Origin of the sequence: Cytophaga sp. FL35, from assembly GCF_014349235.1 — a bacterium.
GTDB lineage: Bacteria > Bacteroidota > Bacteroidia > Flavobacteriales > Flavobacteriaceae > Euzebyella.
This window is the reverse complement of sequence record NZ_JACSOH010000015.1, coordinates 1-115,343: the sequence shown is the minus strand read 5'-3', so window position 1 is coordinate 115,343 and position 115,343 is coordinate 1. Positions and strand designations below refer to the sequence as shown.

The 115,343-nt window shown below is 39.9% G+C and carries 95 protein-coding genes (1 of these 95 running past the window's edge); 45 read left to right on the top strand and 50 right to left on the bottom strand.

Going from position 1 to position 115,343, the window contains the following annotated elements; all coding sequences use genetic code 11:
• On the bottom strand, positions 1-458 hold the 5' portion of the coding sequence (locus tag BIZ36_RS13330) for an RNA polymerase sigma factor (protein WP_187458399.1). The gene continues 112 nt to the left of window position 1, outside the view; the window shows 458 of its 570 coding nt (coding positions 1-458); the start codon lies at positions 456-458; its stop codon lies off the left edge, out of view.
• A 384-nt stretch (positions 459-842) separates the two neighbouring features.
• On the opposite strand from BIZ36_RS13330, the gene BIZ36_RS13325 reads away from it, so the two are divergent.
• From BIZ36_RS13325 to BIZ36_RS13315, 3 genes are all read left to right on the top strand, one after another.
• A complete protein-coding gene (locus BIZ36_RS13325; protein ID WP_187458398.1) occupies positions 843-1,940 on the top strand; it encodes a YncE family protein in 1,098 nt (365 codons plus the stop codon).
• A gap of 78 nt (positions 1,941-2,018) precedes the next feature.
• On the top strand, positions 2,019-2,549 hold the full coding sequence (locus BIZ36_RS13320) for a hypothetical protein (protein WP_187458397.1): 531 nt from the start codon (positions 2,019-2,021) through the stop codon (positions 2,547-2,549).
• Positions 2,550-2,690: 141 nt separating this feature from the next.
• Complete coding sequence (locus tag BIZ36_RS13315) at positions 2,691-3,338, top strand: collagen-like protein (protein ID WP_187458396.1); 648 nt, start codon at positions 2,691-2,693, stop codon at positions 3,336-3,338.
• A gap of 29 nt (positions 3,339-3,367) precedes the next feature.
• Here the strand turns inward: BIZ36_RS13315 and lipB are convergent, their stop codons facing one another.
• Genes lipB through BIZ36_RS13300 form a run of 3 tightly spaced genes read right to left on the bottom strand, consistent with a single transcriptional unit; the run spans position 3,368 to position 5,017 of the window.
• Complete coding sequence (lipB, locus tag BIZ36_RS13310; protein ID WP_187458395.1) at positions 3,368-4,087, bottom strand: lipoyl(octanoyl) transferase LipB; 720 nt, start codon at positions 4,085-4,087, stop codon at positions 3,368-3,370.
• Positions 4,088-4,113: 26 nt separating this feature from the next.
• On the bottom strand, positions 4,114-4,851 hold the full coding sequence (locus BIZ36_RS13305) for a hypothetical protein (protein WP_187458394.1): 738 nt from the start codon (positions 4,849-4,851) through the stop codon (positions 4,114-4,116).
• Between the two features lie 10 nt (positions 4,852-4,861).
• Positions 4,862-5,017: a YqaE/Pmp3 family membrane protein gene (locus tag BIZ36_RS13300; protein ID WP_187458393.1), complete on the bottom strand. Its 156-nt coding sequence runs from the start codon at positions 5,015-5,017 to the stop codon at positions 4,862-4,864.
• Positions 5,018-5,134: 117 nt separating this feature from the next.
• Here BIZ36_RS13300 and BIZ36_RS13295 point away from each other — a divergent pair, with 117 nt between their 5' ends.
• The 8 genes from BIZ36_RS13295 (at position 5,135) to BIZ36_RS13260 (ending at position 16,868) form a co-directional block, all read left to right on the top strand.
• The gene (locus BIZ36_RS13295; protein ID WP_187458392.1) at positions 5,135-5,875 is read left to right on the top strand and encodes an SGNH/GDSL hydrolase family protein; all 741 of its coding nucleotides are present in this window, start codon (positions 5,135-5,137) and stop codon (positions 5,873-5,875) included.
• A 39-nt stretch (positions 5,876-5,914) separates the two neighbouring features.
• Complete coding sequence (gene lysS, locus BIZ36_RS13290) at positions 5,915-7,606, top strand: lysine--tRNA ligase (RefSeq protein ID WP_187458391.1); 1,692 nt, start codon at positions 5,915-5,917, stop codon at positions 7,604-7,606.
• 106 nt (positions 7,607-7,712) lie between these two features.
• Complete coding sequence (locus tag BIZ36_RS13285) at positions 7,713-8,588, top strand: helix-turn-helix domain-containing protein (RefSeq protein WP_187458390.1); 876 nt, start codon at positions 7,713-7,715, stop codon at positions 8,586-8,588.
• Between the two features lie 219 nt (positions 8,589-8,807).
• The gene (locus BIZ36_RS13280; protein WP_187458389.1) at positions 8,808-11,543 is read left to right on the top strand and encodes a PSD1 and planctomycete cytochrome C domain-containing protein; all 2,736 of its coding nucleotides are present in this window, start codon (positions 8,808-8,810) and stop codon (positions 11,541-11,543) included.
• Positions 11,544-11,553: 10 nt separating this feature from the next.
• A complete protein-coding gene (locus BIZ36_RS13275) occupies positions 11,554-13,074 on the top strand; it encodes a DUF1501 domain-containing protein (protein WP_353616841.1) in 1,521 nt (506 codons plus the stop codon).
• Between the two features lie 24 nt (positions 13,075-13,098).
• On the top strand, positions 13,099-13,983 hold the full coding sequence (locus BIZ36_RS13270) for a sugar phosphate isomerase/epimerase family protein (RefSeq protein WP_187458388.1): 885 nt from the start codon (positions 13,099-13,101) through the stop codon (positions 13,981-13,983).
• Positions 13,984-13,996: 13 nt separating this feature from the next.
• The gene (locus BIZ36_RS13265) at positions 13,997-15,379 is read left to right on the top strand and encodes a c-type cytochrome domain-containing protein (protein WP_222937389.1); all 1,383 of its coding nucleotides are present in this window, start codon (positions 13,997-13,999) and stop codon (positions 15,377-15,379) included.
• A 58-nt stretch (positions 15,380-15,437) separates the two neighbouring features.
• Positions 15,438-16,868 (top strand): SLC13 family permease, encoded by a 1,431-nt coding sequence (locus BIZ36_RS13260; RefSeq protein WP_187458386.1) that lies wholly within the window; start codon positions 15,438-15,440, stop codon positions 16,866-16,868.
• Between the two features lie 62 nt (positions 16,869-16,930).
• On the opposite strand, the gene BIZ36_RS13255 is transcribed toward BIZ36_RS13260, so the two are convergent.
• Entirely contained in the window at positions 16,931-17,335 is a 405-nt protein-coding gene (locus tag BIZ36_RS13255) for a hypothetical protein (protein WP_187458385.1), read from the bottom strand.
• A 535-nt stretch (positions 17,336-17,870) separates the two neighbouring features.
• On the opposite strand from BIZ36_RS13255, the gene BIZ36_RS13250 reads away from it, so the two are divergent.
• The 13 genes from BIZ36_RS13250 (at position 17,871) to BIZ36_RS13190 (ending at position 29,161) form a co-directional block, all read left to right on the top strand.
• The gene (locus tag BIZ36_RS13250) at positions 17,871-20,360 is read left to right on the top strand and encodes a zinc-dependent metalloprotease (protein ID WP_187458384.1); all 2,490 of its coding nucleotides are present in this window, start codon (positions 17,871-17,873) and stop codon (positions 20,358-20,360) included.
• 255 nt (positions 20,361-20,615) lie between these two features.
• Complete coding sequence (locus BIZ36_RS13245; RefSeq protein WP_187458383.1) at positions 20,616-20,768, top strand: hypothetical protein; 153 nt, start codon at positions 20,616-20,618, stop codon at positions 20,766-20,768.
• Positions 20,769-20,935: 167 nt separating this feature from the next.
• On the top strand, positions 20,936-21,385 hold the full coding sequence (locus tag BIZ36_RS13240) for a DUF4890 domain-containing protein (protein ID WP_187458382.1): 450 nt from the start codon (positions 20,936-20,938) through the stop codon (positions 21,383-21,385).
• A 106-nt stretch (positions 21,386-21,491) separates the two neighbouring features.
• Positions 21,492-21,920, top strand: coding sequence for an META domain-containing protein (locus BIZ36_RS13235; protein ID WP_187458381.1), 429 nt, complete (start codon positions 21,492-21,494; stop codon positions 21,918-21,920).
• Positions 21,921-21,952: 32 nt separating this feature from the next.
• Complete coding sequence (locus BIZ36_RS13230; protein ID WP_187458380.1) at positions 21,953-22,312, top strand: hypothetical protein; 360 nt, start codon at positions 21,953-21,955, stop codon at positions 22,310-22,312.
• Positions 22,313-22,341: 29 nt separating this feature from the next.
• Positions 22,342-22,848, top strand: a complete 507-nt coding sequence (locus BIZ36_RS13225; RefSeq protein WP_187458379.1) for a GNAT family N-acetyltransferase — start codon at positions 22,342-22,344, stop codon at positions 22,846-22,848.
• 82 nt (positions 22,849-22,930) lie between these two features.
• Positions 22,931-23,263 (top strand): ArsR/SmtB family transcription factor, encoded by a 333-nt coding sequence (locus BIZ36_RS13220; protein ID WP_187458378.1) that lies wholly within the window; start codon positions 22,931-22,933, stop codon positions 23,261-23,263.
• 46 nt (positions 23,264-23,309) lie between these two features.
• Complete coding sequence (locus tag BIZ36_RS13215; RefSeq protein ID WP_187458377.1) at positions 23,310-23,777, top strand: DUF6428 family protein; 468 nt, start codon at positions 23,310-23,312, stop codon at positions 23,775-23,777.
• A gap of 17 nt (positions 23,778-23,794) precedes the next feature.
• Positions 23,795-24,412 carry an arsenate-mycothiol transferase ArsC gene (locus tag BIZ36_RS13210; protein WP_187458376.1) on the top strand — a complete coding sequence of 206 codons (618 nt, stop codon included), beginning with the start codon at positions 23,795-23,797 and terminating at the stop codon, positions 24,410-24,412.
• Entirely contained in the window at positions 24,413-25,468 is a 1,056-nt protein-coding gene (gene arsB / locus BIZ36_RS13205; protein ID WP_187458375.1) for an ACR3 family arsenite efflux transporter, read from the top strand.
• Between the two features lie 69 nt (positions 25,469-25,537).
• Positions 25,538-26,359, top strand: a complete 822-nt coding sequence (locus BIZ36_RS13200) for a DUF5694 domain-containing protein (protein ID WP_187458374.1) — start codon at positions 25,538-25,540, stop codon at positions 26,357-26,359.
• Between the two features lie 121 nt (positions 26,360-26,480).
• Positions 26,481-27,977, top strand: coding sequence for a TolB family protein (locus tag BIZ36_RS13195; protein WP_187458373.1), 1,497 nt, complete (start codon positions 26,481-26,483; stop codon positions 27,975-27,977).
• 11 nt (positions 27,978-27,988) lie between these two features.
• Positions 27,989-29,161, top strand: a complete 1,173-nt coding sequence (locus BIZ36_RS13190) for an alpha/beta hydrolase (protein WP_187458372.1) — start codon at positions 27,989-27,991, stop codon at positions 29,159-29,161.
• 4 nt (positions 29,162-29,165) lie between these two features.
• Here BIZ36_RS13190 and hemL read toward each other — a convergent pair whose 3' ends face one another.
• Genes hemL through BIZ36_RS13170 form a run of 4 tightly spaced genes read right to left on the bottom strand, consistent with a single transcriptional unit; the run spans position 29,166 to position 32,599 of the window.
• Positions 29,166-30,446 carry a glutamate-1-semialdehyde 2,1-aminomutase gene (hemL, locus tag BIZ36_RS13185; protein WP_187458371.1) on the bottom strand — a complete coding sequence of 427 codons (1,281 nt, stop codon included), beginning with the start codon at positions 30,444-30,446 and terminating at the stop codon, positions 29,166-29,168.
• A gap of 58 nt (positions 30,447-30,504) precedes the next feature.
• Positions 30,505-31,362, bottom strand: a complete 858-nt coding sequence (locus BIZ36_RS13180; RefSeq protein ID WP_222937388.1) for a glucosaminidase domain-containing protein — start codon at positions 31,360-31,362, stop codon at positions 30,505-30,507.
• Positions 31,353-32,258 carry a 1-aminocyclopropane-1-carboxylate deaminase/D-cysteine desulfhydrase gene (locus BIZ36_RS13175; protein WP_187458370.1) on the bottom strand — a complete coding sequence of 302 codons (906 nt, stop codon included), beginning with the start codon at positions 32,256-32,258 and terminating at the stop codon, positions 31,353-31,355. Before BIZ36_RS13175 ends, BIZ36_RS13180 begins: the two co-directional genes overlap by 10 nt.
• A gap of 8 nt (positions 32,259-32,266) precedes the next feature.
• Positions 32,267-32,599, bottom strand: a complete 333-nt coding sequence (locus BIZ36_RS13170) for a hypothetical protein (protein WP_187458369.1) — start codon at positions 32,597-32,599, stop codon at positions 32,267-32,269.
• A 261-nt stretch (positions 32,600-32,860) separates the two neighbouring features.
• Here BIZ36_RS13170 and BIZ36_RS13165 point away from each other — a divergent pair, with 261 nt between their 5' ends.
• The 4 genes from BIZ36_RS13165 to BIZ36_RS13150 all read left to right on the top strand — a co-directional run bounded on the left by BIZ36_RS13165 (position 32,861) and on the right by BIZ36_RS13150 (position 36,833).
• Complete coding sequence (locus tag BIZ36_RS13165; RefSeq protein WP_187458368.1) at positions 32,861-33,016, top strand: C1orf53 family protein; 156 nt, start codon at positions 32,861-32,863, stop codon at positions 33,014-33,016.
• Positions 33,017-33,092: 76 nt separating this feature from the next.
• Complete coding sequence (locus tag BIZ36_RS13160; protein WP_187458367.1) at positions 33,093-33,671, top strand: DUF4136 domain-containing protein; 579 nt, start codon at positions 33,093-33,095, stop codon at positions 33,669-33,671.
• Between the two features lie 111 nt (positions 33,672-33,782).
• Positions 33,783-35,546: an aromatic amino acid hydroxylase gene (locus BIZ36_RS13155; RefSeq protein ID WP_187458366.1), complete on the top strand. Its 1,764-nt coding sequence runs from the start codon at positions 33,783-33,785 to the stop codon at positions 35,544-35,546.
• A 30-nt stretch (positions 35,547-35,576) separates the two neighbouring features.
• Entirely contained in the window at positions 35,577-36,833 is a 1,257-nt protein-coding gene (locus BIZ36_RS13150; RefSeq protein ID WP_286174760.1) for a glucuronyl esterase domain-containing protein, read from the top strand.
• A 7-nt stretch (positions 36,834-36,840) separates the two neighbouring features.
• On the opposite strand, the gene BIZ36_RS13145 is transcribed toward BIZ36_RS13150, so the two are convergent.
• The 3 genes from BIZ36_RS13145 to alaS all read right to left on the bottom strand — a co-directional run bounded on the left by BIZ36_RS13145 (position 36,841) and on the right by alaS (position 41,132).
• Positions 36,841-37,455, bottom strand: a complete 615-nt coding sequence (locus tag BIZ36_RS13145) for a DUF4230 domain-containing protein (protein WP_187458365.1) — start codon at positions 37,453-37,455, stop codon at positions 36,841-36,843.
• Between the two features lie 72 nt (positions 37,456-37,527).
• Positions 37,528-38,490, bottom strand: coding sequence for a GSCFA domain-containing protein (locus BIZ36_RS13140; RefSeq protein WP_187458364.1), 963 nt, complete (start codon positions 38,488-38,490; stop codon positions 37,528-37,530).
• 29 nt (positions 38,491-38,519) lie between these two features.
• On the bottom strand, positions 38,520-41,132 hold the full coding sequence (gene alaS / locus BIZ36_RS13135; RefSeq protein WP_187458363.1) for an alanine--tRNA ligase: 2,613 nt from the start codon (positions 41,130-41,132) through the stop codon (positions 38,520-38,522).
• Positions 41,133-41,233: 101 nt separating this feature from the next.
• On the opposite strand from alaS, the gene BIZ36_RS13130 reads away from it, so the two are divergent.
• The 6 genes from BIZ36_RS13130 (at position 41,234) to BIZ36_RS13105 (ending at position 45,753) form a co-directional block, all read left to right on the top strand.
• Entirely contained in the window at positions 41,234-42,211 is a 978-nt protein-coding gene (locus BIZ36_RS13130; RefSeq protein WP_187458362.1) for a M23 family metallopeptidase, read from the top strand.
• On the top strand, positions 42,211-42,540 hold the full coding sequence (locus BIZ36_RS13125) for a MerR family transcriptional regulator (protein WP_187458361.1): 330 nt from the start codon (positions 42,211-42,213) through the stop codon (positions 42,538-42,540). The genes BIZ36_RS13130 and BIZ36_RS13125 overlap by 1 nt, the downstream gene beginning before the upstream one ends.
• A 94-nt stretch (positions 42,541-42,634) precedes the next feature.
• A complete protein-coding gene (locus BIZ36_RS13120; RefSeq protein WP_187458360.1) occupies positions 42,635-43,234 on the top strand; it encodes a LemA family protein in 600 nt (199 codons plus the stop codon).
• Between the two features lie 3 nt (positions 43,235-43,237).
• Entirely contained in the window at positions 43,238-43,675 is a 438-nt protein-coding gene (locus BIZ36_RS13115; RefSeq protein WP_187458359.1) for a TPM domain-containing protein, read from the top strand.
• Positions 43,656-44,447, top strand: coding sequence for a TPM domain-containing protein (locus tag BIZ36_RS13110; protein ID WP_187458358.1), 792 nt, complete (start codon positions 43,656-43,658; stop codon positions 44,445-44,447). Before BIZ36_RS13115 ends, BIZ36_RS13110 begins: the two co-directional genes overlap by 20 nt.
• Positions 44,347-45,753: a hypothetical protein gene (locus tag BIZ36_RS13105; protein WP_222937386.1), complete on the top strand. Its 1,407-nt coding sequence runs from the start codon at positions 44,347-44,349 to the stop codon at positions 45,751-45,753. The genes BIZ36_RS13110 and BIZ36_RS13105 overlap by 101 nt, the downstream gene beginning before the upstream one ends.
• A 75-nt stretch (positions 45,754-45,828) precedes the next feature.
• On the opposite strand, the gene BIZ36_RS13100 is transcribed toward BIZ36_RS13105, so the two are convergent.
• From BIZ36_RS13100 to BIZ36_RS13050, 11 genes are all read right to left on the bottom strand, one after another.
• Entirely contained in the window at positions 45,829-47,286 is a 1,458-nt protein-coding gene (locus tag BIZ36_RS13100; protein WP_187458357.1) for a RagB/SusD family nutrient uptake outer membrane protein, read from the bottom strand.
• Between the two features lie 10 nt (positions 47,287-47,296).
• Complete coding sequence (locus tag BIZ36_RS13095; protein WP_187458356.1) at positions 47,297-50,431, bottom strand: SusC/RagA family TonB-linked outer membrane protein; 3,135 nt, start codon at positions 50,429-50,431, stop codon at positions 47,297-47,299.
• A gap of 110 nt (positions 50,432-50,541) precedes the next feature.
• Entirely contained in the window at positions 50,542-50,892 is a 351-nt protein-coding gene (locus BIZ36_RS13090; RefSeq protein ID WP_187458355.1) for a hypothetical protein, read from the bottom strand.
• 64 nt (positions 50,893-50,956) lie between these two features.
• Positions 50,957-51,637 carry a HupE/UreJ family protein gene (locus BIZ36_RS13085; protein ID WP_187458354.1) on the bottom strand — a complete coding sequence of 227 codons (681 nt, stop codon included), beginning with the start codon at positions 51,635-51,637 and terminating at the stop codon, positions 50,957-50,959.
• A 1-nt stretch (position 51,638) separates the two neighbouring features.
• Positions 51,639-52,805: a DUF4198 domain-containing protein gene (locus tag BIZ36_RS13080; protein ID WP_187458353.1), complete on the bottom strand. Its 1,167-nt coding sequence runs from the start codon at positions 52,803-52,805 to the stop codon at positions 51,639-51,641.
• 183 nt (positions 52,806-52,988) lie between these two features.
• Positions 52,989-54,440: a DUF1501 domain-containing protein gene (locus BIZ36_RS13075; protein WP_187458352.1), complete on the bottom strand. Its 1,452-nt coding sequence runs from the start codon at positions 54,438-54,440 to the stop codon at positions 52,989-52,991.
• 39 nt (positions 54,441-54,479) lie between these two features.
• Positions 54,480-57,314, bottom strand: a complete 2,835-nt coding sequence (locus BIZ36_RS13070) for a DUF1553 domain-containing protein (RefSeq protein ID WP_187458351.1) — start codon at positions 57,312-57,314, stop codon at positions 54,480-54,482.
• Between the two features lie 63 nt (positions 57,315-57,377).
• Positions 57,378-58,883, bottom strand: coding sequence for a RagB/SusD family nutrient uptake outer membrane protein (locus BIZ36_RS13065; protein WP_187458350.1), 1,506 nt, complete (start codon positions 58,881-58,883; stop codon positions 57,378-57,380).
• Positions 58,884-58,914: 31 nt separating this feature from the next.
• Positions 58,915-62,310, bottom strand: a complete 3,396-nt coding sequence (locus tag BIZ36_RS13060) for a SusC/RagA family TonB-linked outer membrane protein (protein ID WP_286174758.1) — start codon at positions 62,308-62,310, stop codon at positions 58,915-58,917.
• A gap of 90 nt (positions 62,311-62,400) precedes the next feature.
• Positions 62,401-63,546: a FecR family protein gene (locus BIZ36_RS13055; protein WP_187458349.1), complete on the bottom strand. Its 1,146-nt coding sequence runs from the start codon at positions 63,544-63,546 to the stop codon at positions 62,401-62,403.
• Positions 63,547-63,666: 120 nt separating this feature from the next.
• Positions 63,667-64,233 carry an RNA polymerase sigma factor gene (locus tag BIZ36_RS13050; RefSeq protein WP_187458348.1) on the bottom strand — a complete coding sequence of 189 codons (567 nt, stop codon included), beginning with the start codon at positions 64,231-64,233 and terminating at the stop codon, positions 63,667-63,669.
• Between the two features lie 323 nt (positions 64,234-64,556).
• Here BIZ36_RS13050 and BIZ36_RS13045 point away from each other — a divergent pair, with 323 nt between their 5' ends.
• From BIZ36_RS13045 to BIZ36_RS13030, 4 genes are read left to right on the top strand one after another with little or no spacing between them, the layout of a single operon-like run.
• A complete protein-coding gene (locus BIZ36_RS13045; protein ID WP_187458347.1) occupies positions 64,557-65,207 on the top strand; it encodes a TetR family transcriptional regulator C-terminal domain-containing protein in 651 nt (216 codons plus the stop codon).
• The gene (locus tag BIZ36_RS13040; protein WP_187458346.1) at positions 65,208-66,545 is read left to right on the top strand and encodes an ABC1 kinase family protein; all 1,338 of its coding nucleotides are present in this window, start codon (positions 65,208-65,210) and stop codon (positions 66,543-66,545) included.
• The gene (locus tag BIZ36_RS13035) at positions 66,520-66,678 is read left to right on the top strand and encodes a DUF2256 domain-containing protein (RefSeq protein ID WP_187458345.1); all 159 of its coding nucleotides are present in this window, start codon (positions 66,520-66,522) and stop codon (positions 66,676-66,678) included. Before BIZ36_RS13040 ends, BIZ36_RS13035 begins: the two co-directional genes overlap by 26 nt.
• Entirely contained in the window at positions 66,651-67,961 is a 1,311-nt protein-coding gene (locus BIZ36_RS13030; RefSeq protein ID WP_187458344.1) for a DASH family cryptochrome, read from the top strand. Before BIZ36_RS13035 ends, BIZ36_RS13030 begins: the two co-directional genes overlap by 28 nt.
• Positions 67,962-67,985: 24 nt before the next feature.
• On the opposite strand, the gene BIZ36_RS13025 is transcribed toward BIZ36_RS13030, so the two are convergent.
• A complete protein-coding gene (locus BIZ36_RS13025; RefSeq protein ID WP_187458343.1) occupies positions 67,986-68,159 on the bottom strand; it encodes a hypothetical protein in 174 nt (57 codons plus the stop codon).
• 154 nt (positions 68,160-68,313) lie between these two features.
• Positions 68,314-68,946, bottom strand: coding sequence for a chloramphenicol acetyltransferase (locus BIZ36_RS13020; protein WP_187458342.1), 633 nt, complete (start codon positions 68,944-68,946; stop codon positions 68,314-68,316).
• Positions 68,947-69,176: 230 nt separating this feature from the next.
• Between BIZ36_RS13020 and BIZ36_RS13015 the strand changes: the two genes are divergently transcribed.
• The 4 genes from BIZ36_RS13015 (at position 69,177) to BIZ36_RS13000 (ending at position 75,840) form a co-directional block, all read left to right on the top strand.
• Positions 69,177-69,710, top strand: coding sequence for an RNA polymerase sigma-70 factor (locus BIZ36_RS13015; protein WP_187458341.1), 534 nt, complete (start codon positions 69,177-69,179; stop codon positions 69,708-69,710).
• A 72-nt stretch (positions 69,711-69,782) separates the two neighbouring features.
• Complete coding sequence (locus tag BIZ36_RS13010; protein ID WP_187458340.1) at positions 69,783-70,727, top strand: FecR family protein; 945 nt, start codon at positions 69,783-69,785, stop codon at positions 70,725-70,727.
• A gap of 143 nt (positions 70,728-70,870) precedes the next feature.
• Positions 70,871-74,245, top strand: a complete 3,375-nt coding sequence (locus tag BIZ36_RS13005; RefSeq protein WP_222937385.1) for a TonB-dependent receptor — start codon at positions 70,871-70,873, stop codon at positions 74,243-74,245.
• A gap of 20 nt (positions 74,246-74,265) precedes the next feature.
• Positions 74,266-75,840, top strand: a complete 1,575-nt coding sequence (locus tag BIZ36_RS13000) for a RagB/SusD family nutrient uptake outer membrane protein (protein WP_187458338.1) — start codon at positions 74,266-74,268, stop codon at positions 75,838-75,840.
• A gap of 83 nt (positions 75,841-75,923) precedes the next feature.
• Here the strand turns inward: BIZ36_RS13000 and BIZ36_RS12995 are convergent, their stop codons facing one another.
• The 20 genes from BIZ36_RS12995 to BIZ36_RS12900 all read right to left on the bottom strand — a co-directional run bounded on the left by BIZ36_RS12995 (position 75,924) and on the right by BIZ36_RS12900 (position 102,206).
• Positions 75,924-76,451, bottom strand: coding sequence for an RNA polymerase sigma factor (locus BIZ36_RS12995; RefSeq protein ID WP_187458337.1), 528 nt, complete (start codon positions 76,449-76,451; stop codon positions 75,924-75,926).
• A gap of 133 nt (positions 76,452-76,584) precedes the next feature.
• Positions 76,585-77,442: an endonuclease/exonuclease/phosphatase family protein gene (locus BIZ36_RS12990; protein ID WP_187458336.1), complete on the bottom strand. Its 858-nt coding sequence runs from the start codon at positions 77,440-77,442 to the stop codon at positions 76,585-76,587.
• A gap of 17 nt (positions 77,443-77,459) precedes the next feature.
• Positions 77,460-79,193 (bottom strand): RagB/SusD family nutrient uptake outer membrane protein, encoded by a 1,734-nt coding sequence (locus BIZ36_RS12985; protein WP_187458335.1) that lies wholly within the window; start codon positions 79,191-79,193, stop codon positions 77,460-77,462.
• A gap of 11 nt (positions 79,194-79,204) precedes the next feature.
• Positions 79,205-82,717 (bottom strand): SusC/RagA family TonB-linked outer membrane protein, encoded by a 3,513-nt coding sequence (locus tag BIZ36_RS12980; protein WP_187458334.1) that lies wholly within the window; start codon positions 82,715-82,717, stop codon positions 79,205-79,207.
• 86 nt (positions 82,718-82,803) lie between these two features.
• Positions 82,804-83,751: a FecR family protein gene (locus BIZ36_RS12975; RefSeq protein ID WP_187458333.1), complete on the bottom strand. Its 948-nt coding sequence runs from the start codon at positions 83,749-83,751 to the stop codon at positions 82,804-82,806.
• A gap of 262 nt (positions 83,752-84,013) precedes the next feature.
• A complete protein-coding gene (locus BIZ36_RS21310) occupies positions 84,014-84,247 on the bottom strand; it encodes a nuclear transport factor 2 family protein (protein WP_353616844.1) in 234 nt (77 codons plus the stop codon).
• A gap of 292 nt (positions 84,248-84,539) precedes the next feature.
• Positions 84,540-86,444: a monovalent cation:proton antiporter-2 (CPA2) family protein gene (locus BIZ36_RS12965; RefSeq protein WP_187458332.1), complete on the bottom strand. Its 1,905-nt coding sequence runs from the start codon at positions 86,442-86,444 to the stop codon at positions 84,540-84,542.
• Positions 86,445-86,447: 3 nt separating this feature from the next.
• Positions 86,448-87,038 (bottom strand): glutathione-regulated potassium-efflux system oxidoreductase KefF, encoded by a 591-nt coding sequence (kefF, locus tag BIZ36_RS12960; protein WP_187458331.1) that lies wholly within the window; start codon positions 87,036-87,038, stop codon positions 86,448-86,450.
• Positions 87,039-87,088: 50 nt separating this feature from the next.
• Positions 87,089-89,521, bottom strand: a complete 2,433-nt coding sequence (locus tag BIZ36_RS12955; protein WP_187458330.1) for a GumC family protein — start codon at positions 89,519-89,521, stop codon at positions 87,089-87,091.
• Between the two features lie 59 nt (positions 89,522-89,580).
• The gene (locus tag BIZ36_RS12950) at positions 89,581-90,363 is read right to left on the bottom strand and encodes a WecB/TagA/CpsF family glycosyltransferase (protein ID WP_187458329.1); all 783 of its coding nucleotides are present in this window, start codon (positions 90,361-90,363) and stop codon (positions 89,581-89,583) included.
• A 67-nt stretch (positions 90,364-90,430) separates the two neighbouring features.
• Positions 90,431-91,549: a glycosyltransferase family 4 protein gene (locus tag BIZ36_RS12945; protein WP_187458328.1), complete on the bottom strand. Its 1,119-nt coding sequence runs from the start codon at positions 91,547-91,549 to the stop codon at positions 90,431-90,433.
• A gap of 1 nt (position 91,550) precedes the next feature.
• Positions 91,551-92,366: a hypothetical protein gene (locus tag BIZ36_RS12940; RefSeq protein ID WP_222937384.1), complete on the bottom strand. Its 816-nt coding sequence runs from the start codon at positions 92,364-92,366 to the stop codon at positions 91,551-91,553.
• Between the two features lie 88 nt (positions 92,367-92,454).
• A complete protein-coding gene (locus BIZ36_RS12935) occupies positions 92,455-93,630 on the bottom strand; it encodes a glycosyltransferase family 4 protein (protein ID WP_187458327.1) in 1,176 nt (391 codons plus the stop codon).
• Between the two features lie 20 nt (positions 93,631-93,650).
• A complete protein-coding gene (locus BIZ36_RS12930) occupies positions 93,651-94,898 on the bottom strand; it encodes an O-antigen ligase family protein (RefSeq protein WP_187458326.1) in 1,248 nt (415 codons plus the stop codon).
• Between the two features lie 46 nt (positions 94,899-94,944).
• Positions 94,945-96,114 carry a glycosyltransferase gene (locus tag BIZ36_RS12925; protein WP_187458325.1) on the bottom strand — a complete coding sequence of 390 codons (1,170 nt, stop codon included), beginning with the start codon at positions 96,112-96,114 and terminating at the stop codon, positions 94,945-94,947.
• A 20-nt stretch (positions 96,115-96,134) separates the two neighbouring features.
• On the bottom strand, positions 96,135-97,256 hold the full coding sequence (locus BIZ36_RS12920; protein WP_187458324.1) for a glycosyltransferase family 4 protein: 1,122 nt from the start codon (positions 97,254-97,256) through the stop codon (positions 96,135-96,137).
• Between the two features lie 60 nt (positions 97,257-97,316).
• Positions 97,317-98,420, bottom strand: coding sequence for a polysaccharide pyruvyl transferase family protein (locus BIZ36_RS12915; protein ID WP_187458323.1), 1,104 nt, complete (start codon positions 98,418-98,420; stop codon positions 97,317-97,319).
• Between the two features lie 3 nt (positions 98,421-98,423).
• Entirely contained in the window at positions 98,424-99,815 is a 1,392-nt protein-coding gene (locus tag BIZ36_RS12910; protein WP_187458322.1) for a Coenzyme F420 hydrogenase/dehydrogenase, beta subunit C-terminal domain, read from the bottom strand.
• Positions 99,812-101,335, bottom strand: a complete 1,524-nt coding sequence (locus BIZ36_RS12905) for an MATE family efflux transporter (protein WP_353616840.1) — start codon at positions 101,333-101,335, stop codon at positions 99,812-99,814. The genes BIZ36_RS12910 and BIZ36_RS12905 overlap by 4 nt, the downstream gene beginning before the upstream one ends.
• Before the next feature lie 388 nt (positions 101,336-101,723).
• Positions 101,724-102,206 carry a UpxY family transcription antiterminator gene (locus BIZ36_RS12900; protein ID WP_187458321.1) on the bottom strand — a complete coding sequence of 161 codons (483 nt, stop codon included), beginning with the start codon at positions 102,204-102,206 and terminating at the stop codon, positions 101,724-101,726.
• Between the two features lie 196 nt (positions 102,207-102,402).
• Here BIZ36_RS12900 and BIZ36_RS12895 point away from each other — a divergent pair, with 196 nt between their 5' ends.
• Positions 102,403-103,539 carry a phage tail-like protein gene (locus BIZ36_RS12895; RefSeq protein ID WP_502709166.1) on the top strand — a complete coding sequence of 379 codons (1,137 nt, stop codon included), beginning with the start codon at positions 102,403-102,405 and terminating at the stop codon, positions 103,537-103,539.
• A 95-nt stretch (positions 103,540-103,634) separates the two neighbouring features.
• Here BIZ36_RS12895 and BIZ36_RS12890 read toward each other — a convergent pair whose 3' ends face one another.
• From BIZ36_RS12890 to BIZ36_RS20895, 5 genes are all read right to left on the bottom strand, one after another.
• Positions 103,635-104,213, bottom strand: coding sequence for a DUF8692 domain-containing protein (locus tag BIZ36_RS12890; RefSeq protein ID WP_187458319.1), 579 nt, complete (start codon positions 104,211-104,213; stop codon positions 103,635-103,637).
• A 331-nt stretch (positions 104,214-104,544) separates the two neighbouring features.
• The gene (locus BIZ36_RS12885; RefSeq protein WP_187458318.1) at positions 104,545-108,345 is read right to left on the bottom strand and encodes a glycosyltransferase; all 3,801 of its coding nucleotides are present in this window, start codon (positions 108,343-108,345) and stop codon (positions 104,545-104,547) included.
• A gap of 3 nt (positions 108,346-108,348) precedes the next feature.
• Entirely contained in the window at positions 108,349-109,644 is a 1,296-nt protein-coding gene (locus BIZ36_RS12880; RefSeq protein WP_187458317.1) for a glycoside hydrolase family 2 TIM barrel-domain containing protein, read from the bottom strand.
• A gap of 119 nt (positions 109,645-109,763) precedes the next feature.
• Positions 109,764-110,495, bottom strand: a complete 732-nt coding sequence (locus tag BIZ36_RS20900; RefSeq protein WP_353616843.1) for an exopolysaccharide biosynthesis polyprenyl glycosylphosphotransferase — start codon at positions 110,493-110,495, stop codon at positions 109,764-109,766.
• Positions 110,496-110,513: 18 nt separating this feature from the next.
• Entirely contained in the window at positions 110,514-111,116 is a 603-nt protein-coding gene (locus tag BIZ36_RS20895) for a nucleoside-diphosphate sugar epimerase/dehydratase (RefSeq protein ID WP_222937382.1), read from the bottom strand.
• A 480-nt stretch (positions 111,117-111,596) separates the two neighbouring features.
• On the opposite strand from BIZ36_RS20895, the gene BIZ36_RS12870 reads away from it, so the two are divergent.
• A complete protein-coding gene (locus BIZ36_RS12870) occupies positions 111,597-112,979 on the top strand; it encodes a methylmalonyl-CoA mutase family protein (protein ID WP_187458316.1) in 1,383 nt (460 codons plus the stop codon).
• 42 nt (positions 112,980-113,021) lie between these two features.
• Positions 113,022-115,103, top strand: a complete 2,082-nt coding sequence (gene scpA / locus BIZ36_RS12865; protein WP_353616842.1) for a methylmalonyl-CoA mutase — start codon at positions 113,022-113,024, stop codon at positions 115,101-115,103.
• Positions 115,104-115,343 lie beyond the last annotated feature (240 nt).

Genomic DNA, 115,343 nt, shown 5'->3' with positions numbered 1-115,343 from the left:
GTTAAGCCACGATAATAGAATAGGGTCAGTAATTGCTGGCATTTTTCGCCCAAACTCTTAAAATGTTGCTGTAAAAGTCGCTGTTCATGGCTTAGCTCCGGCGCTTCCAATTCAAAGGAACTTATCTGCTCATCAGTATCACCAACTCTGCTCAGGTCGAACTTTTCTGAAACCGATTTCTTATTTTTTCTCATTCGATCAAAGATTAAATGTTTTCCGATAGAAATCAGATAAGTAGAAATACTACTACTTAAATGCTCTAATTTACCGGACATCACATTATTATAGAAGATGATGTAAGCATCTTGGTAAAAATCTATTAAATCATCTTCAGGCAACTGATAGCGTCGTGCAAAGTTTAAAAACTTGGCTCTGTTGTCTTCGTAGATCTTCTTAAGGTCTTTATCTGCACCTTTTCGCAATTGATCCAAAGAAATGTCTACCAGGTCGTTTTTCATTTAATGTATATCTAATGAGAAGGTTAACAGGGTATTTAGCTAAAATAGTATTTTTTTGGCACCATCATGTTCTCGATTGTTTCGAATAGCCCTCTGCACAAGGCTTTGTAGTAAACCTACTACACTAAAATTTTTTAGTTTTTTCTTCACATGTTAACCTTCTACTCCATTCTACATAAAAGAGGGAACCCCAAAAATTGAAATTGATGGAAATGTATGAACGATTGGAAATTATTAAGTGGCTGCTCATTATTGCCCTAGTGGCAGTTCTCACCCTCTATTCCGAAATCTTATTGTAGTGGTTGGGAATCATAAAACAAATTGAACCCCATGTTAACCTATGGTTTTTACTACCATTAAGTAATGTAACTAAAAATTAAGATTATGAAAAATTCAGTCTTTTTAATCGCCTTTGTCATTCTTACTTCTGTAATTTTCACGAATTGTAAAAAGGACGATGACTCACCACAACCCGTAATTGAAAATACGACTCCAGAAGAAACAACCGAAGAAGAGACCCCTGAAGAAGAGCCTCCTAAAATTGATGGTACCTGGGCCGTTAGCTCAACTGACTATTATGGTTATGAAAATACCAGTTATTTTATCATTAATCCTGACAATACCTTGATCACACTAGATGAAAATGAAACGGGCTTTAGAAACCTAAACAATGCCAATTACACCCATGATGAAGAAAACAGTCAAATAACCATCAATTATGGTTTTGGATCTTCCTTGGCCAATTACACTGTGACTGAGGATGAATTGGTATTAAGCTTTCCGGATGGTTCAGTAACACTATCTAAAAATGAAGCAATTAGTGACAGCCAATGGGTAGAAGAACTCACTATTTTGGATGAAGGCGATGCTCCGTGGACCGATAGCGTTGATATTGCATGGAATGGTAGCCAAATTTTGGTCGGCAATGGATATGAAGCTGATGATATAGGCCTTGTAAACCCTGAAACCTTCGCTTTAGATGGCACCATAACTACCACCAGGAGTGCCTATGCAGTAGAAATCGAAAAATATACCGGTATAGATAGATACTTTTTCCAAAGTGACAACGGTTCTAGGAAATTTTATATCCATAATGAATTTGATAACGCTTTCATAGAGGAATCTTTAGACTTAGGATCTTGGATTTATGGTTTAGCTTCTATGGATGAAATGAGAATTTGGGCCGCCAGTGGCAACGAAGATGCGCTATACCTCTACAATTACAATACCGATACCATTGAACAAACCATTGAACTAGATGGCACAAGACCTTACGGCCTCGATTATCAAGACAATCATCTCTATATATGCTCCGGTTACATGTTATATAAATGCGATGTAAGCGATGGGTTGCAGGTAGTCAATTCATATAGTATACCAAATGTTCGAATATTTGGTGTGGCCTACGACGGTTCTAATTTCTGGGTCTATGGTGAACGAGATAATGAAGGCAAGCTTTTAAAAGTTGATCTCTCCATTTAGATGGAAAAGTCTTTTTAAAAGGGATTTAAAAGCGACTACGATTATTAGTGTTTAATGTTCCATTAAAAAAAAGTACTTATGAAAACAATTCAAATGATTGTGGCCTTATCGTTATTGATGATAGCACAGGCCTGTGAAACAGAAATACCGGAAACCGATGTTGACCCGCCCACCTTCTCCATTCAAATAAGCGGCGACGGCTTTGACGAAACTTTTGACCAAGACACTGATTTTGACAGCTTTCAATTGAACTTACGTGAAGGTTCGGAATATACCTTTCTTATTTCTGGTGCGGATACGGGCGGACTCAAACGCTTTGAGGTATATTTTGCCCCAGACTACATACAAATGAGTCCCAATCTAGGAGGAAATTGGGCGCGTACCAGCTTAAGTGCCCTTACCGATATGCTTTACTGGACCGGCAATGCGTCATCACCGCTTACCGGCACCTTACTGAACGGAACCTTTATAGCCGACGGAGATTCGGTATCCTCCCCCATAACTTTTTACTTGACCGATTTTGGAGGTAGCGAAGGTAGTTCCAATGCCACAGGAGCCTCTTTAAATGTTTACTCTGGTAATCATACCACAGAGGTAATATACTTCTAGCCCTTTGCAGCCTCGGGAAAAGTATTTTTACCTTCATAGAAGACCTGGTTTTCAAACCTCAGCAACTACTGAGGTTTTTTTATGCCTCAATGTTAACCTTTACTCTCCCCTACCATTAAAGGGAAACTAAAAAATTTTATTATGAAAGCTATAATTAAAAGTTCACTTTTTCTTGCTTTAGGCATCATTCTAATCAATACTTCATGCTCTAAAGACGGTGATGTAGGACCAATTGGGCCAGAAGGACCACAGGGTGAACAAGGTATTCAAGGTGAGCAGGGACCTCAAGGAGATCAGGGACCGGCTGGCGAAAGTGGACAAGACGGAATTGATGGAGAGGATGGAAAAGACGGCAATGCAGAAGTGTATTACAGTGATTGGATACCAGCGAATTTTAGTGGAGCTAGTACTTCTGTAAAGTTTATGGGCATAGATTTCCCTTCTACCCTGCCCAGTGCCGCCAGCATCAGAGACACACATATTATTTTAGTATATTTCTCGGGTTTTGGTGATGGAAACACTTATCAGCTTCCCGTCTTGAATTTCAGGGGAGCTCAATTCACTAATGGCTATGGAAGCGGTAGCTCTGCAGCAGCGGATATTAATATTAGGGCTGAAGCATTATCTGGAGATTTAACCGAATTTCAAATTGATCCCGCTCGAGGAAGTAAATTTCGTTATGTAATTATCCCGCCAAATATTAATATCTCAGGAAAAATGAAGAATGTTAATGATTTTAAAAAGATGACTTATTATGAAGTCATGGATTATTTGGGAATTGAATATTAAAAATTGAGATTTAAATGAAAAACCGAGTTTTAGGCCTCGGTTTTTTCTTTTTCAACCATTTGAGCCTCAAAAAGCGCAGCAAAATGTTTAAGCAGTTTTTCCTTGACCTTCTCCAAATCAACTTCTTGCTGTCCCAACTCTACATTTAAAGAAGTAACGGCCTTGTCCTTGATTCCACAGGGGATCATCAAATCAAAATACCCCAAATCAGCATTTACGTTTAAAGCAAAACCGTGCATGGTCACCCATCGGCTGGCTCGTACGCCCATGGCGCAGATTTTTCTAGCAAAAGGGGTGCCTACATCCAACCAAACTCCGGTTTCTCCTACGGAGCGTTCTGCTTTCAATCCATATTCGGCCAAGGTGAGAATCACCATTTCTTCCAGTAAACGAAGGTATTTATGTATATCGCTAAAGAAATTATCGAGGTCTAAAATGGGGTAGCCCACAATTTGGCCAGGGCCGTGATACGTGATATCTCCTCCCCTATTAATTTTGTAGAATTTTGCATTTTTGGCGGCAAGCTCTTCTTCATTGACCAAAAGATTCGATAGGTCGCCGCTCTTTCCCAAAGTATATACATGGGGATGCTCGACGAACAGAAAATGGTTGGGTGTGGGTATATTTTCGTTCTGCCTACGATTGTTGATTTTTAAGTCTACGGTCTGCTTAAAAAGCGCTTCTTGGTAATCCCAAGTTTGCTTATAATCCTTTAGACCTAAGTCCTCTAAAAATACCGTTTTGTTCATCCTACAAAGATACGAAATCGTAACGGCTATTTTTCCAGCTCAACTTCTATCAAAAATGCCTCAGGGTCTTTGGAAATCTCCAAGAAATTCACCTCATAAATCATGGTCTTTCCATCCATGGAAAAAGTGGCGTCTTTCACATTGGTAGCTTTTACCCGCTTAGGAAAATGATATTTGAAAGTATAAGTAGAGCTTCCTAAAAACATCTCCGAGCCCGCCAAACTGTCCAAACTTCTTTGAAAGGCTTCGCGATCGGTAATTTCAATTTTACGGGTAAACTTATTTCGGTTAAAGGAATAATTTACTTGGGTTTCCTCCCCTGTTGGCCCTGCTTGCATACCTCCCGTATTACTTTTGGGTCCTATGGAACTGGCCTCCTGAAAGGCGGAAAAAGCATCGTTTACTTCAGAAACATCCTTAAAATCAGTAAACATATCAAAGTTCATGACGCCCTTTTCAGGATCCATCAGCATGTGCAGACTAAATGGTTCCAACCTTTTGATGGCTGCTTGTTCCTCCGGAGACAGTAATGCAATACTGTCTTTCTTTTCTCGAATTAAATCTTTAAAAACCATGGTAGAATCCATCTTTTCCTCCATACCAATAGAATCAGACGCTGGCATCATTTGCATCATTTCGCTCCCATCCATACTTATACTTAGTTTTCCGCTTCCATTTTTATTAAAATGGATTTCCTCCGTAAAATTACAGGCGATAAAACACAAGGTGACCAAGAATACTACCGAGATTTTCAATAACTTCATTGCAAGCTCATTATTTGGGATTGTTCAAAATGACCAAGGCGGCTATAACACCGGGTACCCAGCCACAGAAGGTCAAAAGTAGTACAATTAAAAAAGAGCCACAACCTTTTCCGATGACCGACAAAGGGGGAAAAATTATAGCCAATAAAACTCTTAAAAAACTCATTTTCGATTGTTGATTTAATGATTGATGAATGACTAATACTATTGGTAAGACGCTTTTTTATCATTTTAGTTACATAGTCAAAGGCAAACCGTGACAAAAGATTTACGTAATTAGGTTATGAAAACATCCATTAAAAATCATATTGGCAGTTTGTTTGTCATTTGCACACTATTTTCGTGTAGTAAGCGGACCTTGTCTCCCGAACCGGATTATGATAGTCCTAGCACTGAAGAAAAAAATTTTACTCCCACTAGCAATCTTACCTATGTAGCCTTAGGTGATAGCTACACTATTGGCACCAGTGTAGCATACCAAGACAATTATCCATCACAACTAAGTACGGCATTGCAAGGCCAACTAAAAAGCCCCATAGCCTTAAAAATCATTGCAAAAAATGGGTGGAGAACCGATAACCTTTTAGATGCCCTAAAAACGGAACAACTTGGGCCTAACTATGATTTGGTTACCTTATTGATAGGCGTAAACAATCAATACCAAGGCGAACCTTTTAAGAAATACGAAAAAGAGTTTAGCCAACTTTTGGAACAAGCTTTGGAACTGGCAAATCATAAAACAGAGCGAGTCTTTGTCATTTCAATTCCCGACTGGGGCTTTACGCCCTATGGTAGCGGGTGGGACCAACAAAAAATCAGCCAAGAAATAGACGCCTACAATTCTTTTGCAAAAGAAACGGCCGAAAAGGAAGGGGTTACCTACATTGAAGTTACGGATATTACCAGAAAGGGTTTGGAGGATAAGGAATTGGTTGCCTCAGATGGACTTCACCCCTCAAAAAAAGCCTACAAACTATTTGTTGAAAGGATGTTGCCAATTATCACTTCTTCATTGAAAAATTAATGCATATCAGTTATATTTGCGGGCTTAATTCATATGCACATGCAACTTTCGGAACAAGAACAGATTAGAAGGGAAAAATTGACCAAATTAAGAAGTATGGGTATCGACCCGTATCCGGCAGCACTGTATCCGGTGAATGCCACTTCTAAAAGTATAAAGGCCGATTATTCCGAAGGAAAAAAAGTGATTATTTCCGGAAGGCTGATGTCGCGTAGAATTCAGGGAAAGGCCTCCTTTGCAGAACTTCAAGACAGTACCGGTCGTATTCAGGTATATTTTAACAGGGATGAAATTTGCCCTGAGGATGATAAAACGCTTTACAACGATGTTTATAAAAAGTTGTTGGATATTGGAGACATCATTGGTGTGGAAGGTGAACTTTTCACCACACAAGTAGGTGAAAAAACGGTTATGGTGAAGAATTTTAGCTTGCTGAGCAAATCGCTTCGCCCTTTGCCTTTGCCTAAAAAAGATGCCGAAGGAAACGTGTTCGATGAATTTAATGACCCCGAGCAGCGGTACCGTCAGCGCTACGTGGATTTAGTAGTGAACCCTAAAGTAAAGGAAAACTTTATCAAGCGTACCAAGATTACGAACACAATTCGCCAGTTTTATAATGAAAAAGGATATTTGGAAGTAGAAACCCCTATTTTACAACCTATTCCAGGTGGTGCTGCGGCAAGACCCTTTTTAACGCACCACAACGCTCTAAATATTCCACTTTACTTGCGCATAGCCAATGAGCTATATCTTAAAAGGTTGATTGTAGGTGGTTTTGATGGGGTATATGAATTTGCCAAGGATTTTAGGAACGAAGGTATGGACCGCACCCACAATCCTGAGTTTACCGTTATGGAACTCTATGTAGCCTATAAGGACTACAATTGGATGATGGAAACCACAGAACAACTTTTGGAAAAAGTGGCCTTGGAAGCCACCGGAAGTACCACAGTAACCGTTGGCAAAAACGAAATAGAATTTAAGGCTCCCTATCCTAGAGTGCCTATTTTAGAGGCCATTAAAATTCATACCGGTGTTGATGTTTCGGGTATGGAGGAAGACGAGCTAAGGGAAACCGCCAAAAAATTAGGTATTGAAGTAGATGATACCATGGGCGTTGGTAAGTTAATTGATGAGATTTTTGGTGAAAAATGTGAGCACCACTACATACAGCCTACCTTCATTACCGACTACCCGAAAGAAATGAGTCCGCTTACAAAAGCACACCGAAGCAAACCCGGACTCACAGAGCGTTTTGAGTTAATGGCCAACGGAAAGGAATTGGCAAATGCTTATTCCGAGCTGAACGACCCTATCGATCAACGCGAGCGTTTTGAAGACCAATTGAAGCTTTCTGAAAAAGGGGATGATGAGGCCATGTTCATTGACCAAGACTTTTTACGTGCCTTGGAATATGGGATGCCCCCAACTTCTGGTATCGGTATCGGCATCGACCGCTTGGTGATGTTGATGACCAATAATTCTTCTATTCAGGAGGTGTTGTTTTTCCCTCAAATGAAACCGGAGAAAAAGAAGGTAGAACTTACCCCAGAGGAAAAAGTCATCCTAGACCTGCTTAAACCGGCCGGAGAGATGGATTTAAACGAGTTAAAATCAAAAGCAGGGCTTAGCGGTAAAAAATGGGATAAGTCGATGAAAGGCCTTTCAAAAAATGGATTGTTGAAAGTCAATGTAGAAGGTGCTGATAAAACGGTGGTATTGGTAAAATAAATTGTCTTTCTTTTGGGCTTTTTCGCAAACTTGAAAAATCATTTGCCTATATTTTCAGGTATTTCTATTTTCTGGTATTATTTCGGTTTGAAATAACTCGCAGGCAATGGAAAAGAAAATAGGCAAACGTGGATTTTTGGGGCAAAGGGTTCTTATTTTACCGAATTCCATTCAGCAAAGTCTTTCAAAAAATACCATTACCAAGCCTTTTTTTATTACCGATATCGGTTTTTACCCAAGAGCCGAAGGTCATTTTATTCGTCGTAACCAGGGGTCTAAGGAGTACATCTTCATCTACTGTGTAGAGGGCAGTGGAAGAGTTACCTTTGAAAATCAAAATTTACATCTTCAACCCAATAGTTTTTGCATAATTCCCATGGCAACGAAGCACGAATACGAGGCTACTAAAAATGACCCGTGGAGTATTTATTGGATGCATTTTAAGGGTCAACATTGCACAAGCCTGTACGAAAGACATTTAGAAGTAAATGAATACGCCCAGAAGATACCTTTTGATAGTGAGCGTATTGCCATGTTTGATCGTATCTTTCAAATGCTTTCTAACGAATATGCATTCCATCAATTAGAGTTCGCCAATATAATGGGGCTACATTTTCTATCTTCCTTTATTTATTTATCGGTGGATGGATTAAATACACATTCCAAAAGCAACCTCATCGAAAACATTACCGCGTATCTGGACCAAAATCTTGATAGTACCTTAAAAACGGAGGACATAGCCCAAAAATTCAACTACTCTACTTCGTATGTCCTCAACCTCTTTAAAAAGCACACAGGGTATTCACTTATACAGTTCTTTAACTTAAAAAAAATGCAGAAAGCTTGTGAATATTTAAAATACAGTGACCTGAGCATTAAAGAAATTAGTTTTAAACTTGGCTTTCAAGACCCTTTTTACTTCTCACGGATCTTTAAGAAAACAATAGGGCAATCACCCAGCGAGTATCGGGAAGAAGTCTAAATCCGTTCTCTTATTTTAACTAAGTTTCGAAATATTTCCTTTCCTCACCAAATCCGGTGAAACCTTTATATTTTTTGTAAATTGAAACATACATTATTGAAATATCCATACCTTAAAAAGTATTATCCATTATAATTGTAATATTTACATTTAATTTAGGTCAAATTTTTCAAACCATTACCGTTTGTCCCTACCAAGGACATTAGTTCAAAACCAAAAATGAAAATTCATATCCATAAAGTAGGTCCGTATCAACTTTTCTTTGCCTTGTTGATAGTTCTCCAATCCTGTCAAACAAAAGAGCAAGTAGATTTTAACGCCCAAATCAAACCCATCCTCAATAAAAGATGTATTTCTTGCCATGGTGGGGTCAAAAAAAGTGGAGGCTTTAGTGTTTTGTTCGAGGAAGAGGCCTTTGCAGCTACCGAATCGGGAAAACCGGCCATCATCAAAGGAGATGCCTCAGCCAGTGAATTTATAAAAAGGTTACATTCAGATGATCCCGAGGTTCGTATGCCCTACGAGGCTAAAAAATTACCAGAAGAAGAAATTGAGCTATTGACCAAGTGGATTGATCAAGGTGCGGAATGGGGCGAACATTGGGCGTACTCACTTCCCGAAAAAGTAGCGGTACCTGCTATTACTGCAGAGGCTAGTTTTGTTCCCGAGGATGCTTCCGATTTTATCAAAAATGACATCGACCATTTCATTTTGGCCAAACTAAACGATAGAGAAATTACTCCCAATGGTCCGGCTCCTAAAAATATTATTGCTAGAAGGGCGGCTCTGGATATTATCGGGCTTCCTCCGTCAGAGAAACAACTACTAGATTTTGACACGGGCAAAATCACGTACGAAACCTTAATAGATTCGCTATTGAACGACCCTGCATACGGGGAAAAATGGGCAACCTGGTGGTTGGACCTCGCTAGATATGCCGACTCTAAAGGATATGAAAAAGATATGGGTCGCGAAATTTGGAAATACCGCGATTGGGTTATTGATGCCTTAAACCAAAACATGCCCTATGACCAATTTACCATTGAGCAACTTGCGGGCGACCTTTTGCCAGACCCGTCGGCAGACCAATTGATTGCAACGGCTTTTCATAGAAACACCATGAATAATGACGAAGGTGGTACGGATGATGAGGAGTTTAGGGTAGCCGCTGTAATGGACCGTATAAACACAACCTTTTCCGTTTGGCAGAGCACTACTATGGAATGTGTTCAATGCCACAGCCACCCTTACGACCCCTTTGTGCATAAGGAGTATTATAACCTAATGGCATTTTTCAACAATACCAGGGATGAGGATGTACCTAACGAATCTCCTGTTCTCAAAATGTATACACCAGAACAGCAAGAACAAATGGATAAGGTAGTTGACTGGGTTACTAAATATGGCGATAAAGCTACCGTGGAAAAAACAAAGGATTTTTTACAGTTTACCGAACCCGTTTACAAATCGCATTTCTTTAAAGAATTCAAAAACAGTGTGTATGATGACCATGCATCGGTGGTTTATTGGGATGATGGCAGTACCATTATTGAAAATACCTATACCGAAGAAGCTAGTTTTGTATATCTAAATTACCGCTCCCACTATGATGGCACTAAAATGACGATTAGAAAAGGAGATGCCAACGGGCCTATTTTAGGCCAGTTTACCATTAATAAATCAAAAAACAATACCACCTCCCAATTTCCCATTAAACCGATATCAGAAAAAACGAATATCTACATTGAAACGCAAAATAACTCGGTTGCCAAAGAAGTCAATATCCTAAACCTCTATTGGGTAGGTTTTGTTCCTGACATACCGGGGAAAAATGAATCTGGATGGAATAAAATCAATTCAGATTTCCTAGAACTCTTGAATACAAACTCCCTTACCGTGCCTATTATGGCCGAGAACCCGGATTATATGAAGCGAACCACACAGTTGTTTGACCGTGGAAGTTGGCTTACCAAGACCGATACGGTGGAACCTGGTGTACCTGCAAGTCTAAACGCCTGGAACAATGATTGGCCTGAAAACCGATTGGGGCTTTCTAAGTGGATAGTAGATAAAAAGAATCCATTAACGGCAAGAACGCTAGTAAACCGTGTTTGGCATCAAATTTATGGTCGTGGGATTGTGCCTACGGTAGAAGATATTGGTTCGCAATCAGAACCGCCGTCCCATCCTGCTCTTTTAGATTGGCTTTCTCTCCGCTTTATGAACGAAATGAACTGGAGCCTTAAAGCGCTTATCAAAGAAATTGTAATGTCCGGCACATATCGCCAAAGTTCTGAAAGCAGTCCAGAAATGTACCGTTTGGATCCTGAAAATGAGCTGTACGCGCGTGGACCTAGAATTCGCCTAGGGGCGGAACAAATTAGGGACCAAGCATTGGCCGTAGCCGGAATTTTAAGTACTAAAATGTATGGTCCAGGAGTTATGCCCCCTCAACCTGATGGCGTTTGGCAAACGGTTTACAACGGTGCCAAATGGGTGGAAAGTAAAGGGGAAGATCGTTATAGAAGAGGTATTTACACCTACTTAAAACGGACAAGCCCCTACCCTTCCTTTCTTACCTTTGATGCAGGCTCACGAGAAGTTTGCACCATTAGAAGAACGGTAACCAATACGCCTCTACAAGCATTGGTAACCCTTAACGATCCAGTGTATTTAGAGGCATCCTACCATTTGGCAAAAAACAGTTTTAATATTGCTGATATAGAAAAAAGTATAGGTAAAGCCTACACAAAAGCGACCCTTTCCAAAATAGAAAGTCAAAAACTAGAGGCCCTAATGGTGCTTTATGAGAGTTCCCTCACGGAATTTAAAAAAGACCCTAAGGCATACGAACTCTTTTTACATTTTGAGGAACAACCAAGCCCGGAACTTAGCGCGCTTACCGTAGTGGCCAATGCCATTATGAATTTGGATGAATTTTTAACCAAAGCCTAAAACCAAAAAAGTGAAACATCATACCGATATCGTCAATAGATTATTGCGGGAAAAACTCGAGAGAGAAACCCAAGCCAAGACCAGAAGACACTTTATAAAAAGTTGTGCCCAAGGAATGGGCGGCTTGGCATTGAGTTCCATTTTTATGGGTTGCGATCCGCTGCAAAAACCAAAAGGAATTGCCCAAAACAGTTTCACCGAAAGGGATTTGAACCCACTAGCTACCTTAGCCCCGCATTACGGACCCAAAGTAAAATCGGTTATCTATTTACACATGGCCGGGGCTCCTTCGCAATTAGAAATGTTCGATTACAAACCGCAACTACAGAAATACCATGGGCAAGATTGTCCGCAATCCTTATTAGAAGGGAAAAAATTCGCTTTTATCAAGGGAACGCCCAAATTAATGGGTCCTCAAGCCGAATTCAAACAAGAAGGGGAGTCGTGCAATTGGGTGTCTAACTTTCTACCGCATTTTAAAAAGGTGGTTGATGAGGTAGCATTTTTAAAAGCAGTACACACGGACCAATTTAATCACGGTCCCGCCCAGTTGTTCATGCATACGGGTAGTCCACGATTGGGCAGGCCAAGTATTGGCGCTTGGGCAACATACGGTTTAGGTTCGGAAAACCAAAATCTACCCGGTTTTGTGGTGTTGACATCCGGCGGAAACACCCCTGATGCTGGTAAAAGTGTTTGGGGCAGTGGTTTTCTACCGTCCGTTTATCAAGGTGTGCAATGTCGCTCCAAAGGCGACCCTGTGTTGTATATTGAAGACCCAGATGGTATTTCAAGAAACTTAAAGAAAAGCACCATTGATGCCATCAATAAAATCAATAAAGAGGAATATGCAAAATATGCCGATCCTGAAATTTTAGCGCGCATTAACCAATATGAAATGGCCTACCGCATGCAGATTGCAGTACCAGAGGTCATGAACATTAACAACGAACCAGAGCATATTAAACAAATGTACGGCGTAGAACCCGGGAAAGAATCTTTTGCCAACAACTGTTTACTGGCCAGAAAACTGGTGGAAGATGGGGTACGCTTCGTGCAGCTTTTCGATTGGGGATGGGACACCCACGGTAACGTCCGTGAGGGTTCAATTGACATGGGGTTGCGTAACAAATGCCGTGAAATTGACCGCCCTATGACGGCTTTGATTATGGATTTGAAACAACGGGGACTTTTAGAAGACACCCTTATTGTTTGGGGAGGCGAATTTGGGCGTACGCCAATGCAAGAGAACCGGGGCAACAAAGAAATGGCCTATAAAGGTAGAGACCATCACGGTGATGCTTTTACCATGTGGATGGCCGGTGGAGGTATCAAAAAAGGTGCTTCGCACGGTGCAACAGACGATATTGGCTTTTCTGGAATAGAAGGAAGGGTTTCCGTTCATGATGTACATGCCACCATTCTACATTTACTCGGTTTTAATCATGAAGAATTTACTTTTGATTTTCAAGGGAGACCCTTTAGATTGACCGATGTGGAAGGAGAAATTATTAAAGAAATACTGGCGTAAACCATCTACTAAACCAACCAAAACATGATACTTAAAAAGATTTTGACAGCTTTTGCACTGTCGTTTTTTACCCTTTTAGGGATGGCACAGTCCACAAAAAAAATACGTTTTTTTCAAACGGACTGGGGTCGTTCCGTTTCTTGGGATACCTTTTGCGAAAGAACAAAAGCCTCTGGTTATGACGGACTAGAAACATGGTTTCCTAATAACGAAAAAGACCAAAAAGAGTTAAAAGCCGCTTTAGAAAAATATGACCTGTTGGTTGGTTTTCTAAACGGAACCAATAAGTCCATTCCTTTTGAAGAGAGCTTAGCAGCGTACACGAACAACTTCGAAAAAATTGCGGCTTGGAAACCTGCCTACATCAATTGCCATACGGGCAACGATTTTTATTCTTTTAAAGAAAACCAGGCCTTTATTGATGCTGCCAACAAGGCCGCAAAGAAATATAGTGTACCTGTCTACCATGAGACCCACAGAGGTAGATTCAGTTTTAACATGGTAGACACCAAAAAGTACCTAAAATCCATACCAGAACTAAAATTGAACCTTGACATTAGCCATTGGATGGTGGTACATGAATCCCTTTTAACCGCTCAGGAAGATAAACTCGAAGAAGTAATGGAGCGCACGCATCACATTCATGCCAGAGTTGGCCATGCAGAAGGCCCACAAGTTAGTGACCCACAAGCCCCGGAATGGAGAAAAGCGGTGGATAGGCATCTGGATATTTGGGAGAAAATCATCCGCAATAAATGGAAAAGCCAAGATACTTTTACGGTAACTACAGAATTTGGACCGCCGGACTATATGCCAACACTACCCTACTCTCATTTACCGGTAACCCACCAGTGGAAGGCCAATGTATACATGATGCAAGCCCTAAAACAACGTTTAAATTTGGAGTAATTTGTTTATGGAAATGATGCAACAATTACTCGGGCGCTTGCACCCATTAATCGTACACCTACCCATTGGCTTTCTAATTTTGGCACTGCTTCTACAATGGTATGACCGAAAAGCGAATGAGTGGCATAAGGTTATCGCCATTGTCTATTTCTGGGCAGGTATTACGGCCGTATTAGCATGTATTACCGGGTATTTACAATATCAAGGCGAAGGATATTCCTATGATTCCGTAAAATGGCATTTGTGGTCCGGAATTATAACCGCCGTTTTCTGCTTCGCGATGCACCTAAAAGTCACCCCAAAGAAAACCGTTAGTTTTTTAGTGAAAGCACCCATTTCTATCCTAAGCGTTATTGCATTTGTCCTGATTTCATTTACGGGGCATCAAGGAGGCAACATAACCCATGGCGAAGCATATTTGATAGAACCATTGCCCAACTCGGTAAAATCCCTATTGGGCTTTGAAATAATCGAAGAAAAAGAATTGGCACTCACCGAAGAAAACTGGGAAGAAGCCCTCGTTTACGAGGAAGTGATTCAACCTATTTTAAGCAGTAAATGCGTTAGCTGCCACAACCCTAAAAAAGACAAGGGCGCCTTACTGTTACATTCTAAAAATGGTATTCTGAAAGGCGGAGAAAGTGGTGCTGTTTTGGCATCGCATAGCGAAGAAAGCGATTTATTTAAGCGAATGGTATTGCCCATGGAAGATGATGACCACATGCCGCCTGAAGGGAAAAAACAACCCACAAAAGAGGAAATTAAATTGATTGCTGTGTGGATGGATGCGGGGCATCCGTTTGAAGGTACCGTAAAAGAAATCGGACTAAAAAAAGACCTTTTCACCTCCTTTTTTCCTAGTACAAGCTATAAAGGTCATCCGGAACTAGAGGTTCCTGAAGCATCAGAAGACAGCATAAAGAGCATTGAAAAATACGGAATCTATATTGACCCCATCAGCGAGTCTACCCATTTTTTAAGTGTATCCTGCATTAACAAGCCTAATTTTAAGGATGATGATTTTGATAAGCTCATGCCTCTTAGGGAACAGATTGCCCAGCTCGACTTGGGAGGCACACAAGTAACCGATGCTATCTTTGAAAAGTTGGTACAACTCCCTAATCTTTCTATCTTAAAGCTGGACAATACTTCCTTGACGGGCAAAGGCATAGAGGTTTTGAAAAATGTAGAATACCTACATACAATCAACTTGTCAGGAAGTCTATTTGACCAACCGGTAAATCTTTTCAGCTCCTTTAAAAGTTTAGAAAAAGTCTATCTTTTTAAAACCAAGGTGGATAAAAAAGGACCAAAATCATTAAAAGATGGGCAACTTATTCTAGACTACGGAGGGTACGAGTTACCCCCCATTCCATCGGATTCTATCATCTATTAAAATCAGGCTTTTATAAGAAAGAGAAAAAAACTAGCTTAGGGGACTTATACCGCCAACTATGGATTTAAGTAAAAGAATTGGCTTGTTTATCGGGCCCCTATTGTTTTTCATCATCTTATCCCTGCCTTTTGAAATGGTTTCAGAAAATGGTGACCGAGTAATCGCCGTTGCCGTTTGGATGGTAACTTGGTGGATTACCGAGGCCGTAAGTATTTCGGTTACCGCCTTATTGCCTCTACTGCTTTTTCCCATACTTAAAATCATGGAAATCGGGGACGTAGGTGCCAATTATGGCAGCCCTATTATCTTTTTGTTTTTTGGAGGATTCGTGCTGGCGCTAGCCCTAGAGAAAGTAAATCTTCATAAACGTATTGCACTCAACATCATCAGAATTACGGGTACCACGCCCAACAAGGTAGTATTGGGCTTTATGATTGCCACGGCCTCTTTGAGCATGTGGATCAGTAATACCGCTACAACAGTAGTTATGTTGCCTATCGCCATGTCCGTTATTGGACTGCTGGTTAATGATGCTGACGGTTTTACGAAAGACGATAGAAATTTTGCCTTGAGCGTAATGCTGGGCATTGCTTTTTCCGCCAATGCGGGAGGCGTAGCTACCGTTATTGGCACCCCGCCCAATTCGGTCATGATCGGACTCTTGGAAAACGAGTACAACATTGAAATCTCCTTTCTAAAATGGATGGTTATTGGGGTACCTTTTTCAGCATTAATGATTTGGATCAGCTACTTGGTATTGGTAAAATGGATGTACCCCAACAAAAATTTAAAATTTTCAGCCTCCAGGGAGGTTATTGATCAAGAGCTTGAGAAATTAGGGCCTATGAGCGGAAAAGAAAAACAAGTTTTGGCCATTTTTGGGGTCACTGTTTTTCTATGGATTTTCAGAACGGTTATCAACGGAATATTTCCCGTATTAAAGCTGAACGACACCATGATCAGCATTGCAGCGGCTATTGCCATGTTTGCGATTCCCTTTCATCTGAAAAAAGGAGATTTTATTATTGAATGGAAAGACACCTCTAAATTGGCATGGGGAATTTTAATACTATTTGGTGGCGGACTCGCCTTGGCGAAAGGCATGTCGGTCAGTGGTATTGTAGATATGGTTTCTGGCGCCATAGGTGAAAGCGATATCAGCATCTTCTTCACCGCCGTTTTACTTATTACCCTCATGTTGTTCATGACCGAACTCATGAGCAATGTAGCGCTCATAGCCGTTTTGGCTCCTGTAGTGGCAGGTATTGCCATAGGTTTAGACCTTCCTGTTCTTTATCTTTTAATACCGGTGACCATTGCCAGTAGTTGCGCCTTTATGTTACCTATGGCAACCCCGCCCAATGCGATAGTCTTTGCCAGTGGCTATGTAAAAGTAAGTGAAATGGCCCGTGTAGGCGTTATATTAAACTTGATAGCCATTTCAATTTTGGTGGTGATGTTTCAGTTTGTATTACCGTTGGTCTTTTAAAAACAAAAACCCCTGCCTTTTAAAGGCAGGGGTTTTTAAGCTTATTCAAATATCGAGACAAATTATCTCTTTATATACGGGTTAAATCCTTCTGGTAGATGTTCTTTGGTGTCAAAATTTAATTTTACCTCATCCAAAGCATCGATATAATTAAAATCTGCAACATGACTAGGATATGCAAAAGCGTCAAAACCTTCCGGAAGGTATTTTGAAGTCTTTATTTTAATAGATTCCTCTTCTTCGATAAAATCGATGGCCTGCAAATCCACATATAATTTGTACGGATTAAAGTCCTCAGGTAAATAATCGGCAGTATCGAAGCCTAAATCAAAATCGGTTTCCTCTTCGATATAATCTACCGAATCAAGTACCAATTCATCTATTTCACTTATTGGGATATTGGCAAATGCTGCATTCGCCACTAAAAGACCCATTATTAAACTCGTTTTCAAACTCTTGCGTTTCATAACATTGTAGGTTTGTTGTATGAGTTTATATAACGCCCTATTATCTCATTATTGCATTTCTTATTTTCCTTTTAGATAGATAACAGTGGCAAAGGATGAAAATGTTAAAATAAATGAATTCAGGTTATTAAATCTATATTTTAAAGCTTAGGTTATTAGCATTTTAGCACTAAAGTGAGGTTATTTTTATGCCCCTATTTTTTAAAGTTTTTAAGGCATTGTTTAGTTTGTGGTTATGTAAGTAACCATTCATCGGATTTTTGGGTCATTTATTTTCTTACAAAAAAATAAAGCCATTGCAATGCAACGGCTTTATACCCCACTAATCTAAATAGTAATAAATGATAATTACTATTCTATGAGACTTATTAGATGTGATTTTGTTACAATATTACCTACGTCAATTGACACTTTACTTTCTTTGGAAATCGATTTTGAATAAACCAGGTTATGATTTAGTTAACAAAGACTTAAATTAATTTTTCAGTTCTTTGAAAATATCCATTTTATTAAACTAAGACCAAACTTTGTAAGAATGCTTAAATACATTATTGTCCCTTTGGCTCTTTTGCTTTTTTTCGCAAATAGTACAACTGCCGAAGCCCAGATTTTCAAGAAAAAGAAAACGGAAAACTCCAATAAAAAAGGAGGTGATAAAGATGAAAAGATAAAACCTTATGATAAGGTTATTACCAAAGAGGCTACCACAGACCAAGGACTCTTTAGTGTTCATATGGTCAAGGATGACCATTTTTACGAGATTCCAGATTCCCTTTTTAACAGGGAAATGTTGATGGTCAGTAGAATTAGCAAAACAGCAACAGGAATAGGATTTGGTGGTGGAAAAATAAATACTCAGGTCCTACGATGGGAAAAGAAACCCAAAAAAGTATTGCTAAGGGTGGTGAGCCACGACATTTATGCCGCAGATTCCTTACCTATTCATGAAGCCGTAGTAAATTCCAATTTTGAACCGGTTCTTTATGCTTTCGACATTAAAGCATTCAAAAAAGATTCTTTACATCCAGCGACGGTCATTCAGGTAAACGATTTTTTTGAAAAGGATGTTCCTGCTTTAGGAATGCCGGATGGTTACCGTGAAAATTACAAAGTTTCTCGACTAGATGAACCTAGAAGTTACATTGAAAGCTTAAAAAGCTACCCGCTCAACGTTGAGGCAAGGCACGTAAAAACCTACCTGGCTAAAGAATCCCCTAGCAACGGTAGCTTGGGCTCTATCTCCATAGAAATTAACAACTCTATGATCTTACTTCCAAGTGAACCTATGAAAAGAAGGTATTTTGATGAGCGCGTTGGGTGGTTCACCAGTGGCCAAACAGATTACGGACTGGATGTACAAGAAAGTAAAACCGTAACTTATTTGGACCGATGGAGATTAGAGGTAAAAGACGAGGATTTAGAAAAATTCAAAAGAGGCGAACTGGTAGAGCCTAAAAAACAAATTGTCTATTATATTGATAGGGCCACTCCTAAAAAGTGGGTTCCTTTTATTAAGCAAGGCATTGAAGATTGGCAAGTTGCCTTTGAAGAAGCTGGTTTTAAAAATGCTATAATAGCAAAAGACCCACCCTCGGTGGAAGAAGACCCGGAATGGAGTCCGGAAGATGTCCGTTATTCCGTGGTGAGGTATTTGGCTTCTCCCATCCCCAATGCCAACGGACCTCACGTGAGCGATCCTAGAAGTGGCGAAATATTGGAATCGGACATCAATTGGTACCACAATGTGATGACTTTATTACGTAACTGGTTTTTTGTTCAGACTGCGGCAATAAATGACGAAGCTAGAGGTGTAGCCTTTAAGGATGAAATTATGGGTAGGCTAATTCGGTTTGTGTCGGCCCATGAAGTAGGTCACACGCTGGGCCTTCCCCATAACATGGGGAGTAGCGTTGCTTATCCCGTTGATTCATTGCGTTCAGCCTCCTTCACCAAAAAATATGGCACTGCGCCCTCCATCATGGATTATGCAAGATTCAATTACATAGCGCAACCTGAAGATGGAGACGTAGCCCTAATGCCAGATATAGGCATTTACGACAAGTACGCCATTAAATGGGGCTACAAGCCCATTTTAAATACTTCTGCCGAAGACGAGGAAAAAGTTTTGGACCAATGGATTCTAGAACATGCCGGTGATCCTCTTTATAGGTTTGGGCACCAGCAAGTGGGCGATGTAGTGGACCCCAGTTCCCAAACAGAAGATTTAGGGGATGATGCCATTAAAGCAAGTGCCTACGGAATTGAAAATTTAAAGCGGATAGTACCCAATTTAATCACATGGACACAAGAAGATGGTAAAACATATGAAGACCTAGAAAAACTATATGAGCAAGTAATTGCCCAATTTAATCGTTATATGGGTCATGTTTCCAATAATATTGGAGGGGTCTACGAACATCATAAAACATACGATCAAGCTGGACCGGTATATACACCTGTTTCAAAAGAACATCAAGAAAACTGTTTGTCTTTTCTACAAGAGCAACTTTTTGCTACGCCAGAGTGGCTTTTGGACCAAAATATCTTTAATAAGGTACAGTATTCCGGATTTGTAGAGGACGTTAGAAAAATGCAGGTTCGTACCTTAGACAATATCCTATCGTTAGGAAAACTACAGCGCCTTATTGAAAATGAAACGGCCAATGGTGCCGAGGCCTACTCGTTGGTAGAAATGATGGATGACCTACGTACCGGATTGTGGTCTGAACTACGCAATGGCAATACCATTGACACTTACAGGCGAAACTTGCAGAAAGCTCACGTAGACCGATTGGAATATTTAATGACAGCTGAAAACCAGAACAAGCAACCTGATTTTGGTGGATACCAAAAATCTACCGTAGTGAACACAAGTCAATCTGATATTAGATCTGTAGCCCGAGCAGAATTAGGTAATCTTCAGCGAAATATAAAGAGCGCCATTAACAGAACACGTGACGCTATGAGCAAATACCATTTACAAGATGTTGAAAAGAGAATTGACTTAATTCTAAACCCAAGATAAACTAACCACTCAGCTTAAAATTAAAATAAAGCCATGTGAACATAGTTATTCACGTGGCTTTATGTATTATGCTCACCACAAAACACCCTACCCAAAATATCAAAATATCGATGAAATACATTTTTTTAGGATGTAAGAAATATCCTAACCACATTTTTGGCATTCTTGACCACACAAATACCTCCCTACACAACAACTTGATATTTTGAGTCTTCCTTTTGCCTAATTTAGTATCAGAATTAAAAAACACATCCCATGTCTGAAAGATTAAAAAGTTCCCTGTACTTAGCCGCATTTATCGTTGCATCCTTAGTTTATTACAACGAAACTACAACTGAACAACCTGAAGCCACCCAAATGGCCTCCGCAGATATAGAACAGATCACTACCGCAGAAGCAGTAGATTAAAAATATACAGAACAACCTACTTATAGAGGGTGTGAGCAATCACACCCTTTTTTTATGCTCAAAAATCAACAGTAAGTTTTTGTTAAACAATTGATAAATAATTAATAGCGATTAAACCAAATGCCACATTCAATGTCCTATTGGTGTAAACATTTAAAAATAAACTAATGAAAAGAGCAATTTTAATTTTAATGTGTCTAGTTGGATTCACGGCTATGGCACAAAGAGGAGAAGGACACCAAGGCAAAGGAAAAATGGATTTAACACCTGAGCAAATAGCAACATTACAGACCAAAAAAATGACTTTGGCCTTGGATTTGGATGAAAAGCAACAAAAGAAAATCATGTCCATGAATCTTGAGCATGCAGAAATGAGAAAAGCCAAAATGGAGGAGAGAAAAGCAGCTAGGGAAAATGGTGAAGCAAAAAGGCCTACGGCGGAAGAGAAATATGCCATGCAGAATGAGCGTTTGGACCAAATGATTGCCCATAAGGCAGAAATGAAAGATATATTATCTGAGGAACAATTTCAAAAATGGGAGAAAATGAGGCACCACCAAGGTAGAAAAATGAAAAAGCGAAAGGACGATAGAAAAGAACGTCATTCCAGAAGATAATGTAAACCGCCAGAAGGCGGTTTTTTTATTGTGTAAAAATAAAACAAAGGTTTTGGTTTTATTTTTGACCAACATTAGTATGTTTAATGACAAATTAAATTGATTTATGAGAACCTTTGTTCGAATCTTAGTTCTAGCGTTTATAATATCCGTCATCTCTTGCGCCTCGCATTCCAAAAAATCTTCTTCGGCCTTATTTGATAACCAATGGGAGTTACAATACATTACGGGGCCCAGAATTGCCTTTGGCGGACTCTACCCCAATAAAAAACCAAAAATTAGTTTTGACCGAGCCACTAAGATTGTTCAGGGAAATAATAGTTGTAATGGGTATCGTGCCGATTATTCCTTGGATGCCTATAAAATAAGCTTTGGAGAACCTGGTCCTACCACGATGATGTACTGTGGCGAGGGCGAAAAAGTCTTTCTAAATACGATGAAGAAAGTAAATGCGTATGGTTTTGATAGTTCCGGAAATTTGGAGTTGAAAATGGACGAGGTAGTCTTGATGCGTTTTTCTAAATCACCCAAATAACGAACCGCAAAACTGATAAAGTTTGTCTATCCATGAAAAAAATTCTATTCGTTACAGTACTTGGTTTGGCTATTTCCTGCGGAAATGTAACCCATTCCCATATCAACTTTGTCATAACCAATGAAACTGCAGAGGCGATTCAAGATTTAAAGTTTTATACGTCAGAAAAAGTAGATACAGTGGTAATTGAAATGTTAGAGGAAAGGAATGCTCTCTCAGGAAAACTTACTATGGACCACAATAGAACGGATGGACACTACATTTTTGAATTTAAAAGGGAAAACGGTCAACCAGTCACGTTAAATCACGGATATTACACCAATGGTCAGCCGCAAGAAAATAAGATTCTATATACCATTCAATCTGATACAGTACTAGTAAAATTTGAATAATTTAGTAGCATCAACCTCAAATTCCTGATATGCTAATAAGAAGTGCCACGGAAAAAGATCTTTCGGCTATTCTGAAGATTATCAATCACGAGATACTTTATACCACTTCACTTTACCATTACGACCCCAGAACAGAGGAGCAGCAATTGCAATGGTTTAGAGAAAAACAGGAAAACAACTTCCCTATTATCGTGGCTGAAATTGAAAACGAAGTAATAGGTTTTGGCTCGTACGGCACCTTTAGACCTTGGGCCGCTTATCGTTTTAGTGTGGAACATTCCATTTATGTTCATAAAGATTTTCAAGGCCAAGGGGTTGGCAAGGTTTTAATGGTCCATTTGATAGAATTGGCCAAAAAAGAAGGCTACAGAACCATGCTGGCAGGTGTAGATGCCTCCAATACTGCTAGTGTGGCATTTCACAAAAAGTTTGGTTTTAAAGAAGTAGGCATATTTAAACAAGTCGGGTACAAATTTGATAAATGGTTAGACCTTACTTTCTTACAACTTCTTTTCCAGGAAGAATCCAGTGGTTAAATGACATTTTTACTAAAAACATTCGGTACAGTTTTGTAAACCAATTTATTTAATCGTAATATTGCAATGTAATAATAAAGGAATGGGTTTAGCCAAAACAGAAATATTTACCGATGAGCAAAATCAAATAGCTCTTTTTGCCAAGGCTTTTGGTCATCCTGCCCGTGTAGCCATTCTTCAGCACCTTTTTAAATTGAATACATGTATCTGTGGAGATTTGGTAGAAGAAATTGGCTTGGCCCAACCTACCATTTCACAGCATTTAAAAGAACTCAAAAACTTAGGACTCATTAAAGGAAATGTTGAAGGCACTAGTGTTTGCTATTGCATTGACCATAACAATTGGTCCAAAATGAAAGAGACCATGCAAAACTTTCTTGACCAGGATATCTCTGGACAAGGGGATTGTTGCTAAAAAAATTTAAATTTATTCATCGTAAAATTACAATAAAACAAAATATATGAAACTTTCAGAAATCAAAACCCATTTGAACAGCCTTTCTAAGATAGCTTTTCAGTTACCTAATGGAGAATTGGTACCCAATCACTTTCACGTAACGGAAGTAGGTAAGGTCACCAAACATTTTATCGATTGTGGTGGTACCATAAGAAGTGAGGAAGTGGTTAACTTCCAGCTCTGGAATGCAGACGATTATGACCACAGACTGCACCCAGAAAAATTAGTTCGTATTATTGAACTATCCGAAGAAAAACTCAACATTGGCGACCTTGAAATAGAGGTGGAATATCAAGGTAGAACCATTGAAAAGTTCGCCCTTGATTTTGACGGCACCAACTTTCTTTTGGTAAGCAAAGAAACCGACTGTCTTGCGAAAGACCAATGTGGTGTACCTGAAAGCAAACCGAAACTAAAGTTCGCAGATTTAAGTACGGGCGATTCGTGTACTCCCGGAAGCGGCTGTTGTTAAACACTAATTTTAAAAAAATGCCTTTATTCCCAACTATTTCAGACGCTATCTCATCATTTAAAATTGATAGTATAAGTGAAGAGCGAAAGGAAACCCTTCAACCTCTTATAGGCTATATTCAAGAAAAGGTGAACATGGACAAGCCTGTTAGAATCAACTTCATCTGCACGCATAATTCTAGAAGGAGCCATTTGTCACAAATTTGGATGCAGGCCATGGCGAGTTATTTTGGCTTGAAAAACGTTACTTGTTATTCCGGTGGTACCGAAAGTACAGCGCTGTTTCCTATGGTAGCCGAAACCTTGCGAAAAACAGGGTTTCAGATTGATAAAATTACTGAAGGTGACAACCCTGTTTACAGCATAAAATTCACTGACAATGAGCATCCGGTCATTGGTTTTTCTAAAAGGCTGGATTGTGATTTTAATCCGAAAAGTGAATTTGCCGCTATCATGACCTGTTCACAGGCCGATGAAGGCTGTCCTTTTGTACCCGGTGCCGAAAAACGCATTCCCATCACTTTCGAGGATCCAAAAGCTTTTGACGGTACACCACAACAAGCGGAAAAATACGAGGAGCGGTGCACTCAGGTTGCAACCGAAATGTTTTATGTCCTATCTCAAATCAAGAAGTAAATGGCAGCAAAAAAATTAGGATTTTTAGACCGTAACCTCACCCTGTGGATTTTTGCCGCCATGGCCATAGGGGTGGGTTTGGGCTACTTTTTCCCAAACTTCCCGAACTTTGTCAATTCGTTTAATAGTGGCACAACGAACATTCCAATAGCTATCGGGTTAATTCTTATGATGTACCCTCCTTTGGCAAAGGTGAATTACGCATTGCTACCAAAAGTTTTTAAAAATGTCAAAATCCTGTCTATTTCACTGGTTTTAAACTGGATAATAGGTCCGGTCTTGATGTTCATTTTGGCCATCACCTTTCTATCGGACTATCCCGAATATATGGTAGGTCTTATCCTAATTGGCCTCGCCCGCTGTATTGCCATGGTTTTGGTATGGAACGATTTGGCCGAAGGAAGCAGTGAATATGGGGCTGGCTTAGTGGCCTTGAACAGCATTTTTCAAGTTTTCGCCTATAGCTTTTATGCCTATATTTTTATTACGGTGCTACCCCCCTATTTCGGTTTTGAAGGGGCCATTGTAGATATCTCCATAGCCACCATTGCCGAAAGTGTAGCTATCTATTTGGGAGTACCTTTCGCCTTAGGTATTTTAAGTAGGCTAGTTTTGATAAAAGTAAAAGGTGAAGATTGGTACACCAACAAATTCATCCCAACGGTCTCCCCACTCACCTTAATAGCATTATTATTTACTATTGTCATTATGTTCTCGTTGAAAGGCGAATTGATTGTTCAAATTCCGATGGATGTCCTGATTATAGCCGTTCCGCTACTAATTTATTTTACGTTGATGTTCATTATTGGCTTCTTCGTAACAAAAGCTGCGGGAACAGAGTACGATAAAACTACTTCAGTAGCCTTTACGGCCGCCGGAAATAATTTTGAACTGGCGATTGCCGTAGCGATTGCTGTATTTGGACTCAATTCCGGACAGGCATTTGCGGGTGTCATTGGTCCTTTGGTAGAGGTGCCGGCACTGATACTTTTGGTAAAAGTGGCCTTTTGGTTGCGAAAAAAATATTATCCAAGGGCAGTGGTCAAGAGTAATTAGGGTGAATTCCTTTAACGATTGTGGCCGAGGTTTTTTTATCTTTAAGGTGTTAGAAACCTTGGCTCTTTCATGATATCACCAAAAATATTCAAATGGATTTTACTATTGGTATGTTCTCCATTGGTAATCTTTGGTCAAGTAACTGATAAAACTTTACGGAAACAACCCGATGTCTCCATTTTAGGTGTGTTTCATTTTGTATCCAAAAACAACACTGTAAGTCAAAAATTTACCAATCTTCAAAGTTCATGCACCCAAAAGGAAATAATTAAATTGGTGGATGAACTAGCTGCTTACCAGCCGACCAAAATTGCTATTGAGCGACCTTACAAGACTCAACAGCAACTTGATAGCACCTACACCGCTTACTTAAACGGAAATCACCTCTTAAGCAATGAAGAAACAGACCAAATTGGCTTTAGGCTGGCTAAAAAATTAGGCCATAAAAAGTTGTACCTAGTCTATAGTGAAGTAAGCTTTGATTTTCATGTGGCCGAAGTATTTGCACAAAATAATGGTCAAGAGAAATTAATTGATTCCGTAATTTCCAATGCTTCCCATTTGGCAAATACTTTTGATAGCATTGCTTACAACCACGGGTTGATAAAAGCCATAGCCTATATTAATACCCATGAAGCGATAGACCAAAACCATCTAGGATATCAACTAATTTCTCAGATTGGAAGCACCGATACTTATATAGGGGCAGAGGTGGTTGGAAATTGGTATTCCTCCAACCTAAAAATATTTCAAAACATCAGGCAATTGGCTACCTCAAGTACTGATAAGATTTTGGTTCTCTACGGTCAGGGCCACTCCAAGTTTTTAATTGATTTGGTCAAAGACGCCCCTGACATTAAGCATACCAGCATTTTAAAATATTTAAAGTAGACATCTGTCGGGTTGGCTCTTATAATCAGACACCTACAAATTGGCATATATGTAGATTAAATACCTTATCTTTAGTTGTCCCGGCACTTTTACAGCATCTCATTTTTATCAACCAACCAGTATGACTAAAAGAATTTACCTTTTATTAATGGCGGTGTTTTATACATCACTTTCCTCAGGGCAAAAAAATCTAAACATTTTCACCGATAGCGAAGATGTTGGCGCAGTAATTAAAACAGGAAGTGCTAAGTACGAGGAAGGGGAGCAAATATTTGAAATTTCCGGTGCAGGTGCCAATATATGGTTCGATAAGGATGAGTTCCAATTTGCTTACAAAAAGACTTCCGGAAACTTTATTCTAAGAACCCGAGCCAAATTTATTGGCGAAGGGGTAAATGCGCATAGAAAAATGGGCTGGATGGTAAGAGAATCCACAGATACCGATGCCGCCATGGTCTGCGCAACAGTCCATGGTGACGGACTCACATCACTACAGTACCGAAAGGAAAAAGGCGGACAAGTAGAAGAAATACTTTCTCCTGTAAAACATCCTCAGATAATTCAGCTCGAAAGGCGAAACGGAAGTTTTCTAATGAGTGTGGCCAAATTAGGTGACCCTTTTTGGACGGTAGAACTCCCACATTTACAATTCCCGGAAGAAATGCTTACCGGACTTTTTGTTTGCTCCCATGAAGAAAATGTTGTGGAAAAGGCACTATTTGAAAACACACGCATTGTCATACCTGCCCCAAAAGAACTGGTTCCTTATCGCGACTATTTAGGAAGCCACCTTGAAATTATGAACATAGAGACGGGAAAACGGAAAATTCTACATTCGGTAACCAATTCTATCCAAGCACCTAATTGGACGCCCGACAGTAAAACGTTGATTTATAATTCGGAAGGACTTCTTTTTACTTACGACCTAGAATCCGGCAAAATCGAACAACTAAATACCGATTTTGTACAAAGCAACAATAACGACCATGTACTCTCCTTTGATGGTAAAATGCTGGGAATTAGCAGTGCGAGCGGAGAGGAAGAGTACGGCTCCCTTATTTATACAGTTCCCGTGGAAGGCGGAACCCCAAAAAGAATTACACCCATTGGCCCCAGCTATCTCCACGGTTGGTCCCCCGATGGCAAATGGCTCACCTACACCGGTGGCAGGAATGGAATTTATGATATTTACAAAATTTCTTCGGATGGAAACGGTGATGAAATACAACTTACCCAACAAACCACCTTGGATGACGGATCAGAATACAGCCCGGATGGCAAATATATCTATTTCAACTCTGCAAGAACAGGTTCCATGGAGCTTTGGCGTATGCTTCCGGATGGCAGCAAACAAGAACAATTGACCCATGATGCCTATCAAAATTGGTTTCCCCATATTTCACCAGATGGAAAGAGTATTGTCTTTATCTCCTACATGCCAGAAGTACCGGCAGGTGATCATCCCTTCTACAAGCAGGTATATTTGAGAAGCATGCCTATAAACGGAGGGCCCATAAAAGTTATCGCCTATCTTTACGGAGGGCAAGGAACCATTAACGTGCCTAGCTGGTCGCCAGATGGTAAATACATCGCTTTCATCAGTAATACTCAACTATAAAGCTACCACAGATGGCCCGACCGACTTATCTTTTATTAATTCTCATTTTTATTGCCCCCTTCCAACTTTTCGCTCAAGAAAATATGCTTTGTGTAGGCCGCTATTGGACGGAGGACGAAGGTAATCTTATGTTGAAGGAATTCGCTTCAAAATGGAATGACAAAGCTTCTTGGGAGGCAAGGGCGAATACCATTAAAAGAGGAATAATCGAAGGCATGCAATTGGATAAGATGCCCATAATAAAGGGCAATTTTAATGCCATTCTAAGGGATAAAAAGGTAATGGACGGTTACACCATTGAGAATATAGCCCTAGAGAGCTTCCCAGGTTTTTACATCACCGGAAATCTATATCGTACTACCGAAGAGAGAAGTTCCTATGCCGCCATTCTTTCACCACATGGTCACCTGGCCAATAAGCGGTTTACACATTATATGCAAAAAAGGGCAGGAGTTTTGGCCAGAATGGGGGCTATTGTATTTGCGTATGATATGGTTGGCTATGGTGAAAGTATGCAGGTAGAGCATAAAATGCCCATCGCCCTATTGCTACAAACCTATAATAGCCAACGGGTATTGGATTACCTATTGTCCTTACCCGAAGTAGACCCTGAACGAATTGGAATGACCGGTGGTTCTGGAGGCGGCACGCAAACCTTTGTTCTAACGGCTATTGACGACAGGATCAAGGCATCGGCACCGGTAGTACAGGTTTCCGCACATTTTTTTGGGGGTTGCGTCTGTGAAAGTGGCATGCCCATCCACAAAAGTGAAAACCACCAAACCAACAACGTAGAAATTGCCGCCCTTTGTGCGCCAAGACCTCTTTTAGTGGTTTCCGATGGAGCGGATTGGACCCGTAATACACCTAGAGTTGAATTCCCATACATTCAAAAGGTCTATAGCTTGTACGATGCCGAACACAAAGCCGAAAATGTGCATCTTCCCCTTGAAAAACACGATTACGGATATTCCAAAAGGGCCGCCGCATATAACTTTTTTGGTCACCACCTCAACCTACGTATGGGGAATGTGCCCTATGACGACGGTTACAAAGAGGACTTTATAGAAATATTGGAAGCGGACCAGCTAAAAGTCTTTACGGAAGCCTACCCCATGCCCTCAAATGCTTTAATAGGCAATCAAGCGGTAATGGACTACCTAAAGATTTCCGTGCCTGATTAGTAGATTATAATTCCAAAGAGTCTAGTGCTGCAATGGTGCTATCCAAATCCCCATAGCTAAGGGCATCGTTTAAAAAGTAACTCTCAAATGCACTTGGAGGCAAATAAATTCCTTGATCAAGCATTCCGTGAAAAAACTTTTTAAAGGTTTCATTGTTTCCCTTTGCCGAAGACTTAAAATCAACTACAGGTTCATCCGTAAAATGAACGGAAATCATACTCCCGAATCGATTAATTTGGTAAGCGATGCCTTTTTTATCCAAAACCTTTTCAAAACCTTCATGTAGGTATTCCGTTTTTTTGGCCAAACTTTCAAACACTTCAGGATGGTTATCAAGCTCCGTTAACATGGCCAAGCCTGCGGCCATGGCCAAAGGATTACCACTTAGAGTTCCTGCTTGGTAAACCGGACCTTCAGGAGCCAAGTGCGACATGATTTCGGCTCTAGCGGCAAAAGCGCCCACCGGTAAACCTCCACCTATTACTTTACCAAAGCAAAGTATATCCGCATCGATTCCCAAGGCCTCTTGAGCCCCGCCCTTTCCTAATCGGAAACCGGTCATTACCTCATCAAAAATGAGTAGAATCCCTTTTTCGGTACACAGCTTTCTCAATCCTTGAATAAATTCATCCTGAGGAACAATACACCCCATGTTTCCCGCAACAGGTTCAATTATAATGGCTGCAATTTCCCCTTCATTGGCCTTTACCAATTCTTCAACTCCTGCCAAATCATTGTAATTCGCCAACAACGTATCTTTGGCCGTTCCTTGGGTAACACCGGGACTATTAGGTGCTCCAAAAGTAACTGCCCCGCTACCTGCTTGGATCAAAAACGAATCGGAATGCCCATGATAGCATCCCGCAAATTTGATGATTTTATCCTTTCCGGTATAGCCACGAGCAAGCCTAACCGCACTCATACAAGCCTCGGTACCACTATTTACAAATCGGATTTTATCAATGTTGGGCACCATGGAAACGGCCAATTTGGCCAAATGGGTTTCAATTTCCGTTGGCATACCAAAAGAAGTACCTTTTTTCGCCTTGGCAACTACAGCATTGATAACCGGTTCATAGGCATGACCTAAAATTAAGGGTCCCCAAGAAGCAATAAAATCAATCAATTGATTACCGTCTTCGTCATACAAATAAGCTCCTTTTGCTTCTTTTACGAAAATAGGGTCGCCCCCTACCGCCTTAAAAGCCCTTACTGGAGAATTTACTCCGCCAGGTATTACTTTTTGGGCTTCTTTAAATAGGGCACTACTTCTTTGATAGATCATAGGGGTTTGAGAAATTTTTATGGATTTTTAAATACTTTTTCAACGCGAAAGTATCTTTTTATTTATTGTAGGTTTCCGTTTTGACGGTCAATTTTTGGCCCACGGCAAGATCAGTGTTGTACATATAGTTCCAACGCATTAAATCATCTACAGAAACCGAGTATCTTTTACTTAGTGAATAGAGGGTATCTCCGGGCTGCACTACATGGTAATCATTTTTCACCTTAGCAATTACCTGTTGCGTACTTTTTTTACCATAGCCCTCCGCAATGACGGACGTATCATAATTGAACAGTTGGTGTCTCTCGATCAGCGCAATGAGCTTTTCCGGGTAACGCCTGTCCGTTGCATAACCCGCTTGGCGAAGCCCTCTTGCCCATCTTTTATAATCATCTGTGGCATAATCGAACAAAAAGGCGTAACGAGACCTATTTTTCAAAAAGATACTATGGTCGCGATACGAGTACATGGGGTGATTGTATTTTCGAAAACATTCCCCCTTTTCATCATCGTCGTGAAAATCATAGTCGCCTTGCCAACCCGTGTGGCACTTGATACCAAAATGGTTATTGGTCTTCATGGCCAATTCTCCCTTTCCAATACCGCTTTCAAGTAATCCTTGGGCCAACGTAATACTGGCAGGAATTCCATAGGCCTTCATTTCCATCTGAGCTATTTCAGCGAAAGTTTCCACATATTCTTGGGGCGAATTGATATCAAACCGAATAAATTCGCCGGTATCCTCCGGCATGGGATACAGGCCATCATCTTTCTTTTTCTCTTCCTTATTGGTGGTCACCTCCTTGGCTTGAGGTCTCTCACGATGGGTACGTTGAGAAACGGTTCGCTTGGTTTTACATCCTACAAAAAAAATCGCCATTAAAGCAAATGGCAGCAGTCTACGTACTAAACGCATATTAACGGAAGGTTTTTCTTTTTCAAGTTCTCGTTCATTCCCTTTATACCTTGAAGACCGCCGGTATGTATGGCCAAAATTCTTGAATTTTCCTTAAAAAATCCTTGATCGACCATATCTAAAATACCGTATATCATCTTCCCAGTATAAATGGGATCTAGGGGAATTTCAGTCTCCTTTTTGAAATCATTTATAAAGTTCACCAAGTTTTGATCTACTTTGGCGTAGCCCCCAAAATGGTAGTTTTCAACAAGTTTCCAATTTTCCCTTGGCGCAAATTTACAAATATCTTCTTGCAAAAAATTGCCTTTTAGGGCCGGAAACCCTAAAACCTTTTGATGGGAAAAAACCGCATTGCTAATACCAGAAATAGTGCCGCCAGTGCCCACCGCTACGCAGATAAAATCGTAATCCCTATCCCCATCGGAAATAATCTCTTCACAACCCTTGATGGCCAAGGAGTTGGTACCGCCTTCCGGAAGCAAGTAAAACTCACCGAATTCCGACTTCAATTTCTCAATAAAACCCGGCTCATTTTTTAAACGGAATTCCTGTCTGCTTATAAACTTGAATTCCATTCCATTCTCATATGCCTGCATCAAGGTTGGGTTTTCCCTCCAAGAATTGGCCAATTCTTCACCTCGAATGACCCCAATTGTACTCAAACCATATAGCTTTCCGGCATAAGCAGTAGCTGCAATGTGATTGGAAAAAGCCCCTCCAAAAGTCAAAAGCTTCTTAACGCTTTGTTTCCGGGCTTCCAAAATGTTGAATTTAAGCTTTCGGTATTTGTTTCCGGATATTTGCGAATGCAATTGGTCTTCCCTTTTTATCCAAAGGGAAACATTTGCTTTCCGTAATCGAGGTAAATGTATTTCTTGGTTTAAAGCTTTCACTAAGGCGTTTAGGAAGCCCAAAGGTATTTAATAAAACTAAAAGCCCTACGTTCTGAAGTATAGTCTAAATTCTTTTCGTTCTCATAGGCCTCTCGTTCAAAACTGATGTTCTGATAGGCTTTGTAACTATCAAAATACATGACTGTTCGTACAAGCCATTCGGCAATGTAAAAAATATAGAAGAAAACTACTAAGAGCTCCAATTGCTGCCTTAAGTGAATACGCTCATGGTTAATGAGGACCATATCTTCCTTTAGCCCATGATGTTTTATAAAAATAAAGGGCCAAAGTGATAGGCCCACGTAATTTTTATAAAAGAAATGTCTAAAGACTAGAATCATATCACTGTTTAAACGAATTCCCTTACCTATAATTGTAAAAGATTCACTTTTTTACCAAACACAAAACTACGGTTGAAGATTGTAATCATTCGTTAAAATCACCATAAAAAACGATGACCTACCCTTCTAAGTTGTTAATTTTGGGTCGTTTCCGTAAAAATCCAGAAATTTAAATTTGCAAAGACGATTGAGGACATTTTCTATCTAAAGGATTAAGAAATCTTTTAATAAAAGTGCCGTCATCGACTTTATTTGATTAAAATGAAGAAAATAATTCCGGTTGAGGATGGAGATTTTTATTTCTCGAAAGAAGGATATAGGGTTTTTACGGAAAAATACCATCTTAAGAGAGGTTATTGCTGCCAAAGTGGTTGTAGGCACTGCCCCTATGGTTTTGATATCAAAAAAGGTGGTTGACCTTTATTTCTTTCGGCATGATTTTTGAGCCTGTTTTCAAAAGAAAATTGTTCCTTAACTCCAAACAATTAATGTTATGAAAAAGATTAAATTTTTAGTAGCTCCCATATTGGTTTTGCTGTTCTTAAGCTCTTGTTCTTCGGTGCAAGTTTTATCTGATTATGATAGGGAAGCAGACTTTAACGCTTATAAATCCTACGCGTTTTATAAAACAGGAATCGATAAGGCACAAATTTCAGATTTGGACAAGAAGAGAATCTTAAGAGCCATAGAATCTGAAATGTCCAAAAGGGGATTTGTAAAATCTGAAAACCCTGATATCCTTGTGAGTATTTTTACGAAGGAGAAAGAACAAGTGGATATCTACAATAATTACTGGGGCGGAGGCTTCGGTTGGGGATGGAGCCCTTATTACTGGGGTGCCGGATGGGGACCTGGCTGGGGAGGCTGGGGAGGCAACAATGTTAGCACCCGCACAGAAGGCTCTTTATATATTGACCTCATAGATGCGAATAGTAAAGAACTGGTATGGCAAGGTAAAGGTGTTGGTAATCTAGGTAACATTGCCAATATTGAGAAGAAAGAAGAACGAATTAGAGAGTTTGTTTCTGAAATACTTATGCAATACCCACCAAATACAGTGGCCGTAAGATAAATAGAATTCAGTTCGTTAAAAATGCCCTTCAAGTGAAGGGCATTTTTGTATGATAAAATTACAATGAATCAGTAAATCCGCATTTTGTAACTTTGTGTAAAGACCGTTCATATGACCTATGAAAGCAATCCTGTTTTAGAAAAGCTCCCCAAACATTTGAGGCAGTATATAAAACCTCAGAATTATAGCGACTATACGGCCATTAATCAGGCAGTGTGGCGCTATGTAATGCGCAAAAATGTCGATTACCTAAGTAAAGTTGCCCACAATAGTTATTTAGAGGGATTAAAAAAGACAGGAATTTCCATTGACCATATTCCCAATATGTACGGTATGAACCGGATTTTGAAGGAAATTGGCTGGGCGGCGGTGGCCGTTGACGGTTTTATCCCTCCGGCTGCCTTTATGGAATTTCAGGCTTATAATGTGCTTGTGATCGCTTCGGACATTCGACAGCTTAAACATATAGAATACACCCCTGCTCCGGATATTATTCATGAAGGCGCGGGACATGCACCTATTATCGCCAATCCCGAATATGCCGAATATCTCAGACGTTTTGGTGAAATAGGATGCAAGGCTATTTCCAACGCGAAGGATTATGAACTGTACGAGGCCGTTAGGCATTTATCTATCATTAAGGAAGCTGCTGATACACCGGAGAAGGAAATTAAGGAAGCCGAACAGAAAATTGAAGAGCTACAGCAAAATATGGGCGAACCAAGTGAAATGGCCCTTATTCGAAACCTGCATTGGTGGACGGTAGAATATGGTCTCATTGGAGAAGTGGAACGACCTCAAATCTATGGTGCGGGATTACTTTCATCCATTGGGGAAAGCGCTTGGTGTATGACGGACAAGGTTAAAAAAGTGCCTTACTCCCTTGAAGCGGCCTATACTTCCTTTGATATAACACAACCGCAACCTCAACTTTTTGTTACCCCCAATTTCGCTTTTTTAAGTCAGGTTTTGGAGGATTTTGCCAATACCATGGCTTTAAGAACCGGAGGGTTATCGGGTATTAAAAAATTGATCGACTCCAAAGAATTGGGAACGATTGAATTGAGCACGGGACTTCAAATATCCGGTAATTTTGAAAGTGTTATTGAGCACAACGGAAAACCGGTTTATGTACAGACCAAAGGAAAAACAGCTTTATCCTTCCGCGAGAAAGAATTGGTGGGTCACAGTACCAAAAGGCATTACAATGGTTTTGGCTCTCCCTTGGGAAAATTAAAAGGCATTAACATTGCAATTGAGGACATGAGCCCAAGAGACCTGAAAGCCTATACTATCTTTGAAGGGCAAACTGTTTCCTTGGAGTTTGAAGGTGACATCACTATTTCTGGGGAAATTATCACCGGTACGCGAAACCTTCAAGGTGAAATTATCTTAGTGACCTTTAGAAACTGTATCGTAAAACACAAAGACAAAACGCTTTTTGAGTCGCAAGATGAACTCTATAGCATGGCCGTGGGGCAAGAAGTAGTTTCGGCCTTTCATGGAATAGCCGACTTTCAAAGTTTTGACCTCAGTAGTCATGAATTATCGGCCACTCCGCCCAAAAGCAAGGAAAACCATAAGCAAACACAGTTAGAATCCTATTATGAGCAAGTAAGGCATTTTAGGGAAGGAAAAAACAAAACTATCTCCAGACACAAAGTATTTGAGGAAGTCAAGGAAAATTTTCCTACCGATTGGCTTTTATCGGTTGAGCTATACGAATTGGCAACCTCCAATGGCGACACAGATTTTGCTAAGGAAATAAAGGAACATCTAGAGAACGTAAAACTTGAAAAACCCACAGTGGGCCATTTAATTGACGATGGTCTGGATTTGGTTGTCAAAAGTTTTCAGAAAACAACCAGTTCATAAACCAAATAACCAACCCTACCCAATAGACCAATGAAAATTCAAATTACCCTCGTTTTACTATTTATAAGTTGTATGGGCTTTGCGCAAGGAAATACTAATTATGATGAGACCCAGGTTCCCAAATTCACCTTGCCGGATTTAATGACGTCCTTTAGCGGAAACCCGATCACCACTGAAAAAGAATGGGAAGAAAATAGACGCTATGAAATACTGCAGTTTTTTGAAAAACAGGTGTATGGTAAGGTTCCAGGAAGATTGGATGAATACAGCTACAAGCTCATTGAAGAAAACAATAAGGCATACAACGGCAAGGCTCGCAGAAAGCAGGTAGCGATTACTTTAAAGAAGAACAAAAAGAGTGTTACTTACAACATTTTAATCTATCTACCGAAAAAGAATCCAACAGCGCCTGTGTTCTTGGGATACAACTTTTACGGCAACCATACCGTCACCAATGACCCGGAAGTACCCATTACCAAGGCATGGGTAGCAAATAATGAAGCTTTCGGCATAACGGACCATAAGGCGTCGGAAAGAACAAGGGGTATCCGTACGCATCGATGGGCCATTGAAAAAATGCTTGATAATGGTTTTGGACTGGCCACTATTTACTATGGGGAAGTTGACCCGGACAAAAACGACTTTAGCGATGGCGTTCATCCCTTATTCTACCGGGAAGAACAAACCCAGCCCAAAACCAATGAATGGGGCAGTATTTCTGCCTGGGCGTTTGGCTTGAGCAAGGCCATGGATTACTTGGAAAACGATGCCAATATTTCCAACGTAATCGTATTTGGGCATTCCCGTTTAGGAAAGGCCGCGCTTTGGGCAGGTGCAACGGACAAGCGTTTTGCAGGTGTTATTAGCAACAATTCCGGTTGTGGTGGGGCTGCGCTCAGCAAACGTAGATTTGGGGAAACCGTGGAGAAAATCAATACTTCTTTTCCGCATTGGTTTGCAGATAGTTTTAAAAAATACAACAACAATGAACGAACCCTTCCGGTAGACCAGCATCAATTATTGGCCTTGATCGCACCTAGACCGCTCTATGTTGCCAGTGCAGCGGAGGATACTTGGGCCGATCCAAGAGGAGAATTTCTCTCTGCCCACTATGCCTCAAGCGTCTATAAATTATATGGAAAAAGCGGAATAGATACAGCGGATTTTCCTGAAGTAAACAAGCCTGTTCAGCATACTGTTGCCTACCACATTCGAACCGGTAAACATGACGTAACGGATTATGATTGGGAACAATACATGACGTGGGCAAAGACATTTTTGCCTTAAATAAAAATTAATCCTTAAAAATGAGTTCTGGTAGATTTTCGTTCACTGGTTCGTTTTTGTAAACCAGTTTCCAATCCATGGAATTGGTTAAGATGTAGAACTTTTGGAGTTCGCTCAATAAACGGTTTTGAGCATTTTTCTTTAAGGACGATTGCTCAATTTTATTCATTAAGGAGGCCCTTACATTTTTTTTGATTTTGTTATAATCAGAGGCATCGAACATATTTAGATAGTCCGATGTTACATCATAGTATTCAAAATCCGGATTTATTCTTACTTCCGGTTCCGGAATGGTTTTGATGAACAAGGTTTTGGAGGCTTCGTCTACTTCAAAATCAATTTTGCTTAGGTCATAAGCCACAGTCACATCGGCATTTACTACGACCAAAGCTTTTTTTTCGGCTGAAATTAAAGGCCCGAACAACATTTTTGAATCTTTGTAATTGTACACTTCGGCAAAATGACCTTCCGTAACGATTAACTTGGAAACATTTTCAATTTGTTGCTGAATAAGCATGGAGTTTTCTTGAAGAATGGATTTCTCGTTCTTATCATCGGCGCAAGTCCTAATAATGAAAACACAGGCCAAGGCCAAAATAGCTCCTAAAAGTATCTTTTTCATAATTGGAAGTTACAATAGATTCCGATTTCTGAAAACAATTTGCGTACCAAAACCGGATATAAAAAGTAGAAATCAAGCAAAATCCATAAAGGGAAAGCGTTCTTGTAGCCTGGCTATTTTTTCATGTAGTTTTTCTTTGAACTTCAGATGTTCCTGAGATAAAGGTTGAAAAGGCCTATGAGCCAAACCCCTCTGTATTTGAGCAACTTCGTCCATGATTTTATGGACATCTTGAGCCATCCAAACTTCCTTAAATTTTTCCCAGATATAAGAAACTGCCAAAGCGTTGGGGTGTACCATATCCTCTTTATAAAAACGGTAATCCCGTAGCTCATCCATCTGAATTTCATAACTGGGAAAATAGGAAACGCCGCTATACCCACCTGCATTTTTTGAAATCACTTCATGAACGGCCGTAATTAAATGAGATTTGCTTCGCTGATTTTCCACAAAACCATCTTTTAAATGACGTACAGGGGAAATGGTCAGTATTACTTCTACAGCTGGGTTAGCTTCCTGAACCAAACGGATACAATTTTCAAGACTCTGAACTATTTCAGCAACCGAAAGTAACTCCTTATCAAATGCTCGTTGAGGAACTTTATGGCAATTAGCCACCACTTTCCCCGACTCTTTATGACGATATACCCAAGCCGTTCCGAAGGTTAGAATTAAATGGCTTGCGGTTTTTAGAAAATCATTGGTTTCCTTAACGGCAGTATTTAGTTGACCTAAGACCTCCTTCATATTCTCCGAATCCAGGGAAGAATGCGCTTCATACGAATGCCACAAACCATTATGTTCAAAGAGTTCGTCTGGTAAAAAGGACACTAGATTTTTTGCCCTATTAAGTAAATTTTCAATCGCCAGCGGGTGAAAAAGAATGCCTAAGGGATTTCTCAAATGCTGAAATTGATGGTAAGCCATCTTTTCTCCCATATTCTCTGAAAAACAGCTTCCCAATAGTAGGATTTGACTCTGATAGTCAATGGGAACATCTGCTTTTTTTAATGGAATTTGGGTTTGGAGTTTCATTTAGTCCATATTCAGCACTACCAATATATTTATGAAATATACGTCTTGGCCTGGCTAAGTGCCTCTTCTATCCCTGCCGGATTTTTACCACCCGCAGTGGCAAAGAAAGGCTGACCACCACCGCCACCTTGAATGAATTTACCCAATTCACGAACAATGGTTCCGGCATTCAGTTCTTTTTCGGCTACCAAGTTTTTAGAAATGTAGCAGGACAATAATGCCTTTCCACTTTGTTCGGTACCGAATAAAAGAAAAAGGTTCTCCATATTGCTTCCCATTTCAAAAGACAGGTCTTTAATGCCCGCAGCATCCAAGTCTACTTTTTTGGCCAGGAATTGTACTCCGTTTACTTCTTGTAACTCGTTTTTCAATTCCCCTTTCAGGTTTTTGGCTTTGTCCTTCAACAACTGCTCCACTTCCTTTTTTAATCTGGAGTTCTCCTCTTGCAAAGAAGCAACAGATTTTACAGGGTCTTGGGCATTGTTCAACAAATCTTTTATTTCGGTAAGCATCTGATGGTTTTCGGTATAAAAATCCTTTACCGCATCCGAAGTTATCGCTTCAATTCTTCGAATACCTGCGGCCACGGCACCTTCTGACTTAATCTTAAAATGCCAGATATCCGCCGTGTTTTTAACGTGGGTACCACCACATAATTCAATGGATTGACCAAATTTAACGGTACGAACGGTATCCCCATACTTTTCTCCAAAAAGGGCCATGGCACCCGACTCCATAGCCTCTTTCATTGGTACATTGCGACGTTCTTCAAATGGCAATTGTCCATCGATACGGGCATTCACAAAATTTTCTACCTCCCGCAGCTCATCCGATGTCAATTTGGAAAAATGGGAGAAATCAAATCGCAAATATTTAGAATGTACCGCAGAGCCTTTTTGTTCTACATGTGTACCTAAAATTTCGCGTAGTGCCTGATGCAACAAGTGGGTAGCCGTATGGTTGGCCTCGGTTCTCTGTCGCTGTTTTTTATCTACTACGGCCTTTAACCTTTCATTTAAATTCTTGGGAAGGCTTTTAGTGAAATGTACAATTTCATTGTTTTCTTTATTCGTATCAATGATGTAAATCACATCGCCATTAGGCTCTTCCAAATAGCCCTTATCCCCTACCTGACCGCCACCTTCGGCATAAAAAGGGGTAAGATTGAAAACCAATTGAAACTGTTCTCCCTGTTTTTTGGAAGTCACCTTTCGGTATTTCACCAAGCGAACATCAGCCTCGAGCGTATCGTATCCCACAAATTCCTGCTCCAAATCTTTGGACAAAACCACCCAATCTTCCTTCGCAACTTCAGAGGCCGATTTTGACCTGTTTTTCTGCTCCTGCATGGCCTCATTGAACCCAGCCTCATCCAAGGAATATCCTTTTTCGGATAGAATGAGAGCCGTTAAATCTATCGGGAATCCGTACGTATCATAGAGCTCAAAAGCTTTACGTCCATCCACTTTCTTATCTTTGGTATTGGCGATAACTTGATCTAAAAGCACCAGACCTTGTTCCAAGGTATTTAGAAAGGAATGTTCTTCTTCCTTAATGACGTTCTCAATCAGTTGTTTTTGATCCTTCAACTCCGGAAAAGCTTCTCCCATGGAATCGGTAAGTACATTCACCAAACGGTATATAAACGGACCTTTGGTATCTAAAAAGGTGAATCCGTACCGAATAGCCCTTCTCAAAATTCTTCTAATGACATATCCTGCACCTGTGTTACTGGGCAATTGTCCGTCTGCTATGGAAAAAGAAACCGCACGAATATGATCAGCAATGACCCTGATGGCAATATCAGTTTCTTCGTTCTTCCCGTATTTGTGATTGGTAATGGTCTCTATCTCCCTTATGATAGGTTTGAAAACATCCGTATCGTAGTTTGATTGAACTCCTTGTAAGACCATGCAAAGACGTTCAAAGCCCATTCCCGTATCCACGTGTTTGGCAGGTAATGATTCCAAGGAGCCATCCGCCTTGCGGTTGTACTGCATAAATACCAAATTCCAGATTTCTACCACTTGGGGGTGGTCGGCATTCACTAAGGAGGCCCCTAGAACTTTCGCCTTTTCTTCAGCGGAGCGGATATCTACGTGAATTTCAGAGCACGGTCCGCAGGGACCTTGATCGCCCATTTCCCAAAAGTTATCCTTCTTATTGCCCATGATAATTCGATCCTCGGGCACAATGGCCTTCCAAAGATCAAAAGCTTCCTTATCCAAGGAAAGTCCGTCATCATCACTTCCTTCAAAAACCGAAACGTAGAGGCTATCCTTATCAATTTTAAAAACTTCGGTAAGCAATTCCCAAGACCATTTGATGGCTTCGGCCTTAAAGTAATCGCCGAAACTCCAGTTGCCCAGCATTTCGAACATGGTATGGTGGTAGGTATCCTTCCCTACTTCCTCCAAATCATTATGTTTACCGCTCACCCGCAAACATTTTTGGGTGTCTACTACACGTGTATTTTTGGCAATGCTGTTTCCCAGAAAAAATTCCTTAAATTGATTCATACCCGCGTTGGTAAACATCAACGTTGGGTCATCTTTGATTACCATGGGCGCTGAAGACACTATTTTATGTCCTTTATCAACAAAAAAATCAAGAAATCTTTTTCGGGTCTCTTTTGAAGTCATAAGAAATTATAAGGTTTTTGTAATTTTAACGTTATAAACAAAACAATTTTTATATTTGTTTGTTACGCCAAAACGCCACAAAAATAGGATAAAATAGATACATGTCTAAAGTAAAGTATTATTACGACCCCGATACGCTTTCGTACCGGAAAATAGAGCCCAAAAAATCGAGGCGCTACCGTAACATCGCTTTATTCATATTGGGTTCTTTTCTCTTTGGATTGCTATCCCTTGTGCTTCTTATGAACACCAACCTTATCAATACGCCCAGAGAGCTCTCCCTGCAGCGTGAGGTAAAAAATTACGAGCTACAGTTTGACCTTTTGAACCGTAAAATGGGCCAAATTGAAGAGGTATTGGCGAATATCGAAGATCGAGACAACAACATTTATCGCCTGTACTTTGAGGCCAACCCGATTCCTGAGGAACAAAGGCGTGCCGGTTTTGGTGGGGTGAACCGATATAAGTCTTTGGAAGGCTTTAACAACTCTGAAATGATTACCGCGACTACCAAGCGATTGGATATCATTAAAAAGCAAATGGCCATACAGTCCAAATCTTTGGATGAGATTACCAAACTGGCCGAAGAAAAGGAAAAACTTTTGATGGCCATACCTGCCATACAACCGGTAAAGAACGAGGATTTAAAAAGAATGGCTTCCGGTTTCGGGTGGCGTTCCGATCCTTTTACGAAGGCGCGAAAAATGCACCGTGGTATGGACTTTTCCGCACCCAAGGGCACGCCTATCTACGCTCCGGGAGACGGTAAGGTAATTAGGGCAGACAATGGTTCATCGGGTTATGGTAAGCACATTCGCATTGACCACGGCTATGGCTACAAGACGCTGTATGGTCATTTGAGCAAGTACAATGTTGAGAAGGGCCAAAAAGTGAAACGCGGAGACCTTATCGGTTTTGTGGGCAATACGGGCCGTTCGGAAGCACCTCACTTACACTATGAAGTTTGGAAGGACGAAGAACGCATCAATCCCATTAATTTCTATTACGGAAGTTTAACGGCAGAAGAATTTGAGAACATGCTCAAATACGCCGCACAAGAAAATCAATCTCTCGATTAATGCAGATAGAACTACCTGAAAAAAGATACTATGGAATTGGCGAAGTGGCCAAGGCCTTTGGGGTAAATACTTCCTTGATCCGTTTTTGGGAGAAAGAATTCGATGCCATCAAGCCCAAAAAAAATGCCAAGGGCAACCGTAAGTTTACGCCTCAGGACATTGACAATCTCAAGCTAATATACCACTTGGTAAAAGAGCGTGGTTTCACCTTGGAAGGCGCCAAGACGCATCTGAAGGAGAACCGTCAAAAAACCCTGGACAACTTTGAAATCATAGACAAATTGGAACGGATAAAGGCAGAGCTCATTAAAATAAAAGAGCAATTGTAACTATTTGTTTCAATTGACGTCCTATGGTCAAAAGAAAAAAATCCGCTTTGCGAAACCGTAACTATTCACTATAATTTTCTAAAACACTAGCATCATGAAAAAAGGATTGATCGCACTCATTGTATTGGGTGTTATTGCATTTGGTATTTACCAGTGGGCCGTTGGTTTTAACAACACCGCTATAGCCCTTAAAGAAACTTCAACCAAAACTTGGGCCAATGTGGAAAGTGCCTACCAACGCAGAAACGACTTAATCGGCAATTTGGTTAAAACCGTACAAGGAGCGGCAGATTTTGAGCGTAGCACCTTGACGGAGGTCATTGAGGCCCGTGCCAAGGCTACCTCCATCAATATTGACCCTACTAATATTACCCCAGAGCAGTTAGCGCAGTTCAATCAGGCGCAAAGTGGACTAAGCGGAGCCTTGAACAAACTTTTGGTTACCGTGGAGCGATACCCTGATTTAAAAGCGAACCAGAACTTTTTGGAACTACAATCGCAATTAGAAGGAACTGAGAACCGAATTAATGTGGCCCGTGACCGTTTTAATGCAACGGTAGAGCCGTACAATCTTCATATAAAGAAATTCCCTAACTCCATCTTGGCAGGAATTTTCAACTTTGATGAACTAGCTTACTTTAAGGCAGAAGCGGGAGCAGAACAAGCTCCAGACGTGAACTTTGAGTTTAACTAGCCTATGTCTCGAGTTGAGGACTTTCTAACGTCAGTAGAGGAAAAAGAGGTAGTGCAGGCCATTATTGAGGCCGAAAACAGTACCTCTGGTGAAATTAGGGTACACTTGGAAGCCCATACCCGATTGGAAGCCATGGAGCGCGCCAAAGAGGTATTCCATCAATTAAAAATGGATAATACCAAGGACAACAACGGCGTGCTCATTTATGTGGCCGTAAACGATAGAAAATTCGCAATCTGTGGGGATAAAGGTATAGATAATGTCGTACCCAAAGGCTTTTGGAATACTACCAAAGACACCATTCAATCACACTTTAAAAAGGGGGAATTCAAACAGGGGCTTGTAGAAGGTATACTAAAGGCCGGCCACGAACTGAAAGTGCATTTTCCTTGGCAACAGGATGACAAAAACGAACTTAGTGATGAGATTTCAAAAGGCTAGCTTTTTTCTGCTCTTTCTGTGTTGCTTTTCATGGGGTCATGCGCAATTTGAAATTCCGGAAAAACCCACCAAGGAAACCAGCGTTTATGACTACATAGACTTGCTGCAGCAAGGGCAGCAAAAGGCATTGGAGGAAAAACTGATTCGCTATTCAGATAGTACCTCCACCCAGATTGTGGTAGCGATTATTAGCAGTACGCAAGGCGAAAACATTAATTATTTGGGCGCCCAATGGGGTCATGAATGGGGTATTGGCCAAGCCGGAAAAGACAACGGGATACTTATTTTATTGGCCAAAGATGATAGGCGGATTGCTATTAACACCGGGTACGGAGTAGAAGGAAGCCTAACAGATGCGATGTCTAGACGCATCATTGAAAGTGTAATCGTACCCCAATTCAAAAATGCCGATGTCTACGGTGGATTAGACCAAGGTGCCGATGCCATTTTTCAAGTGCTGACCGGCGAATTTAAGGAAGACCGAAATTTTGATAACCAAAAAGGTTTTCCTTTTGAAGCCCTGCTTCCTTTTATCATCTTTTTTATCATCTTGGTCATTCTGTCCAACCGAAATAAGCGTGGTGGTGGCCGAAATGGCGGAAAACGCTCTGGCGGACTCGATATTTGGGATATGATCATCCTGAGTAACATGGGAAGAAGTTCAGGTTCCGGTGGATTTGGTGGAGGTTCTGGAGGTAGTTTCGGTGGCGGATTTAGCGGCGGCTTTGGTGGAGGAGGCTTTGGCGGTGGTGGTGCTTCCGGCGGATGGTAACTGGTTTTCCATTTATGAAAGAGTTACTTTTACGAACATGAAAAAGTGGCCACTTTTATTGCTTACATTTCTACTACTAATTTTTCCTTCCTGCAAGGATGAAGAGAAAAAAGAAACCGAAAAACCGGCAGTTGACATCCTAACGGAGATTCCATTTCCCGGTGGAAAAAATACTGCATTACCCCACTTATACACCGGCAAGGAAAGAACTTTGCTTTCTTGGGTGGAAACTATTAACGATTCTACCAGTAAACTTAAATTTTCCTTCTTTGATAATGGACAATGGAGTCAACCCTCCGAAGTGCTATCCGGAAGCAATTGGTTCGTGAATTGGGCCGATTATCCCATGGTTACCGAAAACAATGGTCATCTTTTGGCCCACTACTTAAAGAAATCGGCACCCGCCACTTTTGCCTATGACATCCATTTAAGATTACGTCAGCACGACGGGCAAAAATGGTTGGCACAAAACGAATTGCATACAGATGGTACACCTACGGAACATGGTTTTGTAACCGCCCTTCCGTATCAAACCGACAGCTTTTTTCTTACTTGGTTGGATGGTAGGGAAACTGCCAAAGATAACGATGATAAAGAACAGGAAGGTCATCAGCATCACGAAGGCAATATGACCCTCCGTTCTGCTATTGTTTCTGCCAATGGAGAAATGTCGGAGCCCACCTTGCTCGACCCAAAGACTTGTAGTTGCTGCCAGACCACCGCGGCCATGACCGAAAACGGACCGGTAGTGCTGTACCGCGACCGCAGTGATGAAGAGGTAAGGGATATTGTCATCACCCGAAGGATAAATGGTGAATGGACAGAACCAAAACCTATTTTTGATGACAACTGGAAAATTCATGGTTGCCCCGTTAACGGACCAAAAGTAGCTGCCTTAGATAATCATTTGGTGGTTGCTTGGTACACCGCTGCCAATGAAAAACCGGAAGTCAAATTAAGCTTCTCACAAAACAACGGGGAAGATTTTGATATGCCCATTAAAGTAAGTGGTCTCCAACCCTTAGGCCGCGTAGATGTGGTTTTATTGGATGAAGAAAATGCCGTGGTTAGTTGGATGGAAACCTCCAATGACAAAACCTTTATTAAAGCCATGCGGGTTAACCGTAATGGTAAGAAATCCGCTGCCATGACCATAGCGGCTTTGGACGCCTCCCGGAAAACCGGCTTTCCACAAATGACGCTTATTGAAAATCAACTTGTTTTTGCCTGGACCAGCCTTTATGAGGGCAGCACCATTTTAAAAACAGGGAAAGTAGCGGTAGCCGTTTTTGATATATTGGATTAGGTGAATTCAGCAGATAGAACATAAAATGCGGAAGCTTTCGCCTCCGCATTTTCAACTTTTCTAAGATTTTAAATTCTAGTAACCCTCGGTCTGCACCATCCCGGAGGCTTCAATTTCGCTTGCCGGTATAGGATAGATAGTTTTGGGAGCAAAAGCATCGGCATTTAAATTATTGACATTAATACCGGTGTTGACGTGATCCGTTTCTGGTCGAACGATATTTTGGCCTGTTCTAATAAAGTCGTAAACCCCATGACCTTCCAAGGCCAATTCTTTACGCCTCTCCAAAGCTATTCGCTCTTTTAGTGCTTCCCCGGTTTCAGTAGCCTCATGGGTTGCAAAATCAGTGGTGCGTTTGGCAATCAGGGTGTTCAAATAGGTCAAGGCTTCGGTATCACCACCTCCCGCGCCATTGGCGCAAGCCTCTGCTGCAATCAAATAAATCTCAGACAACCTGATAATCGGAATGTTATGAATACTAAGTCCGGCACCACCTTCCCGGTTGATATACTTCACAAATTGGGCATTGGTTCCTTCTTTATCTTCGGTGAGCAGCAAGGCCCTAGGGTCTCCTGTGTATTCTTCTAGCAAGTCTACAAATGTTTGGGTAGCTATAACATCGCCTTGGCCGCCATCCCTAAAATCGAACTGGGCACCCAGACCGTTACTCCCTACCGAATTTTCGCTCTCCACACTCATTTCAAAAAGTGATTCAGAGGTATAGTCATTAAAGACATAACTGTCCACATCCATCAAATCATTTTCGCCCTTAACCGCAAAAACCTCTTGCGCTTCGGTGAGGGCATTGGTGTAATCTTGCTTATACAAATAAACTCTGGCCAAAAGCGCATTCAGCCCTAATTGGGTGATGTACTTCGTACTGCCCTGAATATCGGTATCGGCATTGATTATGCCTAAAGATGAATTAAGATCAGCTATAATTTGGGCGTAGGTCGCTTCTAAATTGCTACGCTCTATGACCACTTCCTCTGAGTTCAATTTCAAGGGAAGCCCTTGAGCACTGCCCTGCTCCTTGGCCCAAGGGTAACAAAAGGTGCGTGCCAAATCAAAATAGACCATTCCGCGTAATCCCAAAGCCTCAGCTTTTACTTGCTGACGTACATCATCATTTCCTTCGGCATCGTCGATATTATCAAGAATTAAATTTAGGTTACCAATGACCTTGTAACATTGCAACCAAAGTAATTCTGCACTCCCGTTGTTATTGCTACTTTCTTCGTAACGGTATTCGGTCTGCTCATAATCCCTAGGATCGTAAATAGTCTTTACAAACCTAAAATCCGGACTTTTTACCGCTGCGCGCTTATATAACACCCTTCCGATATAATTTCCCGTAGAAATTTCATTGTAAGACCCGGTTAACAAACTTTGTAGTTTTTCTACGGAATTGGTCACCAAATCTTCGGATATCACATGGTCGGGCGTTTGGGTAAGCACCTCTTCATCACATGCTTGAAAGACAAACACCGCACACATTAAAAGAAGGCTCTTTGTATATTTAGAATATTTCATTTCTTTTTCTTTAAAATTTTAATTGAACCCCTAATACAACACTGGTAGCTGTAGGCGTTTGAAAGAAGTTGACACCGTTGGAAATAGCTTCTGGATCATAATCGCTCAGCTCTGTGAACAATAACAGGTTATCACCCTGCACATATACGGAGCCACCTTGAAGCAGTCCGTAATTAGGCAGGCGATAGCTCAACTTTACATTTCTAAGCTTCAGATAATCGGCGCTATACAAATGCCTAGTAGAAACGTCATTGGAAAAGGTAGGGTTGCCATTAATTCTGATGGGCACCGTAGCATTGGTATTGTTAGGGTTCCAAGGGTTCAATTGTGCCCTGGTATTTGTAAACTGTGGCGCAAAACCGTCATCATCCCTCTTAAAGGCGGTACGGTCATATGCTTCACCCCCAATTCCGAAAGTAAAAAGGAAATCTAAAGAAAGATTCTTGTACGTCAATTGGTTATAGAAACCGCCCTGCACATCTTGCAATGCCTTACCAAAAACGCCAAAACCAGCCTCCTCAGCATTAGTGGTTATTGCACCGGTTCTCTCTCCGTTTTCAAGCACGAAGTACTGTGCCAATCCGTTTTCTGGGTTCACCCCTGCATAATCTCTTACATAAAAAGAGTTTAGACTTTCACCCACCTTTATAATAGTTGGGTCTTGCCCATTGGTGGCATTGTAACTCGGCGTCAAATCCCCTTTTAATTTGGTGATTTCGTTGGAAAGCATGGTCAAGTTCAAACGCGTATCCCAAGAAAAATTTTCTTGAGCAATGGCATTCAAGCCCAATGAAACTTCCCAGCCGGTATTCTTCATTTCCCCAAAATTTTGCAATTGATTGCTGAAACCTGTAGTAGACGAAACCGGAATGTTCAATAACAAGTCCTCCGTTTGTTTTGAGAAATATTCAACAGTAAGATTGAGCTTATTCCAAACAACGGCGTCCACCCCCACATTAAAATTCTTACTCTGTTCCCAAGACAGTTCCGGATTGGCGAGTTGCCCGTAAGTTAAACCTGAAGAACCTCCATACCCTAGCCCATCGGAATTAAAGAAGGCCAAATGCGCATAAAAGTCAGGAGGAAGGTTTCCATTGGTACCGTAACTTCCTCGTAATTTCAAGTAGTTGAGCACATCATTCTGTAAAAATTCCTCTTCGGTAAGAATCCATCCCCCGGAAACCGACCAAAAACCACCCCAACGGCTATCCTTTCCAAAACGGGAAGAACCGTCTCGTCTGTAACTTGCAGAAAGGAAATATTTTTGATCAAAGTCGTAATTAAACCTTGAAAAATAAGACAAGAGGGAATAGTTCTCAGAATAGCCGGACCACGACCAAAGGGAACCTAAACTACTGGAAGATAGCAAATCACTATCCAAAACATCATAGCCAGCGTTGCGTATGGACTTCATTTTAGATTCTTGCTGTTCCACACCTAAAAGGGCGCCTACACCGTGCTTGCCAAACTGCTTGTTATAGGTTAATAGATTGGAAGTGGTGTATTGAAATACATCGCCCTGGGCCACATAGAGCACCCCGTTCCAAACACCGCCACCGGCACCAAATTCCTTGTTATCATATAACGATTCTTCATTGGATTGATGGTCGATACCAAAGGTTGTTTTAAAATTCAGTCCGTCATAAATAAAGAATTCCGCAAAGACATCACCTCTCACCCTTACCTCGTTGTTATCGTATTCACCTACTTCAATAACCCCTATGGGGTTGGCATTTTTCTCAATATCGTTGGGCAAATCTGCAATACCCTCATAACCATTTGGGTCGTAGATAGCGGCTGCTTGCGGCAATACCCTTGCCATGTATAACGGATTGAGTCCGCCGGCGTATGAACCGTCATATTGACCCGTATTTCTTTCTGATTTTGCCACGGATAAATTAGCCCCGATGGTGAGCCAATCCTTTGCCTTGTTTTCCAAATTAAGCCTTCCGGAATAGCGTTTATACCCTGAACGGATAATGGTTCCTTCTTGATCAAGCACATCGCCCGAAATATAGAATTTGGTTTTGTCGTTTCCGCCTCGAGCGGAAAGATTGTATTTCTGAATCGAACCTGTTTGATAAATAGCATCCAACCAATCTGAATTTCTTAGTTCGTTGCCATAGACCGCGGTATAATCTGCCTGCGCCATGGCCAAATACTGGTTGTAGAGCGTTCCATTATTGTACACCCTACTGAACTCCCCATTCTCATTGTTCTGAATGTACTGATGCAATTGACCTTCTTCCCAAAGATTTTTGAACTGTTGGTTGCTGATGGTCTCTTCTTTCGTAAGGTTTCGGGTTAGTCCGAATTCTGAACTAAGTGTCAGTTCCGTTTCTCCTTTTTTACCTTTTTTGGTGGTAATGACCACTACCCCATTAGCTGCTCTAGACCCGTAAAGCGAAGCAGCGGCGGCATCCTTTAAAACGGTTATACTCTCAATATCGGAAGTATTCATGGTCGATAAGGGATTCAGGCTATTCACCGCCCCGTTACCGCCAATTCTAGAGTTGTTATCGGTATTAATGACCACCCCGTCGAGCACGTATAGTGGTTGGGTGAGACCATTGATAGAACCAACCCCTCTAATCTGTACGCTGGAACTACCACCGGGCTGGCCGGTAGTGTAGACATTTAACCCGGATACACTGCCTTGAAGGGAGGTCTCAAAACTGGCCGCTGCTGTACGGCTCAATGTTTCTGTGGCTACTTTGGTTGCCGATCCGGTAAAGCTTCTCTTATTAGTAGTTCCGTAGGCCGTAACTACCACCTCATCGAGTCCCGTGGCGTCTTCAGCCAACATAATCTGCAAGGTAGTTTGCCCGTTCACTTTAATTTCTTGGGTTGTGAAACCCAGGTACGAAACAATCAAGATCGCATTTTCAGGTACGGAAAGCGTAAAGTTCCCGTCAAAATCGGTCAAGGCGCCATTGCTAGTACCCTTTTCTACGATATTGGCACCAGCTAGGGGCATTCCATCTTCGGAAAAAACAGTACCACTAATTTGATTTTGCACCACCTTTACGTTAGATGGAATGATTTCCGGATTGGCATAAACCAGACCCGTAGACGCGCATGCCATAAGAAGTACGGCACAAAGCGAAATGACCTTATCTTTTGAGGTCAAATAATTTGGTATCATATAAAATTTGTTTTTGACTAGGACATATAAAGCTTAGCCACGTATTTGGAATATTATGCTTCAATAAAAATTGAACCTTTTGGCAGCAACATCTTACTGCTTCTGTAGTTTTAGATAAGGCTAGCTTCAGGGGGGCGGGTCAAGTCGAGGGAGTATAGAATACCGCCGGTCATGACCAAATCTCCGAAGGTTTTTTTGTGCTTCGGTTCAAAACTCACTTGCGCAAATTCGTCTTCATGAAGTAGTAACGGAATTTCATATTTCGAGAGCTTTTCCGAAAAAGGGTTGCTTTCATCCTCCGCTTCTTCGGCCAACAGTTTGGACAAGTAACACTTCCCGTTACAATTTATCAAGGGCTTTTCTTTGTTTTCACAAAGCACATTTACAATGTAATCGTAATTCTGAAAATAATCGACTATCGGTAATAGAGGTCTGGCGAACATCAACAGTATAACGCCCACAAGACAAAATTGTACCGTCCAAAGAGAACATTTTCTTTTCAAGCAATACGAATATGTTGCAGTCTTAATGCCCATTGAAATACCCGTACATTTGATAAACAAACAAGCCCACACCCGCTATGATCAGATAAAAATTGGCAGCTTTATAAAAAGCATCGTAACTTCTTTTTCCCTGCCATTGGGTGATGAGAAAAACAATTGGTATCAAAGCCAGTACTTGACCCAGTTCCACCCCTACATTAAAGGAAACGATTTTAGCCAAAAACTGTTCTGAACCCACATCGAAAGACTGTAGCCTTGTAGAAAGGCCAAAACCATGAATTAATCCAAACATGAAAACCATCAATAATAGGTTAGGCGACTTGATGCCCAATTTCTCTTCAAAACCTCCTAGATTTTCAAACCCTTTATACAGAACACTGAGAGCAATTACCGCATCGATTAGATGTTCATCGGCCTTTACCCCCAGATACGTGGCACCGATTAAGGTAATACTGTGGCCCAAGGTAAAAACGGTAATAAACTTTAGAATGTCTTTAAAGCCTTTGAGATAGAAAATAACCCCTGCCAAGAAAAGCAAGTGATCGTAGCCCGTAAGCATGTGTTTGGACCCCACATAAATATAGGAAAACAAGCCTCCCTCATCTAAAATGGCCTGATCACCAGAACTTACCCCATGCGCCATTAATAAGACTGGAAATAGAAACAGGGAAAGAGATAGAATAAAATTTTGTTGGGGTTTCATCCTATTCCTTTTTCTTGTTGAACCACCAAAACAATCCACCTATAATCAGCAAGCTGCCTATCCAAAAAATATACGAAGGGAATTCGTCTTCTTCTGCGTGCGAGTGGGCATGAGCATCTTCTTCTTGGCTGTGGCCGTGTACTACTTCAAAAGTCAGGGTTGCCCAGTTACTTTCGTGTGTTAGCCCTTCTTCATCAGAGTGTGCCAGATGAATCGTTCTTAAATAATAGATACCATCAGCGGCAAGGTCTACAGTAATATTTCCGTTCGCATCTGTTCGCAGTTGTTGCCCCTCCGTATGCACATGGTCATCTTTGTGCTCTTCTTCTTCATGTGAGTGTGGTTCACCGCCATCATGACTGTGGGTATGCCCAGCTTCTTCCTTTTCATGGGAATGGGTTTTACCACCATCGTGACTACGCACTTCTTCTTTATGCGTATGCGCTTCCCCATCATCATGAGAATGAGCCTCATCTTCATGGCTATGACCAGAACTCTCATGGGAATGTCCGTGCCCTTCCTCCGAGTGGGAATGATGATTTTCGGTCACTTTATAATTCGCGTACACCAATTGGTTGGCCAAAGGTTTTCCACCGAACAATAATTTCACCTCTAGTTGATCTCCTGTATGCTTCTCATACGGATTGCTCAGGGGAATAAATTCGATAGGGTAACCAAGAACGGTTTTCCAATCGTCTGAAGTTTTATCTCCTACTTGAAAAATAGCTTTTACATGCTTGGAATATTTCTCAACCGCGTTCTTATCAAGCGCATCATTTTCTTCCCTCCATTTAAGCATATCCAAAACTCCATCATGACGTAGATACCCATTAAAAGCCTCGGCATCCATTTCAATATTTCTAGGCTTGGTAGAAACACCGGCCACCCAAGTGGCAGCTTCCCCGGTCTTAAAGTTCAAAAAGGTAATACTGTCCTTCTCGCTCCATTGATTTTCAGCAACTTTAAAGCGCTCCCCATTCCCTAAAAGACTTGCATCGATCATTCGGTCACGATCGATAACGTTTTCGCTTTTATCAAAAGTTCCATTAAAAAGTTGAATGGTAGCTGATGTATTGGGTTCTAAAAAGAATGTATCTAACTTAAGATACATATCATGGCTTAAAAAAATGGCCGCTAAGACCAGGAGGGCAAAAATTTTCTTTTTCATATGGCTGGTTCTCGTAAAACAAGTCAAAACAGACTCGCCTTCCAAAAATATACAAAAACCTGAATCTAGCTGTCTTCTATCGATTAAGTAACATTTATTCGGGATTTTAACATTATTGCCCGCAATAAGAATTTAGGAAAGTGTGATTTCTATACATTAATCAAAAAACGATAACACAAATCATCAAGTGCTTTTTCCCAGTGGTTTCCCAAACAAATCCAAAATAGGCTTGCCGTGACCATCTGGGGTTGTGTAAAACGGTCTACCTTCGATTGTGTACTCCGTTTCAGGGTGTATACCCAAGGCGTGATAAATGGATTGATGTACTTGATCGATGACCACCGGATTTTCTATGGAAGAACAAGGTCTTTCATCAGCGGTTTTTCCATATACCAAGCCTTTTTCAATACCGCCGCCCCATAAAAGAATCGAACTGCCATCTGTAAAATGACGGTGCATTCCGAAGAATTTTTCATCTTCGATGATATCAGGCTGATCCACCTGGTCTTTTACTTTTTCACCCGGTCTTCCTTCTAGAATGGCATCACGGCTAAACTCACTGGCCAAAATAATCAACGTGCGATCCAAATGTCCGCTTTGATCCAAATCCTTCACCAACTGGGCAATGGGCCTATCGATCAACTCCTTCATTTTTTTGGCTCGGGTATGTCCATTTTCGTGTGTATCCCATCCTAAAAAAGGCTCGTATTCAGTAGAAACACTGATAAACCTACCCCCATTTTGGGCCAACCGCTTTGCCAGAAGACAGCCAAGTCCAAATCTTCCTGTATTATAAGTATCGTACACCTCTTTGGGTTCTTCTGACAAATCAAAAACCTTTGCCTCCGGGGAGTTCAATAAACGGTATGATTGCTCCATTGAGCGCATAAGGGATTCTTTTTGATAATCGCTGCCCTCTTGCATGAACGAACTTTTATTGGTCAACTCTTTATAAAGCTTATAACGGGCTTCGAAACGTTTCAATGACATTCCTTTTGGGGGGCGCACGCTGTCAAGTCCGCCCGCCGGGTCGGGTATTAAAAACGGACCAAATTCGGTGCCCAAAAACCCTGCGGAATGAAACGCTTTTAGTTCTTCCGCCTCACCCACCGTAAAACGCTGCCCCATCGCTATAAAAGGAGGAATAACAGGATTGACCGGCCCTAATTCTTTAGCTATCCATGCTCCTATATGAGGTGCCTGTACCGATTGTGGCGGTTCATAACAAGTATGCCAATGATACTGATGCCGGGTATGCAGAATATGGCCTAAATCAGCCGATTTATAAGACCGAATTATGGCACCTTTATCCATTACCCCAGCAATAGATTCCAGCCCCTTAGAAAAATGCAGGCCATCGACCACCGTGGGTATTTTTGGAAAAGTACTTAAGACCCTTTTACTCTCTACCCCCTTTTCATAAGGCACGTAGGCCTTCGGGTCAAATGTTTCGGTGTGGGCCATACCGCCTGCCATCCAAAGGAGAATGACCGTATCTGCCGTTGATGGCATGGAAGAGGGGCCTTTTGAACAAGAGCTCAAAAAACTTGTTAAGGGAATACTCGTAGCGGATGCCGCCAAACTGGCTGCCGACATTTTCTTAATGAACTCTCGTCTTGTATTATTCTCTTTCATCTTTCTCAAACTTTATATGCGAAAAATCCATTACTATCTTTAATTGATAAACTGAAACTCTGGTAAGACCAACGTAGACCAAAATACATCTTGCAAACCTTCTTTACTGGCATTCTGCCCTAGAATGCCCATCAACAATTCACTTTCTTCTTCAGAGGGATTTCTACCGAAAGATTGTTGGTATAGATTGTCTACTATTTTCTGACTATCCTTATCATACGCTTGCAGCCACCGTTCGGCACCCTCCTCTAACACTCCATTGAAAAACTCCCCATTCGTAAGTTCCAAGGCTTGTAATAAAGTGGCATTATCATCCCTCGTTGTAGCAACATTTTCGCGACTTGGCCTACCCAATGCTTTCATGAACGGGTGTTGCTTTACCAAACTGGCTCTTGCGAACTCCCCATTTTCATCATTGAAATTGAAATTGACCAATTTACCCCAATTGGCACTGCCATAGTTTCTGGCCTCACCCCATGAAGTATCATCAAAATTGATATCGGTCCATCCATCACTAGGAATGGTCCCAAAGCTTTTCCAAGATGTATCGGAATCAATTTGAACTTCTGAACCCTTATCGAATTTTACTTTCATAGAGAACAACACACCTGCCGGGTTGGCGATGGTTCCTTCATTTTCTCCTTCGATAGCAATCACATTTTTTCCTGATTTTAAAAATTGGGTCACATCATATTTGCCAACCCTTTTCCAATCATTTCCGGAAGCAATTTTTTCACCATTTACATATAGCACATAGGAATGGTCGACAGACAGTAAAGCCGTCGCTTCGGAAACAGTACCACCGGACAAACTAAATGTTTTACGAAAATACCTTTTGCCTGGCTCGGGAAGCACGTCGCGGTCAAACTTGACCTCTCTATGCCATACTCGCTTCGCTTTCAATTCAGCATGTGTAGGGTCGTACTCCACCGTATGGTATACCGGAAATACGATTTGACTCACCGCATCGGAAAACTGCTCGGCAGTTAAGCGTCTAACAATCGGCCCGTTAAAGACATAATCAGATTTTACATCTTCTATTTTATCATACTTCGCCGCACGCAATTGGTACGTTTTGGAAGTCATTATTTGCTTGATCAAATGCTTCAAATCATAACCTGATTCAATAAAATCGGCGGCAAGCCAATCGAGTAAGTCCCCATTCCATGGTTCATTATCCATTTCATCTAGAGGTTCAATAATACCACGGCCCATTAGTCTTTGCCAAATTCTGTTGGTTATGGTTCGGTACAAGCGGCCATTATCGGGCTGCACCATTACTTTCGCCAAGTTCAACAGCCGTTCTTCTAGGCTTTCGCCCTCTACTTCGCCCAATTCAGGGTACAGAAAGTTAACCTCGGCCATTCTACCCAATGGTTTGTCGCAACGGTTCAATTCTAAAACCGAATCGGCAAATATCGATGCAAAACCATAAGATTGCTCCAACGTAAGATTACTCACAAAACTATTATGGCAAGAGGCGCATTTTACGTTTACACCCATTAAAGATTGACCTATATTTTGAGCGGCCTGCATTTCGGTACGTTGGCTGGCGTTGACCACACCTCGCCATTCAATGCCTTTGATAAAGCCTTCGGAAGCCTCAGACGGGTTTACCAATTCACTTACCATTTGGTCATAACCCTTATTTGTAAGTAGCGAATTATAAAGCCAGTCGGTAATCTGCTTTCTTCCCCCAGTAATAAACCCTGTTCCACTATAGTCATTGCGCAATAAATCATTCCAGAAACTGATCCAATGCTGCGTATAATTGTGTTCATCGTTCAAAAGGGAATCTATAAGAGCTTCCCTTTTATTAGAATCGGAATCACTTACAAACTTTTCAATCTGTTGGGTTGATGGCAGCAAACCGACAATATCTAGATACGCCCTTCGTACAAATAGGTGGTCATTTACTTCTTGGGGCCATTCCGCCCCCTTTTCCTCAAAATACGAGTCAACCAATTTGTCTATAGGATGGAATTGCACGGAAGTTGGCAATGAAGGCATGTTCAATGCCAATTCGGCCTCAGGAAACACTTTTAATGTTTGGTCTGACCAATGGGCTCCGTTCTTGATCCACATTTCAACCAATTTGATTTCACTGGATTTTAAGACTTTTCCTTTTTTGGGCATTACTTCATCATGATTGGGAGACAATGTAATTCTCCGGAAAAGTTCACTTTCTTCCGGTTTGCCAGCCACTACGGATAAGCCGGATTCGCCACCTGCAAAAACTCCCTCTTTGCTATCCAAAACCAAACCGCCCTTCTGTTTGTTCTGGCTGTGGCATTGATAGCAGTTATGGGCAAAAATGGCCCTTACCTCTAAATTTAAACGGTCTTGCTGCGCGGTGTCCAACGAATCTACCTGCTTGAGTTCGGCCAATAAAGCGACCCCTTTACTATCGTCATAACCTTCCTCGTTACCGGGCAAAACACCTGTTAAAAAGTCTTCCCCATGAGTGAGGTTGGCACCTAAATGCCCTGTGATGGTCAGTAAAATGACCGTGATCATCAAAACGCCTCTGTATAGGCTAAAATCTTTGATTTTTCCTTGTAGGGTTCGTTGCAGTAAAATTGATGCGGCGATGGAAAAAACAGCTGTCGCTATGCCAATATATTGATGTTTATCGACCAAATCTCCGCTATAGTCATCTTGAGATTTCAAGAACCACCCAAAGAGGGTAGATAAAATAGCCGAAATGGCACCGATTATGACCATCCAACGAATACCTTCACGAAGACCCGGTCTTTTACCGTTTAAAGTGAGTATTTCCAAAAACAGGGCCACTACCAATAAGCCAATAGGAAAATGCACCAATAAGGGGTGTAGTCTTCCAAGAAATTGAAGTATCCAATCAAAACTTTCCATAAATCAATCAAATTTTATGTCGATAGAATTATATCAACTTACCAACTCTTCAATCTAAAGAGATCAATATCTGTCGTTTTGCTTTAAATTTTTATTTACCAACAATTCTCTTTCCGGCAGCGGGAAAAGCACTTCAAAAGCATCAAACTGATAATCGGACGGAGAAAAACCTATTTGGCCTCGAGGCGTAGTAGGATTGTTTCTTTCTCTTTCACCATGGGCATTTAAGAAGCTAACTAGCTCAGCTGTACTAAAGGTACGTTTTAAATCGAACCAACGGTGGTTTTCAAATGCCAGTTCTATTCTTCTCTCGTGCCTTAGAACATCACGAAACTCACCTTGTGACAAGCCGCCCAAAGACTCCAATCCTGCACGTTCCCTAACTTGGTTCAAGTAGCCGTAGGCTTGTGCATTCGGGCCAGATTCTTCGTTGATGGCTTCCGCCAACATCAAAAGCACATCTGCATACCTTAGCACAGGCCAGTTGTCATCAGGTCTTGACTGAATGGAATGTGGGTGATGAAACTTTTCTATGAAAGGTATCGGCACATACTCATCATTGTTGTTGATGTAGCCTTCACTTATTGAAACCGCTTTGCGCAAATCGCCTTCTTCATAGGAACTAATGAGGTCATTGGTAGGGATGTTCCATCCACCCCCATTAATACCAGCAAAACCCGTGACTGCACCCTCCGAAAAAAGCGGATAAAAATTATAGATAAAACCACTGGATTCACCCAAATCGTTGCCTCCTTGAAATTGTACTTCAAAAATTGATTCAGCATGGTTCTTGTTGTTAGGATCAAAAACAGCCCCATAATCAGGTAACAAATCATATATGCCCAAATCGATTACTGCTTCAAGAGTTGTTTTAGCCTCGCTATAGTCTGCTAAAGTCAAGTAAACCTTGCCAAATAAAGTTAAAGCCGCACCCTTCGTAATTCGGCCTGTTTCTGAAGAATCATAAACAGCCGGTAAAGCGGAGGCAGCAAAATCGAGATCGCTTTTGATCAGTTCATACACATCTGATTCGGGTGAACGGGAATATTCAAAAGATTTTGAGGGATCCTCAATCGGTTCTGTAATCAAAATGGCATCACCGAAGTATTGAGCCAATAAAAAATAATAATACGCCCTGAAAAATTTGGCTTCGCCCTCCAATCTTGCTTTCGAAGTAGCATCAATTTCAGCTTCAGAAAGTTTAAAAAGCACCGTATTGATGTTACCCAATGTATTATAAATATTTCGGTATGCAGTATAGATTAAACTAGTGTTCGAATTCATTTGCCAATATTCTACCGACTCTATGTTCGGCCCCTGCCCCCTATTGCCTTCGTTAAAATGCACAGTGGTATTATCGGAGACGAACTCTTGCAACAACCATTGGTCTGCGGTAATGGTTTGCAATTGCCCGTAAATACCAAAAACCGCTTGTTCTAACTGATTTTCGGTATTGTAGAATGTTTCTTCACCTAATTGGGTGGGGTCGGTCTTATCAAGAAAGTCTTTACTGCAAGAGAATACTAAAGCCGCCAGAATAAAAACTCCTATTTTATATATCGTTTTCATTGATTTACTTTTTTAGATAGTTGATTTGAGTTTAAAATGACAGGGTTGCTCCTAAGGTTACCGTTCTAGGCACCGGATAAGCTGAATCGTCTCGACCGGGATTAATACCGCCTGCCGTACTAACCTGTGGATTTCCTCCCGGAAAATCTGAAAACAAGTAGAGATTGTCTGTGTTGATATAGATACGAGCATTTCTGATAGCTCCCTTGGGGTTTAGAGGAATGGTATACCCCAAAGAGACATTCTTGATCCATATATGACTGGCATCGTGAACATAGAAAGAGTTCGACTCTCTTTCCCATTTCCAATAGGTAGTGGTGGGTACCCTGCCATTGCCCGGGTTTTCGGCAGAACGCCATCTTTCTTTTGCCCTCGCATCTACATTGAAAACACCATCAAGGTTGAGTGTTGTAGATTCTATATTTCTATAAACATCATAATTCTCGGCACCGGTCAGAATCGCATTGAAATCAAACGCTTTATAATCTAGGCCCAAGTTAAACGACCATACATACTCCGGATGCGGATTTCCAATCTCTACCCAATCTGTGGTATCATATGAAATCTCTCCGTCACCATTGGCATCATAATAAATGAATGAGCCGGGTATGGCACCATCTTGTGTTGGACTTGAATTGATCTGATCAACAGTGTTGAACACTCCCAAATTTCTATACCCATGAAGCATACCGATAGGCCGACCGACTTGAGAAACATTGTTTGTACCATAAAAACCACCATTTCTAATTTGGTCATTATCATCATTTATCGCCAAGACCTCGTTATCATTGAATGAAATATTGAAATTACTTCTAATACGAAGGTCTTCTCCGATACTGTTACGGTAACCAAGAGCAAATTCAATACCCGTATTCTGAACCTTACCTATATTCGTAAAGGTGGACTCAAAACCTGAGATTACCGGAATATTTACCGGCAACAGCATATTCTCAGTAGTTTTCTTATAGTACTCCCCCGTAAAGACCAATGTGTTATCTAGAATTGTTATATCGACCCCATAGTTGAACTGATCCGATTCTTCCCATCCTAGATTACGATTGGCCAAAGAGTTCAGCACCTTACCAGGTGCGAAGCTGTTTCCTAATATATAATTGGAGGATGTCAATGTTGAAAGGCTCGGGTAGTTACCGATATTATTATTGCCTGTTACCCCAAAACTTGCCCTGAGTTTTAGATCGTTCAACCAATCGGCGTTTTGCAGAAAAGATTCGTCTGAAACCCTCCAACCTAAAGAAACGGCCGGAAAACTTCCCCATCTATTATTCGATCCAAATCTTGAGCTACCTTCTCTTCTATAAGTGGCCGACAGTAGGTATTTGTCTTTAAAATCGTAGTTCAACCTGGCAAAATAAGCCAACAAACTCCAACTTGTTTCTCCGGAATTGACACTGAAAATTTCCGCATTTTGTAGAAATCGAATTTGATCATCAGGAAATTTAGTGCCTTGCGAACCAATATTTCTAAGTGTTGCCTCTTGCGCGGTATAGCCAAGCAGTACATCTAGACCATGAGACTCGCCTAGAGACTTCGAGTACGAAAGTAATTGATCGGCAGACCAATTGATTTCCTCGGCATATGCTTCAGATAAACTTGCATCTCTCGGAGGCGGACCATTAAATCCGTTAGAGGCCAAAGTAGAGGGCCTAAACGAATTGACCCTCTGACCAATCAGAGATACATTGGCCGATGATTTGAACTTGAAATCCTTTAGAAAATTGACCTCAACGAACATATTCGACAAAAGCCTGTTTATATGTCTTTTATTTTTCTCTTCATGTAGAAGTTGAACAGGGTTCAAACTACCGAAAATCAAATCTCCGTCGGCATTATATCCTCCTAAATAATTATTGAACGAACCGTCTTCGTTATAAATGGGCTCTCTAGGGTCTGCCCAAAGGGCAATTCCGGTAACCAAATCTCTACTGCCCTCAGGTATATATCGCTCGTTTGACCTTGAACCGGTTACATTTAGACCAATATTTATGTTATCGGTAATCTTTGTATTGATGTTGGCCCTCACATTAAAGCGCTCGAAATTGGTTTTAATGATGGCGCCTTCCTGATTCAAATAACCCATAGAGATAATAGAATTGCTTCTCTCACCCCCTGAAGTAACGGTAAGATTATACTTTTTGAATAATGCCGCACTGTTCATTATTTCATCTTGCCAATCAGTATAAGTAGTATTGTTCTCGGGGTTTCTTATACGCAGGGGAATTTCAGATTCAGCTGGCTCCCTGCCCTCATTGAATATAAATTTATCGACCCAACTTTCTTTTTGAAATTGCCCAAATTCAACAGCATTCAGCATTTTGGTTCTTCGTTCACTCGGTATGTTCTGTATGCCTGAAACCACATCTAGGGTGACCGATGTAAGACCTGCCTTGGCACTTTTCGTATTTATCAAAACAACCCCGTTCGATCCTCGTGCACCATAAATAGCCGTTGAAGCGGCATCTTTCAGAATTGTTATCGACTCAATATCACCTGGGTCGATGCTAAGGCCAGTGGAAGTTCCGATTGCAAACCCATCAACGACGTACAAAGGTTTACTGGTGGCACCCAAAGAACTAAGACCACGTATAACTATATCCATTTCTTGACCTGGCCTTCCGGAATTTTGACTCACCACTACCCCAGGGGCCTGGCCTAAAATCATTCTTGATATATCAGTGGCCGGTACATCTTTAACCTCTTTTAAATCTACTACCGAAACTGCGGAAACAATATCTCTCTTTCGTTTGGTGCCATAGCCGACAACCACCACCTCATCTAAGCCCGCAGCACTTTCCTCAAGCATAACCTGAAGGGTTGATTGGCCATTTACCGATACTTCTTTGCTGGCATAGCCAATATAAGAAACCACTAAAATGGCATTTGAATCGGCAATCGCTATCTGAAACTTACCATCGAAATCAGCAGTTACCCCATTGGTGGTGCCCTTCTCGACTATATTCGCACCTGGTAATGGTATTCCGTCGGCATCGGTTACCGTACCCGTAACCGATGTTTGGGCTTCCTTTTTCTTTTTCGCCACCTGTTTCTTTCTTAGATAGATTGAGTTTTCATTGGCAAACTCAAATTCCAGTCCGGCCGACAACACGCACTTTTCAAGAAGTTTTTCAATTCGAATATGGCCCTTGGCTATTTTTATTTTTGGACTTCCCTCAAATAGATTCGAACGATAAATAAAATTATAATCCGTCTGTTTTTTGACAACTTCAAGAATTTCTTCAACCGAAAGAATTTCGTTTGAGTTAAATTTTACCCTTTCGTTTTGAGAAAATCCATTTTCAGGGCTAAATCCAAACGAAAGAATCGTAAAGAACAAAATGAATATTCTCATGGTAAATAATAGGGAGGTCTTAAGGTAGCATAGACCGCCCTCAAGTAGTTTAGTTTTCATAAATTTGTTTGTTGGTTAATTTTAAGTTGATCAATGTACATGGGGGATGGAGGTTTAAATTTGTCAGATCTAGACTCCGTTCCCTTTTTTTTATTTCATAGTGATTCGTTTTTGGTTGATTTCATAATCTACTTCGTTGGTATTTTTAATGATTTCTAATATATCGGTGATGTCTTCGGCCCTTCTAAAAACACCGTTGAACTTAATTTCTTCAATATCTTTTCGCTGAAACTCTACCTCAAAGTCGTACCACCTAGAAAGCACTACCATAATGTCTTTTAACGGTTTGTTCTTAAAACTAAAGAGTCCGTTTTTCCATGATATTTCATTATAGACATCTACCTCTTCAATATTGATGGCGTTGGTAACCCTGTTCAACTGTGACTGACGACCGGGGGTCAACTTTTTTGTTCCATCACCCTTATCTATGTTTACTTTGCCTTCTACCAACGTAGTTGAAATGAGGACCTCCTCTTTGTAGGCCTTAATATTGAACTCTGTGCCGATAACATTTACCGCTTGATGTCCAGTCTTTACACTAAAGGCAGAACCGTTGTGTTTCGAGCTAGGGGATACCTCGAAATAAGCCTCACCATAAACCAGTTCAACCTGTCTTTCTTCATTGGGCTGAAAACTTACCGGATATTTCAATTTTGTTTCTGCGTTGACCCAAACCTTCGTACTATCGGCCAATACTATATAGAATTGCCCCCCTCTGGGGATTTCGAGAATATTACTTTTGGATGTTTTACTTTGCCTTTTGTCTGATTGTGTGTACACCAGTTGTTCGCCATTGCTCGATGCATAACTCGTTACATACTTCTGACCTTTGTGCAACGAAACTTTTGATCCATCTTCAAGAGTTAAAATGGCCTTGTTTGTTCCCGTCTCAATTTTTTCTTCAACTGTGGTCAAAACTTGCGTTGGCTTTATCGTACTGTTCGTCGCATTATGTTTATTTACCCACCACAGCGAAGCAACACTTAAAAAGATGGTCAGCAAGGCAGCATACTTAAAGAAGACGGTTCTATTCTTTCTTCTCTCTATTTTAGCGAGAACTTTTGTCCAATCTTCTTTTGTTTTTAGTTCAGGACTACTTTTAGAATTATACTCTTTTGCAACCCTTTTAAAATAGGCACGATGCCGCGGCGATTCAGCATACCATTCGTCAAAGATTTTGGCTTCAGACTCGGTTAAAGTATTATTGAGTTTTTTAATAATTAGCTTAAATTCCATAACAGACACTTCGTGCTTACACAGAGTAGACAGCGACATTTTCAAAATGGGTGACAAAATTTTATCAAAATGATAAAATTTAACATAAAAAGAAAAGTTTATTAAAAACGAGCAATGGTCTTAAACATTAATAAATAAAAACAGTAGAAATAGAATAAGCTCCGAAAATTTGGCCTTTGCTCTTTGTAATTGGGTTTTAACCGTATTGACCGACAAATTCAATTCATCGGCAATTTCCTGATAACGGTAGCTTGCTTTGAAACGGAGCTCGACAATAGTTCTCATTTTATGTGGTAGACTATCCATCACTTCAAGAACCTTATGATGCAGTAATTGTAATTCATCAAATTCAATATCTTCATCAAGATCCTGAAATTCTAGAACTGCCTGCTCCTCTAAAAACTTGGCGTTATCACTGATTTTGTATTTTTTCAGGTGGTTCAAACACTTATTTCTTACCATAGCATACATGTATGCCCTAAGATTGGTCTGAATCTGAAGTCTGTCGGCTTTCTCCCATATTTTCACAAAAGCTTCTTGCACCAAATCTTTACTTAAATCTTCATCATAAAGATAGTTTTGAGCATAAATAACTAATTCACCATACAATGAATCAAACAACCTCTTAAAGGCTAGATGATTCCTTTTTTGAATTTCTACTATGTTCGGTTCTACTTGAACAGACATATGTGAACTAGTTACTTGGCATAAATTAAGTTGCAACCAACTCCTCTAAAACACCCTATTTTAAAGAGTTTAGCAGATAAAAATTTGAGAATGGACGAATGTTTTGATTAGCAAATTCTTTTACCACCAAAGTCAAGTATAGTAAGTTTAATAACAAAAGGTATCCTGTACTATGCTGCTCCTTTTGATAGTAGGTATCCCTTTCCTCTCCTTCTATTTTAACTCCATCCAAAAGAAAGGATATCCTTAATAGTTAAATTTGTCTAATGTATTTTACAGATAGTTAAACGTTTTGTAAATTTAACCTATCTAAAGAAAAAGATATGGCCACAAAAAAAGAGCTCACGGAACAAGCCTTAATTGGTAAATACATGAACTATGTAATGGAAAACGAACACTTTCCCAGCTCCATTTACAAGTTTTGTAAGGAAGAAAAAATAAAGGAGGAGGATTTTTACAAGTTCTTTGGCTCTTTCGATACTTTAAAAAAGGGGATTTGGAAAGCTTTTCACACACAAACCATTTCCCTCTTGCACAAAAACAAAGATTTCGAGAACTACACCAATAAGAACAAGCTTCTCTCCTACTACTTTACTATGTTTGAAATGCTCACACTTAACAGGAGCTACGTTCTTTTTGTTCTTAAGGAACATGATATGATGCTCAAAAACTTGGAGCAACTGAAAGGGCTAAGAAAACATTTTAAGGATTTTACAGCACAGTTAGTTGAAAATGCCAATGAACAGAAGAATTTAAAAATACTAAAACAACCTAAAGGGGTATTTTCGGAGGCCGCTTGGTTTCAATTCATGTTTCTTTTACGTTTTTGGGTCAAGGATGATTCCCCTGCCTTTGAAAAAACGGATGCTGCCATTGAAAAATCCGTGAATACAGCTTTTGACGTTTTTGATAACACTCCTTTGGAGAGTATTGTTGATTTTGGAAAATTCCTTTGGAAGGAGCAAATGGCCTAGATGAAAACATTAGATAGTATACCCACAAGTAAATTAGAGCGCGCCAGTAAATTGGTGGGCACTGGTGCCAAAATTGGTGTAAATTACCTTAAATATTATGGTAACAAATTAACGGCCAACGAAGGTGCTCGGGAGCAATTGGATCAAGAAAATGCCAAGGATATTTATGACGGCTTAAAACAACTAAAGGGTAGTGCCCTTAAGGTTGCCCAAATGCTGAGCATGGAAAAAAGTATTCTTCCCCAGGCGTATGTTGAAAAATTCTCATTGGCCCAATTTTCCGTTCCACCTTTATCAGCGCCACTGGTGCGAAAAACGTTCAAAAAAAGTTTTGGAAAATATCCGGAAGAATTGTTTGATGAATTCACCTCAGAATCCGTAAATGCCGCTAGTATTGGTCAAGTTCATAGGGCGAAAAAAGACGGTAAGGAGTTAGCGGTTAAAATCCAATATCCTGGGGTGGCAGATAGTATTTCATCTGATTTGGGCTTGGTTAAACCTATCGCCATTAAGATGTTCAATCTTAAGGGTAAGGACAGTGAAAAATATTTTAAAGAGGTAGAGGGAAAATTACTGGAAGAAACCAATTATAAACTTGAATTGGAGCAAAGTAAGGCTATTACGAAAGCCTGTAAGCACCTGCCCAACCTTAAATTTCCCAATTACTATCCAGAACTATCCAACCAAAGAATTTTGACCATGGATTGGATGAAGGGTATTCACCTTGCGGAATACACCAAAACGGATTTTAGTAGAACAGAGGGAAATAAAATTGGCCAGGCCCTATGGGATTTTTATATGTTTCAAATCCACGGGCTACGAAGCGTTCACGCAGATCCACATCCTGGGAATTTTTTAGTGAATGAACACGGGGAACTAATTGCCATTGACTTTGGATGCATCAAACAAATACCGGATGACTTTTACAATCCCTATTTTGAGCTGGCCAAAAAAGAGAATATCAATAACCCGGACATTTTTGAGAAAAAAATGATGGAATTGGAAATTCTGTTGCCTACGGATTCCCCTGAAGAACGAGCGTTTTTTTCGAAAATATTCCATCAGATGCTCAGTCTGTTTACCAGGCCTTTCAACAGTGCTGTTTTTGATTTTTCAGATGAGCGTTTTTGGACCGAAATAGCTTCGCTTAGCGAGCAGTTCCAAAATGATACACAATTGAGAAAAATGAACGGAAATAGAGGGTCACGTCACTTTCTATACATGAATAGAACTTTCTTTGGACTATATAATCTTTTACACGATTTAAAGGCAAAAATTGAGGTAACTAATTTTCATCAATATATGCCACAAAATGAAAACCTTAGTAAAAGTGCATAAGAAATTACATTTGCCCACAAAACTGTGCCCTGTTTGTGACCGGCCTTTTTCATGGCGTAAAAAATGGGAGAAGGATTGGGACAATATTAAATATTGCAGCCACAGATGCATGACAAACAGAAAACAAGTTTAGTTTGGTTTCAAAACGATTTACGCACCCATGATCAAATTTCTTTGGCCCGAGCCATGGCCAAAGGAAATAGGGTAATTGGAGTCTTCTTTTTTGTTCCCTCTCAGTTTGAAATTGGCACCTTTGGATTTAAAAAAACCGAAAAATTCAGAGCGAAATTCTTATTGGAAACAATTCAACAATTAGAAGTAAATTTAGCTCAGCTGAATATTAGCCTTCTAACCTTTTTCGACTCCCCAGAAAAAGTATTCCCTCTACTGGTAACCGAATATGAGGTAACCGAGGTGTTTCTTCAAAAAGAATGGACGCAAGAGGAATTGGACCGCCTTAATAGAGTTAAAAACGTGGTAGCCCCAAATGTTACTTTCACAGAAAGTTTCGATCAATTTTTATTTCACCCTGAAGACGTTCCGCTTTCGTTCAATCAAATTCCGCAAGTCTTTACCCAGTTTAGAAAAATTTGCGAAAAGAAGGCATCTGTTAGAAATTTGGTACCCTTTCCTAAAGCAATGCCCAAGGAAAACACCATCCATCAGCATTCAAGTATCCCTTCTTTAAACGAATTGGGCTATGAAGAGTTTGATACCGACGCCAGAACCGCTTTTCCATTTCAAGGAGGGGAGAATGAAGCTTTAAACCGGCTTGACCACTATTTTTGGGAAAGTAAAAAGCTTTCCGTTTATAAAAAAACCCGCAATGGACTCATAGGTACAGACTATAGTTCCAAATTTTCACCTTGGTTGGCAAACGGGAGTTTGTCCCCTAGAACCGTCTACCACAAAATAAAGGAATATGAAAAAGAGATAGTCAAAAACGACTCCACCTACTGGTTGTTTTTTGAACTTATTTGGCGCGATTATTTTAAATACATCTCTCTAAAACATGGCAATGCCATTTTTAGACAAGAAGGAATCCTTGAAAAGGAATACGAATGGAAAACAGATTTGAAACTGCTTCACAAATGGATCAACGGAGAGACCTCATCTTCCTTTGTCAATGCCAATATGTTGGAAATAAAAAATACCGGTTGGATGAGCAATCGGGGAAGGCAGAATGTGGCCAGTTATTTCGCAAAGGAGTTGTTGTTGGATTGGCGCATTGGTGCTGCCTATTTTGAAGCTATGCTTTTGGACTACGATGTTCACAGTAATTATGGAAATTGGATGTACGTAGCCGGAGTGGGCAACGATCCCAGGGACCGAAAATTCAATGTTCGTCTGCAGGCAGAACGATATGACGCTCAGGGAAAATTTCAGACATTATGGCTCCAGAATAGTTTATTCTGAGAAGGAATGTATCCTTTTTTTTGATCATAATTTCTCGAACCAATCCCGCGCAATAGGAACCGATTGCCTAAAGGCTTTTTCCTTGCTATACCCATATACCTTGATCATTCCATTGGCCAAAAGAAAAACCTTGTCCACCAATTTAATGGGTTCGTTTTCCAATAGCGTTTTTAGCTCACCCTTTGTAAATGTATTCATCCAGTAGCAATAAGAACGGAATAGTTTAGTTTCGTTCAGATGGGTTAAGTTACCACTTTTAAAAAAAGAGAGGAAAGACCGTTTTTTAAATTCGATAAGTGATTGAAAAAATACGATTGACAGCACAGCGTATCTGGTAAATCATTCGCTTCAATTATCCATGTACTTCGGAGATCAACTCTTGAAACCGCTCAATGAACTTGCCTACATGCAAACCATCCATTAAGGCGTGGTGTACATGAACAGAAATAGGCATAGAGCGCCTACCATCCATTTCTGTCATCTTCCCGAATGAAATCTTAGGGCAACTATCCTGAAATTGAAAATGCCTAGCATGTGATATAGATGTGAAATCTATCCATGGCAATGATGAAAAATGAATAACGTTCTCACCCGAAACTGCCGGCATAAGACCCGTAGAATTTCTAACTCGTTCCATTTCCTTACGGGCTACCTCACAGAACATTTTAAAATCTTCCCGATATTCAATGTATGAAAAACCAAAGGTTCCGTTCTCCCTATTGATGGTAGGTGATCCGTTCACGTAATCATATTCAAAAACTTTCCCTTCGGATATCCGATATTTAAAAGACGCTATTTCATTGGCCGCCATTAACGCCTTATGCAGGTAGTAGAGAAAAAAAGAATATCCATATTTCTTACTTACCGCATAAGCTTCCGTACAATCGATACGCACGGTAACCCCAAAAAAGGGTTCATCAAATTGAGAAAAAAACTCAAAGTGATCTTTCCTTTTCCAATTCTTTATTTCAATCTCCTTTTTCATGGCGAATATGGTTTTTATTGCTAGACGAAGATAGGTAAAGAAGTAGTCTTACATGATATACAAGATAGTTTGTGGCAATCATCTTTATGCAATCCATTACACAAAAAGGTACTTCATTTTTAAGATGCTACTTAGTTAAGAATTTGTAAATTGCTCACCTAATACTTTTCGGTTTTCAGAAAATAATGCTAGAATATTCACAAAATGTTAAAATCAAATCTCTGCCCCCAATGGGTAACGAAGATGATTTTAATACGATGTATTCATTCTATAAACCCAAGCTTTTTACCATTGCCCATAGCTATATAGGCAACAAAGAAGATGCTGAAGAAATAGTTCATGATGTCTTGATCAAGCTCTGGGAAAAAAGGGAGAAACTTACGGTTACTTCCAATTTTACGGGATATGTTTATCGTATGACCCGAAATGCCTGTCTAGATTATTTAAGAAGTAAAAAGAACCGACTCTCCAAAGAATCCACCAGTGACCAGCAAGAGCACTGGCTTAATTATAGCGCACTTTCTGATGATGCCTCATCACAAATTATTTCCCAAGAATTACAGTCGGTAGTTGAAAGAGCCATTACGCACCTTCCAGAAAAATGTAAAAATGTTTTTGTAAAAAGTAGAATGGAGGGAATGGCGCACAAAGAAATTTCCGAACAAATGGAAATTTCACCAAAAACCGTAGAAAACCATATTTCACGGGCCCTAAGAGAGCTAAAACAAGTTCTGAAGGAGTATCTCCCTATGCTTTTTTTATAATTTTTGCCATGTAGACTAGGGGATACTTTTAATTCTTTCGTCTTGCTATAAACACTCACCATTTTTTTAAGAATGAATAAAAGGGATATTAAAGCATTGGTAGAAGGCCGGCTTTCGAACGAACGAAAGAAGGAGGTTATCAAGTGGCTCCTAAAAAACCCTAAGCAACAGCAAAGGTACCATAAGTTGAAGGCGGAGCATGTAGCCCAACTTCTTAAGAATCCGCAGTACAATGGTCATGAAAGAGCCATTGCCAAACGTAACCGCCTCTATAAACTAGTTGGTTATGCTGCGCTTATAGCCATTTTAATAGGTTCTGCCGTATTTTTAATACAACCTTCTCGGGAACCATCCGTTGAGAAAGTTGCCGTTCTAATGACAACCACCACTATAGGCGAAAATAAGGACGTTGTACTACCAGATGGTTCCCAAATCACCCTCAACTCCAATACATCCATTACTTATCCCCACTCGTTTGAGGAAGGAATACGGGAGGTAACCCTTAGCGGAGAAGCTTTTTTTGACGTCACCCATGATGAAGAAAGGCCCTTTATTGTTCATATGGACAATGGCGTAAAAATTCAAGTGTTGGGAACTTCTTTTAACATTAAATCCTACCCTGAGGACCAAAATGTAGAAACCACGTTGGTAAGTGGAAAGGTGCGTGTGGTTGAGGAAAAGGACAACAAGACCGTGGTTCTCAACCCTTCCCAAAGAGCAACCTATGTTAAAAATGAAGATAAGATCATTATAGACAAGGTGGAAACCGAGAATCTAACTTCTTGGAGACAGGGAAAGCTGGTTTATGACGAAACCCCAATAAGAGAAGTAATAAGCGATCTTAAAAGAAAATACAAGGTAACTATTTCAGTAGCATCCCCCGAAATCATGAACTACCGTTACACAGGTGTTTTTGACAATTTGACCATTGAACAGATCTTGGACCTTTTTGAGGTATCATCACCCATTTTATTTAAAAAGAACCACACTAAAATCACGCTCTATATGAATAAATAACATCGTAAAAAAGAAGAGGAAAGTGCTGCAACACCTTCCTCCTTAGAAAATTATTTAACTACCTAGTAATTAAACAACTTAAACTATTCAAATTTATGGAAAAAAAGGATCATTTTTTTTCAAAGATCCCTATTATCAGGATAATGAAAATCTACGTCATATTATTGGCCATTTCTTTAGGGAAACTATTTGCCTCTGAAGTAAAGGCCCAAAGCATTTCGTTAGAAGTGAATAACGTAAGGTTAAAGAAGATACTCAACGAAATAGAACGCAAAAGCGACTATAGCTTTTTTTACAACAACAGTATTATAGATGTTTACAGAAAAGAATCGCTTAGCGTAGAAAACAAGAACCTAACCGAGGTTTTGGAGACCTTGTTCGGTAATTCCAACATAGATTACAGCTTTGTTAGGGACCAAATCATCTTGTTTCCAAAGGACAATCCGGAATTAAAGGAGAAAATTGAAAACCTCCTTAACAGTCAGGTAGAAAAAATGCCTACCGCCCTAAGTCCGCAAAAAATCAATGAACTTATCCAGACCAACGTACAGTTTTCTGTGCAAGGTACGGTTACCGATAATGCGGGAACCCCCATACCAGGTGTGACCGTTTTGGTAAAAGGGACTTCAAAAGGAACCGCAACCGACTTTGATGGAAATTATAGCATCATGGCAGATGCCGGCGATGTTCTTTCCTTTAGCTACATTGGTTTTACAACCAAGGAAGTGGAAGTTACCGGGGAAGAAACCCTTAATGTAACCTTGGAAGAAAATGTAGACGCCTTGGAAGAGGTAGTTGTCGTAGGGTACGGTACACAGAGAAAATCAGACCTTACCGGTGCCGTTAGCGCCGTAAGCAGCGAAGAACTTCTTAAAGCCCCCGTAAACAATGCATTGCAGGGAATGCGCGGGAAGGTTGCCGGTGTAAACGTGTTTTTAAATTCCGGTTCTCCAACGGGGTCCCCAAGAATTGTTATTCGTGGTGTAGGTACCATCAACTCCTCATCTGACCCTCTTTATGTGGTGGATGGTGTTGTAATGGATGACATCAAATTCATCAACCCCAATGACATTGAGCGAATGGAGGTTCTTAAAGATGCTTCCTCTGCTTCTATTTACGGTGCCCGTGGTGCCAATGGGGTGGTTTTGATCACGACCAAAAGAGGTGGGCAAGAAGGAAAAGTAACCATTGGTTATGATGGTTTTATCAGCGTTGGTAGCATCCGTAAGAAAATGGATTTACTAAATGCCGAGGAATGGCTAGAAGTTGTTAGAACCGGTATGGAAAACACTCCAAAATACCGTCCAGATTCGCCGGCTCCAGTATTTACGACCGACGACCCAAGATTGTTCGATGAAAACGGAAATCCGTTATATGATACGGATTGGCAAGATGAGGCTACCAGAACAGCCTTCTCTACCAACCATCAACTTTCGGTTCAGCAAGGAAATGAAAATTCTTCTGTGGGCGTTTTCTTGAACTACTCTCATGTAGAGGGTATAATGTTGAACAACAAATTGGACCGTATCAGTGGTAAGATTGCCTATGACGTAACTCCAAAAGATTGGCTAAAAATTGGTGTCAACCTTATGGTCAATGATGTAAAGGATACGGAATTTGAAGAAGGTGGCGGGGGCCAATCCCCACGTCGTACCATGATCGAGATGCCTCCTATCTTTCCGGTCAAATTCCCTGATGGAACTTGGAGCAATAGCCAGATGATTTCGGATGCCTATAACTTGGAATCCATGGCCAACCCAGTACATGTTCTGGAAACCCAAGAGCGTAAGTGGGAAAGAAACCAGATGTTCGGTAACTTCTATGTTAACTTCAACATCCTTCCAGGATTGGATTTAAGAAGTCAGTTTGGTTTTGACAAGAACATCCGCAACAAAAAGGAATATTCCCCAAGGGATTTGGTCAATATTTCCGCTCCTGATGGTTATGGAAGAATTTTTAACGAAAAGAGCACCTACTGGCAACAGGAAAATTACCTGACCTATACCCAAGATTTTAATAAGCACAGAATCAACGCCATGTTAGGTTTGAGCTGGCAGGAACGAAAGTATGAATCGTCCAATATTTTCGCTAGAGGATTTAGTGATGATTTCTTTAAGTACAACAATATTGGCTCCGCCAGTAATCCAAACGCGCCCGAATCCGAGACCGAAGAATGGGCTTTAAACTCTTACTTTGTTAGGGCTGGTTATACGTTTGATGACAAATATTTATTGACCTTGACCGCTAGGGCAGATGGTTCTTCAAGATTCGGTAAAGACAATAAATACGGATTCTTCCCATCCATCGGTGCGGGATGGAACATTAGCGAAGAGGAATTCATGAAAGACGTAGAATTCATTGACCGTTTGAAATTACGTGGTAGCTACGGTATTACCGGTAATACAGAAATTACCCCTTACAGTTCTTTGGCAACGGTATCTGCTGGAACCGTATTGTTAAACGGTACTCGTGTAAGCTCTGCTTCGGTCAACAGATTGGCCAACCCAGGATTGGAATGGGAAAAAACAAGCCAGTTTGATATTGGTATCGATTTATCGGCATTTAACCACCGTTTACGTTTAGAGTTCGACTATTATGATAAGTTGACTAAAGACCTTTTATTGGACAGACCGGTTCCTTACACTACAGGCTTTACTTCCGTAAGGGATAATATTGGTTCCGTGTCCAACAAAGGTATCGAGGCCATGATCAGTGGTGATATTGTACGTGGTGAGAATTTTGGATGGGATTCATCCTTCAATATGAACTACAACAAAAATACCATCGAGAGCTTAGGTGAAAACGATGAGGACATAGAGCCAGGTCCATTCTGGGTATCGGGTAGCCAGACCATTCTTCGCGTTGGTGAATCTTTAAGTTCTTTCTATGGATATGAAAGATTGGGTACTTGGGGAACCGATGAAGCTGCCGAAGCTGCTGCTGTAGGTGCCGTTCCTGGGGAAGCCAAACGTTCTGCCGACAAGAAGATTCTTGGTAAAGGACTTCCTGATGTAACCGGAAGCTTTATTAACAACTTCCGCTATAAGAATTTCGATTTTACCGCGGATATCCAATTCGTGGCAGGTGTGGAAATTATGCAACAATTCTACCACTCTACCGAAGACCGTTCCGGTATTGCCAATGGTCTGGCCACTATTCTTTATGATGGTTGGACGGAGAACAACCAAAACACCATGGTTCAAGAAATTAGAAACCAAGCCTATGCAGGACAGAACAGTCAGGTAGATAGCCGCTGGGTGGTTGACGGTTCTTACATTAGAGGTAACCTGTTCTCTTTTGGTTACAACTTTGACCAACAATTTTTAGACCTTTTTGGTTTTAGCAATCTTAGGGCATATGTAAGCGTTGAAAACGCTTTCGTAATCCATTCCAAGGACTTCCAAGGGTATGACCCTGAAGCTTCTTCTTGGGAAGATAACCAATGGGGACAGAACATTTTCTTCTTCCAGTACCCAAAACCTAGAACGTTCACTTTGGGTTGTAGCCTTAAATTTTAATGCTTAAAAAAGAAAATAACATGAAAATTAAATATATAGCTTGTTTATTGGGACTCGTATTTCTAGGGTCTTGTGACGATTTCCTTGAGGAAGAACCGTTAAGCGAATTGAGTTCCGATCAATTCTTTTCAGAACCGGACCAAGCCTTTAGTGCCGTTAATTCACTTTATAGGAACGGAGCCCCACAAATGACGGATGGTGGCGTATATAGCGGTACCCCATTAATGTTGGGTGCCTATATGAGCGGATTTTTCACCAATGAATATGCCGGTCAGGAATTGCACGTAAGCAATACCCAACAATTAACGCTCAACGGCGATAATATTGGAACATATTTACAAGATCGATGGAGGGAACTGTATTTAGGGATTTCCAGAGCTAACAATGCCATCAAATATATTCCCGAAACTCCCGAACTTACAGATGCACAAAGAAACCAATTATTGGCAGAAGCCAAGTTCTTTAGAGCTTTCTCCTACTATTATTTGGTACGTTGGTTCGGTCCAGTGCCTTTGACCACGGAACCGTACGAGTCGCTGGAAAATCTTTATTTGGAAAGAAGTCCGATAGCCGATATCTATGCGTTGATCGAAGCAGATCTTACGGAAGCCCTCAATCAAGGCAACCTACCAACGACCAATATGGTTGATAACGGAAAGAGAATTACTGCAGGTGCTGTAGCCACCCTTTTGGCCGATGTGTATTTGACAATGAGCGGAAACCCATTAAATGCCGATAGGTATGCGGATGCAGCCACTTTGGCTCAGGACATCATCAATGGTGAATACGGGTCTTATGCTTTGGTACAGCACGATGAAGTGGATGGTGCCATAGATTTGGAAAATTCCGCTTACAACAAATTGAGAAAGGGAGATGCCTCTGCCACTGAGGATATCTATATTAAGGAATACGACCCGGAAATTGGTACTGCGGTTTATGCACGTTACTCTTACCCGGTAGCTTTGGCATCGGAAGTATTGTATGACATTACCAATGGCGCTTACCAGCCTAGCGACCAGTTTTTGGATTTCTATGATCAGGCAATGGATTTAAGAGCACAAGAAAGACAGTTCTTTCATAGCACCTATGTCCCAACCGGGCAAACATTTGAAACGGCTCCTTTCTTTTGGCATGATGATACCGCCATTTTTGAAACTGCACGATCAGGTAAGGATTTTGCCGTATACACCTACTCAGATGTGTTATTGATCGCTGCCGAAGCCATTGCTATGAGTAGCGGTGTGAATGCCGATGCGGTCGATTACTTGGCACAAGTAAGGGGAAGAGCCTACTGGAATACGGATGCCGCCACGATTACTTCGGAACTTTCCGGTTTGGGAGCCACTGCTTTTGTAGAGGAAGTTTGGAAGGAAAGGCACCGGGAATTGGTTTTTGAGTTTAGAAACTGGTTCGACATTGTTCGTACAGGAAAGTTTCCCGTATCCAACACTCCGGGAACCATCACTTTTGTAGATGCGGTTGGACACACCACCGAAAATGGAAAACAAATTGAAAGCAAACATATGTTGTTGCCTTTACCAGGCCCTGAACTTCAGAGAAATCCGAGTTTAGGAAGTGACAACAATGGCTATTAACCAAACGGCCATTTATTTAAAAACCACCAACAGCAGTTGGTGGTTTTTTTATGGGTTAAATTTACTAAAGTGTCTTTTAAAATTCAGTGCAAGACCTTAAAATATTGAAGGGCATTACTAATATGGGTCTCCACCGTACGAATGGAAATATCCAACTCTTCCGCAATCTCTTTGTTTCTGTAGTTTTTAATTCTGCTTAAATAAAAAACGTTTCTGCACTTACGGGGCAAATTGTTCAAAATGCGATTGAATTCCATTTCCAAGTCATTCTCCTCTAGTTGTTCATCCCCTATTATGGGGCTCACCAATTGAGATATCAATTCTTCATCCAAATCAACGTATTTATTGTTTCTGTACGTATTGATTACTTTATTTCTTAAAGCTGCAGTCAAATAACTCTTGAGGTTAGTAATTTCTAGATACCCTTTCTTTTCCCAAAGTTGAACGAACAGTTCTTGAATTAAATCTTGAGATTGTTGTGTGTCTTTTAGTAAGGTAAATGAATACTGATACAGGAAATCAAAATACCTGTCATAAAGGATACGAAAGGATTCTTTACAACCACCTTTTACCCTACTAAGTAAAACGCTATCAGAAAGTTGAAAATTCATTGTTTGCTTGGTGTTGGGCCCGTAAATTACATTAGTGCGTACTGGTTACGGTAACTACAATCTTATGTCTTAGTTATATTATGGTTAGATAAAAAGTGCCGCCCCTTCTACAGGACGGCACTATGAAATGAAACTAACGCAAACTAACAATTACTACTATTGGAAAATGGTCAGAAACATAGGTTCTCCCTCTCTGCCCATCTATAACATGATGTTTTTCTACGGAAACCCCATTTCCTGTGAACATATAGTCAATACGCTCCCTTTCCTTGTTCGGCTCCAATTTAAAACCATTAAATGTATACTCCGGACCATAAACCTTGTTGGCCACATTTTTGGTGTCCATCACTTTTAAATCTACCGAGGAATCATGAAGCAAAACTTGATAAGCCTCAGCAGAAGGTGTAAAATTGAAATCCCCACTAACGAGAAAAGGACTATCACCTGCAATACTATTTATTTGCTCCCTCAATAGTTTAGCACTTTCTACTCGGGCCTTCTCCCCTCTATGATCAAAATGGGTATTAAAGAAATAGAAGTGTTTTCCATTTTCTTTCGATTTCAACTTTACCCAAGTTACGATTCGCGGTAATGAGGCGTCCCACCCCTTGGAATTTACTTCCGCTGGAGTTTCAGACAACCAAAAAGTAGCTCCATCCAGCTTTTCCAACTTGGATTTATTATAAAAAATAGGACAAAATTCCCCTTCCTCGCCTCCATTTCTACCTACCCCAAAATATTCATAGCCCGGCAACCGTTCCACCATGTCATCAAGTTGCTTCTTAATGACTTCTTGAGCCCCCAGTACATCCGGTTCACTAAAGTTGATCAACTCGCAAAGCCAATCCTTTCTATTTTCCCAGATATTGACCCCATCATTGGGGCTGGCATATCTTATATTAAAGGTCATGGCACTGACCTTATCTATTTCTTGCGCGGCAACCAACATGGGTAGAATGGCGCATAGGAAGCCTACTAATTTTTGTTTCATCTTCATGATTTTCAGATTTAGTCCCAACCTGGGTTTTGCTCAAGATTGGGGTTCAACTGAAGTTCTATCCGTGGAAGGGGATATAGATAATCACGATTTTCATCAAAACTCCTATTGTTAAAATCGGGTTGCGGATCAATGAGATTGTTCTCATCCAAGTAAATATCCGATCCTAGACGAATGTATTGCACTCCCTGAACTTGATTGGCAGGTTCGGTTCCGTCATAAAGTACCACATCTATAGCACCATCATCATCCATATCATATTCCCCTGCGCCCGGAAAATAAAGTCCGCGTAGGGGTTGTGTAAGTGTCTGCCCAGATTTCCATCGGACTACATCATCCCACCTATGGTCTTCCATATAAAGTTCTATTCTACGCTCCCTTCTAATTTCCAAGATCACACCTTTATTGATCCCAGTTACCGACGGATACTGATTTTCAAGAAAAATATCTGGATTGGCATTGGCATCTGAAAGGCTTAAACCGGGCATGCCTACCCTATTCCTAAGCAATTGAATGGAAATGTCCACATCTGCCTGAGAAAGCGATTCCAATTCCGCCTTGGCTTCGGCATAGTTGAGCAATACCTCTCCAAACCTAAGAATGGGCAAATCCGTAATTGACTCGTCATTGGTATCAAATACCGGTTCGGTTACGAATTTAGTAAGTTGGTAGCCAGTCATGGTGGCCCCTAGATTGGGTGCCAATTCCATGGACTCCCCCTTTCTTGTATAACCTGGGGTTCTTATGGTTTGTGAGAGTCTAGGGTCCCTATTTTCTACTTCTTGGGTGAAGAACAGTTGGTTGTAATTGGGCAAATCCGTGAAACGAGAACCATCGGCCATCAAATAGCTATTGACCAAATCTTTGGGCATACCAGGTCTCCCATACGAGGAAGTAGTGGTATAATAATTAACGTTGTGGTCTACCGCTACCGACTGATCAAATTGCCTGCTTAAAATCATTTCGTCCGTGATAGCATCATGGGAGTTGAACAAATTCATATAATCCGTTGCAGTATTTCCAGTGCTATAGACGGTATAAGGAGAATTTTGTATGAGTTCCAAAGAAGCATCTACACTGGCATTTAAATAAGTTTCGTAACCGGAAATACCTCTATATTTATCAAAAGTACCTTCATACAATCCAACTCTTGACTTTAAGGCTAAAGCACTGTACTTGGTAATTCTATACGCCTGCACTTCTTCATTTAGGTTGGCAATGGCGCGATCCAAATCTTCCAATATCCTATCGACTACAAACTGTCTTGACTCTCTAGGTGCCTGAAGACTTTCCATATCTTCTGCACTGAGCGTTCTGTCATAATAGGGAACCGCTCCAAATCGTTTTAGTTTTTCAAAATAGAAATAGGCCCTAAAGAAATAGGCTACGCCACTAAAGTGCTTTTTGGCCGCCTCATCATCACATTTCTCATAGTTCTCCAAAAAGAAATTAATGTCTCGCAAATCTGCCCAGTCCCAACCACCTCCTGTGGTAGGTATGGTACGTGCTCCCCGCATCTCATCGCTCAAAGTGGTGCTTACAATATTGTCCGCCACGGCGTCCCCATTGTAAATGGAGGTACTAGGAAACATTCTATAAAAACCATTGGTGTACAATTGCAAATCACTCGCCTTTAAAAAGAAGTTATTTGCCGTAACATCGGATAAGGGCTCTTTATCAAGGTAGTCGTCACTACAACTACTAAAAAAGAGAATACAGATAAGTATGATAAATTTAAATTTCATAGTGGTTGTCTTTAAAATTGAATTGAAATACCTAAGGAGTATATTTTAGAAAAAGGAGTGGTCTGTGCCGTACTTCTGTTGGGAGAAGTGGAAGGCATATTCAGGTTCACGGAATTGCTTGCCGCCTCTGGATCTATATAATCGGTCAACTTTGAAAAAGTGAGCAAGTTTTCGCCACTAAAATAGAGTCTAAGGCTATCAAAAGGCAATTTTGTGGTGAGCGCAGTGGGCAACGTATACCCCACGGTCATATTCTTTAACCTCAAGTAGGAAACATCTTGAATGTACCTGTTGTTAGCCGCCCCTAACGCATCACTTTCAGACAAAGCTATATATCCAAACAGCCTAGGGAAATAAGCATCAGGGTTTTCAGGAGACCAAATACTATTGGCCAAATCCTTTCGTATAAAAGAATCATAAGGTCTATTGTACATGGCCCAAAATAACCTAGAATCTCTGTGGGGGTACCAATCTTGCTTACCCACCCCTTGAAAGAAAGCTAAAAAATCAAACCCCTTGTATTCGGCATTTACCTTAAAGCTGTAGAGATATTGTGGTGCCGTATTCCCAATAATCCTTCGGTCTCCCGGATCGGCCAAGGTATTTTCCCCTTCGCCTATAACTCCATCGCCATCTAAATCCGTATACTTTACATCTCCAGGCTGCAGGCCTCCTGCCGCTACAATCCTGTTGGAAACCCGGGTTTGATCGGCGTGCGCTGCTACCTCCTCTTCAGATGTAAACAGTCCTTGTACGTCGTAGCCCCAAAGTTCACCAATGGTCATTCCCTCGTAGTAGTCCAATAAACTATTATTGGGGTTATCAAATCTGGTAATTTTTGTTTTGGAATTGGACAGGGTTCCAACAATAGAAAAATGAAAATCATCCTTACCTAGCTGAAAAGCATCCGAATAACCTAAGGATACTTCAAAACCACGGGTTTGTAGATCAGCGGCATTTTCTTGTGGAGAAGCCGTACCCAAAACGGCAGGTAGCGTGGCTCCTTGGGTAAGCATGCCTTCCGTATTACGTTGGTACCAATCAAAGTTGAGGTTGATCCGATTCTTGAATAGGGCCAAATCGGTACCAAGGTTGAAGGTTTTCACCTCTTCCCAGGTTATCTCTCTAGGGTTGAGGCCTGGAGATTCTATATAATCCAAGGTAGCACCATCTAGGGCGTAGCCGGTGTCTATATCTTTGTTCAACGTAGGTATATAGGCATAATCCGCTATATTCTGATTTCCAAGGGAACCATAGGAAGCCCTTAGTTTCAATTGTTCTACACTGTTCAAATTTGTCATAAACTCCTCGTTGGAGACCACCCATCCCGCTGAAACGGAAGGAAAAAAGCCCCAACGGTAGTCGGATGGAAAACGGGAAGAACCATCGTATCTACCGTTTACTTCCAACAGATACTTCTTTTTGAAATCATAGGAAGCCCTGTAAAAAACACCTTGCAATGCCCAAGCGGAGGCGCTACCGGTAGCTTCCGCATTGGAGGTTGCCAAGCCCAAGGAGTTGAGGTCATCGCTTATACTATTCATTTTCGTGGCCTCAATACTCTTGGTTTCAAAAGACTCTTGATTGAAACCCACCATGGCGCTTACAAAATGGTCGCCCAGTTGTTTTTGATAATCCCCATAGATATTAAAAGCTTCATAGGTAGAACGGGTATTGGATTCACGTAACCTATCAGCACCCATGGTTCCCACTTCTCCAACGAATATGGAGTATGGAATTCTAGTAGAACGTTGAAAGCGGTTGTACGTTTGCTTTCTTAGGGCGTAACTTGCCGTTACTTTCATACCTTCAAAAGGGGTTATGACAGCTGTCGCAATATTGGAAAACTCCTGATTGACCGTTTCCTGCTTGGATTTTCCATGTAGTAGGGCGGCAAAAACACCATCACCCACCGTATAATTGTTTAATTCGGTTCTCCATAAGGCATTGCCATCGGGGTTAATTGGCATATAGGCCGGTAAGCCATGCACCCAAACCAAACTTCTCCAAGGGTTGTCCCAATTTCCGTATTGGCTACCGCCATGCTGCAAATCATTTGAACTATTGTATTGCATGTTATTTGAAAAAGTAAGCCAGTCATTGGCATCTACTTCAAGCTTTCCCCTAAGATTGTACTGTTTAAAAATATCGTCCTGTACTTTTAAGATTCCAGTGGAGTGGTAATTTCTATAGGAAAAGAAGGTTCTCACTTTTTCTGATCCCCCGGAAAGAGAAACGTTGGTGATATTGGATGGGGCATTTTTTCTGAAAAAAGTATTCCACCAGTCCGTCGCCCCATAGTGAACATACTGTTCCCTTCCATTACGGTTATCGGTGACCACCCTTGCCAAAGAAGGATTCTGCGATACCTCTAAAAGGGCGGCATAATCCTGCTCTGTATACCCGGTATAGGACCTCCCCACAGCGGTTCTAAAAGATTCATCTACCAACATGGTAGATTCGTAAGGATCGGTCAAGAAATCGGTTCGTGTAGTGGGGGAACTGAAAGCAGTGTTATGGCTTACATTTACTTTGATCCTACCCTCCTTAGCTTTCTTTGTGGTAACCAACACTACCCCAAAAGCACCTCTCGCACCATAGATGGCCGAAGCCCCAGCATCTTTCAAGACACTAACCGACTCTATATCGGCAGGATTCAAGGTGTTGATATCTCCTTCTACCCCATCTACGATGACCAATGGGGAACCCCCATTGATAGAGGTAAAACCGCGGATATTTAAATTGGGGGATTCACCCGGTTTACCACTGCTCTGGGTAATGTTCAATCCTGGACTCACCCCTTGCAGCGCATTGGCCGCATTGGATAGGGGTCTGTTTTCAATCACAGAAACATCTACCTTATCTACGGCATCAATGAGTTTCTCCTTGCTCTTGCTCCCATAACCGATTACAACCACCTCATCCAGTAATTGCTCATTGGATTCCAAAACCACGACCAGATTTGGCTGGTTTTGGTTGATTTGAATGGTCTGGGGCAACATTCCCATATAAGAAAACTCCAAAGAACTACCTCTTTCCATCTCAATGGTAAATTTTCCATCAAAATCGGTGATGACCCCGTTTTGTGTCCCCACTTCCTTGACACTTACTCCCATTAGGGCGTACCCATCCACATCTCTTAAAATTCCGGAGACTTTGATTTTCTCTTGGGATTTTCTCAGGGTAACGGAAACAGTCTTGGCAAGGATTTTATATTTGATAGGGAAGATTTGGGAAATCTGGTGCATAGCTTCCTCCAATGAAGCTTGCTTAAAATCTACACTGCCTACGGCCGCATAATTAGCCACTTCGTGATTATATGCAAAAGTTATTTGGGAGGTAGCTTCCATATGACCAAAGAGTTCTACCAAGGTTTTATTCTTTTCTAGTAAGGTAATTTCTATTTCATCGGAAATAAACGATGTCTTTCCTCCTGCAAAGGCGAAAGATGTTAGACATATGGACAGCAGTAAAAAACAGCTTGTTTTCCACATGCTTTTCTTTTTTAGTAATTTTACTTTCATTTTTAGGTTTTCTATTAGTTTTTCAGGCTTTTAGTGAAATCTTGGGGTCCTTTCTATTGGCGTAGAAGGGGCCATTTTTTTTCTTTTTACATAGGCGAATTCTTACTGTTGGTTACGATATATTTTGTGGGGGATTCTTGAACAAATTTCAAGTCCAACAGAAAACTTAAACTCTCCAGCGTTTCTGAAAGATTGGGGTTGTTATAAGTTCCTGTAATTCGTTTTTCCCCTAAACTGCTATCATTAAGCTCAATGGAAATATTGAACCATCTTTCCAAGATGGGAATAGCCTCCAATAGATTGCTATCATCAAATCGAATGATGTTTCTTGTCCAATCGGTGAACCGGTCCACCGGAGCTTGCCCTCGCACATATGCTTTGGAGCTTTTGTTATATTGAACTTTCTGCCCGGGCACGAGCACCTCTTTCATTTGTGAATTATCAAAAACCATCACTTTTCCCGTTGCTACGCTCACGGAGATACTATCATTTTCTGCAAACGCATTGATATTGAACGAAGTCCCCAAAACTTGGGTCCTTAGCTCGGAAGTAACTATAATAAACGGATGATTTTCATCTCTGTGAACATCAAAAAAAGCCTCCCCGGTCAAAGAGACTTCCCTTGTATCGCCCGTGAAGTTTTTGGGGTACTGTAGGGAACTTCCGGAATTAAGATATACAGAAGTACCATCCGGCAATAGAATTTGCTCTTTTTGGCCGTAGGCAGTGGCAACTATTTGTAGCTCCACATTGGAATCAGTGGAAAGGCCAAAGAACAAGCCTAGACAAAGTACAATACTCGCTGCAATGGCGATACCCCAATACCTCGAAAATTTAGTTTCTTTTTCCTTGCCCAAGTTTGCTTCGATTTGGGCAAACGTGTCCTTCTTTGCTTTTACGCTATCAACGGGAAGAACTTTAGGGTTTTGGAATGTTTTCTTATCAAAATAAGAGTCAACCAGTTGTTTTTCCCTAAAGCTTGCAGTGCCGTTTTCATACTTCTGAAGTATGCGTATAAATTCTTCGGTTTTCAATAGACTTATATTTGGTGTCCTATTCTCAAGACACCTATAAACCGGAGTACACGTAAAAAGAAATGAGGTTTTGCAGCCTATTTAAACTTATGATAACATAAGACAGGGTTCAGGTAACCCTAGGGTAACAAACGAAGTGAGCAGGAAAGGAAAATAGGGTATCGAAAACCTTTGGGATTGTGAAATCCGGTTCTCGGTACTTTATAGCTAGAGCGATGAGCGAATTTGCAAAATCAAGCTCTGGGCAGAGGAAGAACGCCCCTCAATACATCGTATTCGGATTCTTCGAAGTTTTAGGAATCTGCTGAATGCTGTCCCAATGTTCACAGATCTTGCCCATGGCATCAAAGCGGAAGAAATCCATGGTTACATATTGGTCGTCATCGGGCCAAATTTGATGGGTGTGCAGCGCCACTAAATCGGCCTGGGCAATACAGCGTACAAATTCGATGGACTTCTGCGGATATTCTCGATGCATCCGTTCAAAGTAGGCGATAAACCCGTCGAGTCCGTCAGCGACATCGGGATTGTGCTGAATGTACTCCTCCCCTACATATTTTCCACCGCTTCTCGGGGATTTCCCAAATAGGCCGTTTTATAAAAGGCAATCGCATTTTCTTTGTTGACTTCTAAGTTCATTCAGTCTTATGATTCTAGTTGAATATGTTCCTTTTCGAGGTGACCACGGTAAACCTTAATTTATACCCCTGTCAGGTCGTGCAGCTATTTAAGGCTAATTATAAAACTTCAATATTTTGTCAGGTCGAGCGCAGTCGAGACCTCCATACTTAACTTAAATTGGAATTATTACGCCCCGCTTCCCGGGCCAGTCGCATTTGCTCACTGTCCCAATGGTTATCATTTTGGTAAATGCCACGTTTCCAATCTTGTTCCAATACTTTTTCCTGCTGGGCAATGGCTTCCCTTGCCTTAAAAATATATTCCTTTTCATCTTCGGGACGATTTTTAGCGAGCTCCCGTAGGCCTTCCTCATCCAACTTGATAAAATTCTGCGCCTGTCGGTACAGCGTATATTTTCTGAATCCTAGTTTGCTCAAAGCATCACTGGCCATTTTCACCGAAGTATCGAGCGACTCCCGATAAATATTGTCGACTCCCAATTCCAATAAATCAAAAGCCTCATAGCGATTTTTGGCACGTACTAGCAATTCCAGATTAGGATACTTCTTCTTCACCATTTCCACCAATTTCTGGGTGGTACTGGGGTGGTCGAGGGCACTGATCAGCATTTTGGCATCGGCAATTCCCGCAGATTCCAATAAATCCATGCGGGTCGCATCCCCATAATGCACTTCAAAGCCCATTTTCCGGAGAAAATCCACCCGATTCGAATCAAAATCGAGAATGGTCGCCTCAATACCATGACTCCGTAAAAAACGGCCTACCGTACTTCCAAAATGCCCAAAACCGACCAAAATTACTTTGTGCTGTTTGGCTATATGGTCGATGGCCCTTTTTTCGGTTTCCTTGGTGCCCACCCTCGGTAAAACTAAGCGTTCGTTCAGCATCGCCAAAATAGGCGTCAGGGCCATGGTCAGGGCGGTCACTACCAACATGGTATCCATTTCCACCCTACTTACAATTTCCAACTGAAAGGCGAAGGATAACAATACAAAGGCGAATTCCCCGATCTGTGCCAAGCCCACCGTCAGTAACAACCGCTGGTCCATTTTTAACTTGAAAAGCGTCCCTACTCCGTAGAGCACGACTGCCTTTAAGACAATAATGGCCATCAACAGGCCGCCGATGCCCCAAGGGTTCTCTTTAATGACGATAAAATTGATGGAAGCGCCCACTGCGATAAAGAAAAGTCCCAATAAAAGGTCTTTAAAGGGTTCCAAGGTACTTTCGAGCTCATGCTTGAACTCGCTGGTGGCTAAAACGACGCCCCCTAAAAAGGCACCTAGGGCAGGACTCAAGCCTACCAGTTCCATCAGTAAAGAAATTCCGAAAACGATTAATAGGGCCGCTGCGGTCAGTAATTCCCGAACTCGGATCGTTGCTATTTTTCGCAGCATGGGCACAAATAAATAACGGCCCGCCACCACAATGAGAGCGACGGATATGATAATGGCCAAGGTTTGCTGGCCCAAAGGCAGATTATCCAAAAGGTTGGCCGCGTGTTCTGCCTGCCCTTCCATTTCGCCTTCGGTCACCTCTGTGTTGGAAAGCAGCGGAAGCATCCCCAGCATAAAGATGACGATGATATCTTGAAACAGCAGGATGGAAAAGGACGAGGCCCCATAGGTGGTCTCAAATAAGTCTTTCTCCTTGAGGGTCTGTAAGGTAATGGCTGTAGATGACAGGGCTACCGCCATGGAAAAGGTGAGGGACACTTCATTGGAAAAGCCCAAGGGGTAATAGAACAATAAAAAAGCCACGATCATACTGCCCAATACCTGGGCGCCGCCCATGCCCAAAATGGTCTTTCGCATGTTCCAGAAGTTTTTGGGTTCGATCTCCAGGCCAATCAAAAAAAGCATCATCACTACCCCAAATTCGGCAAAATGAAGAATGTCTTCCCCTACAAAACCGAGCACATAGGGTCCGATTAAAATACCGGCCAACAGATAGCCCAAAACACTACTGAGTCCCAATCGCTTGGCGAGAGGTACGCAGATCAAGGCTCCGGCTAAAAAGACAATGGCTTCAAAAAGGATACTTCCGCTCATGGCTTAACCGATTTGGGGGATGTCGTTCAACATAGCACAGTCTTTCATCACTTGGGGTGAACAGTCGCCCTGTAAAAACCGCAGCATTTGGCCGTACTGCTCACATTGGTCGTCCAGCTCTGCATCGCTGAGCTTGTGCGTACCCATCACGGTAAAAGGCGGTAGGTATTCCATATTACAAAGGCGGGCGGTTTGTTCAAAAGGACGTAAAAATTCGTTCACCGAATAGTGGTTGCTGCCTTCGGAACAATACAATTCGCGCGACCCTCCGGTGGTGATCACGTTCAGGCACTTTTTTTGTTGCAGGGCCTTGCCTTCGGGGCCGTAGGCCCAGTTGTATTCAAGTACCAGGTCGATCCACTGCTTCATCAAGGGCGGACAACTGTACCAATAGAGCGGATGGTGCCACACTACAATATCGTGGCGGGCCAACAGCTCTTTTTCATAAGAAATATTGATATGAAAATCGGGGTAGCTTTCGTAAAGATCGTGAAAGGTGACCCCTTCGAGCTGGTCTAGTTGCTGTACCAAACGCTTGTTGGTACGGCTTTGCTCGAATTTCGGATGGGCGAAAAGAATCAAGATGGAATTCATGCCCAAATTTAGGGGAAAATCATGAATCCCATCAGATGTTTCTATAAAGGCTATGCGCCAGGACGCTTAAAAATAGATTTTATACGGCCTGTCAGGTCACTCATAAATGAGTTATCATCCTGAACACCATACTTATAGCCGTATTTATGACCATATCCTGCATTGGACAACTTTACATCATTTAGTAAGAAAACCGGATTTTTTAATTTACCCTCGGAATAAGACTCTAGGGCAAAATCAATGGCCTTCCTTTTGGTCTTTCCTGCCCTAATTAAATACAAAGTGATATCGGCATATTGACTAATTAGAAAAGTATCTGCCAGAATCATGGAAGGTGCGGTATCAACAATTATGTAGTCAAAAACTTCTTTTAACTGATAAAACATATCTCCCATCAATGGGTTTCTAAGTAAGTGAGTGGGATTTGGAGGAACAGGACCTGAAGGCAGCACCTTCAAATTGGAATCCAATTTAGAATCCTCTATAAAGTCAATTATCGGCTTTTGAGAACCTGCTAAATATGTGCTCAATCCTTTATCTCCAACTTGACCATTTTCATATCTTTGTAGCTGTGGATTTCTTAAATCTGCTCCTATAATTATCACACTTTTACCAGAGCGTACTAATGTCATCGCCAAATTTACCACAGAGAAGGTTTTTCCTTCTCCCTGCGATGTTGAAGTAACGTAAATACATTTCCCCACATTCTCAGAAATACCATCCCCCATAACATAATTGAGATTAGCACTAAGGATATTAAATGACTCTGCTAAAACTGACCGTTCATTTATTGAAAGCATACTAGCTTCTCTTGAGGAAACTTGGGGTATTTCTGCAACTATTGGCAATTCTCTTGAAATCTTTTTTATATCCTCTCGACTTCTAATTTTATTATCAAGAAGATTTTTTGCATTTATTATTACAAATGGAAAAAAAAGACCCATTAGAAAGGAAACGGCCAATACAATTTTATTGTTCGGGGATACAGGTGCTCCATAACTAAAAGCTTTATCCACTAATTTTGCTTTTGGCGCCGTTACGGCCAAGGCCAGGGAATTTTCTTCTCTTTTTTGCAAAAGGAATAGATAGAGTGCTTCCTTTATATTTTGTTGTCTTTCTATCCCTCTGAACTGCCTCTCTTGAGACGGTACTTCGGAGATTTGAGAACCTAAAATACCAGCTTGTCTATTCAAATTATCCCTAGCAATTCTTAAATTAAGCCTCCTTTGATCCAAACTTGCCTGTATATTACTTTTTATTTGATTAATTTGATTATTCAACCTAATCACCAAAGGGTTACGGTCTGTGGCACCATTTAGCAGTTTATTTCTTTCGAGTATCAATTTATTGAATTCATCTATCAACGCAGCAGTACCAGATTCATCTATTCCTAAATTGGTAGGTAATAAACTTGAGGTATTCGATCTAAGATGACCCATCATGGCATTCGTCAACTCCAATTGGGTATTGACTTCTTGCTGTTTCTTTTCATATTCACTTGCATTTTGAATAATGAGCGAAGATTCGGCCTGTATGTCCGTTAATCTATTCGACTCTTTGAACTGTTCTTTTCCGGACTCAACGGAATCCAATTCTGAATTTATGATACTGAGTCTTTCGTCAATAAAATAAGCTGTATTTCTTGCTATTAAGTTCTTATCTTCAATTGCTTCTTGATTGTATTCAAAAATTAGTTGATTTAAGATATCTTCAGCTCTTTGTTTAACCTCATCAACAGTAGAAACGTTTATTAACGTTGAGTTTTCATCTACTAATTCCACCCCTAAGTTGCCCTGATATCTGCTAGCCATACTTTCTATAGGATAAATGACAATATCTACCCCAATAGGACCTTCTTTTTCCGTTGTCTCTTCAAAATTATACTCCTCATTTGTGTCAATGGCAAAATCGATGTAGTCTAACTGCACTACATCTCCTATTTTATACTCTTTTTGAGTTTCATCGGGCATAATTAGCCTGATATTATCCTCATCAATTCTGTCAATACTAAAGTAATTTTTTTCATCCCTGGTTGCTAGAGATAGTTTAGATTCATCCATCCGGATTACCCTTAATAAATATGGACTTCCTTTATAAATATCTTTTTTAGGAAACCCTTCTTGATCATAATATAATACGTTCAACTGTAAAGCCTTTACCGCATTGACCATTAACCTTTTTGACCTTAGAAGGCCCAATTCATTCTCAATACTACTAGTACTTAGACCTTTTAACAAACCTAAATCCGCAAAGTTGGACGCATCGCCACCAGGGCCCTTACCTTCCTCATTTTCAATAATAACACTTGTTGTAGCCGCATATGTGGGTATTGTAAACCTTAAATAAAGAAATCCTATAAGGAGAGTAATTAGTACACTGATTAAAAACCAGGGCCAATATTTTAAATACCCGTCCAACAATTCTCTAAAGTCTGGCAATTCTCTGTCGCGAACATAGAAATTGTTACTGTTTTTGCTTGTCATAGTATTGTTTGGTTGTTAATGATATGGTACACATCAAGAATTCATGACATGTATTAAACTTACATTTTGTCCTCGGCATACGTCCCAGAATAGGAACTGTTTACTGAGCGGTTGTTCTTGAATTTTTCTGCTAAAAGTATGAATCCAAACTTAAAACCATATAGAACATATCTTTTCCACATTCGTTTGGGCTCCTTAAATAATCTACCTAACCATTCCAAACCTAAATCCCTCCATTTTTTACTAGGTCTTTCTACGGTACCTGCATAAAAATCAAATACTGCTCCTATAGAACAAATTAGTTTTGTGTTCAACTCTTTTTTAAACTGGTAGCTCCATTTCTCCTGTTTGGGTGCGGTCATACCCACAAATAGAACATCTGGACCAAATGAGTTTACTTTACTTATCATTAGCTTGGAATCTTCTTGAGTAAATTCAGGTTTATAAGGTGGGGAATAACTACCAACCCTAACATTTGGAAAATTTTTATTAACCTTTGTTCTTATTATTTCAAGAGTAGCATTAGAGGCTCCTAGGTAGAAACAACTTCCATGTTGCTCATCTAATTTCTTCAACAAAAATGAATGAATATCTGCACCTGCAATTTTCTTTACTTTTTTCCTTTCCAAAAATCTAGCTGCCCAAACCATTCCGATGCCATCAGGTAAAAGAATTTCAGAGTTTTGTAGCGCTTGTTTAAATGAGACATCTTCTTCTGCTATGCAATAAGAGTATTGATTAACCGTACTAATTAACATTTTATCCTGAAAATTAATACCATTGAGATTATCACTAAAAAGGGAATAACCCAAACAATTTGTGGTTTTGAATGTTTCTTCCATAGCTCTTTTTTTATGTTAAGGGGTTACATTAAAAGGATTTAAGTTAAAAAGTACCAAAAGGTGAGGCTTAATTTGATGTTATAACGTCATTTAGTATCTCTTTTAAATTAATCTCAAATTTTTTCAAGGTAAATTTCTCTTCGTATCTGAGCCGTCCGGCCCTACCCATCTCCCTCCTTCTCTCCGCATTTAGAATTAAAAACTCAAGTTCTTCGGCTAAACTTTGGGCATCCCTTTTTGGAACCAGTACGCCTGTCACACCATTTTCGACAATATCCGGAATACCCCCTTCAGTAGTGCTCACAACAGGTTTACCAAATTGCATGGCTTCCAAGAGAACTAAAGGAAAGCATTCATTATGATAAAAAGTAGGAAAAACGAAAATACCAGCGTCTTGAAAGAATGAAATTTTATCCTTACCGTATTTTTTGCCATGTGCAAATACTTCTGTTAATAAATCCATCCTTTCCACCTCTTGGGTAAAAGCTTTTTCTGTTACATCGCTCCAAGCGCCAATAAAATGACATTCAAAACTTAGTCCTTTAGCTTTTAACATAGAACAAGCTTGCAAAAGTGTCCATACGCCCTTTTCTGCCATCATATTAGACAAAAAGAGAAGTTTACATAAAGCTTCCTTTTTCAGGCCATTAGTATTATTGAAGAGGGAATCTTCTATGTCCTCTACTCCATTTGCACAGAAGTAAGCATCCTCGCGTGCCACATAATTTTCTACATCTTTATAAAGTAATGGTGACAATAAAATACTTTTGGTGTTCTTAAATGTAATTCTATATAAAAAATCATGTATTTTGTTAGACTTATTTTCCGAAACACCCTTATTATGAAAATGATAAACAATTTTTTTATTCATCATTTTAAGAAGTACCACTACTAAGAAATCCTTATAGAGCCCCACACCTTTGGCGGTTAATGTAAGGTAACATAAGTCATAGTCTTTTTCCATAATAGCTTTGAAGACCCTTCGGATTATCTTAAAAGTTGCCTTAAGCTTGTTTAAACCACCCTTGCCAATTTCATCTAATTGAAAAGAAGTAGCCAAATTTATATAGTCCGCTTCAAATTCCTTATTTATAATAGAACTATTCATGATATTCTGCCCCACTATAGCTGCTCCATTTACAGGTGGCGGAATGTGGAGGATAAATAAGATTTTTTTTTTGACCATACTAGACGCCCAATAGATTTTTTATTTTATACACAGCTCTTGTACGTAAGCTATATTTGGACCGAAATTGTTTTATGAAATGATATTCCAGTTCTACCTTTTTATTAAAATTAAAGTAGGTTTTTTCAGTCGTATCTAAAATAGTAGCAAAGCGGTCATCGCTATATTTCGTGTGCGTAGCCCCACTTCCAAATCCAATATTCGAGATTTTTGAGACCACCGGAAATACCGTAAGTTGATTTTTTAAGAACTGATCAAAACACCAGCGGATGGCCCATGAACTAATTTTTCCTTGCATTTGCTGATCTAACATTGAAGATAAATCAGAACCCATAGCGTTAAACTTTTTTCTTAAAGAAGTATTTCCCTTAAACCCGTTGTATACCTTAACCTGCCAATCTACTTCTTCCCATCTATTCTTCCATGTCGCCCACCCCCAAGACGATGCTCTTCTTGTAAAATAGGAATCATATATGTACCCTTTTGGGGGGTTAATAGGCATGGTATAACCGGAAACGGAGTGAACCTGGTTATTGGAGACGAATTCATTCAAGGCTTCATTCATGAAATTCAAGAAATTAGGACTCGTAACCAAATCATCTTCTAATACAATCACTTTGTTATGCGTAGCAATGATTTGAGTAACCCCCTCAATAATGGAATTAGCCAAGCCCTTATTGCTAACGGATTCATATATTTCCACTGATTTAAAACCATTGATAGTGTAGAGAAAAGCTCTCACTTCGGAAACCTCTTTGGCATCCGATTCGTTTTTGGCCCCATCCGAGAAAATAATAAGATCCGACTCTTTAGCCATAAAATTACATTTTAGAGCTTCCAGCGTTTTTTTAACGGGGGCGACTTTTTTATACGTAAACAAAAGGACGGGGGCCAAACTCATAATCTCAATACGCTTTATTGATTACCAAATCCTTTTCAATAAGTTCTTCGTAAACTAACATCCATTTCTTTCTATATCTTGCATGGTCATATTGCATGGCGGTATTTTTGGCATTACTACCCATTTTTTCCAAGTCAAATTTTCCTTCAACAACTTGAAGTAAAATATCCCTTATGGATTCTGGCGTCCGTTCTATTAACCAACCATTTTTACCAGGTTCCAAATATTCTTCAACACCGTGCATCTGGGAAGCCATTAATGGCACTCCCGCTGCCGCAGCCTGGATACAGACCAAGGAAAAAATTTCGTAGAGAGAAGGAAAAGAAAAAATATCGCTCATCCAAAGGTAGGGCCGTATATCCTTTTTAAACCCCACAAAGACTACTTGGTTTTCAACTCTCATTTTTAGGGCCATTTTCCTATAACTTTCAATCTCCGCAGGTTTACCCCCTACTACCAAAATTTTGACATTCTTATGGTTTTCAAGCAAGGCCAAACTTTTGATCAATTCTGGCAAACCCTTTCTGGCAAAATCTCCTAGAGCCGCAAAACTTAGAACAATATCGTTTGTTTTAAGACCTATCTCCTTTCTGGCGTTCGTTTTATCAAAATCTATAGGTTTTTCATAGTGGACAGTATCTACGGGGTTGGCAATGACCTTAATTTTTTCAGAGATGGAAGGATACATCTCAACAAGCTCTCCTGCTAGCCCCCGTGAAGGAGTTACTACAACTTTTGCTTTTTTAAAAGCTTTTTCCTCCGCATGAGCGTGGTATAGGTGGTTTAACTTTCGTAAAATTCTTCGTAACCCCTTAATTGAACTACTTTTCCAATGCTTCTTCAAATAAGCTCTATGGCAAAAATGGGGATAGGAAACGGTACAATTTTCATACTGGCCTTGGGTTGTTTGTATAAGATAAGGTCCCTCCGTATTTTCCAAAACCACCCGCAATTTTCTGTTAACCCGTTTTGAGAAAACTAGATACCTTAGGACCAAAGGAGCACTTGGAGACTCAATTTTGTGAAAGACCACTTTTTGCACCAGATCAGGGTCTATCTCTGTTGCCAATAAATGAATATCAAAAATTTCCGAAAGACCTATAAGCTCAGATAATATGCAACTACCCGCAGGGCTAGTCTGCTTTACAGAAAGGTCTACCACAAATAATTTAATTTTCATGTTTTTGTCCATATAAGGTTTTATACTGTATTTAGATTATTTTCTAAGGGCTGCTTACTTGTAGCATCCTCAAATTTGAAAAGACTTAAACTTTCGTTCCCGATGGAGAGTATAAAAAAGCTTAAAGCCCAAAATTCTTGAGAGCTATATAAGGAAGACGAAAACATTCCAAAAATGATTACTTGTAAGAATAGTAAAAGTATCCATCCGGAAGGATGCAGACGTTTCAATAATATGAAACATTTAACAACACAAACTATCATCATAATCAAAAAAGGTATACCGCCCACCAATCCAGTGGTCATAAGTGCCTCAATTACAAAATTATGGGGATAGTATCCTTTAGCTATTCCACTTGGTATTAAATAATAATTCCCAAAAATGGGAGCATCTAAAAAATGACCTATAGCATTTTCGTAGATTGCATCCCTTCCACTGGTCTCTCCTGTTTCAATGGCAGATAATAACCTAGTCACAATACTACTACCTACTGCTTCCGAGAGCTCGATAATAAAATCAAGGGAGAGATAAAAAGTCAAGGCAGCCCCAACTACCAACATCAAACCTTTAACAAGGCCTGCCTTAGCAAAAAAATAAAATATACTTACAGTCAAAAGAACTACAACCGGAGACCTAGAACCCGCTTTCATGATTGAGATTATCCCTAAAAGGAAAAAGATAGAGTAGACGAAATAACCATATCTAAAGGGTTTATTTAGAAAGCCATAAAGTGCAATCAAACTTAAGGCGCATCCCATCTGACCGTAATTGATGGTATTCACCGTGGAATTCGCATCAAATCTACCAACTAAAGGCAAAGGACTGGGTTGGGCAACAAAAAACGCGATAAGTAATCCTAAGGCAAGACTAAATAGAAAAAAATAATAAGAACGACCTGACACTATAACAGGATCGTACCGAAGGGAAACCGCTACCAAAATACTTAAAGCAAAACCAATTAAATCTCTGATAGACCCCATACCCATGGGATAGACCTGCCAAAAAATATCGATTAAAATATTTAACAAATAGATACCCGCCACAAATACAAACAGTCTTTCCTGCCAAGACAGTAAATAAATAGGTTTAAAATATTTGTAAATTATCCAAAATGAGGTTATTCCTCTTAAAGTCCAAAGAGCATAAGAGGCAATGGAAGGAGGAAGTCCAATAAAATCTGGCACGAACGTAATCAGCAGAAAGACACTATAAAAGTTTAATGAAAAGTGTATTCGTTCCTTGTATATTTTATAAATGTAATCTAGCATTCAATTTTCTGCAGTAACGTTCTTTATTTTGATTTTAAAAAGCTCTTTACCCCAATAATAAGGTTTCCGCAAATTTTTTAGGGGTGTGTTCCTTTACAAAGCTATTTACTTCTTCAAAAGAGTGGTTACTATTTAATAATTCCTCTATCTTTTCCGCAAGAAAGTATGCATTGGGACGTTCCAGCAATAAACCTAGATTGTAGTCACTAACCAACTCTTTAATAAGCCCAGCATTAGTCGCAATTACAGGCTTTTTTGCCGCCGCGGCATGTCCTAAAATCCCACTACTAAATTCCGCATTTTTATAAGGAAGCAAGACGGAAAAACACTGGTCGAATAGACTTTTCATCATAGGGGTAGGTACAAATTGATTGTCCCAAAATATTTGGACGTTGGTTTTTTCTTGAACCTCCCTTATCCTATTATTATAAACCAACTCATCCTGCGCAGGGGCCTTTCCTACCAAAAGTATGGCCACTTTCTTTTGATGATCGGAACTTAATTTAAACGCAGCCTCAATAACCTCATCTGTACCCTTACGTGCTCCTAAAGCACCAATATGTAAAAAGATTTTTCTTGCCGGTTGAATTTGGTAGTATTCGTATATCTTAAAATTAGGCTCAGGTTTTAAAACGGGAATGGGATCAGCAAGCACTTTAAACACATCCGTTTTAAACTCACGGTTCATAAAATCTACCGTTGTCTGATCATTTAGTACAAATACTCGTTTAATACTTTTGTTAGAAATGGCCCATTTGGTCAACAAATAGCGTTTATAATACTCAATCTTTTCCTTTAGACTGTTTTTGTTCAATCTATAAAATTGTAAAAATAGAATAGTGGTAATTTCATAATTTACCTTTTTAAACAGAGAACCATATTTAATATTATGAAAATCAAGTACAATTACCTCCCCTATTTTTAGTCTATTAGTATATATACCAAGCAGTTCCATAGAAGTTAAGGAAGAACTGATACTATTTTTATTTTCAATAGACTCTAGTTCCTCCCTTTTAATTGGCTGCCATTCTAAGAAGTCAATATTTATACCCTTTTCAAAAATATCTGGAAAGTGTTTTTCAAAATCAGTATGCACTACGAAAATGTACTTTATGCCATTCTCACCATTAGCTTTTATATAATCCACCAAATAATTGATGTATTCTGAATGATGTCCAGAAATGGCTACATCGTATATAAGTAATTTATTCATCATGCAAAAACTTAATCATTTATTTAAATGTCTAGTTCATTTATAAGCCTTTGCATCCTTTTCTTATTTATTTCTAACGAGTAGTTGGAAATAAATGTATTGTAAAGTATGTTCTCCCTATCATGATCAACCGCAAAGTTTTCGACAATGCCTCTAAAGGCTTCCGCAGTGTCTGCTACCAAAAATCCGTCACTAACAGTTCCCTCTACTCCTTTAGATGTGGATATAATTGAAGTTTTGAGCGCCATAGCCTCTAAACATTTAAGCCTAGAGCCACTACCATGTAATAAGGGAATAAAAACCGCCTTTGCCTTAGCTATATAGGGTACTATATCGTCCACAGCTCCAACAGAGATTATATTTTTATATTGGTGTAAACCAATCAAATCATAATAGGCCTCTTTTGAGCCTTTGCCGACAAGTAGAAGTTTATGATTTTTATCTAAAGTTTCATTCCATACCTCACCAATAATCCATTTTAAGCCCATTTTGTTCATATAGGCACCAAAATTGGCGGTCATGACAAAATAGTCTTCTTTTTCATAATTTGCATTATACCTAGACTCGTCGAGAAAATTCGGTATAAGGTGGATCTTATTGGGTTTCATAAATTTGGCGTAAAATGATTTGTCATCTTCACTCACGCATATTAATTTATCTGCTTTCGGAAAATACAGACGCTCATGCCAATACGCCTGCCAATAAAATTGAATTTTTCTTAATTTGTTGAAAATGCCTTGAACCGGCTCTTGCAGAAGCAGAGAAGATTCTGCGTTATGAGTACCATAAATAACAGGTATACCTTTATTTTTAAGAAAACTTATGTATTGACCAATAAACGCATAGTCCAAAAAAGCAAAATCAAATTCATTTTGTTTAGCAAGTTTGCCAAGTACTATACGTAATTTTTTGGAGATCCTATAATAGTATATTCCAGTAATTCTCTCAATTATGGTGAAAGGTTCATTGTTGAATTCGATGAACGATACATTTTTAAGCTTATAATCATTAAAGTCGATTGAATTCTGATTGGATACCACTGCAATAACAGTATGACCTAATTCCGATAACACCTTAAGCAACCCATAAGATCTAATTCTTTCACCTCCATTTATAGGAAAAGGTGAAATCTTGGTATAAAACAAAATCCTCATTGATTAATGGAGTCTAAAAAATAAAACAATTAATTTATTCAGATTAGGAACTTAGAGGCCAGCATTATCCAAAAAATTTTGGGCTAACTCCCTCTCACTTGCGATAATTTGGTTTATCCTGTCATAATCTATACCTTCCTCCAGAACTTTTCTACTAATCTCACTACTATGTATAACAAATCTTTTCTTCAGATTAAATGTTTCTAGAATAGAATCAAACCTGGTGATACCTCTTGATGTATTTCCATAGACAATAAATGGCTTATTAAATAAGATGGAAAATAAACAGCCATGAAATGAATCTGTGATTATAAACTTCGCTTTTTTGAAACCTTCAATCCAACTTCCAACGGAAGGATAAACCATTTTATCATCAAAGGTCCCCTCATTAGCTTTTTGCACGCCTACTCTAAATGGAGTACATTTTAATTCTTTAGATATAATTTCAGCAGTTTTTTGTTTATCCCCTCCGTAATCTAACATATAAATCAAAAGACCATTTGAAGGTATATGATCAGATTTATTTTCGCAAATAAGACCTGTATACAATTCCGGTTCGACAAGTATTGCTGGATCTAAAATATGGCTTGCCGTAACATTTAGGTGCTCACGACATAACTTCACTCCACTCTTTTCTCGAACAGAAATTGAGTCAAATTTTGAGGCTAATTCTGATAATTCTTGTGTTTGACTTTTAGATAATTTCCATTCATCAATACCAAAAGAGGCCGCGAAAGATATTTTCAAAGCATTTTGATTAGTAACAAAATCCAGAAAGTAATTTTTACGGCGTTCCTTGGTGTAATCAAACCTCCAGACTTGATCGCTACCAACAACATATGCATCAAAATTGTCATAGGAACCAAAGTCTTCTTGACTATATATCGGAGCCGTCGTATTCATATTAATTTCTTCAAAAGCTTTCATGTTTTTAGAGATTTTTTTTAATCTCTTTTGATTCTCACGTTCCTTTCCCAAGACGATTTTCAAAAACCTATAGACAGATTCTTTAAAAGAAGTGGCTGGTAATATCGAAGTCACTTTAAGGACAGTGACATCATGCCCGCGTCTTTTCAATATAATTTGAAGTGCATACGACTGTAATAAGCCTCCGTAATTATTATTGAACGGTAATGTCAGGATGGCTATTTTCATTTTTTAAATCTGATTTAATATTTTTTTTACATGATTAACAACCTTTCTTACCAAAGTTATCTTGTAAGTTTCTTCATAATCTTTCACGATTGGATCCATTTTTTTTTTGAACTCACTAAATTCACCAATTTTCAAAGCCTCTTGAAAAGCAATATGACTTTGATTCGCCAAGTCCATACGGAGTTCTTGTCTTAATTGAAGCTTTTTACTTAGATGATTGGAACTTGGCTGTACTCTTTTATTCGGTCTCCATTCATCATTCTTGTCTTTCAGATGCAATCGATAGGCCAATCCCTCTCTTCTGTGATTAAACCCCGAACTTTGCGACTGGACCACTTTTTCAGCAGTAATTTCGTCAAAATGCAATCGCTTATCTATGCGTGCTTTTTGAATTAAATTTGAAATCATTTTATTTCGAATCACAACTACATTTGTCCCCTTACTGTCACTAACGTACTCTGGTAGCCAAGCATCACCTATAGAAATATCCGCAGTTTCTCCCACTACATCATCACAATAATCGCACGCTTGATATTTAAAAAATCCCCAACCCCAATTAGCTCCATACAACTCACTTACAGGAGGGCTAATAATATCTTTGTCCTCAGATGAAATCTTCACGGCATATTTGCTGGCATTATTGTTATCTAACTTTTGACGAAAATTGATATTTTCCAATTTATCTGGATGAACACCTTGCTGCCACCCCCACATGCTAGCAAAATGGGCACTTTTCAAATGACCACATACCAAACCAACACAAAACTTAATTCGCTCGTTTATAACCGTATCTTGACTTGCAAGTAATCTTATCGATTTAATAAAGCATGGCAGGCCGACTATCGCATACCTGCCAGAGTTTTCCCTTATCAAACCTATCACCTCTGCCATTTCTATAGGGTAATATCTTGAGGAGGATCCTTCAGATACTTCTTCGATTGTATGTGATATGGTGTATTTGAAGAGAACATTTCCTTCTGAGGGTTTTACATGTATTATACCATCAACTAAATTGCTATTTAAAAGTTCAGATAAAATCCACGAGCCCATTCCTCCCGAACTTCCTTTATCTCGAAATTCATGTTCATTAACATAACCTGCAAATGTTGAATCAATGTAACCCAGTTTATCATGTTTGATGTTCGTCTTTCCAAATAGCTCTTCACCTATTTCATCTTCATTTTTACTTTCGTTGGAAAAAGGACACAGATTTAAAACTTTAGCATCAGCTTCAATCACCCTATTTTCATCAACCTTAGCTTGTAATTTCGAATAGTTATCAAATTTAATTTCAAAGGGAGAATTTTTCACAGTAGCACAAATACCACAACCAATGCAATATCCGCCCTTAATAACAGTGTCATTCAATTTTTTACTTTCTGTAATACTGTTCATTTTCTAATTTTTTTCATTAAGGAGTGTAGAAATTGTAAACAAAGTTTCTTTTCATCTACATAAAGACCAAAAGCATAAATTGTAACAGCAAACATAGCTGCTGATACCCCTCCCGTAACTAGAAATCGAAAGTCCATAGTTAAATATCTAGTTATCACATAACAACATAATAATGATGATATCAATGGAATAACTAGGCCATGAAAAACACGTTTGTAATAAAGGGTTATAGAAAGATTAGCGATTTTTTTCGCAATAAGAATTCTTAATACAACACCTATCAATTCTAGTATTAAATAACTGATAAAAACATAGTACGGTGGCAATCCTATCTTCAAAAACAAATATGCCAAAGGTAAGGTCATCAAAATCACACCTCCAACCAGTGTTTGATAGAGCTTTATTTTTCCTGTTGCCTGCAATGCAGATTGTAGACCAATGGTCAATTGGTTCAACATTATGGAAGTCAAAATTAACTGTGCAAATATTGTAGTATAATTTGGAATATCCTTCAACCAGAATTTTAATATGTGAGACATTTCAAAAATAGCGGGTACGGCAATTACAGCCACCAAAAAAAAACCGAATTTGCTAGCTATCATAGAGAGCCTAAGCATTCTCTCCCTATCGTCAAAACCTTCGCTTTTCATGATTTGCGGATTTAACGCCCTTAACATGGTAGCTGACAAAAAATTCATTTGTGATGCCAATTGGTTCGCTATACCGTATGCAGCATTAATAACAGTACCAAAAAATATATTCAACAACACTGCTAAGCCCTGTGTTCTTCCCATACCACAGAGCGCACCAAAAAGATTCCATCCCGCAAATGAAGAGAGCTGTATTATTTGCTTTTTATCAATTTTTGTACCTTGTAAGGAGCATTCATCGTATTTTTTAAAACAAAAGGCCATATATAACATTAATGTCACGAATGCCAAAGCGGCCATCAGATAACCGTAAATAATTAGCTTGTCTTCATCAATTAAAATCAAAACAAATGCAATACCTAACTTTGATAATGCCTCAAAAATATTGATAACAGCCACAAAGAGTAAGTTTTCGTGAGCCACTAGCGAACCCATAAACGGTACATTAATCATACTGAATAATAAAGAGGCAAGCATCGTTCGGTATACAATCTTTGCAGCATATATTCTTCCATTTGCTATATTCAGAAAATTCTCGAATAAGTATGATTCAAGAAAAGCCAAAAAGATAACAATGACTATTCCTACTACGATATGCATAGCAAGACTATTAGCAAAGACAGATTTTTGACCCCTAAGATCCTTTTTGCCTTGATAAAAAGACAGAAACCTTTGGGTAGAGGTGGCCATTGTGTTTTTTAGAAATGCCAAAACGGCGATTATACCTCCTACCAGCTCAAAAATACCATAATCTGTACTTCCTAGGGCATCTAGAATTAGTCTAGTTGAATACAATGACACCCCTACAGTCAACACCATTCGACCATACAATATGGCCGTATTAACAATAACTCTATTTGCAGGGGTCACTTAAAAATTGTATTTGCGAATTGGCATAATATTTTTGTTTATTTTTTGAGTCAAAAATGCAATTTAGACACAAAAAAATCACTTATTCTTATGGCTCCGCCCCATGAGCCCCACAATACTTGTGTCCATCTAGGGGAAAAATCTGAAAGAAATATGCTAATAAAAGCACCCAAATAAAGGCAAAGATATTGGTCTAAAAAAACTATTGCTCCATTAAATTCTTTGAATGTTTTTTAGTACTAAGAATACCATAATACAATGCATTTAAAATTTTTAAGTACTTATATTTCGTTCATGAACAATGCAAAAAAACCACATTAACCAATTGTAATTGCACATAAACGAATTAACTTTTTGTTAACAAAAGTCAAGAAGAAAGCTCTCTTTACTAAAGTACATCTCTTAACTGAACACATACCTTTACTCCCAAATCCTCTAAGATCAAAACAATCTTACTTCTACCCACTTTCTCCACGATTGCCCTCTTCTCTCTTAATACTCCGTGTTTAATAGCAACTTTTTTGCCGGCCGTTAACTGTTCCAATGAAATGGAATCCACATCTTCATTATTCAACCAGTTTCTAATTAAATCTATTTCTTCATCCCTTACCACCGCGGGCCTACCCAACCAAAAGAGGTAGCGTACTATTCCTGTAACACCAAATACATCACCACGCTGCGCGTCAGGAATCTTGATAAAAACATAGGATTTGAACAAAGGGACTTTAATTTTTTTCTTTCGGTCACTCCACTGCCTAATTTCAGTAATTGTAGGACAAAAAACTTCATAACCTCTTGCATTTAAAGCCGATGCCACTTTGATTTCATTTTGAGGCTTTACTAAAAGAACAAACCATTTGGGGGATATCATTACGTAAATTTTAGTATAACTACTTCTTTAGGTACGTAGAAACAGGCAATATTAGATGAATCCAAATTTATTAGGTTACTTTATAGCACAGCATATTTGCTCACTAGAAAATACTTCCTCATGACTAAACCTTGAGAAAAAGAACTATTTATCCTTTTCATACGTACCTAGTTTTAAACATAATAATACCCCCGCTTTGCCGTTATCCAATTCAAAATTTTTCTTTTTTTTTCTACTTCCCGTCCAGTTATTAGTATGCCAGGTAAAGATTGGAGATAACCCTGATCAGATAGATGAATTTTCCTTATTAGAACTTGAAAGCCCCAACAAGGCACTGGTCTTAACTAGGGTGAACAAGTCTGAGATGGAGATGATGCGCCCAGTTGAAGGGGCCCTCGTATATAACACCGATGAGAAATGCCTTTTCTATTATCAAGGTAGTTCTTGGTTCAACCTGTGTTCTGAAAGCACGGGTTTATCAATAATCGAAAATGAGGATGGCACTTTTACTTTTCCCGGTAGTGAGGGGCCTGTGACCATTCACGGCGCTCCAGAGACCAATACCTCCATAATCAACAATAACGATGGTACTTACACTTATATTAATGAGCGAAACGAGGAGCAAATTCTAAACACAGGAATCATTGGTGGTGACCATGTTGGAACATCAGGATCTGTTTTTTTTGCAAATGATAGCAATGGTGCCCCATTTGAGTCCAATGAGGATTTTTTCTGGGACAATACCAATAAAAGATTAGGCATCGGCACCAACAGCCCTAGTAACGAACTAGAAGTTGATGGAATTTTAAAGTCCGCTAGAATAACAAGTTCTTTTGGTACTGCAAGTTTTCCTTCTTATCACTTCACCGGAAGTTTCAATTCAGGTATGTTCGCACCTTCAGCCGGACAGGTGGGCCTGGTTTCAGAGGGGAGGGAGGTAGTGCGCGTAAGGGACGGCAATCGTGTTGGAATTATGGTTTCAAATCCCGAGGCTACCTTGCATGTTGGGGGCAACCTGATAGTAAATGGAGCTATCATTGAGCGAGGTGGAAAAAAAACTGAAACAACTGCAGTAAAAAGAATTGAATTAACCACAGGAGCGATTTACCCATCTGACCACACGGTGATTATAAGTAAGAAAACTGCTAAAATCTCATTACCACCTGCCCCGCGCAATGAAGGACAAATACTAATCATCAAGGATTTGGGTGGCGCTCCTACGGAACTTTCCGTGCCTTACGTAAATTTAGACGGTAGCAAATTCAATTTTACTATAGATGGCGGGGTTCTATGGCTACAAAGTGACGGTGTTAATTGGCAGAGAATTAACTAGACCGCCATCAATTTCTCTAAAAAAACAAAAACGCTTGTTCCATAATTCATCCATTCTACATACTGCAAATCTCTCTTATCGTCCTAGGACTATAGTTAGCTATTTGGTGCCAATATGGGATGTTCAAAAAACACTTTATATAAAAATTTCCTTCCACTCAAGGACTTTTTTGCGGCAAAATAAAAGTACCATGTAAGGAGACTAAGTCCAATCATTTCGCCTCCATCTTCTATCAAAGCAAAAACAGCAGAGACCATATAAATATCCACTACCCACTGATGAGCCATATCCACTCCAATACCGAAGAAAATAAAAATGGAAAAGAGTAATAAAATATCAAAAGCCTCGCCCTTGTAAATTTTACTCCCTCTTATAAAACCGATAAGTAATAAGACCAAAAATAAAATTCCGGCAAAACCAGCATACAATAGTTCTCCTAAATCTCTCGGACGTAGGCCTAGCATGGGTTGTAGACTGAAGGAGCTCGCCAAATAGGCGCCCGCACTTTCATGAAATTGATATGCATCATCTAGATACAGAAAAGTAAATAAAATAGACCAAGCAAAATAACCATACTCATCGCGAGTAAATACTAGCCATAAGGAGATTAAAGCAATACTGATGAATTTAATGTATTGAAAAATTTCTGGGTAGCCCCCATCTGTATCAACCATGAAAGACCTTGGTTCAAAATTAAATCTAAGGGCTATAATGATATGACCCAAAATGAATAGAAAATCTAAGACTAAGAGAAAAATTAGAAATTTATTGGTTTGCCTCTTCGAAAAATTTCGTTTTAAGTAACGGATCATATGGAAAATTTTGAGACAAAATACTCAAAAGTATCCAAAAACTTAACATTATAGTAAGGTTAAATTGCACTTTAATTAACTATAAATTAACACTAAAGCAATTTTGTAAGATGGTTCGTGTGAATTTTGATGGCTTAAAAAAAGAAATACTCGATAAATTAATACATCCTCAATAAGAGTATTGTCAATTACACTAATAATGCAGGGGTGTATTCAATTCACATTTGAAAAAAGAGGATATATTGTCATCAGTGACCGTTGCCATTATTTCATAATTATTAGGATTTCTTGGTAAAGTCAATCTTGATACCGGTCCCTCTCCAATTTTTTTAATCGCTAGATGATTTCCAAATTGGTCTTTTTTTACCAGTTGCCATTCCACTTTCAACCCCAAATCCTTATTAGGTAATTGATAATTATTCCCATTCTTAAAAACTAAATGATAATCTGCAATTTCTCCAGCAAAAAGTGGGGTTGCAGGTCTTACAACTTTAAAGTCTGGCATACTCGGCGTTTCAGGCTCAGAGGCGCTCCACTTAGACATGAGTTTATAAAATCTTTGTGTCTTTCTTCCTTCAAAATCCAAAATTCCGTTAAAACCCACATTCATATCTTGATAGGTATTCTGCCAGCTATCCAGAATTACCACCTTTTTGGAAAAGGGCTTTTTAGCTGCAAGATACTCCTCAATTGAATAATTGCTTATGTAAATTGAAGATGAATCATTTTCATACAATTTATTATGCATTAATGCATCTCTCTGACTTGAAATAGAAAGCCCGATCGCATCTACATTAAAGGACCTATCCTGTAATTTTTCTTGCAAAAAATTAAGATTAAAATGGGCTTCCGATCTTATTTCCAAACCAAGAAACCTAGTTGAATCATGCTCTTTTATGGCATTCGCAATCTCACTTATAAAAGCAATGTATATTCTTTGAGCAAAGGAACCTGAAAGACGACCAGTTAGACCGTTCGCACCCCAATCCTTACCACTTCTTAACTGCCAACCTAGGACTGTTTTATTGCCTTTGAATTCATCTATTGTTTCAATTACAAGTTTCTTAAAATTTTCCTTTGCACCGATATCAGCCAAAAAATCAATATCATTTGGAATTTGAAAATTGTATAAAACCTTTAATCCAGCAATTTTAGCATATTTCATAAGGTTATGCTCATAAATCTTTGAAGGCTGGACACTTATGAAATCAACACCCAATTCTTTCATCATCCCAAAATCCTTTTCCAATATATCTTTCGAGGGGGTGTATCTATTTTTGCGCCAGTTATCAGCCTTATTGTAAACTACACCTCTTAGCCCATTTTCTAAAATAACTTTCTTATTGTGATTTTTTAAAAATTTCGTGTCACTTGCTTTTGAAGAACGGTCTGCAGACTCGACGACCAACGTATCACTGCCCAATTTTGAAAAATTAACTGACCAGTCCAATCTTTGTTCTAAGCCTGAGTAACTAGTGGGCAAATTGTTATCGACCTTAGAATTAAAAAAAACCAACCCCTTAATTTCACTATCAGTTTGGTCAATTATTTTAAATGCTTTCTTTATCCAGTTTGTTTGGGCTCCTTTTTCATTAACGGACCCAAATTCGCTCAACAGTACCGGCTTGTCAATTTTTTGCTGTAATTCTTCAAATGGGGCATATAATTCATTAAATGAATAATGCTTACCCCCCTTATTATATGGTCCATAATCCAAAATATTAAGACCTAACCAATCCACATAAAGTTCGCCAGGGTAATAATCAAAGGCATCAGTACTTTTCCATGGGTTCCAAACCCATAGAACATTGTGTGCCCCTTCTTCCCTAAATATATGATGGATGTGTTTCCAGGCAGCGATAAAATCCTCATTTGTATTCTTACCAGAATTTGACCAAGGATAATATGGATTATCGAATTCATGGGCGAACCTAAGAAATACACTGCTACCAGTATTTTTTAGAAGATTGGCTGTTTTACGTATATAATTATCAAAGACTCCATGGACCGTATGAAATAAAACTTTATTTTCCTTTCCCAAATCTGAAATAGAATCCTTTTGCTCCATTAAACTGGACCAAGGTTCCCATGTCAAAAGAGGTGTGTAACCTCTATCTATAATTTCGGTCAAAGTGCTCTCAAGCAGACTGTCATTTTGATTATTCCAAGCGGAATACACTGACACTAAATTAAATTTTAACCCAGCAGTATTTTCAATACTGTCTATTGTCGTTAGACTAGATAGTCCATTATCTTCCTCAGGTTGAAAAATGCCTAAATATCTAAAGTCTTTGACTTCGGTATTCTTGGAGCTTATAGTTTCCCATTCATTTCTATTCATGCTTCTTAGCATAAAAACGCTGCCTAAAATTCCGAGTACCAATAGAGGGAGAGCCAAAATTCTAATGTTTACAAAAATGAAGTTGGTAATATTCCTAAAATTTCTTTTTACTTGACTTAATTGATTAACCGTTTTCTCCCTTAAATTATTTCTCAATATTTTATTCCGGTTGGTACTACTAGAGGACAAGTAGAAACTAAAGAACATAAACAAAGCATTAAGTAAGGCAAAAAAAGACATCACTAAACTAAATGGTGTCAGGTCTTTGTTCAACCCATAAATCACTGCACCTATTGAAAGAACAGCGATTATCAAATTAGGCACCAGTAAAGTAAAATTCACATAACTTTGTTCATCTTTTGGGGTAGGCAAATAAGGAATTTTTTTTCTCACCAGAGTATAGATGATACCCAATAGATAAATCCACCAAGAAACAATCTGTAATATGCCCCCTATCACGTGAAATCCTCGTTCATTCTCTTCTATGACCCATTTCTGTATATAGGTACGAATGAGCAAGCCACTCAAAAAAACAGGAGTACTCATGGCTATAAACTCTAGAATATTCCCTGTCCACGGCATTTTTGCAAGCAATAAACTAAGAATTGGAATTAGAAAACTAAGGAGATAGATAAAACCAATGAAATAATGAAAAGGCATTAGGGCATAATGAATTTTCTGTCTCAAGGAGAATTTCTTAAATAGTTTAGGATATACGGTATAGAGTAATTCAAATGTTCCCCTAGACCATTTTAGTTGCTGTTTATAATAAGATGTTATATCAGCGGGAACCAGCCCTTTGGCTAAAAACTCCGGTACATAAACGGATTTCCAGCTTTTAGAATGTAACAGCATGGCAGTATGCATATCTTCCGCCAAACCTGGTGCATGCCCCCCAATACTATCCAGTGCCTTTCTTCTAAAAGTACAATTGGCACCAATGGCATTGACCGTACCATAACTATTCATGCACATCATCATAGGTCCATAAAATTGAAAGGTCTGTTCAGCCGCTCCCCTAGCCACTAAAGTCTCATATTTATTATAGTAACCCTGTACAATCTGTACAAAGCCTATCTTATCATCTTCGAAGTAAGGAAGTACCCTATCTAAAAAATTGGAGTTTGGTATATGGTCAGGATCTAAAATGACACAAATTTCCCCAGTTGCCTGTTTTAAGGCATTATTAATGTTGCCTGCTTTGGCATTGACCCGATTGTGGCGGGTTACATGTATTATTCCTAGTTTTTTACACTCTTCGATTAAATAGGCGTCATTGCCCTCATCGCACAAATAAGTAGTGTGGGGATAAGATATATTCTGGATAGCTTTTAAAGTATTTAGAATCATATCATAGGGTTCCCCAGGGAAATAGGTTGTAAGAATATCTACTTTCCAAGGTTTTTCTGAAGATGGACGTTGGGGCACCTTAATACTAAAATAATGGTACCATAGATATAATTTTCTCCATGCACCGTATATGAAAACAAATGCCAATAGAACAAAGAGGGGCACATATCCAATATGATCAGGATTAAAGAAATACCCAAAAAACACAATCAAACTTAAAACCCCGACGATAATCATTAGTCTTATGATAATGGACTCTCTTCTACTCGGAGATTTTATGGTATAATAATTCTTTTTATCCATTATTTATAAAACGTAAAATGGGATATTGGCAGTAGCGATATTTTCATTGTCATCTTCAATCTCTACATATATTCTATAAGGGCCAAACTCTTTGGGTGCCACAATAGTTAATACATCATTTTGATTAACGATAGGTCCCAATAAACTAGCTGGTTCTTCTTCCATATCATGTGGCCTGATATTCCAGTTTTCCCTTTTTAATTCCCACTTAACGCTACATTGCCCTAAAGGTTTATTGATGGCCATTTTTACAGTATAAGAATTACCCGACAGTAGCATTACACTTTCCATTGCCGTTTTACCATCAATCTCAAATGATTTTATCTGCACTCCATCAAACACACTTTTTTCTCCCGTCCATAATTGGCCAAGTTCATGTACCACTTCTGTCCTTTTGCCTTCCCGATTAAATAAACTAAACCACGTATGTGTCCTCTCTTGTTTTTGCCCCCAATAGAAGACTAAATTTCCCAGATAACGGGAATCATCTACGTCTAATAAATAGTTTTGGTAATTCTCACGGTAAATGGATGCTTTTTGAGTACTCGATATCTCAATAGGCGCATCCCATAGAGTTCTATTTGCTTCCCAAGGTCCATGTATTCCCCATTCTGAAATTAGATAAGGCTTGGACCAAAAGAACAATAGCTTCTTTCGTTCTTCGAATTCATGCAACGAACCAAAATTATTTATGGATATAAAATCCAAATCACCACTTTGCCACCAAATGAAAGGTAGCTTTCTCAATCCAGAAGAAGAGACTGTGGTACTTACAGGATGATCTGGGTCTTCGATATGAATAACCTCTATTAATTCATTGAACAATTTAATAAACGGATTTTCTAGATATGTTGGATAATAGACTTCATTTCCCAGCATCCAAAACAGTAAGGCAGAATGATTTTTATATCGATTTACTAATTCTTTAATATCCTGTTTAAATTTTTCAGTTTTAATGGTATTACCATAAAACGTTTCGTCCACACCGTTATATCGAGGTAGGTGTATATCAACCACAGCAGCTAAGCCAAGGCTATCCAACTTATCTAATTTAGCCGCCAAATTAATTGTGTCATATAGACGAACAGTATTTGCTCCATTTTTTTTGAGTTCATCAAAATGACCATTCCCACTCGCGCCTTTTACGAAAAAAGGAGCTCCGTTTCTTTTCAACTGTTGGCCTGACTGGGTATTTTCAACAAATACTTTAGGATTCTCTTTTCTTTGTGAAGTTTGGGAACATCCAAAGAAGATTGTAATAATAAAGATAAATTTAAGAGTTGTTTTGTAGTTGCCCATTAAGATAGGATTAAATAATACATAATCGCTTGTCTAAAACAGAAAGGGGGGCAGTCTAGACTATTCTAATAAAAATAAATCACAGATACTGTGATATCTAAAAAAACCAAAAAACGTTGTTAATATGCCTTTTCTTCGCCAGCAAAAACATTGTGTACCGTACTGTAAATAATTTGCAAGTCTAAACCAAGGGACCAGCGTTCAACATACAATACATCTAATCGAATGCGGTTAAGGATATCGCTTTTGGTCTCCACTTCTCCTCGGTAACCCCGCACCTGCGCTAAACCGGTAATACCAGGTTTTACAAAATGCCGAACCAAATACTTATCCACGGATACTTGATATCCCTCAGTTTGTAACTCCATATGGGGCCTAGGACCTACTACGCTCATATCGCCCAAAAACACATTGATAAACTGCGGCAATTCATCAATACTCGTTCTTCTAATAAATTTCCCTATTCTGGTGATGCGCATGTCATTTTTGGTGGCCATCTTGGAATCGGAATCCGCATTTTGTGCCATCGACCGAAACTTGTAACACCAGAACACTTTCTTCTTGTATCCATGCCTTTTTTGCTTAAAAAACAAAGATCCTGGAGACTCAGATTTTATTAAGATAAACATTAAAGGGACCAACCAACTTAGTAAGAATATAATAACTAAGGAAGAAAAAATAATATCGAAAATCCTCTTTACCAACCTAGCATAATCTGTATCCAAAGGGTGACGCCTAAAATTGAGAACAGGAATCTCGTCGAACATCTCTAGACTCATGGCCCGGGTAAATACCTCTTTGTTATCGGGTATAACCTTCAGCTTGATCATGTTATTATCTGCAAAGTCAATTAGCTTCTGTAAATCATACTACGTAAACTTAGAGGCCAAACAGTACACTTCATCAATATCATTTTTTGTTATATACTCAAAAGATTGCTCTATTTTACCTAAGTAGGTGGGACTTTTCGAAGGACTGTCATCAAAAAAGCCCTTGTAGCGGTAGCCCAAATAGGGATCATCAAATACCTTTCTTACTTTTTTTAGATTCTTGTCGCGACCAATGGCCAACACATTCACAAAGTTGCCACCGCGAACACGGTAGCGACGAATCGACCAATAAAAGGCGATTCGATAAAATGTGAGCAATAGATAAATAAGTAATAATAGTTTAACGTGAAAAACCGTTGAAACTTTGGTTGCAGAACCAAAACCAAAAATGGCGAAATAAGACAACCCGAACAAAGTGTACAGATTGAACATCTTATGTATGTTGGTAAAAAAGGTCTCCTTACGTTTGGTAGGATAAAAATCCAAAGCATTGGTTATTAACAACCACGAAAAGTTATAATAAAGTGCGTTTAGCCCTTGTAGGTAGGTTTCAGAAGTGAAAATGAACAACACGCCATTAATAATTGCCAAATGGACAATTATCGAAATAGGTATAATGAATGATGATCCTTTAAGTCTCATTTATTTTTGCGTAACACACTAAGGCTCACGGAATATATAATTGAACTACATTAAATATGCGATTTAAACAATAACTTTTAACTCTATTCAAAACTGTAATTGGAGCAAAATTCATTTGCGTACATTTATCCACAAACACCACCTTAAAAGAACTATAAAAACCCAATCGCTATTACAACAGCGAATATAGATAGCCAAGCATTAAAAAGCTGAAATTATTCTTTAAAAAAACAGATAATCTTTTGAATTTATGTCATATTTGATAGCAATTTCCTCCATTTTTAACAGATTAAAGACTTTATAAAAAGCTAAACCTTCCATGAAATTTCATTTAATCAGCCCGAATTTAAAGTATTGTTTTTCAGCGAGCTAAAATTCAATCTTTTCTTAGATTAAGCGCCGTAAAAAATAGGTTATTGGCAAGTGTTGAAGGATTTTCTTACCTTAAGATACTTCTAATAGTTAAATCAAGTCCCTTTGATGAAAAAACCGTTTACCCAACCCTCTTCCTTTCCTCCCCTACCAGAAAAACAATGGAAGCAAAAGATCCAATATGAGCTACAGGGGGAAGATTACAATGAAAAAATGGTTTGGGAGTCGCTTGAGGGAATAAAGGTAAAACCATTTTATCATCCGGATAGCTCTAGCCAAAACCTAGCGGACTCCAATCAAATAAAATTAGTTTGGAACATTGCGGTCAACATCCATGGAAAAGACAACGCTCTCCTAAATATCTCCAAAAAACAGAAGCTCGGAGTAAATAGCTTTATACTTCACCTAGAAAAAGGGGAATTATCAATAGATGAGATATTGGAAAATGACACCAATTTCTTTTTACAGGGCTCGCTAACCTCCATTGAATTCCTGCTCAAAGATACTTTGATGTTTAATAGCAAGATGTCATCATTTTCCATCTTATTAGACCCTATTTCACAATTGGTCCAAACAGGGAACTGGTTTGAAAATCAGCATAAAGATATCGCACAAACAGAAAAACTAGCGACTAAATTCAAGGAATTAAGCTTCAAAAACACTATCCTCATAGACGCCACCACATACCAGAATGCAGGTGCGAATATTGTTCAGGAATTAGCTTATTCTACGGCCCATGCATTTGAATACCTACAGCATTTAGACCCCAAACTGGTAGAATTTCCTGTTTTTAAGGTTGCTATTGGCGGAAACTATTTTTTTGAAATTGCCAAGCTAAGAGCCATCCGGATTCTTTGGGCGCTAATTGCAAAAGAGTATAATTTGTCCACAGATTGTCATATCATCACCCAACCTTCCCGAAGAAACAAGACCCTTTACAGTCACCATAACAACATGGTGCGCACATCATTGGAGCATATGTCCGCCATTAACGGGGGTGCCAATACCATTTGTCCGCAACCCTATGATTTTTTATTCCGAAGAAAGAATGACCACTCAGATGGTTTGGCCATCAATCAGCTTTTGATGCTCCAACATGAAAGCTACTTAAACGAGGTGCCCCCCCCTGTCAACGGGACGTATTACATTCACAGCCTCACCGAGCAGCTATCCCAAAAGGCCCTACAACTTTTTAAACAGATAGAAGCGGGTGGAGGACTTATTAAACAATTGGTTACAGGCACCCTTCAACGAAAAATAAAAGAAAGTGCCCAAAAGCAACAACGTCTTTTTGACCAGCAAGAGCATATTTTGGTTGGAAGCAATGAATTTATGGATACCACGGAAAGGATGTTCGATAAAATGGAGACAAGCCCATTTAGAAACCCCAATCCCAGAAAAACATTGACGGAACCCTTACTACCCATAAGACTCGCTGAAAAATGGGAACTTGCCAAATTGAAACAAGAAGGCTGGAAACCCACGATTTAAACCGCGCAATCTCATTTGAAAACAAGAAAGAACATACAAGATATATCCTTAGAACCTTTAAAAGGTGAAAAGAGAAGTTCCGTCAACAGAGATCAACAATGGGAACATCTGGACTTTGGAGCAGGTTTTCCTCCCTATCTACGGGGCCCCTATACTTCTATGTACCTAACCAAGCCTTGGACCATTAGACAATATGCAGGGTTTTCCACCGCCGAAGAGAGCAATATATTCTACCTAAAAAACCTGAAGGAAGGGCAAAAAGGTCTTTCCATTGCTTTTGATCTAGCCACCCATAGAGGTTATGACAGTGACCACGAGCGTGTGACCGGAGATGTGGGAAAGGCAGGGGTGGCCATAGATACGGTGGAGGACATGAAAATTCTCTTCAAGAACATTCCTCTGGACCAAATGTCCGTTTCCATGACCATGAACGGTGCGGTCTTGCCTATTTTGGCCTTTTACATCGTAGCTGCTGAAGAACAAGGTTTTTCTCCGGAAAAGTTGAAGGGAACCATCCAAAATGATATTCTTAAAGAATTTATGGTACGCAACACCTACATCTATCCTCCAGGGGCATCGATGCAAATAGTCGCCGAAATTTTACTCTACACTAGCAAGTTGATGCCCAACTATAACGGAATTAGCGTGTCCGGATATCATATGCACGAAGCGGGGGCCACCGCTGAACAGGAATTGGCCTATACCTTGGCAGATGGTCTGGAGTATGTTAAAACTGGAATTGCTGCCGGATTGGATATTGATGAATTCGCTCCGCGGATTTCCTTTTTTTGGGGTATAGGAATGGACCACTTTAAAGAAATTGCGAAAATGAGGGCCGGTCGGTTATTGTGGGCGACCCTTATAAAGCAGTTCAATCCAAAAAATGAAAAGTCCCTGATGTTAAGGGCACACTGCCAAACCAGTGGATGGAGTCTTACCGAACAAGACCCCTTTAACAACATTGCCCGAACCTCCATTGAAGCTACCGCGGCCGTTTTGGGCGGTACTCAAAGCCTGCACACCAATGCCTTGGACGAAGCCATTGCCCTACCTACCGACTTCAGTGCCAAAATTGCTAGGGATACCCAGCTCATTCTTCAACACGAAACAGGCTTTACCAAAACCGTGGATCCCTGGGCCGGAAGCTTATATCTTGAAAAACTAACGCATGAATTAACACAAAAGGCTTGGGCACTTCTGGAGGAAATTGACGCAATGGCCGGAATGACCAAGGCTATTGTATCCGGACTTCCAAAAAGAAGAATTGAGGAAACAGCCGCTCTTAAACAAGCCAGAATCGATAATGGAAAGGATATTATTGTTGGTGTAAATAACTTTCGACTCCACCAAAAAGATGAACTTGAAATCCTCCAAATAAATAACGATACCGTAAGAAATAAACAGGTAGCAAGATTACAGGCCGTAAAGCAAACAAGGGATGCTAATGAAGTGGAGAAAATTTTGAATAGAATTACGGAAAGCGCCCGAAAACTGAACTCAGAAAAACGTACCGGATTCACCTCGGAGAATTTAGTAGCTTTATCCGTAGAAGCCGCAAGGGCGAGAGCGACCTTAGGAGAGATAAGCATGGCCTTGGAAAAGGCCTTTGGAAGGTATCAGGCTCAACATCTAACTATTACCGGGGTGTATTCAAAAGAAAGCCAAGAGCAAATCAGTTTTCAAAAAGCAAAACAGTTATCAGACGATTTTGCATTGCAAGATGGTAGAAGACCACGCATCCTAATCGCAAAAATGGGACAAGACGGTCATGATCGCGGAGCCAGGGTGGTAGCAACCGGTTTTGTCGATTTGGGCTTTGATGTGGACATTGCCCCCCTTTTTCAAGCGCCTTATGAAGTGGCGAAACAAGCTGTTGAAAATGATGTACACCTTATTGGAATTTCTTCTCTAGCCGGGGGTCATACTACTTTAGTGCCAGAACTTATTAAAGAACTAAAAACTTATGACAGGTCTGATATTAAGGTTATTCTTGGCGGAATCATCCCTAAGAAAGACCATATGTTCTTAAAAAAATCTGGAACGACGGCCATTTTTGGGCCCGGTTCCAATATTTCCGAAATAGCGGTTACCCTTTTGGAAATTTTGTTGCAGGAGAAGGGTTAGATAGCTGAGATAATGGTGTTTTCAAGACAAATAAAAAAGTTAGTAGTTTACCCTTTTCAAATCTAGAATTTTTAGTAAGTTTGCACGCACATTTCAAAAACGTCCTTTTTATGGCGTTTTTAAATTGAAATTGGGAACAATGGTCGCGTAGCTCAGCTGGATAGAGCATCCCGAACCTTGTTCGGGACGGTCGAAGCGCCCAGATTGCCTTCTAAAGGCAGAAAAAAGGCTTCGTAAAAT

Coding starts and splice junctions, on each gene's coding strand:
- BIZ36_RS12950 (WP_187458329.1), bottom strand. CDS start 90,363: ATGGAAGAAACATTCAAAACCACAAATTGTTTGGGTTATTCCCTTTTT.
- BIZ36_RS12880 (WP_187458317.1), bottom strand. CDS start 109,644: ATGGGCAACTACAAAACAACTCTTAAATTTATCTTTATTATTACAATC.
- BIZ36_RS12870 (WP_187458316.1), top strand. CDS start 111,597: ATGAAAAAACCGTTTACCCAACCCTCTTCCTTTCCTCCCCTACCAGAA.
- BIZ36_RS12955 (WP_187458330.1), bottom strand. CDS start 89,521: ATGACAAGCAAAAACAGTAACAATTTCTATGTTCGCGACAGAGAATTG.
- BIZ36_RS13220 (WP_187458378.1), top strand. CDS start 22,931: ATGGGTTTAGCCAAAACAGAAATATTTACCGATGAGCAAAATCAAATA.
- BIZ36_RS13055 (WP_187458349.1), bottom strand. CDS start 63,546: ATGGAATTTAAGCTAATTATTAAAAAACTCAATAATACTTTAACCGAG.
- BIZ36_RS13115 (WP_187458359.1), top strand. CDS start 43,238: ATGTCTCGAGTTGAGGACTTTCTAACGTCAGTAGAGGAAAAAGAGGTA.
- BIZ36_RS12940 (WP_222937384.1), bottom strand. CDS start 92,366: ATGGCTAAAGAGTCGGATCTTATTATTTTCTCGGATGGGGCCAAAAAC.
- BIZ36_RS13130 (WP_187458362.1), top strand. CDS start 41,234: ATGTCTAAAGTAAAGTATTATTACGACCCCGATACGCTTTCGTACCGG.
- BIZ36_RS13020 (WP_187458342.1), bottom strand. CDS start 68,946: ATGAAAAAGGAGATTGAAATAAAGAATTGGAAAAGGAAAGATCACTTT.
- BIZ36_RS13190 (WP_187458372.1), top strand. CDS start 27,989: ATGGCCCGACCGACTTATCTTTTATTAATTCTCATTTTTATTGCCCCC.
- BIZ36_RS13240 (WP_187458382.1), top strand. CDS start 20,936: ATGAAAAGAGCAATTTTAATTTTAATGTGTCTAGTTGGATTCACGGCT.
- BIZ36_RS13005 (WP_222937385.1), top strand. CDS start 70,871: ATGAAAATCTACGTCATATTATTGGCCATTTCTTTAGGGAAACTATTT.
- BIZ36_RS13030 (WP_187458344.1), top strand. CDS start 66,651: ATGCATGACAAACAGAAAACAAGTTTAGTTTGGTTTCAAAACGATTTA.
- BIZ36_RS13015 (WP_187458341.1), top strand. CDS start 69,177: ATGGGTAACGAAGATGATTTTAATACGATGTATTCATTCTATAAACCC.
- BIZ36_RS13195 (WP_187458373.1), top strand. CDS start 26,481: ATGACTAAAAGAATTTACCTTTTATTAATGGCGGTGTTTTATACATCA.
- BIZ36_RS12910 (WP_187458322.1), bottom strand. CDS start 99,815: ATGAACAGTATTACAGAAAGTAAAAAATTGAATGACACTGTTATTAAG.
- BIZ36_RS13320 (WP_187458397.1), top strand. CDS start 2,019: ATGAAAACAATTCAAATGATTGTGGCCTTATCGTTATTGATGATAGCA.
- kefF (WP_187458331.1), bottom strand. CDS start 87,038: ATGAATTCCATCTTGATTCTTTTCGCCCATCCGAAATTCGAGCAAAGC.
- BIZ36_RS12925 (WP_187458325.1), bottom strand. CDS start 96,114: ATGATGAATAAATTACTTATATACGATGTAGCCATTTCTGGACATCAT.
- BIZ36_RS12930 (WP_187458326.1), bottom strand. CDS start 94,898: ATGCTAGATTACATTTATAAAATATACAAGGAACGAATACACTTTTCA.
- BIZ36_RS13145 (WP_187458365.1), bottom strand. CDS start 37,455: ATGAAAAAGATACTTTTAGGAGCTATTTTGGCCTTGGCCTGTGTTTTC.
- BIZ36_RS13210 (WP_187458376.1), top strand. CDS start 23,795: ATGCCTTTATTCCCAACTATTTCAGACGCTATCTCATCATTTAAAATT.
- BIZ36_RS13235 (WP_187458381.1), top strand. CDS start 21,492: ATGAGAACCTTTGTTCGAATCTTAGTTCTAGCGTTTATAATATCCGTC.
- BIZ36_RS12965 (WP_187458332.1), bottom strand. CDS start 86,444: ATGAGCGGAAGTATCCTTTTTGAAGCCATTGTCTTTTTAGCCGGAGCC.
- BIZ36_RS13225 (WP_187458379.1), top strand. CDS start 22,342: ATGCTAATAAGAAGTGCCACGGAAAAAGATCTTTCGGCTATTCTGAAG.
- BIZ36_RS13080 (WP_187458353.1), bottom strand. CDS start 52,805: ATGAAAAAGAAAATTTTTGCCCTCCTGGTCTTAGCGGCCATTTTTTTA.
- BIZ36_RS13125 (WP_187458361.1), top strand. CDS start 42,211: ATGCAGATAGAACTACCTGAAAAAAGATACTATGGAATTGGCGAAGTG.
- BIZ36_RS13260 (WP_187458386.1), top strand. CDS start 15,438: ATGGATTTAAGTAAAAGAATTGGCTTGTTTATCGGGCCCCTATTGTTT.
- BIZ36_RS13315 (WP_187458396.1), top strand. CDS start 2,691: ATGAAAGCTATAATTAAAAGTTCACTTTTTCTTGCTTTAGGCATCATT.
- BIZ36_RS13070 (WP_187458351.1), bottom strand. CDS start 57,314: ATGGAAAGTTTTGATTGGATACTTCAATTTCTTGGAAGACTACACCCC.
- hemL (WP_187458371.1), bottom strand. CDS start 30,446: ATGATCTATCAAAGAAGTAGTGCCCTATTTAAAGAAGCCCAAAAAGTA.
- BIZ36_RS13045 (WP_187458347.1), top strand. CDS start 64,557: ATGGCCACAAAAAAAGAGCTCACGGAACAAGCCTTAATTGGTAAATAC.
- BIZ36_RS13040 (WP_187458346.1), top strand. CDS start 65,208: ATGAAAACATTAGATAGTATACCCACAAGTAAATTAGAGCGCGCCAGT.
- BIZ36_RS13010 (WP_187458340.1), top strand. CDS start 69,783: ATGAATAAAAGGGATATTAAAGCATTGGTAGAAGGCCGGCTTTCGAAC.
- BIZ36_RS13250 (WP_187458384.1), top strand. CDS start 17,871: ATGCTTAAATACATTATTGTCCCTTTGGCTCTTTTGCTTTTTTTCGCA.
- BIZ36_RS13255 (WP_187458385.1), bottom strand. CDS start 17,335: ATGAAACGCAAGAGTTTGAAAACGAGTTTAATAATGGGTCTTTTAGTG.
- BIZ36_RS13150 (WP_286174760.1), top strand. CDS start 35,577: ATGAAAATTCAAATTACCCTCGTTTTACTATTTATAAGTTGTATGGGC.
- BIZ36_RS12945 (WP_187458328.1), bottom strand. CDS start 91,549: ATGGTCAAAAAAAAAATCTTATTTATCCTCCACATTCCGCCACCTGTA.
- BIZ36_RS12935 (WP_187458327.1), bottom strand. CDS start 93,630: ATGAAAATTAAATTATTTGTGGTAGACCTTTCTGTAAAGCAGACTAGC.
- BIZ36_RS13065 (WP_187458350.1), bottom strand. CDS start 58,883: ATGAAAACGATATATAAAATAGGAGTTTTTATTCTGGCGGCTTTAGTA.
- BIZ36_RS12890 (WP_187458319.1), bottom strand. CDS start 104,213: ATGGTTGATACAGATGGGGGCTACCCAGAAATTTTTCAATACATTAAA.
- BIZ36_RS13270 (WP_187458388.1), top strand. CDS start 13,099: ATGATACTTAAAAAGATTTTGACAGCTTTTGCACTGTCGTTTTTTACC.
- BIZ36_RS13100 (WP_187458357.1), bottom strand. CDS start 47,286: ATGAAATATTCTAAATATACAAAGAGCCTTCTTTTAATGTGTGCGGTG.
- BIZ36_RS13155 (WP_187458366.1), top strand. CDS start 33,783: ATGACCTATGAAAGCAATCCTGTTTTAGAAAAGCTCCCCAAACATTTG.
- BIZ36_RS13305 (WP_187458394.1), bottom strand. CDS start 4,851: ATGAAGTTATTGAAAATCTCGGTAGTATTCTTGGTCACCTTGTGTTTT.
- BIZ36_RS13215 (WP_187458377.1), top strand. CDS start 23,310: ATGAAACTTTCAGAAATCAAAACCCATTTGAACAGCCTTTCTAAGATA.
- BIZ36_RS13110 (WP_187458358.1), top strand. CDS start 43,656: ATGAGATTTCAAAAGGCTAGCTTTTTTCTGCTCTTTCTGTGTTGCTTT.
- BIZ36_RS12985 (WP_187458335.1), bottom strand. CDS start 79,193: ATGAAATTTAAATTTATCATACTTATCTGTATTCTCTTTTTTAGTAGT.
- BIZ36_RS12995 (WP_187458337.1), bottom strand. CDS start 76,451: ATGAATTTTCAACTTTCTGATAGCGTTTTACTTAGTAGGGTAAAAGGT.
- BIZ36_RS13200 (WP_187458374.1), top strand. CDS start 25,538: ATGATATCACCAAAAATATTCAAATGGATTTTACTATTGGTATGTTCT.
- BIZ36_RS13230 (WP_187458380.1), top strand. CDS start 21,953: ATGAAAAAAATTCTATTCGTTACAGTACTTGGTTTGGCTATTTCCTGC.
- BIZ36_RS13300 (WP_187458393.1), bottom strand. CDS start 5,017: ATGAGTTTTTTAAGAGTTTTATTGGCTATAATTTTTCCCCCTTTGTCG.
- BIZ36_RS13050 (WP_187458348.1), bottom strand. CDS start 64,233: ATGTCTGTTCAAGTAGAACCGAACATAGTAGAAATTCAAAAAAGGAAT.
- BIZ36_RS13060 (WP_286174758.1), bottom strand. CDS start 62,310: ATGAAAACTAAACTACTTGAGGGCGGTCTATGCTACCTTAAGACCTCC.
- BIZ36_RS13025 (WP_187458343.1), bottom strand. CDS start 68,159: ATGAATACATTTACAAAGGGTGAGCTAAAAACGCTATTGGAAAACGAA.
- BIZ36_RS13295 (WP_187458392.1), top strand. CDS start 5,135: ATGAAAACATCCATTAAAAATCATATTGGCAGTTTGTTTGTCATTTGC.
- lipB (WP_187458395.1), bottom strand. CDS start 4,087: ATGAACAAAACGGTATTTTTAGAGGACTTAGGTCTAAAGGATTATAAG.
- BIZ36_RS13140 (WP_187458364.1), bottom strand. CDS start 38,490: ATGAAACTCCAAACCCAAATTCCATTAAAAAAAGCAGATGTTCCCATT.
- BIZ36_RS13095 (WP_187458356.1), bottom strand. CDS start 50,431: ATGATACCAAATTATTTGACCTCAAAAGATAAGGTCATTTCGCTTTGT.
- BIZ36_RS13245 (WP_187458383.1), top strand. CDS start 20,616: ATGTCTGAAAGATTAAAAAGTTCCCTGTACTTAGCCGCATTTATCGTT.
- BIZ36_RS12900 (WP_187458321.1), bottom strand. CDS start 102,206: ATGATATCCCCCAAATGGTTTGTTCTTTTAGTAAAGCCTCAAAATGAA.
- BIZ36_RS13160 (WP_187458367.1), top strand. CDS start 33,093: ATGAAAAAGATTAAATTTTTAGTAGCTCCCATATTGGTTTTGCTGTTC.
- BIZ36_RS13265 (WP_222937389.1), top strand. CDS start 13,997: ATGATGCAACAATTACTCGGGCGCTTGCACCCATTAATCGTACACCTA.
- BIZ36_RS13285 (WP_187458390.1), top strand. CDS start 7,713: ATGGAAAAGAAAATAGGCAAACGTGGATTTTTGGGGCAAAGGGTTCTT.
- BIZ36_RS13035 (WP_187458345.1), top strand. CDS start 66,520: ATGAAAACCTTAGTAAAAGTGCATAAGAAATTACATTTGCCCACAAAA.
- BIZ36_RS13325 (WP_187458398.1), top strand. CDS start 843: ATGAAAAATTCAGTCTTTTTAATCGCCTTTGTCATTCTTACTTCTGTA.
- BIZ36_RS13000 (WP_187458338.1), top strand. CDS start 74,266: ATGAAAATTAAATATATAGCTTGTTTATTGGGACTCGTATTTCTAGGG.
- BIZ36_RS12885 (WP_187458318.1), bottom strand. CDS start 108,345: ATGGATAAAAAGAATTATTATACCATAAAATCTCCGAGTAGAAGAGAG.
- alaS (WP_187458363.1), bottom strand. CDS start 41,132: ATGACTTCAAAAGAGACCCGAAAAAGATTTCTTGATTTTTTTGTTGAT.
- BIZ36_RS13170 (WP_187458369.1), bottom strand. CDS start 32,599: ATGATTCTAGTCTTTAGACATTTCTTTTATAAAAATTACGTGGGCCTA.
- BIZ36_RS12915 (WP_187458323.1), bottom strand. CDS start 98,420: ATGAAAATAGCCATCCTGACATTACCGTTCAATAATAATTACGGAGGC.
- BIZ36_RS20895 (WP_222937382.1), bottom strand. CDS start 111,116: ATGAGACTTAAAGGATCATCATTCATTATACCTATTTCGATAATTGTC.
- BIZ36_RS13085 (WP_187458354.1), bottom strand. CDS start 51,637: ATGAAACCCCAACAAAATTTTATTCTATCTCTTTCCCTGTTTCTATTT.
- lysS (WP_187458391.1), top strand. CDS start 5,915: ATGCAACTTTCGGAACAAGAACAGATTAGAAGGGAAAAATTGACCAAA.
- BIZ36_RS13280 (WP_187458389.1), top strand. CDS start 8,808: ATGAAAATTCATATCCATAAAGTAGGTCCGTATCAACTTTTCTTTGCC.
- BIZ36_RS13180 (WP_222937388.1), bottom strand. CDS start 31,362: ATGCGTTTAGTACGTAGACTGCTGCCATTTGCTTTAATGGCGATTTTT.
- arsB (WP_187458375.1), top strand. CDS start 24,413: ATGGCAGCAAAAAAATTAGGATTTTTAGACCGTAACCTCACCCTGTGG.
- BIZ36_RS13075 (WP_187458352.1), bottom strand. CDS start 54,440: ATGAAAGAGAATAATACAAGACGAGAGTTCATTAAGAAAATGTCGGCA.
- BIZ36_RS13165 (WP_187458368.1), top strand. CDS start 32,861: ATGAAGAAAATAATTCCGGTTGAGGATGGAGATTTTTATTTCTCGAAA.
- BIZ36_RS12990 (WP_187458336.1), bottom strand. CDS start 77,442: ATGAAACAAAAATTAGTAGGCTTCCTATGCGCCATTCTACCCATGTTG.
- BIZ36_RS13120 (WP_187458360.1), top strand. CDS start 42,635: ATGAAAAAAGGATTGATCGCACTCATTGTATTGGGTGTTATTGCATTT.
- BIZ36_RS12980 (WP_187458334.1), bottom strand. CDS start 82,717: ATGAAAGTAAAATTACTAAAAAAGAAAAGCATGTGGAAAACAAGCTGT.